102 protein-coding genes (1 of these 102 running past the window's edge) are annotated in these 115022 nt (G+C 69.3%); 59 read left to right on the top strand and 43 right to left on the bottom strand.

Going from position 1 to position 115022, the window contains the following annotated elements:
* Both ABZV40_RS26500 and ABZV40_RS26495 read left to right on the top strand, forming a co-directional pair.
* Positions 1-1545 carry the 3' portion of a 3-hydroxybutyryl-CoA dehydrogenase gene (locus tag ABZV40_RS26500; RefSeq protein ID WP_355446858.1) on the top strand. The gene continues 231 nt to the left of window position 1, outside the view, so 1545 of the gene's 1776 nt are visible here — the last part of the coding sequence; its start codon lies beyond the left edge, outside the window; it ends in the stop codon at positions 1543-1545.
* A gap of 43 nt (positions 1546-1588) precedes the next feature.
* Positions 1589-2176 carry a DUF3558 family protein gene (locus ABZV40_RS26495; RefSeq protein ID WP_355446855.1) on the top strand — a complete coding sequence of 196 codons (588 nt, stop codon included), beginning with the start codon at positions 1589-1591 and terminating at the stop codon, positions 2174-2176.
* Here ABZV40_RS26495 and sigJ read toward each other — a convergent pair.
* The gene (gene sigJ, locus ABZV40_RS26490; protein WP_355446852.1) at positions 2148-3050 is read right to left on the bottom strand and encodes an RNA polymerase sigma factor SigJ; all 903 of its coding nucleotides are present in this window, start codon (positions 3048-3050) and stop codon (positions 2148-2150) included. The two genes, ABZV40_RS26495 and sigJ, sit on opposite strands and share 29 nt — an antisense overlap.
* On the opposite strand from sigJ, the gene ABZV40_RS26485 reads away from it, so the two are divergent.
* Positions 3049-3444 carry a hypothetical protein gene (locus ABZV40_RS26485; protein WP_355446849.1) on the top strand — a complete coding sequence of 132 codons (396 nt, stop codon included), beginning with the start codon at positions 3049-3051 and terminating at the stop codon, positions 3442-3444. The genes sigJ and ABZV40_RS26485 overlap by 2 nt on opposite strands.
* Here ABZV40_RS26485 and ABZV40_RS26480 read toward each other — a convergent pair.
* Complete coding sequence (locus ABZV40_RS26480) at positions 3374-3580, bottom strand: zinc ribbon domain-containing protein (protein WP_355446846.1); 207 nt, start codon at positions 3578-3580, stop codon at positions 3374-3376. The genes ABZV40_RS26485 and ABZV40_RS26480 overlap by 71 nt on opposite strands.
* 32 nt (positions 3581-3612) lie before the next feature.
* Between ABZV40_RS26480 and ABZV40_RS26475 the strand changes: the two genes are divergently transcribed.
* The gene (locus ABZV40_RS26475) at positions 3613-3906 is read left to right on the top strand and encodes a hypothetical protein (RefSeq protein WP_355446843.1); all 294 of its coding nucleotides are present in this window, start codon (positions 3613-3615) and stop codon (positions 3904-3906) included.
* A gap of 4 nt (positions 3907-3910) precedes the next feature.
* On the opposite strand, the gene ABZV40_RS26470 is transcribed toward ABZV40_RS26475, so the two are convergent.
* Positions 3911-4501, bottom strand: a complete 591-nt coding sequence (locus ABZV40_RS26470) for a dihydrofolate reductase family protein (RefSeq protein ID WP_355446840.1) — start codon at positions 4499-4501, stop codon at positions 3911-3913.
* A 114-nt stretch (positions 4502-4615) separates the two neighbouring features.
* On the opposite strand from ABZV40_RS26470, the gene ABZV40_RS26465 reads away from it, so the two are divergent.
* Positions 4616-7393 (top strand): AAA family ATPase, encoded by a 2778-nt coding sequence (locus ABZV40_RS26465; protein ID WP_355446837.1) that lies wholly within the window; start codon positions 4616-4618, stop codon positions 7391-7393.
* Here ABZV40_RS26465 and ABZV40_RS26460 read toward each other — a convergent pair.
* Both ABZV40_RS26460 and ABZV40_RS26455 read right to left on the bottom strand, forming a co-directional pair.
* Positions 7390-8073, bottom strand: a complete 684-nt coding sequence (locus ABZV40_RS26460; protein WP_355446834.1) for an alpha/beta fold hydrolase — start codon at positions 8071-8073, stop codon at positions 7390-7392. The genes ABZV40_RS26465 and ABZV40_RS26460 overlap by 4 nt on opposite strands.
* Entirely contained in the window at positions 8073-8609 is a 537-nt protein-coding gene (locus tag ABZV40_RS26455) for a GNAT family protein (protein ID WP_355446831.1), read from the bottom strand. Before ABZV40_RS26455 ends, ABZV40_RS26460 begins: the two co-directional genes overlap by 1 nt.
* Before the next feature lie 29 nt (positions 8610-8638).
* Here ABZV40_RS26455 and ABZV40_RS26450 point away from each other — a divergent pair, with 29 nt between their 5' ends.
* On the top strand, positions 8639-9166 hold the full coding sequence (locus ABZV40_RS26450; RefSeq protein ID WP_355446828.1) for a histidine phosphatase family protein: 528 nt from the start codon (positions 8639-8641) through the stop codon (positions 9164-9166).
* A gap of 87 nt (positions 9167-9253) precedes the next feature.
* On the opposite strand, the gene ABZV40_RS26445 is transcribed toward ABZV40_RS26450, so the two are convergent.
* Positions 9254-10537 carry a chromosome segregation protein gene (locus tag ABZV40_RS26445; protein WP_355446825.1) on the bottom strand — a complete coding sequence of 428 codons (1284 nt, stop codon included), beginning with the start codon at positions 10535-10537 and terminating at the stop codon, positions 9254-9256.
* A gap of 36 nt (positions 10538-10573) precedes the next feature.
* A complete protein-coding gene (ccrA, locus tag ABZV40_RS26440; protein WP_355446822.1) occupies positions 10574-11887 on the bottom strand; it encodes a crotonyl-CoA carboxylase/reductase in 1314 nt (437 codons plus the stop codon).
* 164 nt (positions 11888-12051) lie between these two features.
* Between ccrA and ABZV40_RS26435 the strand changes: the two genes are divergently transcribed.
* Together ABZV40_RS26435 and ABZV40_RS26430 are read left to right on the top strand one after the other, a co-directional pair.
* The gene (locus ABZV40_RS26435; RefSeq protein ID WP_355446819.1) at positions 12052-12411 is read left to right on the top strand and encodes an SPW repeat protein; all 360 of its coding nucleotides are present in this window, start codon (positions 12052-12054) and stop codon (positions 12409-12411) included.
* Between the two features lie 66 nt (positions 12412-12477).
* Positions 12478-13056, top strand: coding sequence for a TetR family transcriptional regulator (locus tag ABZV40_RS26430; RefSeq protein WP_355446816.1), 579 nt, complete (start codon positions 12478-12480; stop codon positions 13054-13056).
* Here ABZV40_RS26430 and mce read toward each other — a convergent pair.
* Entirely contained in the window at positions 13022-13465 is a 444-nt protein-coding gene (gene mce / locus ABZV40_RS26425) for a methylmalonyl-CoA epimerase (protein ID WP_355446813.1), read from the bottom strand. The genes ABZV40_RS26430 and mce overlap by 35 nt on opposite strands.
* Before the next feature lie 124 nt (positions 13466-13589).
* On the opposite strand from mce, the gene ABZV40_RS26420 reads away from it, so the two are divergent.
* The 5 genes from ABZV40_RS26420 to ABZV40_RS26400 all read left to right on the top strand — a co-directional run bounded on the left by ABZV40_RS26420 (position 13590) and on the right by ABZV40_RS26400 (position 18681).
* Positions 13590-14780, top strand: a complete 1191-nt coding sequence (locus ABZV40_RS26420; protein ID WP_355446810.1) for an acetyl-CoA C-acetyltransferase — start codon at positions 13590-13592, stop codon at positions 14778-14780.
* Positions 14781-14791: 11 nt separating this feature from the next.
* Positions 14792-15742 (top strand): methylmalonyl Co-A mutase-associated GTPase MeaB, encoded by a 951-nt coding sequence (gene meaB / locus ABZV40_RS26415; RefSeq protein ID WP_355446807.1) that lies wholly within the window; start codon positions 14792-14794, stop codon positions 15740-15742.
* Positions 15739-16347 (top strand): hypothetical protein, encoded by a 609-nt coding sequence (locus ABZV40_RS26410; RefSeq protein WP_355446804.1) that lies wholly within the window; start codon positions 15739-15741, stop codon positions 16345-16347. Before meaB ends, ABZV40_RS26410 begins: the two co-directional genes overlap by 4 nt.
* Positions 16348-16528: 181 nt before the next feature.
* Positions 16529-18037, top strand: a complete 1509-nt coding sequence (locus ABZV40_RS26405; RefSeq protein WP_355446801.1) for a GAF domain-containing protein — start codon at positions 16529-16531, stop codon at positions 18035-18037.
* A complete protein-coding gene (locus ABZV40_RS26400) occupies positions 18028-18681 on the top strand; it encodes a response regulator transcription factor (RefSeq protein WP_355446798.1) in 654 nt (217 codons plus the stop codon). The genes ABZV40_RS26405 and ABZV40_RS26400 overlap by 10 nt, the downstream gene beginning before the upstream one ends.
* Here ABZV40_RS26400 and ABZV40_RS26395 read toward each other — a convergent pair.
* The gene (locus tag ABZV40_RS26395; protein ID WP_355446795.1) at positions 18678-19994 is read right to left on the bottom strand and encodes a glycosyltransferase family 2 protein; all 1317 of its coding nucleotides are present in this window, start codon (positions 19992-19994) and stop codon (positions 18678-18680) included. The genes ABZV40_RS26400 and ABZV40_RS26395 overlap by 4 nt on opposite strands.
* Before the next feature lie 352 nt (positions 19995-20346).
* Here ABZV40_RS26395 and wecB point away from each other — a divergent pair, with 352 nt between their 5' ends.
* Genes wecB through ABZV40_RS26380 form a run of 3 tightly spaced genes read left to right on the top strand, consistent with a single transcriptional unit; the run spans position 20347 to position 24004 of the window.
* Entirely contained in the window at positions 20347-21603 is a 1257-nt protein-coding gene (wecB, locus tag ABZV40_RS26390) for a UDP-N-acetylglucosamine 2-epimerase (non-hydrolyzing) (protein WP_355446792.1), read from the top strand.
* Positions 21600-23372 (top strand): polysaccharide deacetylase family protein, encoded by a 1773-nt coding sequence (locus ABZV40_RS26385; RefSeq protein WP_355446789.1) that lies wholly within the window; start codon positions 21600-21602, stop codon positions 23370-23372. Before wecB ends, ABZV40_RS26385 begins: the two co-directional genes overlap by 4 nt.
* 11 nt (positions 23373-23383) lie before the next feature.
* Entirely contained in the window at positions 23384-24004 is a 621-nt protein-coding gene (locus ABZV40_RS26380; RefSeq protein ID WP_355446786.1) for a hypothetical protein, read from the top strand.
* Here the strand turns inward: ABZV40_RS26380 and ABZV40_RS26375 are convergent.
* The 6 genes from ABZV40_RS26375 to ABZV40_RS26350 form a co-directional block, all read right to left on the bottom strand.
* Positions 23989-25524 (bottom strand): alpha/beta hydrolase, encoded by a 1536-nt coding sequence (locus ABZV40_RS26375; RefSeq protein WP_355446784.1) that lies wholly within the window; start codon positions 25522-25524, stop codon positions 23989-23991. The two genes, ABZV40_RS26380 and ABZV40_RS26375, sit on opposite strands and share 16 nt — an antisense overlap.
* Before the next feature lie 192 nt (positions 25525-25716).
* On the bottom strand, positions 25717-26691 hold the full coding sequence (locus ABZV40_RS26370) for an ABC transporter substrate-binding protein (RefSeq protein WP_355446781.1): 975 nt from the start codon (positions 26689-26691) through the stop codon (positions 25717-25719).
* A 17-nt stretch (positions 26692-26708) separates the two neighbouring features.
* Positions 26709-27746: an ABC transporter permease gene (locus ABZV40_RS26365; protein ID WP_355446778.1), complete on the bottom strand. Its 1038-nt coding sequence runs from the start codon at positions 27744-27746 to the stop codon at positions 26709-26711.
* The gene (locus tag ABZV40_RS26360; RefSeq protein ID WP_355446775.1) at positions 27746-28510 is read right to left on the bottom strand and encodes an ATP-binding cassette domain-containing protein; all 765 of its coding nucleotides are present in this window, start codon (positions 28508-28510) and stop codon (positions 27746-27748) included. Before ABZV40_RS26360 ends, ABZV40_RS26365 begins: the two co-directional genes overlap by 1 nt.
* On the bottom strand, positions 28507-29538 hold the full coding sequence (locus ABZV40_RS26355) for a class I mannose-6-phosphate isomerase (protein ID WP_355446773.1): 1032 nt from the start codon (positions 29536-29538) through the stop codon (positions 28507-28509). The genes ABZV40_RS26360 and ABZV40_RS26355 overlap by 4 nt, the downstream gene beginning before the upstream one ends.
* The gene (locus tag ABZV40_RS26350) at positions 29535-30518 is read right to left on the bottom strand and encodes a LacI family DNA-binding transcriptional regulator (protein WP_355446770.1); all 984 of its coding nucleotides are present in this window, start codon (positions 30516-30518) and stop codon (positions 29535-29537) included. The genes ABZV40_RS26355 and ABZV40_RS26350 overlap by 4 nt, the downstream gene beginning before the upstream one ends.
* Positions 30519-30975: 457 nt before the next feature.
* On the opposite strand from ABZV40_RS26350, the gene ABZV40_RS26345 reads away from it, so the two are divergent.
* The 7 genes from ABZV40_RS26345 (at position 30976) to ABZV40_RS26315 (ending at position 40506) form a co-directional block, all read left to right on the top strand.
* Positions 30976-32181, top strand: a complete 1206-nt coding sequence (locus ABZV40_RS26345) for a DUF222 domain-containing protein (protein WP_355446768.1) — start codon at positions 30976-30978, stop codon at positions 32179-32181.
* 381 nt (positions 32182-32562) lie between these two features.
* The gene (locus ABZV40_RS26340; protein ID WP_355446765.1) at positions 32563-34773 is read left to right on the top strand and encodes a GH92 family glycosyl hydrolase; all 2211 of its coding nucleotides are present in this window, start codon (positions 32563-32565) and stop codon (positions 34771-34773) included.
* A 28-nt stretch (positions 34774-34801) separates the two neighbouring features.
* Positions 34802-37063: a LuxR C-terminal-related transcriptional regulator gene (locus tag ABZV40_RS26335; protein ID WP_355446762.1), complete on the top strand. Its 2262-nt coding sequence runs from the start codon at positions 34802-34804 to the stop codon at positions 37061-37063.
* Positions 37064-37162: 99 nt separating this feature from the next.
* Complete coding sequence (locus tag ABZV40_RS26330) at positions 37163-37969, top strand: hypothetical protein (protein WP_355446759.1); 807 nt, start codon at positions 37163-37165, stop codon at positions 37967-37969.
* A gap of 199 nt (positions 37970-38168) precedes the next feature.
* Entirely contained in the window at positions 38169-39080 is a 912-nt protein-coding gene (locus ABZV40_RS26325; RefSeq protein WP_355446756.1) for an ABC transporter ATP-binding protein, read from the top strand.
* A complete protein-coding gene (locus ABZV40_RS26320) occupies positions 39077-40120 on the top strand; it encodes an ABC transporter permease (protein ID WP_355446753.1) in 1044 nt (347 codons plus the stop codon). The genes ABZV40_RS26325 and ABZV40_RS26320 overlap by 4 nt, the downstream gene beginning before the upstream one ends.
* Before the next feature lie 50 nt (positions 40121-40170).
* Positions 40171-40506 (top strand): DUF3817 domain-containing protein, encoded by a 336-nt coding sequence (locus tag ABZV40_RS26315; RefSeq protein WP_355446750.1) that lies wholly within the window; start codon positions 40171-40173, stop codon positions 40504-40506.
* On the opposite strand, the gene ABZV40_RS26310 is transcribed toward ABZV40_RS26315, so the two are convergent.
* Both ABZV40_RS26310 and ABZV40_RS26305 read right to left on the bottom strand, forming a co-directional pair.
* Positions 40478-41530 carry a phosphotransferase gene (locus ABZV40_RS26310; protein WP_355446747.1) on the bottom strand — a complete coding sequence of 351 codons (1053 nt, stop codon included), beginning with the start codon at positions 41528-41530 and terminating at the stop codon, positions 40478-40480. The genes ABZV40_RS26315 and ABZV40_RS26310 overlap by 29 nt on opposite strands.
* Before the next feature lie 32 nt (positions 41531-41562).
* A complete protein-coding gene (locus ABZV40_RS26305; RefSeq protein ID WP_355446744.1) occupies positions 41563-42060 on the bottom strand; it encodes a MarR family transcriptional regulator in 498 nt (165 codons plus the stop codon).
* Positions 42061-42111: 51 nt separating this feature from the next.
* Between ABZV40_RS26305 and ABZV40_RS26300 the strand changes: the two genes are divergently transcribed.
* The 3 genes from ABZV40_RS26300 (at position 42112) to ABZV40_RS26290 (ending at position 44281) form a co-directional block, all read left to right on the top strand.
* Positions 42112-42417 (top strand): MTH1187 family thiamine-binding protein, encoded by a 306-nt coding sequence (locus ABZV40_RS26300; RefSeq protein ID WP_355446741.1) that lies wholly within the window; start codon positions 42112-42114, stop codon positions 42415-42417.
* Between the two features lie 83 nt (positions 42418-42500).
* Positions 42501-43325, top strand: coding sequence for a hypothetical protein (locus ABZV40_RS26295; RefSeq protein ID WP_355446738.1), 825 nt, complete (start codon positions 42501-42503; stop codon positions 43323-43325).
* The gene (locus ABZV40_RS26290; protein WP_355446735.1) at positions 43313-44281 is read left to right on the top strand and encodes a tetratricopeptide repeat protein; all 969 of its coding nucleotides are present in this window, start codon (positions 43313-43315) and stop codon (positions 44279-44281) included. The genes ABZV40_RS26295 and ABZV40_RS26290 overlap by 13 nt, the downstream gene beginning before the upstream one ends.
* Before the next feature lie 4 nt (positions 44282-44285).
* Here the strand turns inward: ABZV40_RS26290 and ABZV40_RS26285 are convergent, their stop codons facing one another.
* Entirely contained in the window at positions 44286-45080 is a 795-nt protein-coding gene (locus ABZV40_RS26285; protein ID WP_355446732.1) for a metalloregulator ArsR/SmtB family transcription factor, read from the bottom strand.
* 32 nt (positions 45081-45112) lie between these two features.
* Complete coding sequence (locus tag ABZV40_RS26280) at positions 45113-46555, bottom strand: neutral zinc metallopeptidase (protein ID WP_355446729.1); 1443 nt, start codon at positions 46553-46555, stop codon at positions 45113-45115.
* Positions 46556-46869: 314 nt separating this feature from the next.
* Between ABZV40_RS26280 and ABZV40_RS26275 the strand changes: the two genes are divergently transcribed.
* Together ABZV40_RS26275 and ABZV40_RS26270 are read left to right on the top strand one after the other, a co-directional pair.
* The gene (locus ABZV40_RS26275) at positions 46870-47328 is read left to right on the top strand and encodes a DUF6230 family protein (RefSeq protein WP_355446726.1); all 459 of its coding nucleotides are present in this window, start codon (positions 46870-46872) and stop codon (positions 47326-47328) included.
* Positions 47319-47741, top strand: a complete 423-nt coding sequence (locus tag ABZV40_RS26270) for a DUF6114 domain-containing protein (protein ID WP_355446724.1) — start codon at positions 47319-47321, stop codon at positions 47739-47741. The genes ABZV40_RS26275 and ABZV40_RS26270 overlap by 10 nt, the downstream gene beginning before the upstream one ends.
* Before the next feature lie 82 nt (positions 47742-47823).
* Here ABZV40_RS26270 and ABZV40_RS26265 read toward each other — a convergent pair whose 3' ends face one another.
* Entirely contained in the window at positions 47824-47955 is a 132-nt protein-coding gene (locus ABZV40_RS26265) for a hypothetical protein (protein WP_355446721.1), read from the bottom strand.
* Positions 47956-47989: 34 nt separating this feature from the next.
* On the opposite strand from ABZV40_RS26265, the gene ABZV40_RS26260 reads away from it, so the two are divergent.
* A complete protein-coding gene (locus tag ABZV40_RS26260; RefSeq protein WP_355446718.1) occupies positions 47990-48472 on the top strand; it encodes a hypothetical protein in 483 nt (160 codons plus the stop codon).
* A gap of 72 nt (positions 48473-48544) precedes the next feature.
* Here the strand turns inward: ABZV40_RS26260 and ABZV40_RS26255 are convergent, their stop codons facing one another.
* The gene (locus ABZV40_RS26255) at positions 48545-49915 is read right to left on the bottom strand and encodes a neutral zinc metallopeptidase (protein WP_355446715.1); all 1371 of its coding nucleotides are present in this window, start codon (positions 49913-49915) and stop codon (positions 48545-48547) included.
* Between the two features lie 133 nt (positions 49916-50048).
* Between ABZV40_RS26255 and ABZV40_RS26250 the strand changes: the two genes are divergently transcribed.
* Positions 50049-50735, top strand: coding sequence for a hypothetical protein (locus tag ABZV40_RS26250; RefSeq protein WP_355446712.1), 687 nt, complete (start codon positions 50049-50051; stop codon positions 50733-50735).
* Here ABZV40_RS26250 and glgB read toward each other — a convergent pair.
* The 4 genes from glgB to ABZV40_RS26230 all read right to left on the bottom strand — a co-directional run bounded on the left by glgB (position 50670) and on the right by ABZV40_RS26230 (position 58035).
* Positions 50670-52844 (bottom strand): 1,4-alpha-glucan branching protein GlgB, encoded by a 2175-nt coding sequence (gene glgB / locus ABZV40_RS26245; protein WP_355446709.1) that lies wholly within the window; start codon positions 52842-52844, stop codon positions 50670-50672. The two genes, ABZV40_RS26250 and glgB, sit on opposite strands and share 66 nt — an antisense overlap.
* A 3-nt stretch (positions 52845-52847) precedes the next feature.
* Complete coding sequence (locus tag ABZV40_RS26240; RefSeq protein ID WP_355446706.1) at positions 52848-54158, bottom strand: aminoglycoside phosphotransferase; 1311 nt, start codon at positions 54156-54158, stop codon at positions 52848-52850.
* Positions 54159-54166: 8 nt separating this feature from the next.
* The gene (treS, locus tag ABZV40_RS26235) at positions 54167-55975 is read right to left on the bottom strand and encodes a maltose alpha-D-glucosyltransferase (protein ID WP_355446703.1); all 1809 of its coding nucleotides are present in this window, start codon (positions 55973-55975) and stop codon (positions 54167-54169) included.
* Positions 55976-56058: 83 nt separating this feature from the next.
* On the bottom strand, positions 56059-58035 hold the full coding sequence (locus tag ABZV40_RS26230) for an alpha-1,4-glucan--maltose-1-phosphate maltosyltransferase (protein ID WP_355446700.1): 1977 nt from the start codon (positions 58033-58035) through the stop codon (positions 56059-56061).
* Positions 58036-58272: 237 nt separating this feature from the next.
* On the opposite strand from ABZV40_RS26230, the gene ABZV40_RS26225 reads away from it, so the two are divergent.
* The 4 genes from ABZV40_RS26225 (at position 58273) to ABZV40_RS26210 (ending at position 63955) form a co-directional block, all read left to right on the top strand.
* Positions 58273-59835 (top strand): serine/threonine-protein kinase, encoded by a 1563-nt coding sequence (locus tag ABZV40_RS26225; RefSeq protein ID WP_355446697.1) that lies wholly within the window; start codon positions 58273-58275, stop codon positions 59833-59835.
* Positions 59836-59954: 119 nt separating this feature from the next.
* A complete protein-coding gene (gene glgP / locus ABZV40_RS26220; protein WP_355446694.1) occupies positions 59955-62543 on the top strand; it encodes an alpha-glucan family phosphorylase in 2589 nt (862 codons plus the stop codon).
* Between the two features lie 302 nt (positions 62544-62845).
* On the top strand, positions 62846-63391 hold the full coding sequence (locus tag ABZV40_RS26215) for a hypothetical protein (RefSeq protein WP_355446691.1): 546 nt from the start codon (positions 62846-62848) through the stop codon (positions 63389-63391).
* A gap of 240 nt (positions 63392-63631) precedes the next feature.
* Complete coding sequence (locus ABZV40_RS26210; RefSeq protein WP_355446688.1) at positions 63632-63955, top strand: hypothetical protein; 324 nt, start codon at positions 63632-63634, stop codon at positions 63953-63955.
* An 81-nt stretch (positions 63956-64036) separates the two neighbouring features.
* Here the strand turns inward: ABZV40_RS26210 and ABZV40_RS26205 are convergent, their stop codons facing one another.
* Genes ABZV40_RS26205 through ABZV40_RS26195 form a run of 3 tightly spaced genes read right to left on the bottom strand, consistent with a single transcriptional unit; the run spans position 64037 to position 66166 of the window.
* Complete coding sequence (locus tag ABZV40_RS26205; protein ID WP_355446685.1) at positions 64037-65158, bottom strand: hypothetical protein; 1122 nt, start codon at positions 65156-65158, stop codon at positions 64037-64039.
* A 43-nt stretch (positions 65159-65201) separates the two neighbouring features.
* The gene (locus ABZV40_RS26200; RefSeq protein WP_355446682.1) at positions 65202-65591 is read right to left on the bottom strand and encodes a rhodanese-like domain-containing protein; all 390 of its coding nucleotides are present in this window, start codon (positions 65589-65591) and stop codon (positions 65202-65204) included.
* Entirely contained in the window at positions 65588-66166 is a 579-nt protein-coding gene (locus ABZV40_RS26195; RefSeq protein ID WP_355446679.1) for a cysteine dioxygenase family protein, read from the bottom strand. The genes ABZV40_RS26200 and ABZV40_RS26195 overlap by 4 nt, the downstream gene beginning before the upstream one ends.
* A 257-nt stretch (positions 66167-66423) precedes the next feature.
* Here ABZV40_RS26195 and ABZV40_RS26190 point away from each other — a divergent pair, with 257 nt between their 5' ends.
* Positions 66424-67245 (top strand): PIG-L family deacetylase, encoded by an 822-nt coding sequence (locus ABZV40_RS26190; protein ID WP_355446677.1) that lies wholly within the window; start codon positions 66424-66426, stop codon positions 67243-67245.
* Here the strand turns inward: ABZV40_RS26190 and ABZV40_RS26185 are convergent.
* A complete protein-coding gene (locus tag ABZV40_RS26185) occupies positions 67238-68443 on the bottom strand; it encodes an L-tyrosine/L-tryptophan isonitrile synthase family protein (protein WP_355446674.1) in 1206 nt (401 codons plus the stop codon). The two genes, ABZV40_RS26190 and ABZV40_RS26185, sit on opposite strands and share 8 nt — an antisense overlap.
* 122 nt (positions 68444-68565) lie before the next feature.
* On the opposite strand from ABZV40_RS26185, the gene ABZV40_RS26180 reads away from it, so the two are divergent.
* Positions 68566-69462, top strand: a complete 897-nt coding sequence (locus tag ABZV40_RS26180) for a helix-turn-helix domain-containing protein (RefSeq protein WP_355446671.1) — start codon at positions 68566-68568, stop codon at positions 69460-69462.
* Here the strand turns inward: ABZV40_RS26180 and glgX are convergent.
* Positions 69445-71559: a glycogen debranching protein GlgX gene (gene glgX, locus ABZV40_RS26175; RefSeq protein WP_355446668.1), complete on the bottom strand. Its 2115-nt coding sequence runs from the start codon at positions 71557-71559 to the stop codon at positions 69445-69447. The genes ABZV40_RS26180 and glgX overlap by 18 nt on opposite strands.
* A 223-nt stretch (positions 71560-71782) precedes the next feature.
* Between glgX and ABZV40_RS26170 the strand changes: the two genes are divergently transcribed.
* From ABZV40_RS26170 to ABZV40_RS26155, 4 genes are read left to right on the top strand one after another with little or no spacing between them, the layout of a single operon-like run.
* Positions 71783-72550, top strand: a complete 768-nt coding sequence (locus ABZV40_RS26170; RefSeq protein WP_355446895.1) for an ABC transporter ATP-binding protein — start codon at positions 71783-71785, stop codon at positions 72548-72550.
* A 56-nt stretch (positions 72551-72606) separates the two neighbouring features.
* Positions 72607-73386: an enoyl-CoA hydratase-related protein gene (locus tag ABZV40_RS26165; RefSeq protein WP_355446665.1), complete on the top strand. Its 780-nt coding sequence runs from the start codon at positions 72607-72609 to the stop codon at positions 73384-73386.
* On the top strand, positions 73376-74332 hold the full coding sequence (locus ABZV40_RS26160) for a class I SAM-dependent methyltransferase (protein WP_355446662.1): 957 nt from the start codon (positions 73376-73378) through the stop codon (positions 74330-74332). The genes ABZV40_RS26165 and ABZV40_RS26160 overlap by 11 nt, the downstream gene beginning before the upstream one ends.
* 1 nt (position 74333) lies before the next feature.
* Positions 74334-75494: a class I SAM-dependent methyltransferase gene (locus ABZV40_RS26155; RefSeq protein ID WP_355446659.1), complete on the top strand. Its 1161-nt coding sequence runs from the start codon at positions 74334-74336 to the stop codon at positions 75492-75494.
* Here ABZV40_RS26155 and ABZV40_RS26150 read toward each other — a convergent pair.
* Positions 75453-76040, bottom strand: a complete 588-nt coding sequence (locus ABZV40_RS26150; protein ID WP_355446656.1) for a TetR/AcrR family transcriptional regulator — start codon at positions 76038-76040, stop codon at positions 75453-75455. The two genes, ABZV40_RS26155 and ABZV40_RS26150, sit on opposite strands and share 42 nt — an antisense overlap.
* A 92-nt stretch (positions 76041-76132) precedes the next feature.
* Between ABZV40_RS26150 and ABZV40_RS26145 the strand changes: the two genes are divergently transcribed.
* The gene (locus tag ABZV40_RS26145; RefSeq protein WP_355446653.1) at positions 76133-76522 is read left to right on the top strand and encodes a DUF4267 domain-containing protein; all 390 of its coding nucleotides are present in this window, start codon (positions 76133-76135) and stop codon (positions 76520-76522) included.
* Here ABZV40_RS26145 and ABZV40_RS26140 read toward each other — a convergent pair.
* Positions 76476-77183, bottom strand: coding sequence for a nucleotidyltransferase domain-containing protein (locus ABZV40_RS26140; protein ID WP_355446650.1), 708 nt, complete (start codon positions 77181-77183; stop codon positions 76476-76478). The genes ABZV40_RS26145 and ABZV40_RS26140 overlap by 47 nt on opposite strands.
* A gap of 245 nt (positions 77184-77428) precedes the next feature.
* On the opposite strand from ABZV40_RS26140, the gene ABZV40_RS26135 reads away from it, so the two are divergent.
* Positions 77429-78160: a hypothetical protein gene (locus tag ABZV40_RS26135; RefSeq protein ID WP_355446647.1), complete on the top strand. Its 732-nt coding sequence runs from the start codon at positions 77429-77431 to the stop codon at positions 78158-78160.
* Between the two features lie 13 nt (positions 78161-78173).
* On the top strand, positions 78174-78815 hold the full coding sequence (locus tag ABZV40_RS26130; protein WP_355446644.1) for a TetR family transcriptional regulator: 642 nt from the start codon (positions 78174-78176) through the stop codon (positions 78813-78815).
* Positions 78816-78891: 76 nt separating this feature from the next.
* Here ABZV40_RS26130 and ABZV40_RS26125 read toward each other — a convergent pair whose 3' ends face one another.
* Entirely contained in the window at positions 78892-82170 is a 3279-nt protein-coding gene (locus ABZV40_RS26125; RefSeq protein WP_355446641.1) for a GH92 family glycosyl hydrolase, read from the bottom strand.
* A gap of 58 nt (positions 82171-82228) precedes the next feature.
* Positions 82229-83065: a nucleoside hydrolase gene (locus tag ABZV40_RS26120; RefSeq protein ID WP_355446638.1), complete on the bottom strand. Its 837-nt coding sequence runs from the start codon at positions 83063-83065 to the stop codon at positions 82229-82231.
* A 150-nt stretch (positions 83066-83215) separates the two neighbouring features.
* Here ABZV40_RS26120 and ABZV40_RS26115 point away from each other — a divergent pair, with 150 nt between their 5' ends.
* The 3 genes from ABZV40_RS26115 to ABZV40_RS26105 all read left to right on the top strand — a co-directional run bounded on the left by ABZV40_RS26115 (position 83216) and on the right by ABZV40_RS26105 (position 84813).
* Positions 83216-83422, top strand: a complete 207-nt coding sequence (locus ABZV40_RS26115; RefSeq protein WP_355446635.1) for a hypothetical protein — start codon at positions 83216-83218, stop codon at positions 83420-83422.
* A 62-nt stretch (positions 83423-83484) separates the two neighbouring features.
* Positions 83485-84015, top strand: coding sequence for a hypothetical protein (locus ABZV40_RS26110; RefSeq protein ID WP_355446633.1), 531 nt, complete (start codon positions 83485-83487; stop codon positions 84013-84015).
* 36 nt (positions 84016-84051) lie between these two features.
* A complete protein-coding gene (locus ABZV40_RS26105) occupies positions 84052-84813 on the top strand; it encodes a DapH/DapD/GlmU-related protein (RefSeq protein ID WP_355446630.1) in 762 nt (253 codons plus the stop codon).
* Here ABZV40_RS26105 and ABZV40_RS26100 read toward each other — a convergent pair.
* Genes ABZV40_RS26100 through ABZV40_RS26080 form a run of 5 tightly spaced genes read right to left on the bottom strand, consistent with a single transcriptional unit; the run spans position 84776 to position 89892 of the window.
* Positions 84776-85531 (bottom strand): SGNH/GDSL hydrolase family protein, encoded by a 756-nt coding sequence (locus ABZV40_RS26100; protein WP_355446627.1) that lies wholly within the window; start codon positions 85529-85531, stop codon positions 84776-84778. The genes ABZV40_RS26105 and ABZV40_RS26100 overlap by 38 nt on opposite strands.
* Before the next feature lie 48 nt (positions 85532-85579).
* Entirely contained in the window at positions 85580-86827 is a 1248-nt protein-coding gene (locus ABZV40_RS26095) for a glycosyltransferase family 4 protein (RefSeq protein WP_355446625.1), read from the bottom strand.
* A gap of 4 nt (positions 86828-86831) precedes the next feature.
* Complete coding sequence (locus tag ABZV40_RS26090) at positions 86832-88295, bottom strand: glycoside hydrolase family 57 protein (RefSeq protein WP_355446623.1); 1464 nt, start codon at positions 88293-88295, stop codon at positions 86832-86834.
* Positions 88292-89020 (bottom strand): class I SAM-dependent methyltransferase, encoded by a 729-nt coding sequence (locus ABZV40_RS26085; RefSeq protein ID WP_355446621.1) that lies wholly within the window; start codon positions 89018-89020, stop codon positions 88292-88294. Before ABZV40_RS26085 ends, ABZV40_RS26090 begins: the two co-directional genes overlap by 4 nt.
* A gap of 29 nt (positions 89021-89049) precedes the next feature.
* Positions 89050-89892, bottom strand: coding sequence for a DegV family protein (locus ABZV40_RS26080; RefSeq protein ID WP_355446618.1), 843 nt, complete (start codon positions 89890-89892; stop codon positions 89050-89052).
* Between the two features lie 315 nt (positions 89893-90207).
* Between ABZV40_RS26080 and ABZV40_RS26075 the strand changes: the two genes are divergently transcribed.
* From ABZV40_RS26075 to ABZV40_RS26060, 4 genes are all read left to right on the top strand, one after another.
* Entirely contained in the window at positions 90208-91158 is a 951-nt protein-coding gene (locus tag ABZV40_RS26075; RefSeq protein WP_355446615.1) for a hypothetical protein, read from the top strand.
* Complete coding sequence (locus tag ABZV40_RS26070; RefSeq protein ID WP_355446612.1) at positions 91155-91712, top strand: hypothetical protein; 558 nt, start codon at positions 91155-91157, stop codon at positions 91710-91712. Before ABZV40_RS26075 ends, ABZV40_RS26070 begins: the two co-directional genes overlap by 4 nt.
* Positions 91713-91726: 14 nt before the next feature.
* Complete coding sequence (locus ABZV40_RS26065) at positions 91727-92335, top strand: hypothetical protein (RefSeq protein ID WP_355446609.1); 609 nt, start codon at positions 91727-91729, stop codon at positions 92333-92335.
* 201 nt (positions 92336-92536) lie between these two features.
* A complete protein-coding gene (locus ABZV40_RS26060; protein WP_355446606.1) occupies positions 92537-93340 on the top strand; it encodes an isocitrate lyase/phosphoenolpyruvate mutase family protein in 804 nt (267 codons plus the stop codon).
* Here the strand turns inward: ABZV40_RS26060 and ABZV40_RS26055 are convergent, their stop codons facing one another.
* Together ABZV40_RS26055 and ABZV40_RS26050 are read right to left on the bottom strand one after the other, a co-directional pair.
* Positions 93341-93490, bottom strand: a complete 150-nt coding sequence (locus tag ABZV40_RS26055) for a hypothetical protein (protein ID WP_355446603.1) — start codon at positions 93488-93490, stop codon at positions 93341-93343.
* Positions 93491-93552: 62 nt separating this feature from the next.
* Complete coding sequence (locus ABZV40_RS26050) at positions 93553-94395, bottom strand: DegV family protein (RefSeq protein WP_355446600.1); 843 nt, start codon at positions 94393-94395, stop codon at positions 93553-93555.
* Between the two features lie 215 nt (positions 94396-94610).
* On the opposite strand from ABZV40_RS26050, the gene ABZV40_RS26045 reads away from it, so the two are divergent.
* Together ABZV40_RS26045 and ABZV40_RS26040 are read left to right on the top strand one after the other, a co-directional pair.
* A complete protein-coding gene (locus ABZV40_RS26045; protein ID WP_355446597.1) occupies positions 94611-95393 on the top strand; it encodes an electron transfer flavoprotein subunit beta/FixA family protein in 783 nt (260 codons plus the stop codon).
* Positions 95394-95406: 13 nt separating this feature from the next.
* Positions 95407-96360 (top strand): electron transfer flavoprotein subunit alpha/FixB family protein, encoded by a 954-nt coding sequence (locus ABZV40_RS26040; RefSeq protein ID WP_355446594.1) that lies wholly within the window; start codon positions 95407-95409, stop codon positions 96358-96360.
* Positions 96361-96441: 81 nt separating this feature from the next.
* Here the strand turns inward: ABZV40_RS26040 and ABZV40_RS26035 are convergent, their stop codons facing one another.
* Positions 96442-96933, bottom strand: a complete 492-nt coding sequence (locus tag ABZV40_RS26035) for an RICIN domain-containing protein (protein ID WP_355446591.1) — start codon at positions 96931-96933, stop codon at positions 96442-96444.
* Positions 96934-96946: 13 nt separating this feature from the next.
* The gene (locus ABZV40_RS26030; RefSeq protein ID WP_355446588.1) at positions 96947-98986 is read right to left on the bottom strand and encodes a tachylectin-related carbohydrate-binding protein; all 2040 of its coding nucleotides are present in this window, start codon (positions 98984-98986) and stop codon (positions 96947-96949) included.
* 325 nt (positions 98987-99311) lie between these two features.
* On the opposite strand from ABZV40_RS26030, the gene ABZV40_RS26025 reads away from it, so the two are divergent.
* The 7 genes from ABZV40_RS26025 to mnmA all read left to right on the top strand — a co-directional run bounded on the left by ABZV40_RS26025 (position 99312) and on the right by mnmA (position 114947).
* Positions 99312-109160: a polymorphic toxin-type HINT domain-containing protein gene (locus ABZV40_RS26025; protein ID WP_355446586.1), complete on the top strand. Its 9849-nt coding sequence runs from the start codon at positions 99312-99314 to the stop codon at positions 109158-109160.
* On the top strand, positions 109157-109576 hold the full coding sequence (locus ABZV40_RS26020; protein WP_355446583.1) for a hypothetical protein: 420 nt from the start codon (positions 109157-109159) through the stop codon (positions 109574-109576). Before ABZV40_RS26025 ends, ABZV40_RS26020 begins: the two co-directional genes overlap by 4 nt.
* Before the next feature lie 174 nt (positions 109577-109750).
* A complete protein-coding gene (locus ABZV40_RS26015) occupies positions 109751-110524 on the top strand; it encodes a GNAT family N-acyltransferase (protein ID WP_355446580.1) in 774 nt (257 codons plus the stop codon).
* Positions 110521-111393 (top strand): lysophospholipid acyltransferase family protein, encoded by an 873-nt coding sequence (locus ABZV40_RS26010; protein ID WP_355446577.1) that lies wholly within the window; start codon positions 110521-110523, stop codon positions 111391-111393. Before ABZV40_RS26015 ends, ABZV40_RS26010 begins: the two co-directional genes overlap by 4 nt.
* Positions 111350-112693: an MFS transporter gene (locus ABZV40_RS26005; RefSeq protein WP_355446575.1), complete on the top strand. Its 1344-nt coding sequence runs from the start codon at positions 111350-111352 to the stop codon at positions 112691-112693. The genes ABZV40_RS26010 and ABZV40_RS26005 overlap by 44 nt, the downstream gene beginning before the upstream one ends.
* Positions 112693-113868, top strand: a complete 1176-nt coding sequence (locus ABZV40_RS26000; protein ID WP_355446572.1) for a cysteine desulfurase family protein — start codon at positions 112693-112695, stop codon at positions 113866-113868. The genes ABZV40_RS26005 and ABZV40_RS26000 overlap by 1 nt, the downstream gene beginning before the upstream one ends.
* Complete coding sequence (gene mnmA, locus ABZV40_RS25995; protein WP_355446569.1) at positions 113865-114947, top strand: tRNA 2-thiouridine(34) synthase MnmA; 1083 nt, start codon at positions 113865-113867, stop codon at positions 114945-114947. Before ABZV40_RS26000 ends, mnmA begins: the two co-directional genes overlap by 4 nt.
* Positions 114948-115022: the final 75 nt, after the last annotated feature.

Raw genomic sequence — 115022 nt, 5'->3', positions numbered from 1 at the left:
GACCTGGGCAGCCTCAAGGGATGCGACCTGGTCATCGAGGCGGTGCCGGAGAGCGTCGAGCTGAAGACCAGGATCTTCAAGGAGCTCGACGAGATCCTCGACCCCGAGGCGATCATCGCGTCCAACACGTCGAGCTTGTCGATCACCGAGATCGGGGTCGTCACGAAGCGGCCCGGCAAGGTCGTCGGCCTGCACTTCTTCAACCCCACGCAGGTGCTGAAGCTGGTCGAGGTCGTGCGCACGGTCGTCACGGAACCGGACGTGATCACCGACGTGGTCGCGTTCGCCGAGCGGCTGGGCAAGTCGCCCGTCGTGATCGGGGACAGGGCCGGCTTCATCGCCAACGCGCTGCTCTTCCCGTACCTCAACCACGCGGTGAAGATGCTGGAGTCCAAGTACGCGACGCGCGAGGACCTGGACGCCGCCATGCGGTACGGCTGCGGTTACCCGATGGGACCGTTGGCGCTGTTGGACCTCATCGGGCTCGACACCGCGTACGAAATCCTCGACACGATGTACCACCAGTCGCGCAACCGGTTGCACGCTCCGGCGCCGCTGCTCAAGCAGATGATCACCGCGAACCTCCTGGGGCGCAAGACCGGGCGTGGCTTCTACACCTACGACGGGCCGGACTCGCCGGTCGTCGTCAAGGACGCGCTGACACCGTCCGAAGTGGACGCCACCACGCAGACCCGTGAGGTGCAACGGGTCGGTGTCATCGGCACGGGCACCATGGCCACGGGCATCGCGGAGGTGTTCGCCAAGCGCGGGTACGACGTGGTGCTGCGGGCGCGCAGCCTGGAGAAGGCGGAAGCCTCGATCGGGGCGGTGCGCAAGTCGCTCGACCGCGCGGTCAGCAAGGGCAAGCTCGCGGAGGCCGACCGGGACGCGGTTCTGCAGAGGATCTCGCCCGCCGTCGAGTTCGTGGAGCTGGCGGACTGCGACCTGATCGTCGAGGCGGTGGCCGAGGAGATCGGCATCAAGAAGGAGGTCTTCGCGGCGCTCGACGAGGTGTGCAAGCCCGGCGCGGTGCTCGCGACGACCACGTCCTCGTTGCCGGTCATCGAGATCGCCGCGGCGACCAGCAGGCCGGAGGACGTCGTCGGCCTGCACTTCTTCAACCCGGCGCAGGTCATGAAGCTGGTGGAGATCGTCGAGACGATCTCCACGGGCGCCGACGTGGTGGCGACGGCCCGCAGGATCTGCCTCGACCTCGGCAAGCACCCGGTGCACTGCGGTGACGTGGCCGGCTTCATCGTGAACGCGCTGCTCTTCCCGTACCTCAACGACGCGGTGAAGATGCTGGAGGCCCACTACGCCGAGGCCGACGACATCGACAACGCGATGAAGGTCGGCTGTGGCCTGCCGATGGGACCGTTCGCGCTGCTCGACGTCGTGGGGCTGGACGTGTCGCTGGCGATCCAGCGCACGCTCTACATGGAGTTCCGCGAGCCCGGTTTCGCGCCGGCGCCGCTGCTGGAGCACCTGGTGACGGCCGGCCGCCTCGGCCGCAAGACGGGCAAGGGATTCCGCGACTACTCGTGAGCCGCTAACAGGAGCACCATGTCGCGTCTGGCATGGTGGTGTCATGCGGCGACTGGTGCTCCTGTTGGCTGTCCTCGTGCTCGCTTCCGGCTGTGCCGGCAAGACGGTCGAGGGCACTCCCGTCGCGCAGGCACCGCTCGACGCGACCTCGCCGTTCGACAAGGACCAGACGTCGACCGATCCGAGCTCCACCGAGGACCCGCAGGTCGCGCCGATCGACGGTGAGGTCAAGGGCGTGTGCGCGAAGCTCAGGTGGACCGACCTGCCCTACCCCGGCGCGAAGGCCGAGACGCCGCCCACGCAGATCAACTACGACTCGACGTTCGACCAGTCGTGCCGCTGGACCACGAAGATCGACAAGGTCGAGGTCGGCGTCTCCCTGCGGTTCCGCGAGGGCAAGCAGATCACGATCGAGCGCACCACCGGTGACTGGGACGTCAAGGGCCACAAGGTCACGTACCTCGACCGTTCCAACGAACCGGACGTCGAACCGTCGTGCGTGCTCGTCGTGCCCTACGACGGCGGTGGGCTCGGAATCATCATCATCGACTCGTCCGGCAAGTTCGGCACCGTCTGCGACCAGGGCCGCAAGGTCGCCGAGGTCATGATCGACCGCGAGCACTCCAGCTAGCCAGCTTCTCCGGGTTCCGCACCGCCCAGATCCTGGTGACCCGGTCGTCCACCACCTCGAACGCGGCGACGGTCACCGTGACGCCGTCGTGCGTCGCGACCAGGCCCGGCCTGTTGTTGACCGTCGTGGCGAGAAGCGTGAGATCCGGTGCCAGCCTGCCGATGCCGACGAGGTGGCGGGCGATCTGCTCGCCGCCCACGACCGGCTTCAGCGCCGTGCTGACCTGGCCGCCGCCGTCGGCGACCATGACGGCCGTCGGATCAAGCAGGGCGACGAGAGCCTTGATGTCCTTCGCTTCCCAGGCGTGCTTGAAGTCCTTCACGACCTCCGCCCGCCTCGCGGCCGGCGTCTCGTCGCGCTGGACGGCACGGATCCGCCGCCGCGCGGACGTCGCCAGCTGCCGGCACGCCGCCGGGCTCCTGCCGACGATGTCCGCCACCTCCGCGAACGGGTAGCGGAAGACGTCGTGCAGCACGAAGCTCACCCGTTCCGCCGGGGTCAGCTGCTCCAGCACCACCAGGAACGCCGTGGTGACCGACTCGTCGAGCGTGATCCGGTCCGCCGGATCGCAGCTCTGGTCGGGAAGCGGCTCCGGGAGCCACTCGCCCACGTAGCGTTCTCGCCTGACCCGCGCCGAACCCAGCACGTCCAGGCAGATGCGGCTCGCCACCCTCGTCAGCCAGGCGCCGGGGGACTCGATCGCGTCCCGCTGCTCCGGCGACAGGGCGTACCAGCGCGCGGAGGTCTCCTGCAGCACGTCCTCGGCGTCGGTCAGCGACCCGAGCAGGCGGTAGGCCAGGTTCAGCAGCTGCCGCCGCTCGGCGGTGATCTCGGCCGCCTCACGTTCCGGGCTGCTGTGTCGTCGGACTGTCATGGTCAAACTCCTGCACACCACCGTCGCCCTGCAGACCGCGCTCGTCTTCGTCCAGTCGATCACGGCGGGGCTGAGGATGACCCTCCCGTACGGTCACGTCTTCCACAGCGCCGGTTCGTACGCGTTGTGGGTCGTGGCGGTCTCCCACCTCGTCGTCGCCGTGCTCGCGTGGCGGCCGGGAGGCGGGTCAGCGCAGCCGATCCGGTACGCGGCGGGCTTTCTGGCGTTGATCACCGCTCAGGTCTTCGCCGGCGTCTTCCACCTGGTGGCGCTGCACATCCCTCTCGCCGCCGCGCTGCTCGTCGCCAGCGTGCTGTACCTGCTCAGGATCCGTAGCACCCGCCACCACAGCAGCCACCGCCGCCCTGAGCGGGCTGCTGCCGGGTCCCGCTGATCCCGGCCATCGACAGCAGCTTGACCGTGTCGGCGTGACCGTCGGGGCAGCTCGCCGGAGCGGACGACTCGCTCATCGGGCGCTGCAGCTCGAAGGTGTCGTCGCAGGTTCGGCAACGGAACTCGTAGGTCGGCACGGCTCGATTCTACGAGCGGTTACCGTGTGGCCGTGCCCCGTCGCAACGCGCCCAAGAACGAAGATCCCCGACCGCTCGGCGGGGGTGTCGGCTGGGCACGCGTGGAGTCGGGCTCGGACGGTGAGTGGCTGGTCCGGGCCATCTCGGGCGCGCAGGCGCAGAAGACCTACCGCTGCCCCGGTTGCGACCACGAGATCAGGCCCGGCGTCCCGCACGTCGTCGCCTGGCCGGCCGAGGAGACCGGCTCGGTCGAGGAACGCCGCCACTGGCACCAGGGCTGCTGGGACTCGCGCGGCCGTCGGGGGCCGACCGCGCGACGGTGGTGAGTCCTCACGCCGACGGTTTCCGGTCGTAGGTCAGGCAGATCGCGCCGCTCTCGGTGACGCGGCTGGCCGTGAGCGACCAGGACGACGTCGCCAGGCCGTCGGTGAACAGCCGCTCGCCACCGCCCACCAGCTCGGGACACTGCGTGATGCTCAGCCGGTCCACCTCGCCTGCGTCGAGCAGCAGGCGGATGACGCTCGTGCTGGCCAGCACGATGATGTCGCCGCCCTCCTCCTGCCTGAGCTGCTTGACCGCGGTCACGGGGTCGGTGCCGGCGAGCCGGGCGTTGTCCCAGGTCACCTCGGTCAGCGTGGTGGAGAGGACGACCTTCTCGACGCCGTTGAGCCAGCGGGCGAACGTCCGGTCGGGTGCCGCCGCGTTCTCGTCGTCGGCCACCGCGGGCCAGAAGCCGCTGAAGCCCTGGTAGTTCTTGCGCCCCAGCAACGCCGTGGTGGCGGGTGCGGTGACCTGAACCATGTGCTCGCGGGAGCTGTCGGTCACCGCGTGGGGGACGATCCAGCTCATGTCGTACTCGCCGCCGGGACCGTTGATCCGGCCGTCGAGGGAGAGCGAGATGTTGGCGGTCACGATGCGCATTTCGGGGTTCCTCCCGGTGTGTTGGAATGACCCGCACAGCGTGTCCTCGCAGGTGGTGCGTTGTCGTCGTCAGACCTGACGACTTCCGGCCCGGATTTGGAGGAGCGGCGGGGGATGTTGGTCGGCAGGGCCTCGGAGGTCGCCGCGCTGCGTGCCGCGTTCGACCGGACCCTGGCCGGGCGACTGGGGGTCGTCCTGGTCTCCGGCGAGGCGGGCATCGGCAAGTCGGAGCTCGTGTCGGCGGTGGTGCGCGACCTGCCGGGCGACCCGCTGGTGCTGGCGGGCGGCTGCCTCGAACTCGGTGCGGACGGAGCGCCGTACGCGACGTTCGTCGCCGTACTGCGGGAACTCGTCCGGCGGCTCGGGCATGACCGCGTGGTGGAGTTGCTGCCGAGGGACGGGACGGCGCTGGGCGACTGGCTGCCGAGCCTCGGTCCCGCGCCGGCGGGATACGGGCGGACCAGGCTGCTGGAGGAGGTCCTCGGCCTGCTCGCCGAGGTCGCGCGGGCCCACCCGCTCGTTCTCGTGGTGGAGGACCTGCACTGGGCGGACGCGTCCAGCCGTGAGCTGTTCGCCTACCTCGCCCGCAACCTGACCGGCAGCGCGGTGCTGATGATCGGCACCGTGCGCACCGGCGAGCTCGCGGCCGGGCACCCGAACCGGCGGCTGCTCGCCGAGCTGGGCAGGCGGGTCGAGGTGACCAGGGTCGAGCTCGGTCCGCTGGCACGCGCGGACGTCGCCGCACTGCTCACGGCGATCGACGGCCTGCCACCGGATCCGGCCCGTGCGGCGCGGATCCACCGGCGCAGCGGAGGCAACCCGCTGTTCGTCGAAGCACTCGCCGGTGCGGGCGAGACACCGGCGGAAGACCTGAGGACGTTGCTGCTCGACCGGACCGCGGCGTTGCCCGCGCCGGCACGTGAGGCGCTGGCGACGCTCGCGGTCGCGGGCAGGGGGCTGACCGACGACGTGCTCGCCGCAGTCGGCCCGGTCGTGGACGAGCTGCAGGCCGCGCTGTCCGACCTGGTCGGGCACGGCCTGGTCGTCGCGGGCCCGGACGGGTACGCGATCAAGCACGACCTGATCAAGGAGGCCGTGTACGGCGCGTTGCTGCCTGCTCAGCGACGCCGGCTCCACGCGCGCTGCGCGGAGCACGGCACCGATGGCGTTGCTCTGGCGGAACATTGGCTCGCTGCGGGAGAGGTCGGGCGGGCTGTGCCCGCGGCGTTGCGCGCGGCGGCACAGGCCGGTCGGCAGAACGCCTACGACGAGCAACTGCACCTGCTGGAACTCGTGCTGGCCCAGCGGACTGACGACGTCGACCGCGTCGCGGTGCTGGAGGCCGCGGCGACGGCGGCGCTGGCCGCGGGGAAGTCGGCCGCGGGCATCGCGCACAGCACCGCCGCGCTGGACGAGCTCGACGCGGCCGCGGACCCGGTTCGGGTGGCGGCGTTGCTCGGGGTTCGCGGCCAGTCGCGGTTCCGCGTCGACGGGACCGGCCGCGACGACCTGGAGCGCGCGGTCACCCTCGTGCCGGCCGGGGCGCTGCGCGGATCGCTGCTGGCCACGCTCGGGTTCATCGGGGTCAGCGAGTGCCGTTACGACGAGGCCAGGCGAGCGGCAACGGCAGCTGTCGAGATCGCCGGAGAGCTCGTGGACGACGGCACGAAAGCCCGTGCGCTGCTGGTCATCGCCGCGTTGGACGGTGTCGGAGGTCTGCTGGAGTCCGCGACCGCGAGCTATGCGATCGCGCGCGACCTGGCCGAGGCCGCGGGCGACGAGCACACGTACCTGATGACGTTCCAATGGGAAGCCGGACTCCTGGACGCGGCAGGCCACTACGCGCGGGCCGCCGAGCTCGGCCGGATCGGTCAGCAGGCGGCCGAACGACTGGGGCGCAGCCGATCACGCGGCAGCATGCTGGCCAACGCACGCCTCGTGCCGTTGCGGTACCTCGGCGAGTGGGACGAAGCCGTGCGCATCGGTGAGGACGCGCTCGCGGAAGACCCGCCGCCGCTCTACGGCGCGTTCAACCGCATGGTGCTCGCGGACATCGCGCGCTGCCGAGGCGAACGAGAACGCTTCGAGCTGTTGCTGCGGCAGCTGACCGAGTTCGCCCGCCACTCGCACGGCGCCCCCGAGGCCGTGGTCGAGATCGCGATCCAACGCGTGGCGTGGGCGCTCGACACGGGTGCGCTCGAGCAGGCCGACCACGTGCTCGCCGAGCACCTCGGTGGTCGGTGGCCGGCCAGGGAAACGCTGCGGCTGGCGTTGCTGGGCGCCAGGGTGCAGCGGGCGCGACGGGTGGCGGCGCCGCGCAACCGGCGGGTCGCCACCGAGACCGCGGCCCGGCTCGCCGAGCTGTCCACAGTGGTCTCCTCCGTGCCGGACCTGCGTGGGCTGACCGCGTACCACCTGACGTTCCGCGCGCTGACGACCGAGGACGTGCTGCCTGCCTGGGACCGGGCGGTCGAAGCCTGGCGGGACCTGGGTGACCCGTACCAGACCGCGGTGGCGCTCACCGACGCCGCGGCGTGCGCACTCGCGTCGAACAACCGCCCCGGCGCATCGGTGCGCCTGCGCGAGGCCCGCGCACTGGCAGCCGGGCTCGTGGCGGCACCGCTCCTCGTCCGCATCGACGAGCTCGCCGACCGCGGCCGGATCGGCGCGGCAGGCCCGGTGCAGCAAAACGACTTCCGCCTGACCCGCCGTGAGGTGGACGTCCTGCGCGTCGTGGCCAGGGGCCGGTCGAACGCGGAGGTCGCGGCCGAGTTGTTCATCAGCGCCAACACGGTCGCGACCCACGTCGCCAGGATCCTCGGCAAACTCCAGGCCGCGACCCGCACGGAGGCCGTGAGCCGGGCGCGCGAGTCGGGCCTGCTGGACCGCTAGACGCGGACCTGGGCGCGCCACCGCTCGAGCCGGGCGCGGACCTCCGCCGGCTGCTCGACCGGCGGCAGGTGCCCGGCGTCCTCGACGCGTTCGCTCGTGGCGTGCTTCAACGTCACCGCGAGCTTCGCGGCCACGTCGGGAGGCGTGAGCTTGTCGTGCTCGCCCACCAGCACCAGCGCCGGCACGTCCAGCGCCTCCAGCACCTCGGTGGAGTCGGGCCGCTTCGCCATGGCGCGCTGCCACCACGCCACGTCCTCCGGCCGTTGATCAAGGATCATGGTCCTGGTCAGGTTCCGTGCCTGCGGTGACGCGTTCGGGCCGAGCAGGTTCGGCAGCGTCGCGTCGACGAGCCATTCGCCGACGCCTTCCCACTCGACCCGGTCGGCCATGGCGTGCCGGTTCGCGGCGGCCTCCGGTGTGTCCGCGGTGTGCTTGGTGTCGATGAAGACCAGGCCCTTCACGCGTTCTGGAGCGTGCCTGAGCACGGCCATCGCGACGTAGCCGCCCATCGAGCACCCGCCGAGCACGACCTGGCGGTCGCCCAGCTGGTCGACGACCTGGCGCGCGAGCGTGTCGAGGTCCGGCTCGCCGTGGCCGCGGAGGCCCGGCGTCAGCGCGCCCGGCACGTCCCACATCCGCGCGTCGAGCGGAAAGGCGTGCAGCAGCACCAGATCGTCCATCAGCTCTCCCACTCCGGCGCCAGCACCGACCACACCTCGAGGTCCTGCCGGACCCCGCGCAGCGGGTAGTACGAGCGCAGCACGCCTTCCTTCGTCAACCCGAGTCGCCGCGCGACCGCGATGCTCGGCTCGTTCTTCGGCGACACCAGCCACTCAACCCGATGCACACCGCGCTCGCGAACCGCCCAGTCGATCAGGACCTTCGCGGCCCGCGTGACCAGCCCCTTGCCGGTGGCGCTCGGCTCCAGCCAGCACCCGACCTCGGCCCGGCCCTGCGGCACGTCCATCTGCCGCAGCATCACGCCGCCGACCAGCTTCTCGTCGAGCCAGATCCCGCAGATGCGCGCGGTGTCGGCGGCGGCGTTGTCGGCGTACTGCTGGAGCAGGTTCCGCGCGCTCTCCAGATCTTTCGCCCTGTCCGCGAACGCGATGTGCGTCGCGATGAAGTCCCGGCCGCGCTCGATGTGCGCGAAGAACTCCTCTGCCTGCCAGGGCTCCAACGGGCGCAGCTCGGCGCCGTCACCCAACGACCTCACGTACATCCTGTTCCCCCAAGATGAGTGTTGTGACCACCCGAATCGTATTCGTGCGCCATGCGCGGTCCGTGCACCCGCGCCTCGGCGTTCCGGACTCCGACGAGCGGCCGTTGGCCCCGGACGGCCTGGCCGCGGCCCAGGAGCTGGTGCCGCGCCTCGTGGCGTGCGCGCCGTCGGCGGTGTTGTCGAGCCCGCAGCGACGGGCGGTGCAGACCGTGGCACCGGCGGCCGAGGCGCTCGGCCTGGAGGTGACGACGTGGCCGGAGCTGCGGGAGTGGGAGTCGGGGCTGCTGCCGAGTGCGGACTGGGAGGAGTTGTACGCCTTCAGCTGGGCCAACCCGTCGGTCGCACACGGGGCCGGGGAGAGCCTGGACGAGCTGACCGTGCGGGCGGGGAAGGCGTTGGCGCGCATGGCCGCGGAGTACCCGGACGCCACCGTGCTGGTGGGGTCGCACGGGACCTTCCTGTCGCGTGCGTTGATCGCGGCGGGGCAGCACGCCGACTGGGAGTCCTGCCGCGCGATGCCGATGCCGGCGATCTACGAGGTTACGGCCTGACCTGCGCGGACGCGGAATTGTCGGTGCCGTCTGGGAGAATGAAAGCAGGGGACCCCCTGGAGGGGACCCCTGCGCGAGCTTGGGCGGTCAGGACTTCTTGGCGGGTTGCGGCCGCGAGATCTTCGCGGTCGGACCGTCGACCTGGGGTGGCTGGGCGGGCTTGCCCGGTCCGGCGGCGGAAGGCGGTGCCGCGGGGGCTGCCTGAGGCGCGGCAGCCTGCTTCTGCTGTGCGGCAGCGGGCGGGCCCTGCGTCGGCTGAGCCTGCTGTGCCGCGCCGGGCTTGCCCTGTGCGGCGGGGGTCGCCTGAGCCTGTGCGGGCGCGGGCTGAGGCGGTACCGGTGCCTTCTCCGTCTGACCCGCGGGCGGCTCCGACTCCTCCTCCACCGGGTCGAGCAGCGGCACGACCTCCTGCAGCGCCGTCCGCACGCTGTGCAGCTGGTGCGAGAGGCGGTTGCGGAGGTTGCGCAGCTGGTCGACGCGCTGCGTGGCGGCGGTGGTGCGGCGGTTGGCTTCCTCGGTGGCCTCGCGGACTCGGCGGTTCGCCTCGTCGGTGGCTTCCTGGATGCGGGCGGTGGCCTCGGTGATCGAGTCGTGGCGGCGGCGGTTGGCCTCTTCGGTGGCCTCGCGGACGCGGCGCTCGGCCTCGGCCTTCGACGAGGTCTGCTCCTGAGCGATGGCCGCGCGGACGCGGGCGGCTTCCTCGGCGGCCTCGCGCAGGCGGCGGTCCGCCTCGGCCTTCGAGGTGGCCTCCTGCTGGGCTAGGTTGGCCATGGCCTCGGAGCGGCGGGCGGCCATCGCGATCTCGAAGTCCTCTTCGACGGTCACGCGGCGGGCCTCGGACTCGTCGGCGATCTTGCGGGCGGCGGCCTCGGCCTCGGAGACGATCTTCTCGGCCTCGGCGCGGGCCGTTTCCAGCACGCCCTTGTGCTCGGCCTCCATGGCCGCGCGGCGCTCGTCGAGCTCGGTGATGAGCTTCTCGTAGCGCTGGCGCAGCACACCCGCGTCGGCTTCCGCCTTGGCGCGGATGTGCCCGCCTTCCGCTTCGGCACGGGCCTTTATCTCGTTGGCCTCGTCCTGGGCCAGCCGCAGCATGCGCTGGAGGCGCTCGGAGAGCCCCTCCAGCGTCGTCGGCGGCAGCGACAGGCGTTCCACCTGGTTGCGCAGCTCGGTCATCTCCGAGCGTGCGGCTTCCAGCTGGCGCGCCAGGTCGGACGTCTGGGACACGGCGGCATCGCGGTCCGCGGCGAGCAGCCGCAGGTCCGAGTCGAGGCGTTCGAGATGATCCTCGACCTGGGCGCGGTCGTAACCGCGCTTGACGATGTCGAAGCCGGATCCCAGGGGGACGAGGTCACGGTCGTCGGCGAGGCCCATGCCCCTCACGCTACCCGTTCGGGTAACCCCAGAAGGTCACACACCCCGGAATCGGTTGATGGCCGTGAGGTGCTTCGCACGCATCTCGTGGTCGAGAACGCCCAAACCCTCTTCCGGGGCAAGGCAGAGCACGCCGACCTTGCCCTGGTGCGCGTTGCGGTGCACGTCGTGGGCTGCCTGGCCCGTTTCGTCCAGTGAGTACACCTTGGACACTGTCGGGTGAATCTTTCCCTTGGCGATCAAGCGGTTCGCCTCCCACGCCTCGCGGTAGTTCGCGAAGTGCGAGGAGATGATCGACTTCAGGTTCATCCACAGGTAGCGGTTGTCGTACTGGTGCATGTACCCGGAGGTCGACGCGCACGTGACGATCTTGCCGCCCTTGCGCGTCACGAACACCGAGGCGCCGAACGTCTCACGGCCGGGGTGCTCGAACACGATGTCCGGGTCCTCACCGCCGGTCAGCTCGCGGATCTTCGCGCCGAACCGCTTCCACTCGCGCGGGTCCTGCTCGTGCTCGTTCTTCCAGAACTTGTAGCCCTCGGCGGACCGGTCGATGATCAGTTCGGCACCCATCGAACGGACGATCTCGGCCTTCTCCGGCGAGGAGACGACGCAGATCGGCGTCGCGCCGCCGTTCAGCGCGAACTGCGTGGCGTAGGAACCGAGACCGCCGGACGCACCCCAGATCAGGACCGTGTCGCCCTGCTTCATGTTGGCGCCGTTCACGGACACCAGCTGGCGGTAGGCGGTCGAGTTGACCAGACCGGGCGAGGCCGCTTCCTCCCACGTGAGGTGCTTGGGCATCGGCATCAGCTGGTTCGACTTCACCAGCGCGAGGTCCGCGAGACCACCGAAGTTCGTCTCGAAGCCCCAGATCCGCTGCTGCGGGTCGAGCATCGTGTCGTTGTGGCCGTCCGGCGCCTCCAGCGGCACGTCCAGACAGTGCGCCACGACGCGGTCGCCCGGCTTCCACGCGGTGACGCCGGGACCGACGCGCACGACGACACCCGCCAGGTCCGAGCCCACGACGTGGTACGGCAGGTCGTGCCGGCCGCCCAGCTTCTTCAGGAACCCGAACGTGGACACCGGCTCGAAGATCGAGGTCCACACGGTGTTGTAGTTGATCGCGGAAGCCATGACGGCGACCAGCGCCTCGCCCGGCCCGAGCTCGGGCGTGGCCACCTCGTCGACGTGCAGCGACTTGCGCGGGTCCTTGTCCCGCGTCTCGAGGCCCGAGAACATGTCGGCCTCGTCCGCGTGCACGGTCACGCCCCGATAGCTCTCCGGAACGTCCAGGGAACCGATCGCGTCCAGCTCGTCGGCCAGGATCGCGTCAAGGATCTTCTGCACGGCGGCATTCCTTCCCAAGTGAGGGATAGTCGCAGGTTGCCGGAGGTTACTCAGGAGTAACCGATTCAGAATCCCGCTTGTGAGGGATTCCACTCAGAAGAGTTGACCGGGCGGCCAACCAAGAGGACAATGAGAGGCGTTGGAAGAGGAGGAGGTGTGTGGAGATGACCAAGGCGTGGACCAGGTGGCAGGACTGGGCTGAGGTGGCTATCGGCGTGCTGGTGCTGCTCTCTCCGCTCGTCGTGGACACCTCGAAAGCGGCCATGTGGACGATGATCGTGCTCGGCGCGCTCATCGCGCTCGACGGACTCGTCGATCTGGCCGTGCCCGCGATGATCTACGGGGAGTACGTGCAGCTGGTGCTGGGCGCACTGCTGTTCATCTCGCCGTGGGTGATGAGCTACACCGACATGACCCAGGCTTCGTGGGTTTCCTGGGTCGGTGGCGTTCTCACCGTCGCCGCGGGCGCTCTGGCGATGCCCGCCGCGAACGCAGCGCACTCGGCTGCGGCGCAGCCTCACTGATCAACTGGAGTTTTCGTGGGCCCAGGAGCTTTCTTGGGCCCACACCCCGCTGGGTGGGAGGAACGCGTGGAGGACTCGGCCAAGGAACGCATCCTGGCCGCAGCCGAGGAGCTCTTCGCCGACTCTGGCTTCGACGCCACCCCGACCTCGCGCATCGCCGAACGCGCCGGCGTGCCCAAAGGTCTGGTGCACTACTACTTCAACCGCAAGAAGGACCTGCTGGCCGCGCTGGTCGCCCGGCTGCCGGACAGCACGGTCGACCACCGCAGGGTCGTAGTGGTGGGGGACATCGCCGAATCGCTCAGAAGGCTCGTCGCGGCACTGGACGCGCGCCTGAACGCATCACCGTTGCTGTCACACCTGCTGTGGCGTGAAGCGGATACGCATTCGGCGGTCCGCGACGCCATGCGGGCGCGCTACGACAACGTCGCGGCGCAGATCAAACAGGTCATCCTCGCCGCGGGCGGCGCGGCGGTGGCGATCAAGGACGTCGAGGCGGCCGCGGCGCTCCTCGCGCTGGCCGTGAGCTACCGGCATTCGGTGGCACGGCACAGCGACGAGGACGACCCGATCGACCGAGAGCTGAGCTTCGTCGCCAGCGCTCTCGTCGCTAATGCTTCGCCGCGGGTTCGACCAGCTCGATGAGCACGCCACCGGCGTCCTTGGGGTGCACGAAGTTGACGCGGCTGTTCGACGTGCCGCGCTTCGCCTTGTCGTAGAGCAGCCGCAGGCCCCTGCCCCGCAGCACGTCCGCCGCGAGGTCCACATCGGACACTCGATAGGCGAGCTGCTGCAGGCCGGGCCCGGACCGGCCGATGAACTTGGCGATCGTCGAGTCCTCGTTCAGCGGCGCCAGGAGCTGGATCGCGGTGCCGTCGTGGTCGCCGGGCGCGTGCAGCATCGCCTCGCGCACGCCCTGCTCCTCGTTCACCTCTTCGTGTGCGACTTCGAGGCCGAAGTTGTCGCGGTAGAACGAGATCGCCACGTCGAGGTCGGGCACCGCGATGCCCACGTGGTCGATCGCGGTCACGAATCGAGCGAGTTCTGCGTTCATAACGGGCAAGGGTAACTACGTGATCGGTGCAGGTGGCTCTGTGCGGGGTCTCACAGAATTACCGCCCAGTAGCCGCGGGTATGGTGCTCAGTTAACGACCGTTCGCTCTTCCATGGAGGCAGCTGTGTCCGGTTCCGTCATCGTCGCCGGGGCGCGCACCCCGATGGGGCGACTGCTCGGATCGCTCAAGGATTTCTCCGGCGCCCAGCTGGGTGGCGTCGCGATCAAGGCGGCACTGGAACGCGCGGGCGTGGCTCCCGAGCAGGTGCAGTACGTGATCATGGGTCAGGTGCTCACCGCCGGTGCGGGCCAGATTCCCGCCCGCCAGGCGGCGGTCGCCGCCGGCATCCCGATGAGCGTGCCCGCGCTGACCGTCAACAAGGTCTGCCTGTCCGGCATCGACGCCATCGCGCTCGCCGACCAGCTCATCCGCGCCGGTGAGTTCGACATCGTCGTGGCCGGTGGCCAGGAGTCGATGACCCAGGCGCCGCACCTGCTGCCCAAGTCGCGCAGCGGGTTCAAGTACGGCGACGTGACGCTGCAGGACCACATGGCGCACGACGGCCTGTTCTGCGCGTTCGACCAGGTCGCGATGGGCTCGTCGACCGAGAAGTACAACAGCCGCTACGGCGTGACGCGCGAGGAGCAGGACGCGTTCTCCGCGCGTTCGCACCAGCTCGCCGCGAAGGCCGCCGAGAACGGCGTGTTCGACGCCGAGATCGCGCCGGTCGCCATCCCGCAGCGCAAGGGCGACCCGATCCTGTTCAGCACCGACGAGGGCGTGCGCGCGGACACCACCGCCGAGTCGCTCGCCAAGCTGCGCCCGGCGTTCGCCGCGGACGGCACCATCACCGCGGGTTCGGCGTCGCAGATCTCCGACGGTGCCGCGGCGGTCGTCGTGATGAGCAAGGCCAAGGCCGAGGAACTGGGCCTGGAGTGGCTCGCGGAGATCGGCGCGCACGGCGTCGTCGCCGGTCCGGACGCCTCGCTGCACGAGCAGCCGTCCAACGCCATCAAGGCCGCCTGCGCGAAGGAGGGCATCGAGCCCGCCGACCTCGACCTGGTCGAGATCAACGAGGCGTTCGCGGCCGTCGGCATCGTCTCGACCAAGCAGCTCGGCATCTCCGAGGACAAGGTCAACGTCAACGGCGGCGCCATCGCGCTCGGCCACCCGATCGGCATGTCCGGTGCCCGCATCGCCCTGCACCTCGCACTCGAGCTGCAGCGGCGCGGCGGTGGCGTGGGTGCGGCCGCGCTGTGCGGTGGCGGTGGTCAGGGCGATGCCCTGATCATCCGCGTGCCCTCGAAGGCCTAGGGTCTTCGTTTGTGGCCAAGGCTGTTGACGTAGCAGGACTGGTCGACCGCGCGCGTGACGGCGAGCCGCGCGCGGTCGCCAGGCTGATCTCCCTGGTGGAACAGGGGAGTTCCGCACTGCCCGAGGTGGCTGCCGCTCTCGCTCCCCACACGGGCAACGCCCAGGTCGTCGGCATCACCGGCGCTCCTGGCGTCGGCAAGTCGACCTCCACCAACGCCCTGGTGCGTGCTTATCGCGAGCAGGGCAGGCGGGTCGCGGTGATCGCGGTGGACCCGTCCAGCCCGTTCTCCGGCGGCGCGCTGCTGGGTGACCGCGTGCGGATGGGCGACCACGCCACCGACTCCGGCGTCTTCATCCGCTCGATGGCCACGCGCGGGCACCTGGGCGGGCTGTCCTGGGCCACCCCGCAGGCGTTGCGCGTGCTCGACGCCGCCGGGTTCGACGTGATCCTCGTGGAGACCGTCGGCGTCGGTCAGTCCGAGGTCGAGATCGTGGCGCTCGCCGACACGACCCTGGTGCTGCTCGCGCCGGGCATGGGCGACGGCATCCAGGCCGCCAAGGCGGGCATCCTGGAGATCGCCGACGTCTTCGTGGTCAACAAGGCCGACCGCGACGGTGCCGACCAGACCGCGCGCGACCTCAAGTACATGATCTCCCTGGGCCGTCGCGACCGCGAAGGCCCGCTGTGGCGGCCGCCCGTGGTGAAGACGGTGGCCGCGCGGATGGAGGGCCTGGACCGCGTGGTCGAGGCCGTCACCGAGCACCGGTCGTGGATGGCCGCGCACGGCGAGCTGGAGGAACGCCGGCTGCGCCGGGCGGGCGCCGAGATCGAGGCGATCGCGGTGGAACGCGTGCGGACCCGGTTCGGCGCGGTGGACCAGCTGGCCAAGCGCGTGGTGTCCGGTGAGCTGGACCCGTTCGCCGCCGCGGAACAGTTGATCAGCGGTAACCTGCGGCCATGACCGCTTGGGGACCGCCTCCGCCCGTCGTCGTCGACCTCGGCAAGAGCGCCACCCGCAAGGTGCTGGCCGGCGGTTCGGTCGCCGGTGGCCTCGGCATCCTCGCCCTGGTCGGCGCCGTCTCGGCGTTCGCGGACGGCGAGCCGGTCGGCGGGGTCATCGCGGGCGTCATCGGCGTCGTCTTCACCGGCATCGGCCTGCTGGCCGTGGTGAAGTGGAAGACGATCTCCCGTCCGCGCAAGCTGATCATCGAACCGCAGGGCATCCGGCTGGACGACCCGCAGGGCATGCCGTGGGCGGTCGGCTGGTCCGAGCTCGGCGCCATCTCGATCTCGCGCACGCGGGAACGCGTCGTCCAGCTGTCAGACGCGCTGGTCAGGCGCACCATGGTTCGGGTGGACCTGCATCCGCGCGACCCGCAGCGGTTCCGGCCGGCGCACCCGACGATGGAGCCGCTCTGGGAGTTCCACCGGGTGCGGAACGGCTACCGGCTGCCGCTCGGCGACTCGGCCGGGTTCATCGGCCCGATCGACCACGGGCTGCGCACGTTCGCGCCGCAGATCTACCGAGGCGTGATCGACGAGGGCTTCACCGTCGGCCTCCACTGACGGAACGCGGGGAGCTTTCGTACTCTCAGACAGTACGAAAGCTCCCCGCGTGCGGTAAGCACGTACGCTCAGTAGTTTCGATTCTCACCGTTTGCAGTGATGGTCTCCCCCTTGACTACGCTGGGGAGTTACCCTCAGTCGTTCGTACGGTGTCACTTCTCTCCCCCCAAGGGGTGAAGCCGTGGGCAGCAACGTGAGCACAGAACAGCGAGTGCTGAACGTCGTGCTGTCCTTCGCCGACGACGACACCCTGCCCGACCTGCTGCGGCACGTCGTCGAGTCCGCGTGCGACCTGATCGCCGCCCCGTACGGTGCCCTCGCCGTGGTCAACGGCCGTCGCGAACTGCTGGAGTTCGCCCAGGACGACGGTCAGGTCCACATCACGTCCGGTGACCCGCGTTCGATCGGCGTGGCGGACTTCCTGGGCGCACCGGTCCTGGTCCACGACGAGACGTTCGGCAACCTCTTCCTCGCCGGCAAGCCCGAGTTCACCGACCAGGACCGCGACATCCTCACGGCACTGGCCACGGCGGCGGGCTCGGCCATCGGGCATCTCGACCGCTACGAGCAGACACGCAAGCGCGAGGCGTGGCTGCGCGCCGCCGCCAAGGTGACCACCAACCTCCTGACCGGCACCAACGGCCGTGATGCGCTCTATCTTGTGGCCAAGACGGCACGCGAGGCCGCGAAGGGCTACTTCTCCGCGGTCGTCCTGCCCGACCACAACGGCGATCTCGTCATCGAGGTGACCGACGGCGGCACCTACGACGCCGAGGGCATGCGCGTGCCGCGAGAGGGCACGGTCACCTCCCGCGTCTACGAGTCTGGGCAGGCCGAGTGCCACGAGGAGGGCACGGTGCCGACGGTGCCGGGACCGTGCGTCGTGGTGCCGTTGGCCGTGGGGGACCGCCGGCTCGGCGCGCTGATCGTGGCGAGGCAGGAGGGCGAGCCCGAGTTCGACGACCCCGAGCTGGTCGAGTCCTTCGCCGCACAGGCGGCGCTCGTCCTGGAGTTCACGCGCGCGCAGGGCGACACCGAGCGGTTGGCGGTGCTGGAGGAACGCGACCGCATCGCGCGCGATCTGCACGACCTGGTCATCCAGCGGCTCTTCGGGCTGGGCCTGGGGTTGCAGGGGCTGACCGGGATGACCGCGCGGCCCCAGGTCACCGAACGGATCAGCGGGTTCGTGGAGGAGGTCGACCACACGATCCGCGAGATCCGCCGAACCATCTTCTCCCTGCAGGAACCACCGTCCGGGGGCGCGAGCCTGCGCGGGCAGCTGCTGGGCGCGGTGCACGAGTCCGCGCGGCTGCTCGGGTTCGAGCCGGACGTGTCACTGGAAGGTCCGCTGGACACCGTGGTGCCGGACCAGCTCAGGCCGGATCTGCTGGCCACGCTGCGAGAGGCGCTCACGAACGTCGTGCGGCACGCGAGGGCGCGGCACGTGGCCGTCGCCGTGAGCGTGAACCGCACGATGACGCGGCTGGAGCTCACGGTCTCCGACGACGGCCGCGGCTTGCCGTTGGCTGAAGATCCTTCCGGCGTGCCCCACCACGCCGGGGGACTTGCGAACATGGCGGCTCGGGCGCGGCGCCATCACGGTGACTGTGCGGTGGACTCGATCCCCGGTGCGGGCGTGAGCATCACGTGGTTCGTCCCGCTGGTCCTGCAGGAGGCGACATGGCGATAGCGGTGCTGTTGGTGGACGACCACGAGATCGTGCGGCGCGGGCTGGTGCAGCTGCTGGCGCAGGCCGACGACATCAGCGTCGTGGGACAGGCGGACAGCGCGACGGCCGCGATCACGCTGGCACCGCGGCTGCGGCCCGACGTGGCGATCATCGACGTCCGGTTGCCCGACGGCGACGGCGTCACGGTGTGCCGGGAGATCAGGAGCCTGGTGCAGCCGCCGCCCGCGTGCCTGATGCTCACGTCCTATTCGGACGACGAGGCGTTGTTCGGCGCGATCATGGCGGGCGCGTCCGGGTACATGCTGAAGGAGGTGTCCGGCAACGATCTCGTGGCGGCGGTGCGCACGCTCTCGGCAGGCGGCTCGTTGCTGCACGCCGGCGTCACGTCGACGGTCCTGCAACGACTGAGAGGCGGCCCCGAGGAGGATCCGCGGTACGCCGCGTTGAGCCCGCAGGAGCGCCGCATCCTCGATCTCATCGCCGAGGGCATGACGAACCGGCAGATCGCCAGCCGGTTGTTCCTCGCCGAGAAGACCGTGAAGAACTACGTGTCGTCCTTGCTGCACAAGCTGGGGTTCGACCGCCGCACCGAGGCGGGCGTCTACGCGGCCAGACGCAGACGCACCCACCCCGGCGCCTTCTAGGCCACCCGAGGGACCGGCTTCGCAGCCGGAACCTCCTTCTCCGCCAACCGTTCCGTCTTCGCCCACGTGTTGCGCCCCGCGAAGTGCCGGTACAGCGCGCGCAACGTGGAGATCGAGCCCAGGATCAGGAAGCCCGGATAGGCCAGGCCCACCGCGAGGCACCGCCGCAGCCGCTCGTCACCGTGCTTGAGCCGGTGCACCACGCCCCAGATCAGGCCGGGCAGCACCAGCGCCACCAGCCAGATTCCCACTGCGGCCAAGGCGTTCGAGCCGTTCGCGGTGATGCCGCCGATGCTCTGACCGCTGAGCTGCGCGTAGAAGTTGATCCCCACCAACGCGGTGATGAGCAACGTCATCGGGGCGACCAGCCACGGCGTCAGCAGGTACTGCAGGAACTCGAGCAGTGCGACGGACCGCACGTGCTTGGCGCGCACCAGCTTCGGCACGTACCCGAGGCACTGCAGGTTGCCCTGGCCCCAGCGGGTGCGCTGGCGCAGCAGGCGGTTCACGTCGATCAGGCCCTGCTGGGTGATCGTCGCGTGCGTGGCGTACCGGATGCGCCGGCCCATCAGGTGCACGCGCAGACCGAGTTCCAGGTCCTCGACCAGACAGGCGGACCAGGGCGCGTCACCGAGTTCCATCAGCGTCGAGAGCCGCACGAACTGGCCGTTGCCGCCGAGCCCGACCGTGCCGACGACGTCCCGCAGCGACTGCGAGGCGTCCACGACGCAGCTGAACTCCAGGTCCTGCAGGAACGCCAGCAGGTTGGTGCGGTTGTGGATGCGGACGCGGCACTGCACGGCACCGACGTCGCGCTGGCCGAAGTACGACGTGATCTCGGACAGCATGCCCGGCTCGCCGCGTCCGTCGCCGTCGATCACGCCGATGATCGCGCGGTGCACCGTGCCCGTCTCCTCGGCGAGACCGCGGATGTACCGGTACGCGTGGTTGAGCGCCTCGCCCTTGCCCTTGCGGGCGTCCGGCGGGGTTCTGCGCAGCACGTGCAGCCGGTGGTCGTCGATCTGGGCGAGCACCTGCGGGGTGCGGTCGTCCGAACCGTCGTCCACGACGACGACCTGGACCGGTGTGCGCGCGCCGTCGAGCGCCAGCGCGGAACGGACGGTGTTGGCGACAACACGTTCCTCGTTCAACGCCGGAATGATGATCCAGTACTGCAGTGGATGCCGTGACGGCACTTCTGGCTCACCTGGTTTCGGCCGCCACCACACGAACAGCGCGAGTACCAGGTTGTAACTGGGCCAAAACACGAGCAACACGAGCATGAACGTCGCGAATTGTGTCGTGTCGGTCATGACACAAACCTGTCTACAAAAGAGGTTGCGCTGACAACCACAGCGAACCGGATCTGAAGTTGAGTCATTGCTGGCTCCTGGTAACGAAGCGCTGGGCCGGTACGAGATACCAGACAGCAAGGCCAGGAGCTGGTGTTCAAGGCGAGACTAGGGGCAGGCAGAGCGGAGCGTCAACCAGCCATATCGGGGATGAATGGAGCTTCGTTACACGAAGTTCGTAAAAGCCAATCACCGGTCTGGCGGTACCCGCACGGGACGAGTACGAATTGATTGTCAGCAATGATCGAGTTGCCGTTGTGATACTGCGCACGTCCGCCGCGCGTGCCCTGGATAGAGTCCGAAGAGGTAAAAGATGGGACCAAGTGCCCTGGTGCCCGGCCCGAGGCAGTTCTATCGCGGAGAGGTTCCCGAGGTGTTTCTCGTAGCGGGAACTCGTCCGGAGGCCGTGAAGATGGCACCGGTCGCCGCCGCGATGTTCGCGGCCGGGCGGATCCGGCCGGTGGTGGTGAACTCCGGGCAGCACCCGGAGATGGTCGACCAGGCCCTCGAGTCGTTCGGCTTCGCGGCGGACGTGCGGCTCAAGCTGAACCGCGTCACGGGCGGGCAGGCCGAGCTGACCAGCCAGCTGATCGAGGAGTTCGACCGGCTCTTCACCGAACGGTCACCGGCCGCGGTGCTCGTCCAGGGCGACACGACGACGACGCTCGCGGGCGCGCTCGCCGCGTTCTGGCAGCAGATCCCGGTCGTGCACCTGGAGGCGGGCCTGCGCTCGCACGACCTGACGTCGCCGTTCCCCGAGGAGGGGAACCGCAAGATGGTCGGCCAGCTCGCCTCCCTGCACCTCGCGCCGACCGCGGACGCCACCGCGCACCTCGCCGCGGAGTCGTTGCGCGGCAACAACGTCCTGACGGTCGGCAACACCGTGGTGGACGCCGTGCTCGACGTCGCCGCCCGCCGCGCGCCCTACGGGGACGTGCGGCTGCAGGAGATCGAGAACAGGGTCCACGCGGGACAGTCGCGACTCGTGCTGGTCACCACGCACCGCCGCGAGTCCTGGGGTGAGCCGCTCGACCGCGTGCTGCACGCCGTGGCCGACATCGTCGCGGCCCGTCCCGACGTCGAGGTGGTCCTCCCGGCGCACCCGAACCCCGCTGTGCGCCGGCAGGTGCTGGGCGTGCTGGGTCACGTCGGCCGCGTCACGATCACCGACCCGCTGCCGTACGCGCAGCTGGCCCGGCTGCTCGCGCAGTGCACGCTGGTGCTGTCCGACTCCGGCGGCATCCAGGAGGAGGCGCCGTCGTTCGGCGTTCCGGCGCTGGTGCTGCGGGACGTCACCGAACGGATGGAGGCCGTCGACGCGGGCTGCGCGGTGCTCGTCGGCACCGACCGCGAGCGGATCACGTCGCTCACCATCCGTCTGCTGGACAACCCTTCCGCGCGCGAGGCGATGACCGCCGACGGCAACCCGTTCGGCGACGGACTCGCCTCCGTGCGCACCGAACAGGCGTTGGCCTGGCTGCTGGGCCTTCAGCAGCAACGACCCGTTGAGTTCGCTCCTTACGCCGGCAGCGCGAGCGTGCGCGTGCCGGGAGAGGTGGATGTGGCATGAGGGCCAGACTTCTCAAAGCTGCCGCCGGGGCTCTGCTGGCGGTCTCGCTGATTCCCGCGCCCGCGCAGGCGGTGGATCTCTCGCTCGGCCTGAACCTCGGCGAGCTCGCCGGCAACACCCTGCCCGCGCCGCCGTTGACGACCACCAAACCGTCGGCGACCAGCACCCGCATCACCCAGCGCACCACGCAGCCGGGGGTGATCACGACGGTGCTCGGCACGCTCGGCCTGTCCTCGACCGCCGCGGCCGGCACGAACGGCGGTGGCGCACCGGGAGCGAGGTCGACGCAGAAGACGCTGGTCCTCTACGACAGCACCGGCCCGTGGGCGTGGCTCGGCGAGGCCTACGCGGTGGAGACGGCCAACCTCGTCTCGCACGGCAGCCCGTACGTCATGCACCCGGTCGCCGGCTACACCGCCGGTGAGATCGCCGGCTACACCGGCGTCGTCTACATCGGCTCGACCTACGACGAGCCGATCCCGGTGGCGTTCCTCGACGACGTGCTGGCCACGACCAAGCCGGTGCTGTGGATGGCGCACAACATCTGGCAGCTCACGGCCCGTGCGCCGAGCTTCCAGACGACCTACGGCTGGAACTGGGTCCAGTACGACACCGGTGCCGCGACGACGGTCCGGTACGAGAACACGGACCTCGGCCGCAGCCCGCTCGCGACCCCGTCCGGCCTGATGATCACCTCGATCACGAACCCCGCGATCGCGTCGGCACCGGCGGTCGCGACCGGGTCCGCCGTCGGCCCGATCAACTGGGCCACCAAGTCGAAGAACCTGACCTACATCGGCGAGATCCCGTTCAGCTACGTCGACCACGGCGACCGCTACCTGGCCGCGGCGGACCTGATCAGCAAGGTCTCCAACCCGGCGATGGCCGACCGCAAGCGGGCACTGGTGCGCATCGAGGACGTCGGCCCCGACGCCGACCCGACCGAACTGCGCGCGGTCGCGGACTACCTGTACGCGCAGCGCATCCCGTTCACCATCGCGGTCTACCCGCGCTTCGAGAACCCGCTCGGCGCCGACAACAACGGCGTGCCCGAGTCGGCGGACCTGGCGCAGCGGCCGAAGGTCGTCAGCGCGTTGCGGTACATGACCCAGCGCGGCGGCACGATCCTGATGCACGGCTACACGCACCAGTTCGGCAAGATCGCCAACCCGTACGACGGCCGCAGCGGCAACGACTTCGAGTTCTACACGGCCCACATCGACGCGAACAACAACGTCATCTACGACGGACCTGTGCCCGGTGACTCGACGTCCTACGCCCAGGGCCGGGTCAACTCGGCGTCGAGCGCGTTCGCGCTGGCCGGCTTCGCCCGTCCGGCCATCTTCGAGCCGCCGCACTACGCCGCGTCGGCCGCGGACTACGAGGTCTTCCAGCAGAACTTCGGCAAGCGCTACGACCGCGGCCTGTACTTCGCGGGCTACTGCCCCGGTGGCGCGTGCGGGACGGGCACGCCGCAGTACGACAAGATCTACGGCCAGTACTTCCCGTACCTGGTCCGCGACATCTACGGGTCCGTCGTCGCCCCCGAAGCGGTGGGCAACGTCGAGCCGGAGCCGTTCAACAACCACCCGGCTCGCCTGCCCGCCGACCTGATCAAGACGGCGAACCAGCTCAAGGTGGTCGATGATGGTGTCGCGAGCTTCTTCTACCACCCGTACCTCGGTACCGGGTACCTGAAGCAGACCGTCGACGGGCTGAGGGCCGCGGGCTACACGTTCGTGTCCGTCGGCACCGTGATGGCGGGATGACAGGAGGTTCCGTGCGCTGGTTGTGGGTGGTGCTGATCCTGGCCGGATGTTCCGCCGGTCAGGGCGGTCCGCCCACCTCCAGCGCACCGTCGACCGACGAGGGCTGGCAGGTCACCGTCTACTACACGGCCGTCGAGTCGTTCCACAGTGGACCTTCGGTGCCCGTGCGCGGGTGTCCGGTCATCGACTGCGAGAACGGCCACGACCTGCTCGGGAACTTCCCGCAGTCGTTCGCGAAGGCCGTGAAGGACGAAGGTACCGGCCGGACGAACTCCGGCCGGTACCTCAACTGGTCCCACGACAAGGGCTACTGGCTCGACTCCGCGCCCCGCGACTCGTTCGGCAGGCCCCTGCGGCCGTTCGTCTCAGCGGCCGCGGACGGCCTGAAGACCGGGTCGCGGATCAAGCTCGTCTCGTGTGGACAGACGCCTGAAGGCACGAACGTCGATTCCACCGTCTGCCAGAAGCTCGCGTCCTCGTCCTGGGAGATCACCGACGAGTTCACGCCGGGACTGGGCGGTCGGCGGCACATCGACCTCTACCTCGGCGAGGAAACCGGGCCCAAGTTCACCGAGAGCCCCTGGTACACCACGTTGTCCGAGGCGGTGCTGGAGATTCACCAGCCGAGCTGAACCGCCAGCCGCTGCGCCTGTTCCAGCACGCCCGCCTGCTGCTGACCCGGCGCCGGCAGCGGCACACCGGGACAGGTGAGGTCCCCGGCCGGCGTGACGCGGTCGACGAGGTAGCGCTCGACGATGTCGTTCACGCACGAGTTGTCGAACCCGTAGATGCCGTGGTCACCCTCGTCCTTGACCGTCAGCATCCGCGAGCCGGCGAATCCGGCGTGCGCCTTCTGCGCGCCTTCGATCGGCGTCGCCGGGTCGCGCACCGACTGCACCATCAACGTCGGCGCGACACCGATTCCGTTGGGGTGCTTGAGGTTCACGTTCGGCCGGTCCCAGAACGCGCAGGGGCCCATGAGCTGGTAGTAGCCCAGCAGCGGCCACCTGGCGCCGTCCCGCACCGCGTCGCGCTCCAGGTACTTCCGGTCACCGCGGAACGGCGTGTCGTTGCAGATGATGGAGTTCAGCGTGGCGGTCGACGCGTCCGGGTAGGTCGCCTGCGCCGTCATCTGCGGGGACACCGCGCCGGCCAGTTCGGCCAGCTTCCGCGCGGCCCCGTCGAAGGAGTACTTGCTGTACTGGGCGCGCACGAGCAGGAAGTCCAGCGACATCGGGTAGTACGTGCCGTCCGGCAGCGTGACGGGCTGCTGGGCGAGCTTCGCGCGCGTCCGCTCATAGGCCTGGCGCACTTCCTCCCCGGTCTTGCCGAGGTGGTAGACGTCGTCGTACTTGGCGACCCACGGTGCGAAGTCGACGCGAAAACGCCGCTCGAAGCCCATGCCGAAGTCACCGAAGATCGCCTGCCACGGCGCGGTGAACTGGGTGTTCGAGTCGAGCACGATCTTGTCGAGCGTCTTGGGGAAGTAGGTCGCGTAGTACGCGCCCATCCACGTGCCGCCGGAGTAGCCGAGCCAGTCGACCTTCTTGCGGCCCAGCAGCTGCCGGAGCAGGTCCAGGTCCTTCACGGTCTGGTCGGTGGTGACGTACCTGCCGAGCTCGCCGGACTTGGTCTGGCAGAACTTGGCCTGCAGCTCCATGCTGCCGTAGAGCAGGTCGAGGTTGGCCTTGCTGCGGTCACGCGGATCCGTCGCGCCGAGCGCGTCGAACAGGCCGCACGTGACGTTGCTGCTGGCACCCGTGCCGCGCACGTCGATGCCGACGATCTCCGCGCTCTCGCTGAGCTTCTGGCGCTCCAAGAAGATCAACGGCATCGTGCGGCCCGCACCGCCGGGCCCGCCGGGGTTGGTGAAGACGGTGGTCTTCGCCTGACCGCTCTTGGGCACCGTGCGGCTGACCGCGATGGTGATGGTCTTGCCGTTGTTCGGGTTGTTCCAGTCCATCGGGGCGGTGAACTGGCCGCACTGCAGGCGTTCCGAGCCGGGAGGGAGCCCCGGCGGGACCGTGTCGAAGCACTTCTGCCACTTGATCTCCTGCGTGGCGAAGCTGTTCTGTGCCAGGGCCTGTGGAGCGATGAGCAGTGATGTTGCCGTGGCGACGGCCAGCGCGGCCGCCATCTGCTTTCGGCGCATCGGTGGTTCCCCCTTCTGTCGTGCCCCCAGCCCACCGCTTTCCGATGGGCCGGACAACGGCTGAAGGGTGATGTCTCGGTACGACTCTTGTCTTAGCCCAACCCGGCCAAACGAACATGACGTGTGTCATTTCCGCAGGCAGAACACGTCAGGGCCACCCCTGAGGGCGGCCCTGACGCCGGCGGTGCGAGGTCAGCAGGACTGCTTGTAGAAGTACTTGGAGTTCTTCTCGGCGTCGTCCTTGGTGATCGCGACCAGGTCGGTCTCGATGTTCCGCTTCGTGGGCTTGCCCTCGATCGCGGCGAGGGCCTGCTCGACACCCTGCTTGCCGATCGTGCCGGGGTCCTGCGCGATCAGGGCCTGCACGGTGCCCGCCTTCAGGTCCTGCACCTGCTTGGGCGAGGCGTCGAAGCCGACCAGGTTCACCGCACCGGTCTTGCCGGCGTTGCGCAGACCGGTCGCCGCGCCCTCACCGGTGTTGAGGTTGGTGGCGAACACGCCGATCAGGTCCGGGTTCGCGGCCAGCGTCGCGGTCACCTTCGAGGCGGCCGTGGCGGGTTCGTTGTCGGTGTACTGCTGCCCGATGTACTTGAGGTTCGGGTAGGCCTTGATGGCGTCCTCGAAGCCCTTGGCGCGGGCGTCGGTGGTGGACGTGCCCGCCTTGGTGTTCAGCACCAGCACCGAACCGGTCTTGCCCGCGGTCAGCTTGTTGATCGTCTCGGCGGCCAGCTTGCCGCCCTGCTCGTTGTTGGACGAGATCGTGGACGCCGCGATCGAGGTGTCCTGCAGCTTGGTGTCGACCTCGACGACCTTGATCCCGGCGTCCTTGAGCTGCTTCATCGGGCCGGCCATGGCCTTGTCGTCGGTCGGCGCGATCAGCACCGCCGCCGGCTTGGACGCCAGCACGCCCGTGACGATCGGGGTCTGCTGGGCCGCGTCGAACTTGGCGGGGGCCTGCGTGTCGAACTCGTAGCCCGCCGCCTTGGCCGCCTCCTGGAAACCACACTGCATCGAGATGTAGAACGGCTCCGCCGTGATGCCGGGGATCAGCACCAGCTTCTTGTTCGCGGCGGTGTTGCCCGAGTTCGAGTCACCGATCTGCCCGCCGCCGCCACACGCGGCCAGCAGGAACACGGCGGAGAGAGCCACCGAGGAGCGGATCTTCATTGGTCCAGCACCTTTCCCTAACGTTGGTTGCGCGCCCGCCGCCGCGTCTGGTCCAGCCACACGGCGGCCACCAGCACGATCGCGACCGCGATCGGCTGCCAGAACTCCCTGACCCCGATGATCACGAGGCCCTTCTCCAACACCGCCGGGATGAACACGCCGAACACCGTGCCCAGCACCGAACCCATGCCGCCGAAGATGCTCGTGCCTCCCAGCACGACGGCGGCGATCGCGTTCAGGTTGTCCGTCTCGTGGCCGGTGACGACCGCGACCCGGAAGAACGCGTTGCCCATGAACCCCGCGAGCCCCGCCAGGGTGCCCGCGAGCAGGTAGACCTTCGTGAGGTGGTTGCGCACGGAGATGCCGACGCGCCTGGCCGCCTCCTCGTTGGAACCGACCGCGTAGGTGTAGCGGCCGAAACGCGTGGTGGACAGGAGAAGCGCGCCGGCGGCGGTGACGATCGCGGCCACGATCACGATGTTCGGGATGCCGAACCACGTGCCGGAGCCGAAGGTGCGGTTCAGCCGGTCCGGGATGCCGGACACGTTGGAACCGTTGTTCAGCAACAGGGCGGCACCCTGCGCCGCGCCGAACGAGCCGAGCGTCACGATCAGCGGCGGGATCTTCGCGCGTGAGATCAGCAGGCCGTTGAGCAGACCCCACACGGCTCCGCTGACGACCGCGACCAGCAGTCCGCAGGCGATGACGCCCCAGCCCGCGTTCGTCGCGTCACCACCGGACAACTTGTTCATCGCCAGTGCGGACGTGACGCTCGCGAACACCAGCACCGAGCCCACGGACAGGTCGATGCCGGACGTGATGATCACGAACGTCATGCCGACGGCGAGCACCAGCAGTACCGCGGTCTCCGCGAGCAGGAACTGCAGCGTGGTCACCTGGAACACCGCGTCCGGGCGGATCGCGCCGAACACCGCGACCAGCACCAGCAGCACCAGGCCGATCCAGAGCGTGTTCGCCCCGGTCAGCCGCTTCAGCAGCGGGGTGCGCTCCTCGGCGGACAGATCCTTCGACAACGTTGTCTTGGTATCGGTCATCACGCGGCGTCCTCTTGCGACAGTGCGCCGGTCATCGCGCCGACGAGCTCTTCCACGGTGGTCTCCGCGGCCTTGAACCGGGCGACCCGGCGGCCGAGGCGCAGCACCTCGACCCGGTCGGACACGGACAGCACCTCCGGCATGTTGTGCGAGATCAGCACCACGGCGATGCCCTCGTCGCGCACCCGCTTGATCACGTCCAGCACGCGTTCCCGTTGCACCACACCGAGTGCGGCGGTCGGCTCGTCCATGAAGACCAGCTTCGACGCCCACGCCACCGACCGCGCGACCGCGACCGACTGGCGCTGGCCACCGGACAGCGCCGCGATCGGCACGTCGATGCTCTGCAGCGTCGCGCCGAACCGCGTGAAGTGCTCGACCGCCTGCCGGCGCATCGCCTTCTTGTCCAGCACGCCCAGCCGGCCGAGCAGACCGGGCTTGAGGATCTCCCTGCCCAGGAACATGTTCGCGGCCGGGTCGAGGTCCGGCGCGACCGCGAGGTCCTGGAACACCGTCTCGATGCCCCGGTCGCGGGCGTCGTTGGGGGAGCTCAACGTGATCGGCTTGCCGTCGAACAGCAGGGTTCCGCCGGTCGGTTGCTCCACCCCGGACATGCACTTCACCAGGGTGGACTTGCCCGCGCCGTTGTCACCGATCAGCGACACGACCTCACCGGCGTAGGCGGTGAACGAGGCACCGCGGAGTGCTTCCACGGTGCCGTAGTTCTTCGTGAGATCACGAGCCTCCAGCAACGGCTCGGTCATGGCGATACATCCTCCACTGTGGACAGAACAGGTGGTCGGCAGCGGATCGCCACCAGGTCACCGGTCAGCCCGAGCTCGCCCGCCGCGTGCGGGACGACGACGGTGCTGCCCTTGCGGACCTCCAGCTCACCGAGCCGGCCGGCCCCCTCCAGCACCACCAGCACGGCGAACGACGGCTCCAGTGCGAAGGAACCCTCCACGTGCAGGCGGTCGGCCTGGAAGAACGGGTCCGCGTCGTGGTCGAGCAGGTCGACCGACGGCGCCCACTTCTCCGACGTCTGGTGCACGAGCCGGTCCAGCTTCTTGCCCCAGCCGTGCCGGTCGACGCAGTCCAGCGCCACGTCGTAGCCGAGCCCGAGGTGACCGACGTCGGCGTTGGCGAGGAAGCCCTGCCACTCCAGCGTCACCGAGAAGTCCGTCGGCTGCTGCAGCTCGACGATGAACACGCCCTCGCCGATCGCGTGCGGCACCCCGGCGGGCACGAAGACCGTGTCGCCAGGGCGGACGCAGACCGGGTTCAACGAGTCGAGCATCGCCTGCGTGTTCTGCGTGGCCACCCACTCGGCGACGGTCCCGGCGGGCACGTCCTCGCGGAATCCGATGTAGACGGTCGGATCCGCGCCGGACGTGCCGATGACGATCCACGCCTCCGTCTTGCCGTGCCGGCAGTTCAGGTGCGAGGACGCGAAGGCGTTCGACGGGTGGCAGTGCACCGGCAGCCGCTGGCCCGCGTCGAGCAGCTTCACCAGCAACGCCGTGTCCGCGCCGAACTTCTCGGCGTGGTCCGCGCCGAGCCATCCGGTCGGGTCCGCCCGCACGGCGTCGCGGAGAAGGACGCCGTTCGGCAACGTTGTCAGCCCGGCGTCGCTGCGACCGAACAACGTCGTCGTCGAGGCCACCCAGTCCTCGGGCCCGAAGTCGCCGCTCGTGCCACCGCGCAACGCGGCGATCGCCTCCCCGCCGCGGTAGAACTGCTTCGGCTGGTTGGCCGGCAGACTGACCGGCTGGTGGAGCACACCAGAACTCACGCGTGGACCTCCCCGGATCCTCGTGGCACCAAGCGCACCGGCAGCACGACGCGGCGCGGTGGCGAGTTGTCGCCGTCCAAGCGGGCGAACAACAAATCCGTGGCCGCCTTGCCGAGCGCACTCGCGTCGTGCGCGATCACGGTCACCGGCGGTGACAACAGGTCGGCGAGCTCGAAGTCGTCGAAACCGACCAGCGCGGGCCGTTCCGCAGACCCCGCGAGCGCACGCAGGATGTACACGGTGATGCGGTTGTTGCCCGCCACGATCGCCGTCGCGGGTTCCCGCAGGTTCCGCAACCGCTGCAAGGTCGTCACCACGGTGGCCTCGTCGTGCGGCCCCATCACCACGAGCTCGTCGTGGTACCCGATGCCCGCCCGCACGCAGCCCTCGCGATAACCGCGCAGCCGCTCGTTGGCGGTGAAGATGTCCGGCGCGTCCCCGAGGAACGCGATGCGGCGGTGCCCGTGCGAGGCCAGGTGCGTGACCGCCTCGACGGTGCCACCGATGTTGTCCACCAGCACGGTGTCCGCCACGACGTCCCCGGCGGGCCGGTCCAGGAACACCACCGGTGTACCCGCGCGCATCTCCGGCACCAGATAACTGTGCTGCAACCCGGCGGGCACGATCAGCAGCCCGTCGACCCTGCGGCTGCAGAACTCCAGCGCCAGCTCCCTTTCGCGCCCAGGATCCTCGTCACTGGACCCGGAGATCACCTGGCGGCCCCTGAGCCGCGCGATCTCCTCGACAGCGCGGGTCACGCCGGAGTAGAACGGGTTGCCGACGTCCTCCAGCACCAGTCCGATCGTGCCGGTGGACGAACCCCGGCGCAGGTTGCGGGCACTCAGGTTCCGCCGGAACCCGAGCTGGTCGATGGCCGCGAGCACGCGCTCGGCGGTGGACGGGTGCACACCCGGCTCGTCGTTGACCACGCGTGAGACGGTCTTGATGCTCACGCCCGCCAGCCGTGCGACGTCGTTCATCGTCGCGCGACGGACCTTGCGCTGACCGGTAGCCGGTCCGCTGGGGGACAACGTTGTCATAGTGGCCGTATCTCACCCCGGCTTCACCTGGTTGTCAACAGTTCCGGAACCGGTCAAGCGGCTTGTCTGCCGATGTCAGCGGACTGGGGCGTTCTTGTCCTATGTGGACTGTTGTTGCGTCGGGTTGCTCTGGCAGACCGGGTCATTTCATCGCCGCTTCGCGACGATTGCGATTGGGACTTGACTTCGAGCCTCTGGCGAGATGCTTTTCGGCCTTCAAGGTGGCATCTCGCACTCAAAGTCAAGCCCCAATCGCGCGGGCTGGACACGTCATCACCGGTTACCGGGTCGGTATTGGGCCTTTTCGGGCTCGGCTTCGCCTCCGCATGAGCGGTTCGCACTTTCGTGTACGGATTTAGCCGTTATTTTCTCGTGATCTTGCGGTAGGGTAGAACATGTGATCGAACCTGACCTTCCGCTTCTCTCCACCGGCGAGGTGCTGAGCGCTCTCGTCGATGAGGTGGCAAATCTTCAGGCTCGTCAGTACGCGGTGATGCGTAAGGTTGCCGAGTTGAATCGGCGTGGTGCCGCGAGCGAACTCGGTTACAAGGACTTGCCGCAGGTGTTGCAGCACGCGGTCCGCTGGAGCCGGAAAACCGCCAAGCAGTGGGTGGCCAATGCCGCGCTGCTCGCGTCGGGAATCACGCCGACCGGCAGCGAGATCGCTGCCGAGCTGCCGGTGACCGCGTCGGCGGCGGCCGAGGGCGTGCTGTCGATCGAGCATGTCGCGGTGGTGGCCGAGATCATGAAGGACCTGCCCGCCGAGTGCGAGCAGACGGTGGTCGACCTCGCCCGTGCGCATGATCCGGTGGAGCTGCGGGCGATGGGTCGCAAGCTGGTCTACGCGCTTCTTCAGAACGATCCGGAGCCACGCGATCCCGAGCCTGTGCGGCAGGTCAACCAGCATGTGATGCAGTGGAAGGGCGATTGCCTGGAGATCTGGGCGAGGCTGGACAAGGTCACCGGCGCCAAGTACGAGGCGCTGCTGGATCCGCTGGCCAAGCCCCGCCCCACCACTGAGGCAGAAGGTCCTGACCCGCGGTCGCGTGCCGAGCGTGAGGGTGATGCGCTGGCCGAACTGGTCGACCTCATGCTGCGTGCGGACCAGTTGCCCGAGCATGGTGGTGAGCCGGTCACGCTGACGGTGACGATGCGCTACGAGGACCTGGCCGAGCAGGTGGGCCAGGGCATGCTGGACAACGGTGAGCGCGTCCCGGCCGCCGAGGTGCGTCGGCTGGCGTGCAGCGCGGGGATCATTCCGCTGGTCTTGGGTGAGCGGTCGCGGCCGATGGACATCGGCCGCAAGACCCGCAGCTTCCCCGCTGGAATCCGCCGCGTCCTGGTCGCCCGTGACAAGGGCTGCGCGTTCCCCTGCTGCGGCAGACCGCCGAAACACTGCGACGCGCACCATATTCATCACTGGGCGAACGGTGGCGATACCTCGGTCAAGAACGCGGTACTGCTGTGCCGCAATCACCACACACTTATCCACCAGAGTGAGTGGGAAGTGAAAATGGTGCACGGCCTCCCGACGTTCTATCCGCCCAGTTGGCTGGATCCGGATCAAAAGCCGAGACGCAATCTCGCGAACTCGGTCGCGTAACTGCCGCGTGCCCACACTCTCGCGACGGCGAAGTCGAGCCCGAAAAGGCCTAATACCGACCCGGTAAGCGGTATGACATGACATACCCGCCTGACGCAACCACGCACGCAAAGCGATTGGGGCTGACTTTGGGTGCGAGGTGCTACCGTGCTCGGATCGGCCGGGCTCTTTTCAGCCCGGCTTTTGAAGGCCGACCAGCGCCTCGCAAGGGCCCCGAAGTCAAGCCCCAATCGCAATCGTCGCGAAGCGGCGATGAATGACCCGGCCCGTCAGAGCGACTCAACGCAACCACTGACGCAACGCGACCGCCTGCGGCAACCACCCGACCGGACCACGCCGACACCGCCTCCACCACGAGAAACCCGTACTACCGTGAAACCCGTGGACGCACTGGATCCCATCGAGTCGGTCAACACGTTCATCGGCACAAAGGACGAGGGCAACACGTTCCCCGGCGCGTCCATGCCGTTCGGCAAGGCGCATTCCAGCCCGATCGGCTCGCACTACGCCGGTTACCGGTACGACGATCCGATGATCCGCGGCTTCGGGCACTTCTTCCTGTCCGGCGCCGGGTGCTGGGAGCAGGGCGGGCTGGTGTCGATCCTGCCGACGTTCGGTGCGTTGCCGTCGAGTCTCGACCACAAGCGCTACGCCGCCCGGTACAGCCACGACGGGGAGATCGGCAAGCCCGGCTACTACAAGGTGAAGCTGGAGCGCGACATCACCGTCGAGTGCACCGCGACCACCAGGGCCGGTGTGGAGCGCTACACGTGGGCGGGTGGGGTCAGCGGCACGTTGCTCGTCAACGTCGGGCAGGCCAACGACAAGGAACCGGTGTTCGCGAGCAGCGTCAAGGTTCTGGACGACCGCACGATCACCGGAACCGTGGAGACGCAGGCGTTCTGCGGCGGGCGTCCGTACATCTCGTACTTCACCACGAGGTTCGACCGGCCGTTCCGCGAGTTCGGCACCTGGGGGCCTGCCGGTCCCAAGCCGGGGCAACGGGAATCCGCGGGCGGCGCCGGGCTGCGGGGTGCCTGGGTCACGTTCGAGCCGGGGCCGGTCACCGCGTGCACGGCACTGTCCCAAGTGGACGAGCAGGGCAGCAGGGGCAACCTCGAAGCGGAGACCGCCGGCAGGTCCTTCGACGAGCTCCGCAACGAGGCCCAGGACGCGTGGCGCCGGGAGCTCGCCTGCATCGAGGTCGAGACGGACGACTGGGACGACAGGGCGGTCTTCTACACCGCGCTCTACCACGTCCTGCTGCAGCCGCTGACCGGCAGCGACGCCGACGGCCGGTACCGGGGTTTCGACGACCGGATCCACCAGGCCGAGGGCTGGACCTACTACGAGTACTACTCGCTCTGGGACACCTATCGCGCCCACAACCAGCTGCTCTCGCTGATCCGCACCCAGCGGGCGAAGGACATCGCGCGGAGCATCCTCGCCATCCACGAGCAGGGCGGTTGGCTGCCGCGCTGGGCCTACGCCAACCAGGAGACGAACTGCATGACCGGTGACCCGGTCACGCCGTTCCTGGTGGACCTCTGGCGGTTCGGGCACCTCAAGGGCTTCGAGGAGCAGGCGTACCGGGCTCTTCTCCAGAACGTCGACGGGGTTCCGCCGGAGAGCTCGCGGTTCCAGGGCAGGTCGGGCAACCCGAACTACCTCGCCAAGGGGTTCGTCCAGTACGACAAGAACTTCCCGAAGAAGGGGCAGGACACCGACCCGCGCCACGGCGCGTCGGCGACGTTCGAGTACGCGCTGGCCGACGCCACGCTGGCGATCATGGCGGCTGAGCTCGGGCACAAGGAGGACGCCGAGCGGTTGCGGCAGCGCGGCCTCAACCACCGCAACCTCTGGGACCACAGCGTCACCGACCGCGGCTTCACCGGGTTCCCGCGGCCCAAGCTGGCCGGCGGCGCGTGGCTCAGCCCGTTCACGCCGCAGGGGGCGGAAGGCTTCCACGAGGGCACGGCCTGGCAGTACCAGTGGCTGGCCCAGCACGACGTCAGCGGCCTGATCACCGCGCTCGGCGGCAAGGCGGCGGCCGAGGCCAGGCTCGACGACTTCTTCGCCTACCAGGACCTGCTGACCGACCCGAAGCGGACTGTCCGCGAGAAGTGGGTGGTCGGGCCGTACGACTACTACAACCAGTTCAGGTACAACCCGAACAACGAGCCGGACCTGCACGCGCCGTGGATGTACGCGCTCATCGGCAGGCCGGAGAAGACGTCGGTGGTCATCAGGGCCGCGCAGACGCTGTTCGTCAACGGGCCGGCCGGTGTCACGGGCAACGACGACCTCGGCACGATGTCGGCCTGGTACGTCTTCAGCGTGCTCGGGATGTATCCCGCGGTGCCCGGAACTGGCGAGTTCGTGCCACATGCGCCCAAATTCCGGCGGGCCGTGGTCCACCTGGAGAACGGCAAGGACATCGTGATCAAGGCCGAGGCCGCGGACACGACGAAAACGCAGGTGGTGGAGCGGATTCGCAGTGGCTGGCTGAACCGGGCGAAAGATCGGATCGAGCTCGCCGAGCTGCGTTCCGGTACCTCGCTGGAGGTTGACCTCCACACACTTCCCAATTGAGACGCCAAAACGGACGTAGGCTCGTCCAATGGGCACCTGCGCGAGCTGTGGCACGGAATTCGCGCCCCTGCCGTCGCGGGCGCGGTACTGCTCGAACGCCTGCCGTCAGCGCGCCTACCGTCAGCGCTCCGCGGGTACGTCCACTGTGGTCACCGAACTGCCCGCGCACGACGACGCGTTCGTGGGCCGCGAGACCGAGCTGGCGGAGCTGCTTTCGTTGCTGCGCAAGCACAGGCTGCTCACGATCGTCGGATCGGCGGGGGTCGGCAAGACGCGGCTCGCGGTCGAGGTCGCGCGGCGCTCCAGGAAGGCCGAGGTCCGCACGGTCGAGCTGGGCAAGCTGAGCCGACCGGACCAGGTGGTGCAGGCGTTCGCCGAAGCCGTTGGGGCGTACCAGCACGCGGGGGTCGCGCTGCGCACGACGTTGCTGGCCGCGCTGGGCAACCGCCGAATCTTGCTGCTCGTCGACAACTGTGAACATCTCGTCGAGGAGTGCTGCGGTGTCGTGGACGCGCTCTTGTCGCGGTGTCCGAACGTGCAGGTCCTCGCCACCAGCCGGGAAGCGCTGCGGACCGTCGGGGAGGCGGTGTACCCGCTGCACGGCATGGAGGACGACGCGGTCCGGCTGTTCACCGAACGGGCCGGCGTGCAGGGCGACCAGGAGCTGATCGCGGCGGTCTGCGCACGGCTCGACGGGGTGCCGCTCGCGGTGGAGCTGGCCGCGAAGCTGTCCAGAACGGTGTCGCTGTGCGACCTCGCGAACCACCTCGACCACCGGCTCGACCTGCTGAGCGACGCCGGGGGTGAGCAGTCGCGGCACCGCAGCCTGCGCGCCGCCATCGACTGGAGCCACGACCTGCTGACGGGGCAGGAGAAGGAGCTGTTCCGGCGGCTCGCGCTGCTGCCGGGCGGGTTCGGGCTCGACATCGCCCAGGTCGTGCACGGCGGGTCCGCGATCGGCACGGTGATCGGGCTGCTCACGGCCTTGCAGGCGAAGTCGTTGGTGGTGCGGGAGAACGACGGCCGTTTCCGGATGCTCGAATCGGTGCGCCTCTACGCGGAGGAACGGCTCAGGGAGCACGGCGAGCACGGCGTGACGGCCGAACGGATCATCGAGTGGCTGTGCGAGAAGGGCGAACCGGGAGTCACGTCGTCGATCCTCTCTCCGGAGCAGGTGAAGGCGCAGCACCAGGAGTACGACAACGTGGCGCACGCGTTCGCCCGTCTGGTGGCACCGCAGGACGATCGCCGGCTGATGCTCGCCACGATGTTGCTGAGGGTCTGCTTCGACCGCGGCTACTTCGCCGAGGCGGGCGCGGTGCTGATGCAGGTGCTGCACCAGTCGGCAGCGGACCACCGCTACCGCATCCTCGCGCTGGAGTACGCGTCTCTTTTGGCGGTGCACGAGGAACGTCACGACGAGGCGGTGAAGTACGCGCTGGAGGCCGTGCACACCGCGGAAGCCGGCGGCCAGCAGCCGATCATGTGCCGGCTCTTCCGCACGTTGGCGACTGCGTACGACGGTGCGGGCGATGCGGCGAACACCGCATGGGCGTTGCGCCAGTCGATCGAGCACGGCGTACGCAACGGCAACGACGTCAGTGTGGCTGTGTCGAGCCAGAACCTCGGCTGGACGCTGCTCGTGCAGGGCGACGTCGAGGGCGCGCGCGAGCTGGTGGAAGGCGCCCTTCCCGCGCTGAGAGCGCATGCACGGCCCGACGTCGTGGCGATCGCCGTGCACTCCGCCGGTTGCATAGCGTTGGAGCGAGGGGATTTGACGACGGCGGGCGCGCGGTTCGCGGAGGGCGCGCAGCTGTCGGCGTACCAGCCGCGCGCGGTGCTGGAGTCGGTCGAGGGTCGTGGTGTGGTCGCGGTTCTGTCCGGGCGGCACGAGCTCGGCGTGCGGTTGCTGGCAGCGTGCCGACAGATGCGCACGGTGTGGGTTGTTCCGGCGGAGCAGTGGTGGCAGCGGAAGATGGACTCCGTGCTGGACGTCGCACGGGAAGCCTTGTCCCGCGCGGCTTTCACCCGAGCGCTGAACGCCGGCCGGGCGATGGACGTGCGGCACGCCCTGGAAACCGCGCTGGACAAGGAGATCGTGCGGGACGCGGTGCTCAGCGACCGGCAGCGCATGGTGGTCGAGCTGGTGGCGCAGGGCATGACGAACGCGCAGATCGCCGCGAAACTCGGGATCTCGCACCGCACGGTGGAATCCCACGTGCACAACGTGAAGACCGCGTTGAATCTTTCAACTCGCGCGCAGCTCGTGGCGTGGGCGCAGTCGAACTGACCCCGTCCAACTGAGACGTAACGCTGCGCTTCATCCGGATGACTTCGCGTCCACCGGCGTTCATTGTGAGTACAACCAACGGCGAGGGGAGGGAGCGACGTGGAACCGTTCCGTCTGTTGCACCCCGACCTCGTGCCGCAACGGCGTGAGTCGTTGCAGCACGCTGCGTCCATGCTCGTCCAGATGGGGCTGGACGACACGGTGCTCTCGGCGTCGCCCGTGCACCAGCGGCTTGCCCGCGTGGTGCTGGCGAGCAGTGACGTGATCGAGTGGAAACCCGGCCACGGCGCCGGCGAAGCGAGCCACGACGACCGGTTCGGCATCGTGCGGGTGGGCGGTGACCGCGGTGGCGTGTTCCTGTCCGGCGTCCTGATCGCCTACCTCGACGTGCTGGACAACGCGGCGCGCATGGGCACGTCGCTGCGCGAGGACGCCTGGCGCACGCTGCTCTGGGCGCCGACCGCGCTCTTCGACCACGTGCTGCGCCGCCCTCAGCTCGGCATGACCGTGGTGCCCCCGGGAACCGGCTCAGCACACCTCCCGCAGCAGCGCAACCAGGCCGGCCAGCGCCTCTACCTCGCGTTGATGCAGGTCGTGCGGTTCGCGGTCAGCGGCGTCGTGCGCGCCCAGGACGACCGCACGCTGGTCGAGGACTGCGTGACGCTCGCGACGGCGTGCCTGCGGGCCGCCGCGGTCGCGCTCGCGTTCTCCTGCGACGTGCGGCCCGGCCTGGGGGAGATTCCGCCGCTGCCGATCACGGAGGCCTCCGAGCACCACCACCTGTGGCAGGCGATCGGCGAGGTGCGCGCGGCCGTCCCGCGGGCGCGCTTCGAGCAGTTCGCCGCGGCGCTGCGGCGGCTCAACGACATCTGCACCGCGAGTCCGCTGCTCGTCGCCGGGTGCTGAGCATCTGGCCGCAAGTGCCGCGCGCGTTCGACGTGGATGAAGGGCGCCTTCATCCACCTGAGGTGGAGCAAGGCGCCCTTCATCGAGCACCGGCACGACGCGTTCGGGCGCGGGTGACTGGCAGTCCTTGGTCTCGACTTGCCACCGACTTTCGTCGTTCCGGCCCACGATCCGAGATGTGCTGACCTAACGTTCGGCCATGACAGAGGAACGGTCGGCGGTCGTGGTGCGGGACATCCGCAAGAGCTACGGCGAGCTGAAGGCGGTGGACGGGGTCTCGTTCACCGTGGCCGAAGGTGAGTTCTTCGGCATCCTGGGGCCCAACGGCGCCGGGAAGACGACCACGCTGGAGATCATCGAGGGCCTGCGCGAACCCGACAGCGGCGACGTGACGCTCCTCGGCGAGAGGCCGTGGCCGCGCAACGTGAAGCTGTTGCCGCGCATCGGCGTGCAGCTGCAGGCGTCGTCGTTCTTCGACAAGCTGACCGCGAAGGAGCAGCTGCAGACGTTCGGCTCGCTCTACGGCGTGAACTCGGCCAGGGCCGACGAGATGCTCGAACTGGTCGGCCTCACCGACAAGGCGAACGAGCAGGAGAACAAGCTCTCCGGCGGTCAGCGGCAGCGGCTCTCGATCGCGTGCGCGCTGATGCACGACCCGGACATCGTGTTCCTCGACGAACCGACCGCGGCGTTGGACCCGCAGGCGCGGCGCAACCTCTGGGACGTGCTGCGCGCGATCCGCGAGCGCGGCAAGACCATCGTCTACACCACGCACTACCTCGATGAGGCCGAGATCCTCTGCGACCGCGTGGCCATCATGGACGAGGGCAGGATCCTCGCGCTCGACCCGCCCGCGGTGCTCGTGCGCGGCCTCGACGCGCCGACCCACGTGACGCTGCAGAAGGGCGTGCTGTCCGCCGTGGACGCGTCCGCACTGGACGGTGTCGAGGAGGCGCACGAGGACGAGGTGTCGCTGACGATCTCCACGCGCCGCCCCGCCCCCGTGCTGTCCGCGCTCGCCGACCGCGGTGCGCTCGACGGCCTGCAGGTCCGCACGGCCACTCTCGAAGACGTGTTCCTCAACCTGACCGGGCGGGAGTACCGCGCATGACCGCGTTCAAGACGCTCTCGCTGGCGATGTTCAAGGGTTTCATCCGGGACAAGGTGACGCTGTTCTTCACCTTCCTGTTCCCGCTGATGTTCCTGGTGATCTTCGGCCTGATCCTGCGCGACGTCGGCGCCGACAAGACCAAGATCGCGGTGGTCGGTGACGGTCCGATCGTGAGCGCGCTGCGCGACAGCGGCGTGCTGGAGCTGGAGCCGTACAACGACGAGAACGCCGCCGTGCAGAAGGTGAAGGACGGCGACCTGCCGGCGGCCCTGATCGTGCGCGGCCAGCAGCTCGACGTGCGGTTCGCGCAGAGCGACCAGGTCAAGTCCGCGACCGTGGTCGGCATCGTCAACGGGTTCGTGGACAAGGCGAACGTCGCCGCGACCGGTCAGCCGCCGCGCTTCACGTTCGCGGCGGAGAAGGTCGAGGACGCCTCGCTCAAGCCGATCCAGTTCCTGACGCCCGGCATCCTGTCGTGGGGTGTGGCGGTGTCGGCGGTGTTCGGTTCGGCGCTGACGCTGGTGTCGTGGCGGCGCAAGCAGGTGCTGCGCCGGATCCGGCTGGCGCCCGTGTCCGCGACTTCCGTGCTGTCGTCCCGAATCCTGGTGAGTGCGGGAGTTGCGCTCCTGCAGGGCGCGATCTTCGTCGGGGTCGCGTCGCTGCCGGTGTTCGGGCTGCGGCTGTCCGGGTCGTGGTGGCTCGCGATTCCGTTGCTGCTGCTGGGAACCATCGCGTTCTTCGCGCTCGGCATGCTGGTCGGCGCGTTCGCCAAGACCGAGGAAGCGGCGTCGGCCGCGGCCAACATCGTCGTGCTGCCGATGGCGTTCATGTCCGGCACGTTCTTCCCGATCGACCAGGCACCCGCGTGGTTGAGGGCCGTGTCGAAGGTCTTCCCGTTGCGGCACATGAACGACGGCATGCTCGACGTGCTGGTGCGCGGCAAGGGGATCGAGGCGCTGGCGGTGCCGGCCGCGGTGCTGGTCGGTTTCACGCTCGTGGTCGGCTTCCTCGCCTCGCGCGTCTTCAAATGGGAGGAATAGGACAGCCCCGGTGGTCGTGTGCTCCCCGTCACGGTTCATGATGGGGAGCCATGACGTTCTCCACCGCGGCTGGACGGTTCCGCATCTTCGCGCTCGCCGAGGCGATCTCCTGGGCGGGCCTGCTGCTCGGGATGTTCTTCAAGTACGTCGTCGTGCAGAACGAGATCGGCGTCAAGATCTTCGGCCCGATCCACGGAGTTGTCTTCCTCGGCTTCGTGCTCGTGACGCTGATGGCGAAGGAGCCGCTGAAGTGGGACGGGCGCACGCTCGCGCTCGGCCTGTTCTCCAGCATCCCGCCGTTCGGCACGGTGATCTTCGAGCGCTGGGCCTCGCGGACCGGCCGCCTCGACGAGACCGCTACCGCACCAGCTCCCGAACAGCCCTGAGCTCGGCCTCGGGGTCGCCGCGGTGGTAGACCCGCTCGGACTCCTCGATGTTGTCCAGGAACTCCTGGTACTTCACCGCGTTGTGCAGGCGTGACGCGCGGCGGGCGACCTCGAGTGCCTTGAGCGGCTCGCTGTCCGGCCGGTGCTTGCGCCACGCCTCGCTCCACACCCGGCCGATCACGTCCTGCACGTCGGGGTGGAACTCCATGAGCCGGCACGCGTCCAGCGCCGGGTGCCCCCAGCAGGCGTCGGACCAGTCGATCACCACGCCGCTGTCGCGCCAGTTGCCGCCGTGGAAGTCGCCGTGGGTGAGCGTGTCCGGCAGTCCGAACGAGGGCATCGGCACCACGCTCGCCGGAAGTCGCGGCTCTCCCGCGAGGGCGTCCTGCACGGCGACCCAGCGCGGGATGACCTTCTCGATCATCTCCGGCGTGAGGCGCCAGCAGTTCCCGCCCTCCGCCTCGCTCAGCAGCACCCGGTTCGGCGCGGAGGCCAGCAGCTCGGGCACCAGCGTCGGGTCGTGCGCGGCGACCATCTCGATCACGCTGCCCTCGTCGGCGAAGAACGGCGGCACCGCCTTCAGCCACACCGGGCCCTGCGTGGTGGGCAGGCGGTGGACGCACGACAGGTTCCAGGTCCTCGTCTGCACCGCGGGGCCGGTGCGGGTGACCACCGTGTCGGCCCACGCGACCAGCTCTGCCGGACCGCCGGGACGTGCCCACGGCAGGCGGTGCTCGGCGTCGGGCTCGGGTTCCTCCGCGGGGTGCAGGTGGGTGCGATCGGGTTCGCCGCAGGCCTCGACGTGGTAGGTGACCGTTCCGCCGAACGGGACCACTCCGCCGTCCGTCGAGACCAGTCGCAGCACGCTCGTCTCGACGCCCAGCAGGTCGCGGAGAACCCTGTTGATCGGTTCGACGTGGTTCCAGTTGGGTGTCTCGACCGGGATGGCGTCGGTGCGGCCGGCGAACCCGCTCGGAGTGCTGACGAGGGCGACGATCGACCGGTCCGGCCGTTCCCACTGCATGGGACCATCATCGCGGCGCGTTCAACCGGATTTCAGTCCTCGAAGTCGCCGCTCGCCCGGCGGACCTTCGCGAGCAGGTCGGTGAGCTGCTCGGTCTGCCGGTCGGTCAGGCCCTTGAGCCCCAGGTTGACCTCGACGACCGCGGCGGTGGCGGCCTCGCGGCGTTGCAGGCCCGCGTCGGTGATCTCGACCAGCGTGGTGCGGCGGTCGGTCGGGTGCGGGGTGCGGCGGACCAGGCCGTCGTGCTCCAGCCGGTCGACGATGTTGGTGACGCTCGTGGGGTGCAGCTGCAGTCGCTCGCCCATGACCCGCATCGGCAGCGCGCCCTTGCGCGAGAAGTACAGCAGCACCAACGCCTCATAGCGTGCGAACGTGAGTCCGTGCGGCTTGAGGGCTGCGTCCACGGCGGACTGGATGATTTGCTGGACACGCATGACGCTCGTGACGGCGGCCATCGACGTGGACGGACCCACCCGGTCGTCCCACAGCTCGGCCGCGCGGGCGATCGGATCGAACGGCAGCGGTGTCATGGGCACCGAAGCTACCAGTCAGTACGCGCAGGGATCATCAGGGAGGCACGTGTGCTTGTCGCGTTCAGCGTTGCTCCGTCCGCATCGGACTCGTCGGGAAGCGTGGCCGAGGCCGTCGCCGAAGCCGTGCGGATCGTGCGGGAGTCGGGCCTGCCCAACGAGACGAACGCGATGTTCACCTTGATCGAGGGCGAGTGGGACGAGGTGATGGACGTGGTCAAGCGCGCGACGGAAGCCGTGCAGGCCAGCGCCCCGCGGGTCTCGCTCGTGCTCAAGGCGGACATCCGGACCGGCTACACCGGGCAGCTGCGGTCGAAGGTCGAACGGATCGAGGAACACCTCGCCGACACGCCGTGACCGCCTCCCCGGATGGCCGAACGCTCTACGCCGGCTCGGTGAGCGGCACCGTGCGCACGCGTTCGCTGGGTTAGCGTGTCGGCGTGGACGCGAGACAGCTGTGGTTGAGGTTCGAGCCCTACCACGACGTCACGTACTTCACGCCCGAGTCCCGCGCCGCGACCGACGCGCTCGGCTGCAAGGGCGGCTGGATGGGCTACTTCGGCATGCGCGCGGCACCCCTGGGCGCGGCGTCCCCGGAGCTGGTGACGGCCGTCTTCTACAACTTCGCCCCGCGCATGGTGTCGCGCGCGCTGCCCGACGCGTGGGCGGTCGCGTCGCCCGCCGAGTTCCTGCGCGTGCGGTTGGAGGGCGTTGATCTCGCCCTGCGCCGGATGCTGGGCGACGTCGGCACCCCCGAGATCGCCGAGGCCGCGTCGTTGGCCCGCGAGGCGGCTTTGGCGGTCGACGTGGCCGGGCGCCCGTTGGCCGCGGCGAACCGTGCGTTGCCGTGGCCCGCTGAGCCGCATCTGGCGCTGTGGCACGCCTGCACGATCTTGCGCGAGGCCCGCGGCGACGGACACGTGGCCGCTCTCGTGGCCCATGGCATCGGCCCGTGCCAAGCGCTTGCGCTCTACGCCCGCGAACACTCCCTCGACCCGGCCTACATGCGGACCGCGCGTGGGTGGACCGTCGAGGAATGGGAAGCCGTCTCGGATCTGCCCGGCGACCTGGCCGCGGTGGAACGCGCAACCGACGCCGCCGCCATAGCCCCGTGGGAGGCGTTGGGCGCCGCTCGTACGTCGCGGTTCATCGACCTGATGACACCGCTCGCACTACGCATCGCTTCGGCCAACGAGGCGATGCGCGTCAACCCGATGGCCCTGGACCCGGTCCGGGAACTAGCCGTGCCAGGATGGAACACGTGACAAGGCCTGATCCTCGCAAGACCGCCGCACTGTCCGCCGCTCTCTCCGGCGCCGTAGACCTCGGCGCCCTGAAGGCCCGAGCCGACGCCGCCCGCCAGGCCGCCGCCGCCCCCGCCGCCGCTCCGGGTGCCGACAACGGGTCCGCGCCGTGGATCGTGGACGTCACCGAAGCCTCGTTCCAGGCCGTGGTCGAACAGTCCCTCCAGGTGCCGGTGGTGGTGCTGCTCGGCGCCTCCTACAGCCCGGAGTCGCAGCAGCTGTCGGCGTCCCTCACCCGACTGGCCACCTCTTCCGGCGGCGCGTGGATCCTCGCGCGCGTCGACCTGGAACAGGCCCCGCGCATCGGTCAGGCGTTCGGCGTGCAGTCCGTGCCGACGACCGTGGCCGTCGCCGCAGGTCAGCCCATCGACGCCTTCGCGGGCCCGATCGCGGACGCCGAGCTGTCGGCGTGGATCGCGCGGTTGCTGGACGCGCTGCGAGACCGCCTGCCGGGGATTCGGGCCGGGGAGGCCCGGGCCGGTGCTCCCGTTGAGGAGGAGGTCGTCGAGGACCCGCGCATCGTCGCGGCCGAGGAGGCCTTCGAGCGCGGGGACTACGCGGCCGCTCAGGAGTTCTACTCGCAGATCCTCGCCGTCGAGCCCGCCAACGAGCTGGCCAAGGAAGGGCTGGCGCAGGCGCGCTTCGCCGAGCGGGCCGAGTCGGTCGACCCCGCGGTGATCGCCAAGGCCGACTCGGCGTTGGACGACATCGACGCCCAGTTGGCGGCTGCTGATGCCCAGGTGGCGTTGCAGCAGGTCGAGGAGGCTTTCGCTCGGCTGGTCGACACCGTCCGGAGGGTTTACGGGGACGATCGGGACCGGGTTCGGCAGCACCTGGTCGGGCTGTTCGAGCTGTTCCCGGCGGATGATCCTCGGGTGGCCGCGGCGCGGCGGAACCTGGCTTCCGCGTTGTACTGACGGGCTAGGGGCGGCGGCGTTCCAGGAGGACGGTGTCGCGCCACTCGCCGTGGTGCTGCGCGATTCGTTCGCGCACGCCCACGGTTCGGAACCCCGCCTTGTGGTGCAGGGCGATGCTGGCCCGGTTCTCCGGGAAGATCACCGCCTGCAGGGTCCACAGGCCGTCGGCGTCGGCAGCCGAGACCTGGTGGTGCAGCAGGGTTTTGCCCACGCCTCGGCCCTGGAAGGCGTCGGCCACGTAGATGGACGTCTCGGCCACGCCCGCGTAGCACTCGCGGGCCGAGACCGGGGTGGCGGCGGCCCAGCCGGCGATCGTGCCGTCCACTTCGGCGATCCAGCGGTGGTCGGGGAGCCACTTGGACTCCAGGGTTCGGCGGGAGGGGACTTCGGTTTCGAAGGTGGCGTTGCCCGTGGCTATGCCTTCGCCGTAGATGCGACGGACGTCCGGCCAGTCCGCGGCCGTCATGGCGCGCACGGAGACGCCGGCGGCCGGGCGGAGCGAGCCGCGGGTGAGCGCTCCCATCACCGCGTCCGCGGCGTGGGGGAGGCCTGTGCAGCACGCCGGGTTCACGGTGACGAGGGTGGTGGTGCCTTCGCGTTGCACGTGGACGAAGCCCACCTCGGCCAGTTTGCGGACGTGGTGGGAGCAGGTGGACTGGCTCACGCCCAGCAGCGTGGTCAGCTCGCCCACGGTGACGGGGCCCGGTGCCGAGGCCACGTGGTGGAGCAGGCGGACGCGCGTCGGGTCGGACAGGGTCGCGAACCACGAGGCGTAGGTTGCGGCTTCATCGGTCAGCACCTGGCGAGTATCGACGTGCGTCGATGGGATTATCAAACCGAATACTTCTTGACGCAGTACGAGGAGCCGCGGAAGAAGCCGTCGCCGAAGGCTTCCACGCGGGCGAAGCCGGACGGGACGGCCTTGCCGTTCACGTCGGCGGCGATGAGGCTTTTGTCGGCCAGGAGCTCGGCCACGGCCTCGTCCAGGTCTCCTGGGGACAGTCGCAGGCCCGCGGGCGGGTCCGGGCGGTTCGTGAGGCCTGCCCAGGCGCCGGTCAGGCAGGCGGTGCGCTGGCCCGCGGCGTCGTCGTCGAGGCGGAAGCCGGTCGCGTGCTGGATCGACAGGCTGAAGCGGGAGGCGATCACGGCGAACGCCGCGAAGTCGCCGATGCCGCCCTTCGTGCCCTTCTTCGGGGGCGTGCCGATCTTGACCAACGACGGCAGGTCGAGCTGGATCTGGTTGGTCGCGGGGCAGAACGACGCGGGGGACGTGGTCTGGGCGTCGGGGCACGACTTGACGCCCTCCCGGTCGAAGGCCGGGAAGGCGGCGCCGGTCGACCGGTAGGCGTCGCGCAGGGACTCCTCCAGGGCCTTGAGGTACTTGTCCTGGTTGACCTGCGCGTTGCCGCGGCCCTGACCCTGATCCTTGTCCGACAGGTCGAACGGGCGCTCGGTGATCCGCTTGTTGATCTCGGCCTCGTTCATCTCGGCGCACCGGGTGGCGCCCTGGGTGAAGCCGAACTGGAACGCGGAGACGCGGTCGAACGCGCTGCCGTGGGCGCCCTGCTTCTCGAAGGACGTGCCTGCCGAGTCGCGGATGAAGAACATCGTCTGCAGGACCTGGTTCAGGCCCTCCCCGGTGGACAGCTCGAAGTGCTTGGCCTTGTTCTCGGCGATCCAGCGCATGAAGACGCCGGTGTAGCAGTCGGCCTGCTGCTCCTTGACGATCGACGGGGTGTTGGGGCCGATGTTCGAGGCCGCGCCGAGCTTGTACTGGACGGCGTGGCCCATCTCGTGCGCGAGCACGGTGACGACGGCCATGGGGCCGAAGGTGTCCTTCAGCATCGGGAGGAGCTCGCCGCGGTCCCACGTGATGCTGTCGTCGAGGGCGCAGTAGAAGGCGTTGGCGACCCCCGCGGTGTTGAGCTTGCAGACCTCGACGCCCTTGCCGTTGGAGTCGTAGGAGAGGAAGCGCTTGACCGGTTCGAACGTCTTGCCGGGGAACGAGCTGGGGATCTCGGCCTTCCAGAACTCCTGGACGTCGGCGAGGGTGTTGATGGCGAGCTGGTCCATCTCGCCGCCGTCGCCGTTCTCCACGCTCAGGTCGGCCGCCGGTACGCCCCGCTTGGGGCCCGACGGGCCGTTGGAGATCTCCAGGCCCGCGACCTTCCTGGGGTCCGGCCGCTCGCCCTTCGGTGCGCCCTCGACGACCGATGCGCACGCGGTCAGGGCTGCGGCCGCGGCCAGCGCGACGGCGATTCGTCCGATCCCCATGAGGCCGAACCCTACTAAGCGCGGTTCACGCACGTGACGCAAGGACCAGTGGCCAAACGTGAAACCGCCTCACCCTCTGGGGTGATTTCAAGACTGTGCGGACTCGTTTTCGTTGTCTCACCGATGTTTCGGAGCGCACAGTCCCACCCTGCAAGCCTTCGGTGTGGAAGGAGTTTGGCGGTATGGGTAGAACGCGCTGGGCACGCTTCGCAGGGGTGCTCGGTATCGGTGCCGTGGGTGCTGGTGCCCTCCTCTTCGGCATGTCCCAGGGAGCACTGGCAGCATCGTTCGCGGTGTCCGGCCAAGATTTCAAGGTGTCCGCCGACTCCCTGGACGGCAAGGGATTCGTCCAGTTCGGTGGGGTGGACGCGGGTGCCGGGAAGGTGCACGTCGTCGCGGTCAGCGGCTTCAAGACGGCCTCGCTGAACAAGTTCTGTCAGTCGGTGTTCGTCGCCAACATGCCGATCGTGGGCGATGTGACGATGCGCATCACCGCGGACGGCGTCGGCGGCATGTCGGCCGACAACCTGGTCGTCAACCTCACCGATCTGTCCGGTGACCTGGAGCTGGGTGCTCCGGACATCGGCGTGGACGCGAGCAAGACCACCAAGGGACCGGACGGCCTGCGCGGCCTGCCGGGCTCGTTCGGTCTGCAGGCCGACTCGGCGAAGATCACCGGGCTCAAGCAGACCGCGTGGTCCACCACGGCTCAGACCATCAGGTTCAAGGGCATGAACCTGACCATTCGCCAGGGACAGCAAGAGTGCTTCTGAGGGTCTGGCGCAGCTTCACCGCGTGGCGACGTGGCCGGCCCTTCTGGGCCGGCCTGTTCGTAGCCGTGGGCGCGCTCATCATCCTGTTCCCGCCGTACGCCAACCTGAAGTTCGGCGACATGATCATCTCGATCCAGACGCTCGGTGGCGTGTCCGCGCTGCTGATCGGCGTGTTGCTGGCTTTGTGCGCGGTGGCGTTGTGGGTGGCGCCCAAGTTCCGGCTCGCGTCGGGCATCGTCACGGTGCTGCTGTCGCTGGTCGCGCTCGTCGTGACCAACCTCGGCGGCTTCCTCTTCGGCACCCTCTTCAGCCTGCTCGGTGGGGCGCTCGCGGTGGCGTGGACGAACGAGCCCAAGAAGCCGAAGAAGACGGAGAACGGCCCAGAGACCACCCAGAGGGTCCAACCCACATGATGCGAACACAGCCGATGGCCGCGGTCGCCATGATCGCGGTCCTGGCGCTGCAACCGCCGTCGAGCACCGAGCCGCCGCCCGCTCAGAGCAGCTCACCGGTTCCGACCACCACCAGTTCGGAACCGCCGCCCGCGTCGAGCAGCAGTGCCACTCCACCGCCGGTGTCGTCGTCGTCATCCGTGCCGACCCCACCGCCGAGCACGGAGTCGTCCACGGCGCCGGCACCCCCGCCACCGGCCCCTGCCCCGGTGGCGGGTGGCGGGCGGGAGTGGACGCTCAAGGCGTCACGGCTGGAGCTCGGCGGCCTCAACTTCGTCGGGGTCGTCGACTCGCTGCTGAACGGTCAGGTCATCAAGGTCCTGAAGTTCACGACGAGCGACATGAAGATCAGGGACCTGGTGCAGACCGCCGAGGTCTCGCCGGGCGTCAAGCTCGTCACCGCGGCACGTGCGGGCAGCACCTCCACGGTGAACCTGAAGCCGTTGAAGGGCGAGAAGGAACCACCGCCGCTGATCGAGCTGTTCACGATCCAGCTGAAGGGCAACCTCGACTTCCTCGGCATCAAGATCCCGGTCGACTACACGGCCGCCCACCCGCCGCCGCTGAACGTGCCGCTGGTCGCGTTCACCGACGTCACGGTGCGCAACACCGACCTCAAGGGCGGCAACCTCACGATTCCGGGCGCGCAGATCTCCATCGTGTCCAACCAGGTGTCGGCAGAACAGCGCTGAGAGGCGCGCACGAAGCCCTGAAGCCCGCACACGCCCTGAGGCTGTGCGGGCTTCAGCTCGTTCAGGAGCGGGTCAGAGACCGCACTTCTTCGGGCCCTCGAACACGCCCTCGCGGAACCGCGCCACCCGCTGGAACCCCGGGTCCACCGCGTTCTGGCCGCGGGCGTCACGGGCCGCGTAGTCGAACCGCAGCAGCACGGTCACGGCCTCGTCGAAGTCACCCGGCGACAGCCCGAACCCGCCCTGACGCTGGAACACCGCACCCGTGTAGGCCCCGGCCAGGCACAACGCCGCCGCGGAGGCGGTCGCGCCCTCGGTCGGCTTGCCCTGCACGGCCAGCTCGGCCAGCGCGTAGCGGGTGGCGATCAGCGTGCCGGTCGCGTAGTCGCCGAGCTGCTTGTGCAGCAACGGCAGCTCACCCTGCGTGTCGATCTTGATCGTCTTGTCCGCCGGGCAGAAGGCGACCGGGCCCTGGTCGCCCGAGCAGTTCGGCTCGGTCTGGGACGCCTCGGCGCGCGGCGACTGCCAGGTCTTGCCCGCGGAGGTGGCCAGGGTCTTGAAGTAACCGTCCAGGTCGGGCGTGACCGACTCCAGCATCTGGTCGAACGGCAGGTTGCCGCCGTTCGCGCGGTCGGTGACGGTGGTGAAGGCCCGCTGGGTGAACGTGCGGTTCTGCACCGACATCGCCCCGCAGAACTTGGCGCCCTGCTCGTAGCCGTCCTGGAAGGCCGCCACGCGGTCGAACGCGCTGCCGTGCGCCTGCTGGTCCTCAGGAGAGGTGCCGACCGGGTCGCGGAACGTGATCAGCGCGCCGAGCGCCTTGTCCAGGGCGTCGGTGCCGACTTCGAGGCGCTGGGACTTGCCGTCGGTCACGCTGCGCACGAACGAGCCGGCGAAGCAGTCGGCCTGGGCCTCGGTGAGGATCGTCGGGTACTTGTCCGGGTCGCGGCGCTCGGCCTCGGGCGTGATGCCCATGCGGTTCTGCACCGCGTGGCCGATCTCGTGGGCCAGCACGACGACCACGGCGGCCTCGCCGAAGCGGTCCTGCAGCACCGGGAGCAGCGACGCGCGGTCCCAGGCGATGGCGTCGGCGGCCGGGCAGTAGAAGGCGTTGCCCTCCACGTCGGCGGCCTTCTGCGTGCACGGCGGCGGCTTCGCGGTGGCGTCCTGCGTGTCGACCGAGTAGTAACCGCCGGTCAGCGACTTCCACGGCTTGTTGAACGTCTGCGGGAAGGTCTTCTTCCAGAAGTCGTCGATGTCGGTGAGCGCGGTCGCGGCCAGCTTGTCGATCGGGCCGTTGTCCGTGCCGCGGACCTGCACGGTCTCGGTGGACGCCTCCTTCTTCACCACCTTGGCGGCACGGGGACGTCCCGGGACCTGGGCGGTGCAGCCCACCGCGAGCAGGGCGGTGGCGAGGATCAGCGCGATGCTCCGGTGCCGCATGGACCCATTGTGCCTGTCGGTCGGCTTGAGGGGCGTCCTACTCGTCGAACTCAGGCGCATACAGAGGCCAACGTGCGGCGGCCTGATCAGGTTCACCGAGCCGGAGTCAGCCGATCGGCCTACCTTTCCACTCGTGCGCGCATTGCTCTGCGCCCTGATGCTCCTGCTCGGCCCTCCCACCGGGGCCGATCCGGTGCTGCCGGGCTGCACCGGGGGCATCGCGCCGGATCCGCGCCACGGCGTGATCACCGGACCCGGCACCGCCGGCACCACCGTCAAGGCGATCCCCGGGGGCGTCTACGACCTGTCCGTCTGGGCGGGCAGCGCGAGGCCGGGACCGGCGACCGCGGTCGGGCTGAGGTTCCTCGACCGCGACAACGTCCAAACCGGACACACGTACGCTCGCTGGCCGCAACAGGACAAGCGGTACAACAGTTACGGCATGATCGCGCCGCAGAACGCCGCCACCGTCCGGTTCTTCGCCACCACGACGACGGAAGTCCACTGGGACTGTGTGTTCCTCCGCGTCTCCGCCTACGAAATCAGCCTCGAACACGCGGCGGACCAGCTGAAAGTCACCGTCACCAACACGGGCGACCTGCCGCTGACCGGCCTGCGGCTGACCGTCTCCGGGTGCGCGGACTTCCCGCCGTTCGACCTGGAGGCGCAGGTCGTCCGCGCCTGCACCGGCAGCCCGCCGGCGACCGCGAGGGTGTCCGGCGCGCTCTACTGGAACGGAGCGCTGCCGGACAGGTCAGTCAGCCTCCCCGAGCACACCGGGCTCCTCGGGAACCAGCCACAGCACGCCCGCGGGCGGTAGCTGCAGCACCGCGGAGTACGGCCGCCCGTGCCACGGCTTGGCCTCGGCCTCGACGCCACCGAGGTTGCCGACACCGGAACCGCCGTAGTGCACGGCGTCGGTGTTCACGAGCTCCTTCCACCGCCCGGTGGACGGCAGCCCGACCCGGTAGTCGTGGTGCGGCATCCCGGCGAAGTTGGCCACGCACGCGAGCATCGAGCCGTCCTCACCGATCCGCAGGAACGACAGCACGTTGCCGCCGGAGTCGTTGGCGTCGATCCACTGGAACCCCTCGGGCGTCACGTCGTGCGAGAACAACGCCGCCGCCGTCCGGTACACCGAGTTCAGGTCGCGCAGCAACGACTGGATGCCCTGGTGCAGGCCGCCCTGCTCGACGAGGTGCCAGTCCAGCGACCGCGACTCCGACCACTCCTGCCGCTGCCCGAACTCGCCGCCCATGAACAGCAGCTGCTTGCCCGGATGTGCCCACATGAACGCGAGCAGCGACCGCACCCCGGCGGCCTTGTTCCAGTCGTCGCCCGGCATCCGCGTCCACAGCGAGCCCTTGCCGTGCACCACCTCGTCGTGCGACAGCGGCAGCACGAAGTTCTCGCTCCACGCGTACACCAGCGAGAAGGTCATCTCGTTGTGGTGGAACGACCGGTGGATCGGCTCACGCGACAGGTAGTGCAGCGTGTCGTGCATCCAGCCCATGTTCCACTTGAACCCGAACCCGAGCCCGCCCAGGTGCGTCGGCCGCGTGACGCCCGGCCACGCCGTGGACTCCTCGGCGATCATGACGACACCGGGGTGACGGCGGTACACGGTCGCGTTCAGCTCCTGCAGGAACCGCACCGCGTCGAGGTTCTCCCGGCCGCCGAACTCGTTGGGCAGCCACTGGCCCTCTGGCCGTGAGTAGTCGAGGTAGAGCATCGACGCGACGGCGTCCACGCGCAGACCGTCGAGGTGGAACTCCTCGATCCAGTACAGCGCGTTTGCCACGAGGAAGTTCCGGACCTCGTTGCGCCCGAAGTCGAAGACGTACGTGCCCCAGTCGAGCTGCTCGCCGCGGCGCGGGTCGGCGTGCTCGTACAGCGCCGTGCCGTCGAACTTCGCGAGCGCCCAGGCGTCCTTCGGGAAGTGCGCGGGCACCCAGTCGACGAGCACGCCGATGCCGCGCTGGTGCAGCGTGTCCACGAAGTACCGGAAGTCGTCCGGCGAGCCGAACCGCGAGGTCGGCGCGTAGTACGAGGTGACCTGGTAGCCCCACGAGCCGCCGAACGGGTGCTCGGCGACCGGCAGCAGCTCCAGGTGCGTGAAGCCCATGTCCTCGCAGTAGTCGGCGAGCTCGGTCGCGAGCTCCCGGTACCCGAGACCGGGCTTCCAGGAGCCGAGATGCACCTCGTAGATCGACATCGGCGCGTTGGCCCACTGGGTGGCCTCGCGCCGCGCCTCCCACTCCGCGTCGCCCCACTGGTACTCGGAGCGCGTCACGACCGAGGCGGTCTGCGGCGGCGTCTCCGTCGCGAACGCCATCGGGTCGGCCTTCTCGTGCCACACGCCGTCCGCGCCGAGGATGCGGAACTTGTACCGGGTGCCCACCGGGACGTTCGGCAGGAACACTTCCCACACGCCGCTGGAACCCATGGAGCGCAACGGGTTCGCGCGCCCGTCCCAGCCGTCGAAGTCGCCCGTCACCCGCACGCCGCGCGCGTTCGGCGCCCACACCGCGAACGAGACACCGGTGACGTCACCGGAAACCGTTTCGTAGCAACGGACGTGCGCGCCGAGCACGTCCCACAGCCGTTCGTGGCGGCCCTCGCCGATCAGGTGCAGGTCCAGCTCGCCGACGGTCGGCAGCCACCGGTACGGGTCGTCGACCTCGACCGTGTGGTCGCCGTAGGACACCAGCAACCGGTAGTCGCCGGGAGCCTCGGGCAGCTCGCCCTCGAACAACGCGTCGGCGATGCGCGGCAGCTCGACCTGCTTGTCACCCCACGACACGGCGACCGACGTCGCGCCGGGCCGCAGCGCCCGAGCGATCACCTGCTCGCCGACGGTGTGCACACCGAGCACCGAATGCGGGTCGTGGTGGGCACCGGACAGAAGCCGGTCCAGGTCGGCCTTCACGGGTCACTCTCCTCCGGAGGTCATCCGGGCGATCGACGACAGCGGAACCGTCAACCACTCCGGCCTGTTGGCGTGCTCGTAGGCGACCTCGTAGACCGCCTTGTCCAGCTCGAACGCGCGCAGCAGGTGCGCGTTGTCCCGCGGGTCGGCCGCCACCTCGGCGTACCCGTCGCAGAACGCCGCCCGGTTGCGCTTCGTCCACTCCATCGCGCGGTAGGCGAGCTGGTCGTCGTCGGGCTGACCGATCAGCAGCTGACGTGCCGCGTAGTCGAACGACCTCAGCATCCCCGCCACGTCGCGCAACGGCGACTTCAGCCCGCTGCGCGCCTCGACGCTGGCCGCGGGTTCGCCCTCGAAGTCGATCAGCAGCCAGCCGTGCACGGTCCGCAGCACCTGACCCAGGTGCAGGTCGCCGTGGATGTGCTGGATCGGGATGGCCCCGATGTGCGCACGGGCCCCCTCGAACGCCTGCCGCAGCGGGTCCTCGTAGCGGGCGAGCTCCGGCACCGACTCCAGCACGACGTCGAGCCGCCGTTGCATGCCCGCGATGGCCTGGTTGACCGCGTCCTCGTCGGCCAGGCGCGTGCCGAGTGCCTCGGCGAGGTCGGCGTGCACCTGCGCCACCGCGTGACCCAGGCGGCAGGCCTCGCCCGCGAAGTCGCCGCCGACCTCGAACGCGTGCAGGTCCGCCTCGGCCATCAGGTCGCGGACGGACGTCTTGGCCATGTCCCAGCCCTCGACCGCGTCCGGCAGGAACTCCTGCAGCATCGCGAGCGTGACCGGTTCGCCGTCGAGCTCGGTGGAGATCGACCCGAGCGGCTGCGCGATGTGCTCGCAGCCGACGGACCGCAACGCCCGGTGGATCACCAGGTCGCGGTTCTCGCCGCGGGCGAGCTTGCGGAAGATCTTCAGGATGTACTGCTGGCCGTAGATCAGCGACGTGTTGGACTGCTCGACGCCGATCGGCCGGCCGCGCAGGCCGGAACGCAGCTCCGTGCCCGGCTCGTGCGCGAAGACGATGCCGTCCGCGTTGTGCCCGGACGCGATCCGGTCGAGCAGGACCCCGTTGTGGTCGGGATCCAGTAACACGTCCCAGGCGCCGGTGTTCAGGCTGAGCGCGCCCTGGTAGCTCTCGGTCCGCCCGGGCTGCTCCACCTCGAAGATCACGTGGACCAGGTCGCCGTCCACCACCGTCGTCCTCAGTGGACGGACGGCGGTGATCGGCTGGTCCTTGCCGCCGAACCACCTGGCGGCCGGGAGCAGATCGGGCAGTGAGGCGACCAGCTTGTCGACTAGTTCGTGGGGATCGATCATGCGCGGGTTCACCTCATCTCGCCGTCGTCGCCCGCCTCTACCAGCTGGAACCAGTAGAAACCGTGACCGGGAAGGGTCAACAGGTACGGGAGTTCCCCGATCGAGGGGAACTTGACACCTCCCGTGAGCTCCAGCGGCGTGTAGTCGCGGTGCTCGGAGAGGTCCAGCTCGACGGGTTGCGGGAAGCGCGACAGGTTGTTCACGCAGAGCACGATGTCCTCGCGCCCGTCCGGTCGCTTCCACAACCGCTTGTAGGCCAGCACGCTCGGGTTCGAGCCGCCGAGCTCGGTGAAGTCGCCCTCCGCGAACGCGTGGTGCTGCTTGCGCACCTCGATCATCCGGCGGGTCCAGTTGAGCAACGACGACGAGCTGTTGAGCTGCGCCTCGACGTTCAGACCCTGGTAGCCGTACACCGGGTCCATGATCACCGGCAGGTAGATCCGGCCGGGGTCGCAGCTCGAGAAGCCCGCGTTGCGGTCCGGCGTCCACTGCATGGGGGTGCGCACGGCGTCGCGGTCGGCGAGCCAGATGTTGTCGCCCATGCCGATCTCGTCGCCGTAGTAGAGGACGGGCGAACCGGGCAACGACAACAGCAGCGCGGTGAACAGCTCGTGCTGGTTGCGGTCGTTCTCCAGCAACGGCGCCAAACGCCTTCTGATGCCGATGTTGGCCTTCATCCGCGGATCCTTGGCGTACTCCGCGTACATGTAGTCACGTTCCTCGTCCGTGACCATCTCCAGCGTCAGCTCGTCGTGGTTGCGCAGGAAGATGCCCCACTGGGCGTTCTCGGGGATGGCCGGCGTCTGCGCCAGGATCTCCGAGATCGGGAACCGCGACTCGCGGCGCACGGCCATGAAGATCCGCGGCATCAGCGGGAAGTGGAACGCCATGTGGCACTCGTCGCCGCCGACGGCCGGGTCACCGAAGTACTCGACGACGTCCGACGGCCACTGGTTCGCCTCGGCGAGCAGCACCCGGCCGGGGTACTCGTCGTCGACGACCTTGCGGCAGCGCTTGAGGAACTCGTGCGTGCGCGGCAGGTTCTCGCAGTTCGTGCCCTCCTCCTCGAAGAGGTACGGCACGGCGTCGAGGCGGAACCCGTCGATGCCGAGGTCGAGCCAGAACCTCAGGACGTCGAGCATCGCCTCCTGCACGTCCGGGTTCTCGTAGTTGAGGTCCGGCTGGTGGCTGAAGAAGCGGTGCCAGAAGAACTGCCCGCGCACCGGGTCGTACGTCCAGTTCGACGTCTCCGTGTCGACGAAGATGATCCGCGCGTCGGCATAGCGCGAGTCGTCGTCGCTCCACACGTAGTAGTCGCCGTACGGGCCGTCGGGGTTCTGCCGCGACTCCTGGAACCACGGGTGCGCGTCGGAGGTGTGGTTGAGGACCAGGTCGGTGATCACCCGGATCCCGCGCCGGTGCGCCTCCTCCAGCAGGTACACGAAGTCCTCGACGGTGCCGAACTCCGGCAGCACCGCGCGGAAGTCGCTGATGTCGTACCCGCCGTCGCGCAGGGGAGAGGCGTAGAACGGCGGCAGCCAGAGGCAGTCGACGCCGAGCCACTCCAGGTAGTCCAGGCGGGAGGCGAGTCCTCTGAGGTCGCCGGTGCCGTCACCGTTGGAGTCGCTGAACGCGCGGACCAGGACCTCGTAGAAGACGGCGCCCTTGAACCAGTTCGGGTTCTCCGTCGCGGGCTCGGCCGACTTGAAGTCCTCGGCCTGCGGTTCGACCAGGAAGCCCTCGGCGTCGACGGACTCTCCGGTGTGCGGTGTTCCCTCGAGCCCCAACGCCGCGTCGGGACGGGTCTCTTCGATCATGTTCCCACCTCGTCGGGGGTGTAGAGGCATTCGATGAAGGGCTCCTTCATCCACCTCAGGTCGATGAAGGAGCCCTTCATCGTTCAGCTGAAGCGGCGCTGCAGGCTCACGACGTGCGCGGTGGCACGCCACGGTTCGAGACGGATGTAGTTGGCCTGACCCCAGTCCCAGGTCTCACCGGTGACCTCGTCGTGCGCGATCACCCGCTCGTGCCAGTCGAACCCGAGCGCGGGCAGGTCGAGGTACAGCGTCCCCTCCTGCGCGTTGTTCGGGTCGAGGCTGACGACGACCACCACCGTGTCGCCCGTCTCCGGGTCGCGCTTCGAGTACGCGACCATCGCGTCGTTGTCCGTGTGCTGGAACTTCAGCGTGCGCATCTGCTGAAGTGCCGGATGCGCCTTGCGGATGTGGTTGAGCTTGCGCAGCCACGGTTCGAGACTGCGCCCGTCCGCCAGCGCACGGGCGTAGTCGCGTGGCCGCAGCTGGTACTTCTCGGAGTTGAGGTACTCCTCGCTGCCCGGCTTCACGGCTTCGTGCTCGAACAGCTCGTAGCCGCTGTACACGCCCCACGACGGCGAAAGCGTCGCCGCGAGAGCCGCCCTCAGCGCGAACATGCCGGGACCGCCGTGCTGCAGCGACTCGTGCAGGATGTCCGGCGTGTTCACGAAGAGGTTCGGCCGCGCCTCGTCCCAGTGGTCGCGGATGTCCTCGCCGAACTCGATCAGCTCCTGCTTGCCCGTCCGCCACGTGAAGTACGTGTAGGACTGGGTGAAACCGAGCTTGGCCAGGCCGTAGAGCCGGGCGGGACGGGTGAAGGCCTCGGACAGGAACAGCGTGTCCGGGTAGACCTCCTTGACCTTCCAGATCAGCCAGTGCCAGAAGTCCGGCGGCTTGGTGTGCGGGTTGTCGACCCGGAAGATCCGCACCCCGTGCTCGGCCCAGTGCAGGACCACCCGGAGCACCTCGTGGTAGAGGCCCTGCGGGTCGAGGTCGAAGTTGATCGGGTAGATGTCCTGGTACTTCTTGGGCGGGTTCTCCGCGTACGCGATCGTCCCGTCCGGGCGGGTGGTGAACCACTCCGGGTGCTTGAGGACCCACGGGTGGTCCGGCGCGCACTGCAGCGCGAAGTCGAGCGCCACTTCCAGCCCGAGGTCCTTCGCGCGTTCGACGAGCGCGTCGAAGTCCTCGATCGTGCCGAGCTGCGGGTGGATCGCGTCGTGGCCGCCCTCGTCCGAGCCGATCGCCCACGGGGAACCGGTGTCCTCGGGGCCGGCGACGAGCGTGTTGTTGGGGCCCTTCCGGTTCACTCGCCCGATCGGGTGGATCGGCGGGAAGTAGACGACGTCGAAGCCCATCGCCGCGACCCGGTCGAGCTCCTTGGCCGCCGTGGCGAACGTGCCGTGCACCGCCTGCCCGGTCTCGTCGATCCCGCCGGTGCTGCGCGGGAAGAACTCGTACCACGAGCCGTACGCGGCCTTCTTGCGGTCGCACCAGATCTTGTGCGTCTTCCCCTTGGTGATCAGCTCGCGCACGGGGTGCTCGAACATCACCTTCTGGACCTCGTCGGCCATCGCGGGCGCGACGCGTTCGTTCAGCGGCCGGTCCTCGTCACGCAGTGCAACCGCCGCGGACGTGAGGAGTGCTCGCTCCTGCCTCCGATCGGGTCGCCTTGCCACCCGGTCGAGCAGCTGCGCGCCGATCTCGAGGTCGTTCGCGAGATCGCCGGGCCCCTGTCCCGCCGCGATCTTCACCTCGACGGCGTGGTTCCAGGTGCCCCAGGGGTCACTCCACGCGTCGATCCGGAACGTCCACGCGCCCTCGGTGTCGGGCACGATCGTCGCGCCCCACCGGTCGAGGCCGATGCCGACCTCGTGCATTCTCGTCTGGCGGGCGACCCGGTCGTCCGGTCCGCGCCACGTGACTGTCGCGGCGAGCTTGTCGTGCCCCTCGCGCCAGACCGTCGCCTGGACCGGAACGTGTTCTCCCACAACGGCTTTCGCTGGATATCTACCAGCGGAGACCACCGGGGAGACATCGTCGATACCGAGCCGTCCACTCATCGGCAGCGCCCTTCCGCCGTGTCGGTCCGCGTCGCTCACAATCCTGCCTTGCTCGATCAAGGCGCCTGTCAGCGGGTTACCCCTTGTAGATCCGTACCCAACCGATGCCGATCGCACACCTTGACCACACCGCGTGTCCAGGGCCAGTAGCCACCATGTGGGCACTCCCGTCCTCTCGATTGGACCGATCGCGAGGTACTACCCGCGCTTCACGGCCCCGTTGGGTACCGTCCGCGCGTGAACAACAGGCTTGGCGACCGCTACGTCCTGCTCGACCAGCTCGGCGCCGGGGCGATGGGCGTCGTGTGGCGCGCACGCGACGAGCTCCTGCACCGGGACGTCGCGGTCAAGCAGCTGCTCCTGAACGACGTGCAGGCGCACGAGGTCCAGGAGGCCATTCAACGCGCGATGCGTGAAGCTCGCATTGCCGCGCGGTTGCAGCACCCGAACGCGATCGGCGTGTTCGACGTCGTGGTCGACAACGGCAAGCCGTGCCTGGTCATGGAGTACCTGCCGTCCCGCAACCTCTCCGCGATCCTCGACGAGCGCGGGCCGATGCCCCCGGTCGAGGCGGCCAGGATCGGCTCGCTGGCCGCCGGTGCGCTGGCCGCCGCGCACGCCGCCGGGATCGTCCACCGCGACATCAAGCCGGGCAACGTCCTCATTGGACGGGACGGCGCGGTCAAGATCACCGACTTCGGCATCTCGCGGGCGCTGGGCGACGTGGCGGTGACCAAGACCGGCATGCTCGCGGGCACGCCCGCCTACCTCGCGCCGGAGCTCGCCCGCGGCGCCGAGCCCGCGCCGCCGTCGGACGTGTTCTCGCTCGGCGCGACGATCTACGCGATGACCGAGGGCGAGCCGCCGTTCGGGCGCAGCACCAACGACCTCGGCCTGCTCTACAAGGTCGCGCGCGGCGAGACCCGCCCGCCGATGCGGTCGGGCCCGCTCACGCCCCTGCTCGTGCGGCTGCTCGCCAACGAGCCGTCGCAGCGGCCGACCGCGGCCCAGGCGGCCGAGGAGCTCAAGGCGATCGCGGCCGGCCACGTCGTGCCCGCCACCGCCGTGATCCCGCCGCGCCCGATGACGCCGCCGGCGGGCACCGCCGTGATGCCGTCCTCCGGTCCCGGCACCCAGACCGCGCGCCCGATGCCGCCGCAGGGGCCGCGCACCCGGCCGCCCGCGCCGCCGCGCGAACCCGAGTACGAGTACGAGCCCGAACCGGAGCCGAAGAAGAACCGGGGTCTGGTCATCGCCGCCGCGGTCCTCGCGGTGCTGCTGGTCGCGGGCCTGGCGTACGCGCTCATCCAGGGCATGGGCAAGAAGGACCACACCGCCGCTCCCAGCACCTCGACGTCGAAGACGCCCTCGCAGACCCAGTCCACCGTCGCCCGCCCGACCACGACCACCCCGCAACCGACGACCGAGAAGCCGACGTCGTCGCAGGGCTACCCGAGCCAGACGTCGGCGCCACCCGCGACCAAGTTCACGAAAGCCCAGGTCGCGCAGTTCGTGCAGCAGCACTACGCGAAGCTGCCGCAGAACGTCAAAGCGGCCCTCGCGGACTGGGACCCGGAGAACGCGCCGAGCGAGAGCTCCGAGAAGGCGTACTGGGGCGACTACTCCAAGGTCGCGATCAAGGGAAGCCCGCTGGTCACGTCGTCCGACGACGGCACCTTCCAGGTCACGACGGCCCTGCAGCTGACCGGGACGGACAACAAGACCACCACCGAGGAGCACACGCTCAAGATCTCCGGCAAGGGCGAGAAGCTGCTCATCACCGAGGAGAACCGGGGCTGAGCCCGAACCCGTATCGGCTGCTCACGGCCCGTCCCCGTCTTGACCGGTTCTGCAAGTCGTTGCAGGTGTGAGCGGGAACGTTGTCAGGCGTGCGGGGGTGGCAGGTAAGTTGCCTCGTCATGCGAGCACTTCGCCGGTTCACCGTCCGAGCCAGTCTGCCGGAGCCCCTGTCCGCGCTGAGCACGCTCGCCACCAACCTGCGCTGGACGTGGCATCCGCCGACGCAGGAACTCTTCGCCTCGATCGACTCACGCGTCTGGTCCGAGGTCGGTGGCGACCCGCTGCGCCTGCTCTCCGTCGTCGACGCCGGAAAGCTGGAGGCCCTCGCGAGAGACGAGCAGTTCCTGCTCAAGCTGCACGCTCTCGCGTCCGATCTCGAACGCTACGTCGAGGGGCCGCGGTGGTACCAGCGGCGCCAGGACGAGATCGCCCAGCGCCGTGAGCACGGTGCCACCAACGACAACCCGTTGCCGACGAGCGTCGCCTACTTCTCGATGGAGTTCGGCGTGCACGAGGCGCTGCCGAACTACTCCGGCGGCCTCGGCATCCTCGCCGGCGACCACCTCAAGGCCGCGTCCGACCTGGGCGTTCCGCTGATCGCGGTCGGTCTGCTCTACCGGTCCGGGTACTTCCGGCAGTCGCTGTCGCTCGACGGCTGGCAGCAGGAGCACTACCCGTCGCTCGACCCGCGCGGGCTGCCGCTGGAGCTGCTCACCGAGCCGTCCGGGCTGCCGCTGCTCGTGCACGTGGCGATGCCGGGCGACCGGATGCTGCGCGCCAAGATCTGGCGGGCGCAGGTCGGCCGGGTGCCTCTGCTGCTGCTCGACTCCGACGTGGAGCAGAACGACGAGGACCTGCGCGGTGTCACCGACCGGCTCTACGGCGGCGACCAGAACCACCGCATCCGCCAGGAGATCCTCGCGGGCATCGGCGGCGTGCGGGCCGTCCGCACGTTCTGCGAGCTCACCGGGCACCCGCAGCCGGAGGTCTTCCACACCAACGAGGGCCACGCGGGCTTCCTCGGCCTGGAGCGGATCCGCGAGTACATCACCAACGACGGCCTCGACTTCGACCAGGCGCTGACCGCCGCCCGTGCCGGTGCCGTGTTCACCACCCACACGCCGGTGCCCGCCGGCATCGACCGGTTCCCGGTCGACCTGGTCCAGCACTACTTCGGGTCAGAGCAGCTCGTGCCCGGCGTGAACACCCAGCGCATCCTCGCGCTCGGCGCCGAGGACAACCCCGGCATGTTCAACATGGCCCACATGGGCCTGCGGCTCGCCCAGCGCGCGAACGGTGTGTCCAAACTGCACGGTGAGGTCAGCCGGGACATGTTCCGCGGCCTCTGGCCGGGGTTCGACGCCACCGAGGTGCCGATCGGGTCGGTCACCAACGGCGTGCACGGGCCGACGTGGGCCGCGACCGAGATGAGCAAGCTGCTCGGCGCGTCCGAAGCGGACAACCACAACTCGAGCCTCGGGCTCGGCGCGTTCCAGCCGGTCACCGACGCGGGCCTGTGGGAGCTGCGCACCACCCTGCGCGGCCGCCTGGTCACCGAGGTCCGCAGGCGCCTGCGCGAGTCGTGGCTGCAGCGCGGCGCGTCGGCGCTGGAGCTGGGCTGGACCGACTCGGTGTTCGACCCGGCCGTGCTGACCGTCGGTTTCGCCCGCCGCGTGCCGACCTACAAGCGCCTCACGCTGATGCTGCGCGACCCGGAGCGGCTGCGGTCGTTGCTGCTGCACCCGGAACGGCCGGTCCAGCTGGTCGTGGCGGGCAAGTCGCACCCGGCCGACGACGGCGGCAAGGCGCTGATCCAGCAGATCGTGCGCTACGCCGACGACGCGGGCGTGCGGCACCGGATCGTGTTCCTGCCCGACTACGACATGTCCATGGCCCGGTACCTGTACTGGGGCTGCGACGTGTGGCTGAACAACCCGATGCGCCCGTTGGAGGCGTGCGGCACGTCCGGCATGAAGGCGGCGTTGAACGGCGGCCTCAACCTGTCCATTCGCGACGGTTGGTGGGACGAGCTCTACGACGGCTCGAACGGCTGGGCCATCCCGACCGCGGACGGCGTCAACGACCCGATCCGCCGGGACGACCTCGAGGCCAACGCGCTGTACGAGCTGCTCGGCTCGCAGGTCGCGCCGCTGTTCTACGACCGGGGCGAGGACGGCGTGCCGACCCGCTGGATGTCGATGGTCCGGCACACGCTGGCCTCGCTCGGACCGGTCGTGCAGGCGTCGCGCATGGTCCGCGAGTACGTGGAGACCTACTACGCACCGGCCGCCGCGTCCGCGCAGAACGTCGTCGGTGACGGCTTCCGCGGCGCGAAGGAGCTGTCGTCGTACCGCCACCGGCTGCGCGCCTCGTGGACGCGGGTGCGGGTGCTCGACAGCGACCTGGTGCTCGGCGGTTCGTCGGTGCCGGTGCTGGGCGCGCCGGTCACCGTGCGGGCGCGGGTCGAGCTGGCCGGGCTGGAGCCGTCCGAAGTGGACGTCCAGGTCGTGCTCGGCAAGGTGTCGAACGACTCCGACGAGCTCAAGGACGTCGTCACGGCGCCGATGACCTACACGGGCAACGGCAACTACGAGGCCGAGGTGCCGCTGCCGCACGCGGGCGCGCTCGGCTACACCGTGCGGGTGCTGCCCAGGCACGGTCTGCTGGCGTCCCCGGCCGAACTCGGCAGGGTCGTCCTGGCCAGCTGACCAGGGCTTAGATCAACACAGGGCATCCAGTTCGTCGTCGAACGACGAGCTGGATGCCCTGATGTGTTCGTCTTCTTTGTTTCCTGTTCACTGCTCGTGACCTGACGCAGGCGTGTGTTCGATTCAGGACCCTTCCCTCATTCGAATGAGGGGTTTTACGAGTGGGTGAATTCGCGATCTCCGCTGGTAGGGGTCGGTGAGCGGGCATACGCTCTGTCGCATGGAATGAACCGCACCAGAATTCCTGTGATGGCATTCCCGGCGCGGCTCCAGTGAATTGCGCATTGAGGAAGAAGGTAGCCGTGAAGAAAACGATTACCGCGCTCTCGCTCGTTGCAGCTCTGTTCACCGCCTCAACCATCCCGGCTGCCAGTGCGACGCCTGCCGCGCCAGAACTCCCAGCCGCCTGCGCCGGGATCGTGACGGATCTCGCCGGGAAGCTCACGAAAGTCGTCAGCAGCCTGTTGCCACTTCCGAACGTCGGCGCGGTGACACCGTTGATCGGTGACCTGCTCGGCCTGGTGACAGCACTGCAGAGCTCCGGGTGTCTGCCGGCGGTGCCCACGAGCGGCCTGCCGGTGCCGGTTCCGGTGAAGGGCGTCGAGTACGCCGGTCCCGTCGACCAGTGCCTGCCGGTCGTGCTGAACCTGATCTCGTCCATCGCGGGACTCGGCGGCACGATCCTGGGCGCGGCCAGTGGCGGTCTGCCGGACGTCGGAAAGATCACCGGGATCCTGACGACGTTGCTGAAGACCGTCACCGACCTGTTGAGCAAGTGCGGCCTACCGGCTCCGCCCGGCGGTCTGCCGGCGCTGCCCGGCCTGCCGCTGCCGGTCGAGCACAGCTGATCCGCACGCGGGGTGGGAAAGGGCTCGTCACCGGTCTCGGTGACGAGCCCTTTCCCGTGTGCATTCCGTAGTATTCCGAGCAGTGCGGAATACGGGTGACCACCTGCGGCATCACCCGTTTGTCGCAGTTCAAGCGCTTTTCGGAACTGCACACAATGGTGCGACCGATTCGTTTTTGCTCGGACGGTGTGGTTAATCTGCGATTGCTCGATCCGCTGCTCGCAGAACGGAATTTCGCAGATGATCAAGAAAGCAATCGTCCTCGGTGCCGCAGTCGCAGGCATGGGCCTGTTCGCGGCCACGGCACAGGCCGCTCCCACCCAGAGCCGGGACGTGCTGGACACGCAGCTGGTGGGCCCCATCACGATCACCGCGCTGTCGCACAACCCGTGGACGTCCGGCAACGGCAACGTCACCGGATCGGGCAACATCGGAGGCAACGGCAACAACGTCGGAAACAACAACAACGGAGGTAACGGCAACAGCAATGGTGGCGGCGGCAACAACGTCGGTGCGGGCAACTCGGGCGGGAACGGCAACAATTCGCCCGCCTTCCCCGGCTGACCCCCACGTCTGATGGGTTACGCGGGAGCTTTCGTACTCTCGTGCAGCACGCGGGGGCCCGCGTTCCCTGCCGGCCAGGGGTTAGGTGATCTCCAGACGGGCGCGGGTCGCCGCCACCCGCGGACTCCAGCCCGCGAGCTCGTGCGCTTCGGCCACGAGCTCGCGGGCCTTCGCGTTGTTGCCGTCCGCCATCCACGCCCGCGCGACCGTGATCAGGTCGTCGGCCCTGCCCAGCGCGTTCTCGCTCGACTCCGCCGCCCAGCCTCCGAGCTGCCTCGCCCTGGCGTAGTCGCCCTCGATCAGCGCCAAGACCGCCAGCGTCCCGTTCGACCGGTGCTTCGGATAACCGGCCTCGTAGGCGTTGTTCAGCATGCTGCGGGCCGTCTCCAGCCCGACCTCGCGGGGAAACTGCCCGGCCTCGACCGCCAGCGCGGCGATCCCGGCGGTGGTGGCCATGACGAACGCCAGCTCACGCGTGCCGAGGTCCTGCCGCCCGCTCAGGCCGATCACCGTCTGCAGCGCGTCGAGGTACCGCTCGCGGGCGCACTCCGTCACGACCTTGAGCCCGACGACGGTGAGCAGGTCCGCGTGATCGGGCACCAGCTCGTCGTGGATCCGTTCGGCCTCGTCGAGGTCACCGCGGTGGTAGGCGTCCATGCCGGCCAGCACCCGCGGCCGCGCCTCCAGCTCGGCGAGCCGGCGTCCGGACAGCCTCGGCAGCGTGAACACGAACCAGCCCAGGCTGGTGTGCCCCGGCTGCTCCACCGGCACGAGCTGCAGCAGGAGGCAGGCCGTGGCGGCCAGGGCCAGTCCCTTGCCGAACGCCGTCCCCGCCGCGAGCCAGCAGGCCGCCGCGATCGCCGCGCAGAAGACGATCGACAACGCTCCTGTGAGGACGGTCCGCCTGCGCACGCCAGGCCTCAGCCCGGTGATGCCGATCGTGGCGAGCACCGGGATGGTCCGCAGCACGATCCGCCGGTGCGTCCTCGTCCACGACTTGAGCTCGCCGCCGAGGCCGATGATCACGTGGGTGATCCGGAGTCCGAAGAGGACGGCGCCGAGCGCGAGTCCCGCCTGGACCGCGGTCAGTTCGAGCAACAGGCCGGCGAACGCGCCCGCCAGGCCGACGAGGAAGTCCGAGAGGGTCCAGGCGATCGTGCCGGCCACCACCAGGGCCGTCACGACCCAGCGCACCACTGTCACGATCTCCAGACGCTACCGGCGCGACACCGGTTCCACGTGCGGATCAGACAACCGCCTGCGAGCCGCCCTCCCTGATCGGCAGGCCCGCCGCGCGCCAGCCCCGGTAGCCGCCGACGAGATCGGTGGCGTTCGGCAGCCCGATCCGCTGCAGGTCCCGCGCGGCCAGCGACGACGCCCAGCCCTCGTTGCACACGACGACCACGGTCGTGTCGGCGGTGAAACCGGGCAGCCGCCAGTCGCCGACGGGGTCGAGCCGCCACTCCAGCACGATCCGCTCGACCACGACGGAGTTCTCGATCTCGCCCTCGGCCAGCCGGTTGTGGATCGGCCGGATGTCGACGATCAGCGCGTCCTCGCGCTGGTGCAGCTCGTGCGGTTCGAGGCGCTTCAGGTGCGAGCGCGCCTCTTCGAGGATGGTGTCGACGGCGCTCACGGGCCCTCCTGGTCGGCCAGCTGACGCAGCTCGGACAGCGGGAGGCGCTGGGCCGGCAGCGGCGGGATCGAGTCGGGGATGTCGAGCAGGGAGGCGTACTCGCGGGTCGGCACGAGCGGCGGCGAGTAGGCGTGCACGCTCGCGGCCGGGGCGTCGAACGGGTTCGTCACCTGGTGCGCGCGGCCGGAGCCGAAGCCGACCGCCTCGCCGGTGGTGCGGACCGCCGTGCGGATCGGTCCGGCCGGGTAGCGGTAGTCCTCGTTCAGCGCGCCGGTCAGCACGGTGAACGAGCCCGCGGAACCGCCGTGGTCGTGCGGCTCGGTGCCCTGGCCAGGCAGCCACGACAGCAGCCACAGCTCCACGCCCTCGGTCAGGCCGAGCCGCGCCCACCAGCGGCGTTCGGTCGAGTATTCGAGGACGGACAGCAGGCCCGCGGTCAGCTCGCTTGCCACGAACGAGGTCAGGTCGCGCAGTTCGCGCGGCGTCCACAGGGATCGGGACGGGTGGATCACGTCACGCAGCAACTGGCTGTCCAGCGCCGGGTGCAGGTCGTACGCAGAGATGGTCGAAGTCACCGGTTCGCTCCTGATAGCACCGTCAAGGGGTAGCGATCAAGACGCGACGCAGCGGCTCAGCGCGCGCGTCGCGTCGAGCTACACCCGCACGACGCCACGAGCACGAGGTCGATCGTGCGGTCGGACCAGAAGAAGAGGACCGGCACGCGGCCGATGGTGCCAGACCGTCTCGGAACGTGGCTAGAGCGTCCACACCCTGGTCTGTGGTCTTCACCAAACCTTGCGACCGGCCGGCTCCGGACCGTAGTCAGGTGGTCATGGAGCTCAGTCGCCGAAAGGCGCTCGCACTCGGTGCCGCCGCAGCCCTGCTGCCCACGGGCACCGCCCACGCGGCCACCGCGCCCGCGATCTTCTACTCACCGCACCAGGACGACGAGTCGCTGGCGATGGCCGGGTCGATCCGCGAGCACGAGGAAGCCGGACGTCAGGTGATCCTCGTGCTGCTCACCAGAGGTGAGAACGGCGGGTTGCTCGACATCATGAACGGCACCGCGGACTGTCCGTTGGGGCAGGATTGCCCCGGCGGTGGTTCACACAGCTTCGGTCTCGTGCAGGACGACATCGTCCGCGGCCGCACCGCCGAGTTCAAGGCCGCCGCCGGGCGTCTCGGCGTCGACCGGGTGGTGGTGCGGGACCGGCCGGACTCCGCGTGGACCGACTACGCGGGGTTCGTGCGGGAGGTCCGCGACACGATCCTGGAGTTCGAGGCCCGGTACCCCGGCGCGTCGCACAAGCTCGTCGACGGCTGTCGCGACGTGATCTACGGGTCGGACCCCGACGAGCCGAACCTGACGCACAAGGCGTGCCGTGAGGCGGCGCAGGGGTTGGAAGGTCAGATCGCGGACTTCCGCTACTACTGGGTCTACGGCTACACGTACCCGCAGGAGCTGCGCACGGCCGATTACGTGCTTCCGTTGAGCGACAAGCAGTTCGCGCGCAAGAAGCAGGCGCTGGCCGAGTACCGCCGCTGGGACCCGAAGCACGGCAGGTACGCGCTCGGGTACCACAGCGTCGGCAAGCTGATGATGGACCCGGCGGCGGCGGATCCGCACGAGTACATCGACCTTCCCGCTAGCTGATCTCGCGGTAGTAGTAGGGGAACGGGTCGTTCGGGAGGTGCACCGGGATCGCGCCGCGCAGCTTGGCGTCGAGCTCGGTGCGCACCCGCCACTGGCCGTTGGGCTTCAGCACGGCCACGCCCTGCCACGGGAAGACGTTCGTGAACTTGTTGACCAGGTGGAAGCCCCACTGGCCGGGTTTCGGGTGGACGGTGCCGCGGATCGAGTGCGGGTAGTAGCGCGGCACCATGTTCATGACGCGCAACGTGTAGAGCGTCAGCGTGAAGCGCAACGCGTACTCGTCGGCGCGCTTGAGGATGTGGTCGCCCACCGCGCGCATCTCCGCCGCCGCCTCGGCGACGTCCTCGCCCGCGACCGTGCGTGAGAGCACCTGACTGAGCAGATGCACGGCCTCGGCGTGCGTGTTCATGTTCGCCGTGAGGTTGCGGACGAGGTACTTGCGGTGTGCGTCGTCGGTGTTGTCCTCCCACCACTTGCGCACCTTCGGTTCGAGGCGTGCCTTCACGTCGTCGAACTCGTCCTGCACCGATGCCACGACATCGTCGAGCATGTCGACCATCGTGATCGTCTTCTCGGCGTCGAGGTCGCGGATCATCTGCTCGGCGTCGGCGCGGTAGCAGCGCGCCTCGTGGTCGCTCACGCCGAACAACGGGCCGTAGATCATGCCGTCGCTGATCACGTGCATGACCGCGCCGGGCTCGTGCACGAGGCTGATCGCGTGGCTCAGCTCGATCAGCCGCTGCAGGTTCAGCAGCTCGGCCATGTCGGGGGACCGGCGTCGGACCTTCACCGGGTTCGGGATCTTGAACGGGTACGACGGCAGCGTCACCGGGATCGGCGTGCCCTGCTCGACGTGCAGGCGCAGGGTGTCCTGCCACAGCTCCCAGTTCTCCTGGAAGCGGGTCTTCTCGACGCTGCCCGCCCGGTAGCGGCCGCTCGCCATGAGCTCGAAGATCCGCCGTGCCGGGTCGTCGACCCTGGCGAGCTTCGGGCCGAGCTTGTCGACGAACGTCTCGGCCTCCAGCAGCGCGGTCGTCCGGATCGCCGCGTGGTCAATTGACTCGACGACCTCGGGTTCCGGTTCTTCGGCGCCGAGCGCCGCCACTTCGCCGCGCACGGCTTCCGTCGGACTCAGCATCACGAACCACGGGTCGACGGTTTCCGCGTCGAGCGTGGCGGTGGTTGTTTCGCTGGGCACGGCGTGCTCCCTCGTGGTGACCGAATTCGGACTGGGACGCGGCGGAGTCGTTGCTATTCTCGGCATTGACCTCCGCTGCCGCCAAGAGGTGAAAAAACGCCACGGAGGAGGGTTTTCGGCCAATGCACCGCGTTGTTGTCTACGTGCCCGAGGGGGTTGTCCTGCTGGCGCTCGGCATCGTGTCCTGCGCATTCGAGGACGAGCTCGGCGACAACTCAGTCCGCTACCAATTGAGATATGCGTCTCGAAATGGGCGGAATGTGTCCACCTCGCACCGGCTGGTCGTCGAGACGCACGGTGGGCTGGAACTCCTCGACCACGCCGACACCGTCGTCGTACCCGGATTCACCAGCGTCAACCGGGCGGTTCCCGGCGAAGTCGTCGGCGCACTGCGGGCCGCGTGGCTGTCGGGGGTGCGTCTCGTCGGGTTCGGCACGGGTGCCTTCGTGCTGGCAGAGTCCGGTGTGCTGACCGACGGCTCAGCCGCGATCGCTCCTGAGTGGTCCGACGTGTTCGCCCGCAGGTTCCCGCAGGTCGACGTGGCGTCCGGTGCGCCCCACATCGAGTGGAGGGGTGCGTTCACGTCGAGTGACACGGCGGGAACCGTCGCCCTCCTGCGACATCTCATTCGGCGTGATGCGGCCGGTGAATCGGACAGTCTCGCCTCGTTGCGCGAATGGATGGTGGACAACCTGGAATCGCCGTTGCCGCTCAGTGAACTCGCGGAACGTGCGCAACTCTCACAACGCACGCTGATCCGAAGATTCCGTGCCGAAACGGGCCTGTCTCCCGGCCAGTGGGTCCTCGCCCGGCGCATCGACGCGGCGAAGACCTTGCTCGAAACGACGGACCAGACCGTCGAGCGAATAGCCCGGTCCGTCGGGTTCAGTGCCGCGAGCGCACTGCGCAATCATTTCAAGAAGATGACCGGGGTCACACCCGCGAATTACCGCGAGGTGTCCCGCAAACTCGGCAGGCACCTGCGTTCGGTCGACCGCCGGTCACCGCGGCACGCGTAGCAACAACAGCGAACGCGCCTCCAGCGTCACCTTCGCCCTCGGCAGCACGGCGGCGGGCTCCGCGGGTGAGCCGTCCAGCGTCGTCGTGTCGAGGAACGGCTCGTACGACGGCCCGTACCGCTCGTGCGGCAGCGTCACCGTGATGGGGTCCGCCCCGGCGTGCATGAGCAACAGCCACGAGTCGTCCGACACCAGCTCGCCGTCCCGCGTGCGCGACAGGCAGTTCGAGCCGTCGATGAACATGCCGAGCGTGCGCCGGCCCTCGTCGAACCAGTCGGTCTCGGCCATCTCCTGCCCGTCCGGCCGGAACCACACCAGGTCCGGGTTGCCGCTGGGCGTCGTCCGTCCCTCGAAGAACTCGGGCTGCCGCAGCGCGGGCGAGCTGGCCCGCAGGTCGATCAGCCGCTGGGTGAACCCGAGCAGCGCCTTGCTCGCGTCCGACTCCGTCCAGTCCACCCACGACACCGGCCCGTCGAGGCAGTACGGGTTGTTGTTGCCGTGCTGCGTGCGCCACATCTCGTCGCCCGCCACCATCATCGGCGTGCCGGTCGACAACAGCAGCGTCGCGAGCAGGTTGCGCGTCTGCTTCGCGCGGAGCCGGAGGACGTCCGGGTCCGTCGTCTCGCCTTCGGCCCCGCAGTTCCACGACCGGTTGTCGTTGGTGCCGTCGCGGTTCTCCTCGCCGTTGTCCTCGTTGTGCTTGTCGTTGTAGGACACCAGGTCCCGCAGCGTGAACCCGTCGTGCGCGGTGATGAAGTTGATCGACTGCCACGGCCGGCGCAGGTCGTCCGCGTAGAGGTCGCTCGACCCGGACAGCCGGTACGCCAGGTCGCGCACCGACGTGTGGCCGCGCCAGAAGTCCCTGACCGTGTCCCGGTACCGGCCGTTCCACTCGGCCCACTGCACCCCGAAGTCGCCGACGCGGTACCCGTCGCCGGTCGCGTCCCACGGCTCCGCGATCAGCTTCGCCCGGCACAGCACCGGGTCCGTCGTGATGGCGGTGAGCAGAGCGCTGTCCCGGTCGAAGAACCCGCCGCCGGGCCGGCCCATCGTGGACGCCAGGTCGAACCGGAAGCCGTCCACGCCCATCTCGTCGGCCCAGTACCGCAACGAGTCCGTCACCAGCCGCACGACCTGCGGCGACCCGGCGTCCAGCGTGTTGCCGCACCCGGTGATGTCCACCGTGCTGCCACCGCCCGCGTGCAGGTAGTAGCCGGGTGCGTCGAACCCGCGGAAGCAGATCGTCGGCCCGCCCGGCCCGCCCTCGCACGTGTGGTTGTAGACGACGTCGATCAGCACCTCGATGCCCGCGGCGTGCAGCGCCGCCACCATCGTCCGGAACTCCTGGATCTCCCGGCCCGGCTCACTCGCGTACGCCGCGTGCGGCGCGAAGTACCCCAGCGGCGAGTACCCCCAGTAGTTGCTCGCGCGCCTGCTGATCAGCGACGGCTCGTCCTGGAACGCCTGCACCGGCAGCAGCTCCACCGTCGTGACCCCGAGCCGCGTGAGGTGCTCGATCGCCGCCGGGTGCGCCAGCCCGAGGTACGTGCCCCGCAGCTTCTCCGGGATGTCGGGATGCCTCTTCGTGAACCCCTTCACGTGCAGCTCGTAGATGACGGCTTCCTCGAACGGCACCTCGGGCTTGACCCCGGTGTCCGCCCCGCCCGGCGAGCTGACGACGGAGAGCGGCACCGACCCCAGCGAGTCGACCGCCGACGGCGCCCCGTGCATCGGGTCGCCGACGTACCCGAGCGCGGCCTCCAGGTCCGTGATGCTCCCGGTGATCTGCCGCGCGTACGGGTCCACCAGCAGCTTCGCGGGGTTGCACCGCAGCCCGCGCCCCGCGTCGTACGGCCCGTGCACCCGGAACCCGTACCGCTGCCCCGGCGTGACGCCCGGGACGAGCCCGTGCCACACGCCGAACGTCCGCTCGGTCAGCTCGACCCGCTTCTCCGTCCCGTCGTCGTTGATCAGGCAGACCTCGACGGCATCGGCGACGTGCGACGTCACCGCGAACCGGACACCGCCCGCCTCGGCGTGCGCCCCCAGCGGGAACGGACGGCCTGCCAGCACCTCGGACTCCGGTCGCGTAGCCATACCTCCGATCTTGGCATCCGGCACCGACAAAAAACTTGAGAGTTCACACCGGCGGCGCAGCCGGAAGTGCACGCGGGGAGCTTTCGTGCACTCCTGGCGCACGCAGCGTCCCCGCGTGTTCTCCGCAGCAGGCCGCGGTGTACCCCGATGGAGGGGCCGGGGTGAGGCGTTGGGAAGAATGCGGGGCGTGGCGGACGTCGACGTGACAGATCTGGTCGTGCACATGGCGGGCGTGTCGGTCCGCCGAGGGAAGAACACGCTGGTCGGCAACATCGACTGGAGCGTGGAACTGGACGAGCGCTGGGTCGTGCTGGGCCCGAACGGCGCCGGCAAGACCACCCTTCTGCGCTTGGCGAGCGCCGAGCTGCACCCGACCAGGGGCAAGGTCCACCTGCTGGGCGAGCGCCTGGGCAAGACCGACGTGCAGGAGCTCAAGCCCCGGATCGGCCTGTGCTCGGCGGCGCTGAACGGCCGCGTCCCGGCCGACGAGAAGGTCGTCGACCTCGTCGTCTCCGCCGGCTACGCGGTGCTGGGCCGGTGGCGCGAGGAGTACGGCAAGCTCGACACCGACCGCGCCCGCGAGCTGCTCGGCACGCTCGGCATCGAGCACCTGGCCGACCGCCTCTACGGCACGCTCAGCGAGGGCGAGCGCAAGCGCACCCTGATCGCCCGCGCGCTGATGACCGACCCGGAGATGCTGCTGCTCGACGAGCCCGCCGCCGGGCTCGACCTGGGCGGACGCGAGGACCTGGTGGCCAAGCTGTCCGAACTGGCGCTGGACCCGGACGCGCCCGCGATGGTGCTGGTGACGCACCACGTCGAGGAGATCCCGCCCGGCTTCACGCACGCGCTGCTGCTGCGTGAGGGCTCGGTCGTCGCTCAGGGCCTGCTCGAGGACACCCTCACCGAGGAGAACCTCTCGAAGACGTTCGGTCAGGACCTGGAACTGCAACGCTCCGGTGACCGCTTCTTCGCCCGGCGCAAGGTCTGACAAGCTACCGCCGGGTAACGTGACATCGCCGTCGCGAGAAACAAGGAGGACCGCGCGTGGCTGAGTTCGTGAGGCTCGAGGTCGAGGACGGGATCGGCACGATCCGGCTGGACCGGCCGCCGATGAACGCCCTGAACCGGCAGGTGCAGACCGAGCTCCAGGCCGCCGCCAAGGAGGCTGCCGAGCGTTCGGACGTCTACGCGGTCATCGTCTACGGCGGTGAGAAGGTCTTCGCGGCCGGCGCCGACGTCAAGGAGTTCGCGCAGATCTCCCACGCCGAGATGACGCTGCGGGCCAAGGGCCTGTCGGACGCCCTCGGCGCACTCGCCTCGGTGCCGAAGCCGACCGTCGCCGCTCTGACCGGCTACGCGCTGGGTGGCGGGTTCGAGGTCGCGCTGGGCTGCGACCGCCGCATCGCCGGTGACAACGTCAAGGTCGGCCAGCCCGAGATCCTGCTCGGCCTGATCCCCGGCGGTGGCGGCACGCAGCGCCTCGCCCGGCTGATCGGTCCGTCGAAGACCAAGGACCTGCTCTACACCGGCCGGTTCGTCGGCGCCCAGGAGGCGCTGGAGATCGGCATGGTCGACGAGGTCGTCGCACCGGACGACGTGTACGCGGCGGCGGTGCGGTGGGCCAAGCAGTTCGTCAACGGGCCGGTCCTGGCGCTGGCCGCGACCAAGGCCGCCGTCGACGGTGGCCTCGACACCGACCTGGAGTCGGGGCTCAAGTTGGAGAGCCACCTCTTCGCGGCCCTGTTCGCGACGGAGGACAAGAAGGCGGGCGTCCAGTCGTTCATCGAGAACGGGCCCGGGAAGGCGAAGTTCAGTGGCAACTGATCCGGCACCCAACCCGCACGCGACCGCGGAAGAGGTCGAGGCGGCGTACAAGGACACCAAGCTCGCGCAGGTGCTCTACCACGACTGGGAAGCGGGCACGTACGACGAGAAGTGGTCGATCTCGTACGACGACCGCTGCATCACCTACGCGACGGACCGCTTCCGCGCCGCCGCCGGTGACGTCGGCCCGTACGAGCACGCGCTGGAACTGGGCTGCGGCACGGGTTTCTTCCTGCTGAACCTCATGCAGGGCGACGTGATCAAGAAGGGCTCGGTCACCGACCTCTCGCCCGGCATGGTCGAGGTCGCGCTGCGCAACGCCGAGCACCTCGGGCTCGACGTCGACGGCAGGGTGGCCGACGCCGAGCGGATCCCGTACGACGACAACACGTTCGACCTCGTCGTCGGCCACGCGGTGCTGCACCACATCCCGGATGTGGAGCAGGCGATGCGCGAGGTGCTCCGCGTGCTGAAGCCCGGTGGCAAGTTCGTGTTCGCGGGCGACCCGACGAACATCGGCAACTTCTACGCCCGCAAGCTCGGCCAGGCGACGTGGTGGCTGACCACCAACATCACCAAGGCCGTGCCGGCTCTCGGCGGGTGGCGCCGTCCGCAGGAGGAACTCGACGAGTCCTCTCGTGCCGCTGCTCTCGAAGCCGTCGTCGACCTGCACACGTTCGACCCGGACCAGCTGGAGGCGACGGCTCGCCGTGCCGGGGCGGTCGGGGTGCGCGCGGTGACCGACGAGCTCTCGGCCGCGTTGTTCGGCTGGCCGGTGCGCACGTTCGAGGCCGCCGTGCCGCGCGAGAAGCTGGGCTTCGGCTGGGCGATGTTCGCCTACCGCACCTGGCAGAACCTCTCGTGGGTCGACCAGAACGTCCTCGCGAAGGTCCTGCCGCGCGAGGTGTTCTACAACGTGTCGGTCACCGGCAAGAAGCCGTCCTGAGTTGGGGTACGCGTTCACCTCGTCCGACGTGGCGTTCCTGCGGTCTTCTGCGGGAATCGCCGCTTTGTCCGAGGTGGACGCGTTGCCTTTCACGGACTCCTCCCGGCTGCACGACGTGGGCGTCGCCCGCAAGCTGCTCGGCTCGTCGTTCGCGCCGGTCGTGGAAACCGTGCTGCTGCGCCGTCGTGCGGTGTCCAAACTGGACTCGGCGGCGGACTGGTTCTTCACCGACGACGCGCTCCAGCAGGCCACCGCTTCCGCGGTCGCCCGCCATCGTGCCGCGCGGTTCACCGGTCGGGACGTCCACGACGTCACCTGCTCGATCGGTGCGGACCTGTTCGCCTTGAGCGCCGTCGCTTCCCGGTGCATCGGCTCGGACCTCGACCCGGTCCGGCTCGCCATGGCGCGCCACAACGTTCCTGGCCAGTTGGTCGTCCAGGCGGACGCTCTGCGGCCCGTTTCGCGGGCCACCGCCGTCACCGCGGACCCGGCTCGGCGCGACTCGTCCGGTCGTCGCAAGTGGCATCCCGCTGACTTCGTGCCGCCGCTCGACGAGCTTTCGTCGGTCTACGCCGGCGTCGACCTCGCGGTGAAGTGCGCGCCCGGCATCGACTTCGCGGTCGCGCCGTGGGCCGACGAGATCGAGCTGGTGTCGCTCGACGGTGCCGTCCGCGAGGCCTGCCTGTGGACGCGAGGCCTTGCCACGCCCGGGGTTTCGCGTCGTGCCACCGTGATCCACGGATCTGTTTCGTGGACCGTCACCGACGCCGAGCCCGACGACTGCCCGGTCGGCCCGCCCGGCGAGTGGATCATCGACCCGGACGGCGCGGTCGTGCGCGCCGGTCTGGTGCGGCACTACGCGGCCCGTCACGGCCTTTGGCAGCTCGACGAGCGCATCGCCTACCTGAGCGGTGACACGCCGCCCGCGGGTATCCGCGCGTTCCGCGTGCTGGAACACGGGCACTACACCGAGAAGGCGTTGAAGTCGCTGCTGCGGGCGCGCGGGATCGGCCGGTTGGAGATCCTCGTGCGCGGCCTGGACATCGACCCGAACACGCTGCGCAAACGCCTCAAGCTTGCCGGTCCTGCCGAGGCGACGGTCGTGCTGACCCGCGTCGGTTCAGGACCGCTCTTCCTGCTCTGCCAGGCTGAGCGCACGTAGCGCCAGGTCGAGCCTGGCCTCGTGGTGGCTGGGCCGCAGCCGCTTGCCCTTGGTGAGCGTGGCGATGCCGTGCAGCGTGCTCCAGAAGACCTCGGTGAGGGTCTCCAGATCCCGTTGCCCCGCAACGGGTTCCACCGCGGCGACGAGCTCGCCGAACGCGTCGCGCAACTCGGCGGGCGTGTCGTCGGTGCCGAACGGGATATCTACCTCCTGCACGAACATCGCGTCGTAGAGGGCCGGTCGTTCCCTGGCGAACTCCAGGTACGCCTCCGCCGCGGCCCTGAGCCGTGACTTCCCCTGCGCGGGACGGGCTTTGCGCAGCTGCCGGGCCAGGTCGCCACACCCCTGGATGGCGACCGCGCGCACGATCGCCTCCTTGCCCTTGAAGTGGCTGTACAGCACCGGCTGGCTGTACTCGACCTTCTCGGCGAGCCTGCGCGTGGTGACCGCGTCCCAGCCCTCCGCCTCCGCCAGGTCGCGGGCCGCGTCGATGATCAGTTGATGTCGCTCCGCGCGTTCGCGTTCGCGCCGGTTCTGGATGGTCACGACAGAAAATCTAGCACCGCTAGACATCCGAGCGCGACTACTGCTAGCGTCGCTCCTGTCGCTAGCAATGCTAGAAACTCACGGAGGACATCATGCGGTTGACCACGATCATGGCCTGGCTCGTCGTAGCGGCGGGGTTCACCTTCGGCCTGATGTTCCTGCTCAACGGGCACGGCGCGGCAGCCGGCTTCGGCGTCGTCGACCCGAGCGGCTACTACGTCGTGAAGGGGGTGCGCGACCTCGCGTACGCGCTGACAGCGCTGATCCTGCTGCTGAGGGGGCAGCGGCGAGCGCTGGGCTGGGTCGTCCTGGCCGACTCGATCATCCCGATCGGCGACTGCCTGGCGGTGATCACGAGCGGCGGCTCGGTGGTCACCGCGCTCACGGTGCACGCCTCCGCGGCCGTGCTGGTGCTGATCACCGCCGCGCTGCTGCTCAGGGAGAAAGCGCCCGCACAGCCTGAGCCAGTGCCGAGTCGTTGATCTCGCCGACCAGCAGTCCGGTCAGCACGTGGAACGCCCGGCGCAGCTCGTCGGGATGGGTGGAGAGCACGAGCGTCCCGGCGAACTCGCCGGGATCGCGCAAGTCGTCGAGGCCACGCCCCTGCACCGCGTTGACGCCCTCGCCGAGGCAGCGCAACGACATCACGTGGTCCCGCAGGTGGTTGATCATGTACAGCGCCTGCCACCCGCGCCCGCGCTCGATGGACGACCGCACGTGCAGCCCGTAGAGCCACGCGAGTCCGACGAGCTCGCCCCGATCGGGCTGCTTCGCGTGCGGGATCTCGTTGGCCTCGCCGAAGAGCAGCCGGAACGTCGGCCCGGTCGCCCCGAACTCGGCCGACGGCCAGAACGCGAGATCCACCTGCAGGGTCGACCGCGTCAGGAAGACCCGGAAGAGCACCGACCCGTGCCGCACGTCGAGGTGGCTGACCGCGCCGCGCGCGTACATGAGCGCGGTCCAGTCGGCCACCACCGCGTCCAGTTCGCCCTCGACCGACAACGCGAAGTCGAGGTCGGACCAGCGATCTTCCCGGCCCACGGCGGCCGATCCGGTCAGCGCCGCCCCGATCACGCGCGGGTCGGCCTCTGCGGCGCTGACGAGGTCGCGCCGCACCTGGTCCCGCTCCGAAACGCTGAACACGGCCCCACCCTATTGGCTCCAGCTCGAGGATCGGCGCGAACGAGCTCGAGCTGCCGCCTCGTGGATGAAGGGCGCCTTCATCGACCTCAGGTGGAGGAAGGCGCCCTTCATCCACGGCAATGGTCGCGCTTGGCCGGGCATGGCGAATCCGGGCCGCATCGAACGGGAAGAGTAATGGTTGACATTAATCGGTGTGCGCGCCAGGCTGTGCGCAATCCGTCAATGGCAACAGTGAAGAGGGTTTCATGCGATATGGATTCCGTTCCTCGCGGCGGTGGGTCCTGGGCTCGTTCGTCGCGCTGACGCTGGCGGCGTCGGGCACGACCGCGGCCGGCGCCGCCACGCCTGCTCGTCCGCTGTTGCTGGTGGGTGGGACGTTCGGGCCGGTCAAGTACATGGACGACGCCCTGGCGCACTTCCGCTCCCGGGGCTTCACCGCGTACTCGATGCCGTTGTCCGGCAGACCGCCCGGATCGGTGGACATCAAGGTCTCGGCGCGTGCGGTCTGCGACCGGATCGACGAGATCCGCCGGGAGACCGGTGCGGCGAAGGTCGACGTGGTCGGTCACTCGCAGGGTGCGCTGGCGGTCCGCTACTGCGTCAAGTTCGACGGCGGGCTCAGCACGGTGGGCACGATGATCTCGCTGGGTGGCGTGAACTACGGCACGAACAAAGCCGACATCTGCGCATCCGCCTCATGCGTGCAGATGCGGCCGGGGTCGGCGTTCCTCGACGAGCTGAACAGCGGCGACGACACTCCGGGCAGTGTCGACTACGCCCACCTGTACAGCTACGAGCGCAACGGCGGCATCAACGGTGAGGACATCCCGCTGGCCGACGGCGCGACCAACGTTGCCGCGCAGGACCTGTGCCCGGGGCTGGAGCTCAAACATCGCGACGAGTACGACAGTCCTGTCATGCGCGATCTGATCGTCGACGCCGCGCTCCACCGGGAGCTCACCGCGACGTGCCCGTAGGTACGGTTTGCCGGTGGCCAGTCCATCGACCCGCGACGCCCTGCTCGAGCAGGGTGCCCTGCTGTTCGCCAGGGAGGGCGTCGACCGCGTCTCCGCGCGACAGTTGCACGACGCGATCGGCGCCCGCAACGAGTCCGCGCTGCACTACCACTTCGGTGGGAAGGCGGAGCTGGTGCGGGAAATCCTCCGCCTTCACTTCGCCGCCGTCGAGGCCAGACGGGCGCAGCTCGTCGCCGCGATCGTCGCGGGCGACCGCACGACGGACCTGAGGAGCCTGGTGCACGCGCTCGCCGTCCCCATGGCCGACGACCTGGAAAACCCGCTCGGCAGAGCGCATCTGCGCATCGTCGCGCAGCACAGCCATCCGGCACTGGCCTATCAGGTCTCCTTCCGCGACGAGGCGCCGGCGGGGCAGGCGGTCGCGAGGTGGCTCCGCGAGCTGCTGGCAGGGCTGCCGGACACCGTCCGGGAGGAACGTTTCGCCGCACTGCGCGTGCAGCTCGTCAGTTTGTTCGCCGCGCGCGCACGGCTGCTCGACGACGAGCCGGGCGGGCACGCCCAGAACGAGCTGTTCGTGAACAACCTCATCGACATGCTGGTCGCCGGACTGAGCGCGAGCCCGTCGGCGGAGACGCTGGCCTCCCAAAAAGGTTAATGGATTGCATTAAAGAGTCACATCGTGAGTGGTTGCGGTCGTCCAGGCGACCGCAACCGCTCACGACACGTGTCCACTAACCCACTGCGACGGCGAAGACGTGCAGGTCGGCATCCTCCGGCAGCACGATGCTCGCCAGCGTCTTGCCTTCCGGTGCCGTGTACGTCTTCGTGGCGAAGATGTGCGTCGCCACCTTCTCGCTGCCGCCGCCGGACTGGTTGCGGTACGGCGTGTTGGCGACGATCACGTTGCCGTAGCTCGGTGTCTGGCCACCACCGCCCAGCGTCCAGTCGCTGAAGCCGATGTCGACGTTCGCCGTGGTGCCGTCGGTGAACGTGACCACCGCGGCACGGGTGCGGGCCCCGTTCGCGGCCGCTCCCAGGAACGCGAGCCGCGTGCCGGACAGGGCGAGCGTCTGCTTCGCCGCGGTCGCGTTGTCCGGACGGCCGGGCGGCGACGACGGCCAGGTGAACGTCAGGCCGTCGACCGTGCCGGTGCCGCCGGGTGACAGGCCCGCGGTCGCCAGCGCCTGGCGCGAGTAGCTGTAGCCGCCGCCGTCGAAGTCGCCCTCGCCGTCCGCGTCGTCGGACGCGCCGACGTTGTTCACGGCCGCGAGCATGCTGTCCGCCGGCGCGACCTTCACGATCTGCGGCAGCACGACCGGTTTCGCGGCGCCCTCGACGGTCACCGTGACGGTGATGTCGTAGAAGCCCTGCGCGGTCCCGGCCGCTGCCGTCACCGTGAACTCGGACGGCACCGCACCGGTCGTCGGCGTGAACGTGAGCCCCGCCGGACCGGTGACCGCGTAGGTGGCCTTCGGGTCACCGTCGTAGAGCTTGACCGAGTTGACCTTCGCGGTGACCGACCTGCCCGGCTCGACGACCAGCTGACGCGGCTCGACGACCAGCTGACGCGGCTCGACCGTCAGGTAGTACGGCTGGTCGTGCCTGATCGGCTGCTCGCCCTCGCGGAACGACGGCGGCGCGTCCGACGCGCCCGTGCCCCACGTGGAAGGCGTCTTGCCCAGCACGAAGTCCAGCTTGCCGCCGTGCTCCACGAACGACTCCGGCAACCAGGTCCTGGTGGACGCACGGCCGTTGACCTTCAGCGACTGCACGTACTTCGTGGCGGTGTTCGCGGCCGGCGCGGTGATCGTGATGTCCCTGCCGCCACCGCGGTTGATCTTCACCGACGTGAACAGCGGGCTGCTCAGCACCAGCTCGGCGCGCGACGGCACCTGCGGGTAGAGGCCCATGGCGGTGAAGACGTACCAGGACGACATCGCGCCGAGGTCGTCGTTGCCGGGAATACCGCCCGTGGCGTTCTTCCACAGCGTGTTGATGGTCTCGCGCAACGTCTCCTGCGTCTTCGCGGGCCGGCCGGTGTAGTTGTAGAGCCACGGGACGTTGATCGACGGCTCGTTGTCCAGTTCGGACTTCGCGCCGCCCTTGCCCGTCAACGCCCAGCTGCCGTCCGCGTTGTGGAAGAAGTCGTCGAGCCGTTTGGTGGCGCGCTCACGACCGCCGAGCGCCTCCACGAGGCCGGCGACGTTGTGCGTGACCATCCACGTGTACTGCGCGCTGCTGCCCTCCACGAAACCGTTGCCGGTGTCCGGCGTGAAGTCCCTGACCCACGTGCCGTCGGCGTTGCGGTTGCGGATGTAGCCGCCGGTGGCGTCCGCGACCGGGTCGAAGTTGTTCTGCCACCACTGCGCGCGCTCGGCGAACGTGCGCTGCACGGAACGGTCGCCCACCCGTGCGGCGAGCTGGCTGATCGCGAAGTCCGCCGCGGAGATCTCCAGGGTCTCCGCCGCGCCGCCCCACGCGTTCGACACGGACGGCATGTACTTGTTCTTCAGGTACTTGTCGAGCGACGGCCGCTGCCCGACCGACATCACCGCCCAGCCGTCCTTGCTCAGGTCGGCCTCCGTCGGCACGGTCGCGGCCTTGACCAGGCTCCGCAGCGACGACCTGATGTCGTACCTGTCGCCGCCGAACGCCGCGATCGCCGCCAGCGCGATGGGCGCGGGGTCGCCGTTCATGACGTGCGTGCCGCCGCCGTTGTGCGTCCAGCGGTCCCAGACGCCGTTGTTCTGGTCGGCCTGGTTGAGCAGCGACTGCGCGATGTCCGACCCGATCTGCGGCTCCAGCAGCGTCACCAGCTGCAACTGCGAGCGGTAGACGTCCCAGCCGGAGAAGGTCGCGTACTGCGCCTTCTGTCGCGAACGGTCGATCTTGTGGGCCTTGCCGTCGAACCCGGCGTACTCGCCGTTGACGTCGCTGAACAGGTTGGGGTGCAACAGCGAGTGGTACAGCGCGGTGTAGAACTTGGTCCGCTCGTCATCGGAGCCGCCGCCGACCTCGATGCGCCTGAGCTGCTTCTGCCACGCGATGTACGCGTTGTCCCGCATGTCCTCAATGGACTGACCCTTGTTCTCGGCCGCGAGGTTCTGCCTGGCGTTGTCGAGGCTCACGTAGGAGATGCCGACCTTGACGTTCACCTGCGATCCGGGCGCGAACCCGAGGTAGGCGCCGGAACCCTTGCCGAGCACCGGCCAGCCGTTCGTCCCGTAGGTCGTGCCGCCCGCGGCAGACGTGCCGCCAGGGGTGACAACGTTGTCATGGTACGTGCCGACCTCGGTGAAGTCCTGATCGAACTCCGCCACGAAGTGCAGCGTGTAGTAGCTGCGGCGGCCCACCTGGTTGATGTACCCGCAGAAGTTGCCTGCCGTGACGCTGCCGGTGACCGTGCGCTTCTCCTTGTCGATCACGGTCTCGGCGTCGCTGCTGCCGACCTGCGACTTGGAGGTGTTGATCAGCACCGTGGCCGGCTTGTCGGCGGGGAACGAGAACCGCGCCGCACCGGTGCGTTCGGTGGCGGAGAGCTCGGCCTTGGCGCCGGACTTGAGCGTCACGTCGTAGCGGCCGGGCTTGGCCACCTCGTCCGCGTGCGCGAACTCGCTGGCGTAGACCTCGTCCTTCGCGTCGGTGGTCGGTGAGGTGGTGACCGTGCCGACGTGCGGGAAGATCGGGATGTCGCCGCTGCCGCCCGCGCACCCGGTGCCGGACATGTGCGTGAGGCTGAAGCCGCGGATCTTCGCGGCGTCGTAGCGGTAGCCACCGGGAGCCGCGGCGCGCAGGGTGTTGCCGCGACTCGCCTCGGGGCTGAAGGAGAACATGCCGAACGGCACGACCGCGCCGGGGAACGTGTTCCCGAGGTTCGTCGTGCCGATGAACGGGTTCACGTGCGCCGCGGGATCCGGCACCACCTGGACCTGGGGCTGCGCGGAGGCAGGGACCACGCCGAATGTCATGGCCACCGCCACCGCAGCTGTCGTGAGGACTCTTCGCTGCATGGTCGCGGACCCTACTTACCGTGCCCGCGCAACCCCAGAGAGCGACGCGAAGTTGTCGTCAAACGGACAAGCGCTGCTCCATGAAGGTCCGCAGGGCGGGCCAATCGGTGTCCTCGGCGACCTCTACCTGGTGCTTTCCTCGCACCAGCGCACCCTCGTCGTCGACGTCGAGCACGTGGGACTTCGTCGTGAGCGTGCCGGGGACGATCGCCTCGGCCACCGCCACGGCGTCATGGAAGTAGATCCCCCGATTGTCGGAACGGTCGCGGAGGTACGCGCTGTAGGTGCCGGTCAGGTTGCTCAGCACCGGATCGACCCTGGCGAGGAACTCCGCGTCGGCGATGCACCGGTGCGTGAGGTTGAGCGGCACGACGATCGGGTTGCCCTTCCGGATCACCGTGCGGGCCGCCGCGGGGTCGGCCCAGAAGTTGAACTCGGCGCGCGTGGTCGTGTTGCCGACGTCGAGCCCGCCGCCCATGACGATCAGCTTGGGGAACTCGACGCCCGCGTCGAGCGCCTTGGCGATGTTGGTCTGCGGCCCGATGGCGACGACGACGGTCTCCGGCGTGAGGCGCTCCCGGAAGAACCCGACGACGTCGTCGGAGAAGATCTCCCGATCGCTCTCGGGCAACGTGTGGGCCTGCCCGCCGAGCCCGTCCTCCCCGTGCACGTCCGCGGCCCCGGCCGGTCCCTCCGCACCCCGCACCACCGGCACGTCGGTGCGGCCGAGGTGGGCCAGCAGCCGCAGGGCGTTGCGGGTGGTGAGGTCGAGCGCGACGTTGCCGAACACCGTGGTGAGGCCGATCAGGTCGACCTCGGGGCTGCGGGCGGCGAGCGCGATCGCGAACGCGTCGTCCACGCCGGGGTCGGTGTCGATGATGAGAGGAGTCGCCATGCCGCCAAGCTTGCACGACAGTGCCTCCGCACCGCGCGGATCATCGTGTGAAAGGGCTCCCTCCGGCGCGGACCGGAGAGAGCCGTTCGCACGCTCAGTGCGTCACGCGGTGACCAGAGTCCACCTCTGGTTGCCCTGGCGGTGCATGTCGTGGATGGCGACCCACGCGCCGTTCTGCACGCGATCGAGGCCAAGGCCAAGGCGGAGAACCGGGACCTCCTCGACGCCGAGAAGGACGAGATCGCCATGATCGAAGCGGACAACCTGGCCGAGGAAGCCGAGTCGGAGAGCATCTTCGTCAAGGTGCCGACCCCGCCCGCGGCGAAGGAGATCAAGAACTACAAGCGGAACCCCTGATCGACTGACGCGCCCCTCGCACCGCGAGGGGCGCGTCCTCCCCGAACGAGACGAGAGCTGAGTTGGAACGACAGTACGAGTACTTCGCCATCGTCACCGAGCGCTGGCCGCGCGTGGAGGACCCGCGGCATGTGTGCAGGCGGTGGGTGGACGACAGCGGGCAGACGCACGACGAGGAGTTCACGACCGACCTCGTCTGGGCGCCCACCACCGCGCTGAGCCAGGCGGAGTCCGGCACCGGCGGGGTGCATCGGATCGACGCCGCCGCGGCAACGCGGTTCGAGCACACACGGCGGGAACGGATGAGCCTCCTGGCTCCTCTGGACGGCCGGTACTCCTACTTCGCCTGGTTGAACTACAGGACCGATGTGGACGATCCCGACGGGGTGCGCAGGACGTGGAAGGGCCCGCGGGGATTCGAGTTGGAGGAGGGGTACGTCGCCGGTTCGGGCTGGGAGCGCAGCCATCTCCTCGACGACCTGTGGAGAGGGCGCAAGGACGGCGAACTGGTTCCGATCGACTCGGAGGCGGTCGAGCGGATCATTCAGCGCTGGGAACAGCGGCGGGCGGAACGGTCGCCGGAGGCACCGTGAGCAGTCCGGTGCCCGCGAATAGTTAAAGTGCCGTGCATGACTTCGATGTGGGGCGCCCCGGTGTGGACTCGGTGGGCCAGGTCGCGCCGCGACCCGCAGCAGGCGCGGTTCCTCACGCTCGCTTCGTTGCGGTGGGTCCTGCGCCACCGCGCCTACACGCCCTGGTACCTGGTGCGGTACTGGCGGCTGTTCAAGTTCCGCCTGCTCAACCCGCACGTGGTGCTGCGCGGCATGGTGTTCTTCGGCAAGCGGGTCGACGTCATGGCGAGGCCGGGGTACGGGCGGCTGGAGATCGGCCGCTGGGTGCACATCGGGGACGGCAACGCGATCCGGTGCCACGAGGGGTCGCTGCGGATCGGCGACAAGGTCGTGTTCGGCAAGGACAACACGGTCAACTGCTACCTGGACATCGAGATCGGGGCGTCGTCACTGGTCGCGGACTGGGTCTACATCTGCGACTTCGACCACAAGACCGAGGACATCACGCTGCCGATCAAGGACCAGGGCATCGTGAAGTCGCCGGTGCGGATCGGGCCGGACTGCTGGCTCGGCGCCAAGGTGACGGTTCTGCGCGGCACCCGTGTGGGACGCGGGTGCGTCCTCGGAGCTCACGCGGTGGTGCGCGGGGACGTGCCCGACTACAAGATCGCGGTGGGCGCGCCGGCACGGGTGGTGCGGGATCGGCGCGCCGACTACGAGGCGGATGCCCAGCGGCGGGCGGACATCGCGGACATGGCCCGGAAAGCCGAGGAGGCGCTGGCTAGGCGAGCGGAAGAAGCGTCGGACGCTTCGGCCTGAAGCCGTCGCCGGGCTGCCGGCCGATCAGCTTGTTGCGCGAGCGCGAGTAGGCGACGGGCAGCACCTGGTCGCGCAGCCACCGCAGGTGGTCGAGGAGGGACGCGGGTGCGGCCTCGCCTTCCAGCGGTGTCAGCCAGGACGGGTCGAACGGGACCTCCAGCGCTGACAGGAGATGACCTGCCAGCCGCCGGTGGCCGAGCGACGAGAGGTGCAGGCGGTCCGGGCCGAAGTAGCGCGAGTCGTGCACGCACTCGTCGGCCGCGACGTCGACCAGCACCGCGCCGTAGCGCACGGCGGCGACGCGCACGGCGTCGTTCAACGCCTCGATGCGCGGGCGCATGCGCCACCCGAACGGCATGCGGTGCGAGACATCGCTCAACGTGAAGACGGCGACGGTCGGCGCGAACGACGTCACGGTGCGCACGAGAGCGTCCGCCCGGCTCCTGATCTGGGCGGCTGACGCACCGGACATCACGTCGTTGCCGCCACCGAAAACCGCGACCAGGTCAGGGCGCAACGCCTCGGCGGACGGGACCTGCTCCACGAGCATCTGATCGAGCCGGCGGCCGCGCACGCCGAGGTTGGCGTAGCGGAACCCCGGCTCGTCCAGCACGGACGCGACGCGGTCCGCCCAGCCCCGGTACCGGCCGTCGGGCAGCAGGTCGTCCAGGCCTTCGGTGCAGCTGTCCCCGAGCGCCACGAAGCGTTGGTATTTCATTCAGTCCTCGGTCACCTTCTGTTAACGGGACCGACGACTGTACCAAGATCAAGTGAACAGGTTGCCCGTCGCGATTTTGGGGCGCCCCAACACACGTGGCTCACGTACGGCAGCAGAGGCGTAGACCTCGGCGGTGCCGGTGGCGATGGTGGCCCAGTTGAAGTCCGTCGCCAGACGCTCCTTGGCAGCACGCGCACGAGCGGCAGCCGCCGTCGGATCGGACAGCACGTCACGCACCGCGCGCGCGAGTCCGTCCACGTCACCGGGGGCGAACGACAGGCCCGTCACCCCGTCCAGCACGACCTCGCCGAGCCCGCCCGCGGTCGAGGCCACCAGGGGCGTTCCGGCCGCCGCGGCCTCCAGCGCCACGATGCCGAACGGCTCGTACCGCGACGGCAGGACGACCGCGTCCGCCGCGGTGAGCAACGCCGCCAAAGACCTGTCGGAGAGATGTCCGACGAACTCCACCGCGCGCAGCACGCGGTGCTTGCGCGCCTGTTCCCGCAACCACTCGGTCTGCGAGCCGTCACCGGCCACCACGACCCGCGTGCCGCGGTGGTGACGCCGGATCCGGGGCAGTGCCGCGATCAGGTCCTGGATGCCCTTCTCCCACTCGATGCGCCCGAAGAACAGCAGCAACGGGTCGCCGTGCGGCGAGTACTCGCGCCGGGCCGCGCCGACGTCCTTCGCCCGCACCTTCCAGCCGCCCGGCTCGATGCCGTTGTGCAGCACGGAAACGTCTGCAGTGTCCACATCGAACAGATGCGCCACCTCGCGCCGCATCGCCGAGGAGCAGGTGATCAGCGAGTCGGCCCGGTTCGCGAGCCACCACTCCACCGAGTGCACCTGCTGGTTCAGCGGGTGCGAGAGCCAGCCGGAGTGCCGCCCGGCCTCGGTGGCGTGGATCGTCGCCACCAGCGGCACGCCGAAGGCCTCGGCCAGCGCCACGGCCGGATGCGTGACCAGCCAGTCGTGCGCGTGCACCACATCGGGCCGCCACGGACCGAGGGCGAGTCCGGCGCGCGTCATCGCGTGGCCCATCGCGAGCGTCCACGCCACGAGGTCCTTCTCGAACACGAGGTGCGCGGGGTCCTCGGCGACGCGGATCAGCCGCACGCCCTCGCTCACCACGTCCACGGTCGGGTGCGTGATCGCGTCGGTGCCGGACGGTTGCCGGCACAGCACGACGACGTCGTGCCCCTGCGCGGCCAGCTGTGTCGCGAGCGCGTGGACGTGCCTGCCCAGCCCGCCGACGACCACCGGCGGGTACTCCCACGACAACATCAGCACGCGCATCCCGTTACCTCATTCCTCGCGCGTCCAGCTGCCCGAACGGGCCGTCCGCCGCGCGGAGTTCCGCCGCCCTCGCACGTCCACGACCGCTCCGCGCCAACGCCGCGAGCTCGCTGAAGCGGTCGCTGTGAATCTTCGCGCGGTAGCGCGCGTAGTCGGCGGCCGAGTCCTTGGTGACCATGAAGGCCCAGTCGCTCGACAACGCCAGCAACGCCTCGCGCACCGCCTGGTCCAGCACCGGGTCGCGCACCTCGGACGAGAAGTCCAGACCCAGCAGCTCTTTCTGCACAGACTCGTTCAGCGACACGATGTCGGAGACCTGCGCGCCGTCCCACACCCGCCAGTCCTTGCCGCTGCCCCACGACGACGCGGGCAGCTCGACGGGCGCTCCGACGTGCCCCGCCTCGACGGCGCCGCGCAGGGTCGTCACCCGCACCCCGGCCTCCGGCAACGCCCGCAGCACGGCCTCCAGCCACAACGGACCCTCGTGCCACCAGTGCCCGTACAGCTCGGTGTCGTACGCCGCCACGACCAGTCCGCCGTCGATCGCCCGCAACCGCCGCACGACGGTCTCGACGAAGTCGTCCACATGGCGCGACACGGCTTCCCGTGCCAGCAAAGGGTCGTACGGCCGCTTGTCCTCCGGCGCCACGTGCTTGCCGGTGACCCGTGACGGCTTCAGGCCCGTCGGGTGGTCGTAGGTGTGAAAATCCCGGTACGCGGCATCGCCCGGATAGCCGACCTTCGGCGACCAGACGCGGTACGAGACTTCGAGATCACGCCCGAACGCCAGCACGTCCGACGATCCGACGGGGTGCGCGGACGACGTGTCGCCGTGCAGCGCGGGCCCGTCCACCATGAACCGCCGCACACCCGCCGCCGCGTACCCGGCCTCCATGCCGGGCGAGTAACCGCATTCCGGCGCCCAGATCCCCTCCGGTGCCCTGCCGATCCGCAGCGCGGTGTCGTCGAGGCCGGTGCGCAGCGCGAACGCCCGCACTCGCGGATCCAGCAACGGCTGAAAGGGATGCGTCGCCGGCCCGCCGAGCAGCTCGATCGTCGACGAGTCCACAAGGGACCGCAGAATCGGCGAGAACCCGTGCCGCCAATGGCTTTCGAACTGAGCCAGCGCCCGCGAGGACGCGCGGTGCTCGTGCGTGGACAGCTCGCGCAGCCGTTCGCCGGCGTGGTGCGAGCGCAGGTGCCAGTTGCCGAGCCAGTCGTGCGCGGCCCGTAAGCAGTAAGGATCATCCAGCTGTGCGGCCAGGACCGGCGTGACGCCGAGCGTCAGCACGTCCTCGCGGCCCTCGTCGGCGAACCGCCGCAGCATGTCCACGACCGGCAGGTACGAGTGCGCCCACGCCTGGTAGAGCCACTCCTCGCCGACCGGCCACGTGCCGTGGTGGGCGAGCCAGGGCAGATGGCTGTGCAGGACCAAGCAGAACGTGCCTTCAGTCGCCTTCGGGCTCACGCGCGCACCGCCACTGCCACGAGGTCGAGGCAGCCGTCCATGTCGTCAGGGGTGATGTCGAAGTCCTCCACCGTCACCGACTCGACCGCCTCCTTCAGCTCGGCCGGCCACGGTGCACCGGACAGGGCCACTTCGACCTGTGCGTTGATGATCTGTCCATCCAGCACGGAGTCAAGCCTCGGTCCGTGACGCAGTCCCGTCAGTTCGTCAACCCGGAAACCAGCCTCGCGCAGCATCTCGTCCAGTTCGGACGGTGCCAGCTCCCTGGTGTGGAACGGGTTCAGCGGCGTGTCCTGGCCGGGGGAGAACGTCAGCCGGTTCGGCGTGGTCACGATGAGCGTGCCGCCGGGGCGCAGCACCCGGCGGCATTCGGCGAGGAAGCCCTCCTGGTCCCACAGGTGCTCGATGACCTGCAGGTTCGCCACGACGTCGACGCTGCCGTCGCGCAACGGCAGCGTCGCGAGGTTCCCGCGCAGCACGTTCAGCTCCGGATAGGACCGGGCGACGTGCTGGGACGTCAGCTCGTCGTAGTCGAGCGCGATCACCCGCCGCGCGACCGTGCGGATCAGCTGGGCGCCGTAGCCCTCGCCGCAGCCCGCCTCCAGCACGACCGCGTCCGCGCAGTGTCCGATGAGGTGCAGGTACGCCGCTTCGTGCCGGCGGAACCAGTAGTTCTCCTCGGCGATGCCGGGCACCGTGCGTTCGCCGGTCAGGGGGAGGGTCACCCCGTTAGGTTACTTGCCAGTAGTGATGATCAGAACGGCGAGACGGTAACGGCCAGCGCGCCGGGACCCACGTTCGCGCCGATCGCCGCACTGACCTGCGTCAGGACGACGTCGCGGGCGTGCGGGATCCGCTGCTGCAACGTCTGCAGCAGCTCGTGGCCCTCCTTCTCGGCCGCGAAGTGCTCGACGGCGAGGTCCACGTCGCGCCCGTACGCGAGCGCAACGGCCTTGTCGACGAGCTTGCCGAGCGCTCTCTCGCGGCCGACGACCTTGTCGAACGGCTCCACCTCGCCGTTGACGACGGTGAGCAGCGGCTTGACCGAGAGCGCGTCGCCGAAGAGCTTCGCTGCGGCGCTGACCCGGCCCGCCTGGCGCAGGTAGTGCAGCGTGTTCACGTAGATCAGCACGCTGGCGTTGCGGCCGCGTTCCTCCGCGACGCTGCGCGCGTGCTGGACGTTGCCGCCGCTCTGCACGATCCGGGCGGCCGCGAGCGCGGCGAACCCGAGCGTCATGCCCGACGAGTGCGAGTCCACGATGAACACCGGCACCCGGGACTTGGCCGCGGCTGCCTTCGCCGCGTCCGTCGCCGGTGAGAGCTTCGGCGTCACGTGCACCGACACGATCGTCTCCGCGCCCTTGGCCCACGCGTCCTGGTAGGCCCAGAAGAACGCGTCCGGCGCGGGCGGCTGGGTCGTGATGGGGATCTGCGCGTCCATCGCCTGCAGCAGGCGGTCGGTCGGCACGTAGGCCTCGTCGATCAGTTCCGACCCGATCTTCAGCTGCATCGGGACCGTGATGATGTTGAACCGTTCCGCCAGACGGGCCGGAAGTGACGCGGTCGAGTCGGTGACGACGGCTACTCGTGAGGGCACGAACGAGAAGGTTAACGAAGCGTGATCGCACTAGCCACCAACGATGGATGTCAATTCGTGTGATCTACGCCTGGGTGGTTGCTTTCCGTACACAACGAACGCGCGGAGTGAACCCCACGAAAAGGCGCCCTACTTGACACAATCGGGTGACTGCTCGTTGTTTGGAGTTGATCTACGCGGGTCTCGTTTGTGCAGGAAGGTCCCGATATTCCACGCGTTACATGCACGCGTTCTGTCCACTGTCGACACTGGTTGGCGGTACCCGCCCTGGGTAAGCTCGCACAATCTTCAGCCTGGTTCAGTGAGTAGGTGACCATGGGTGCAAAAGAGCAGGAACTAGTTCCGCTGCACGCCGCTTTCGACGTTGTCTACCGAGGCTTTCATCGGCGCCAGGTCATCGAGCACATCGAGAATCTCGAGGAGCAGCTGCGCTTCACGAGCCTCGATCGCGCCGAGGCGCTGGCGCAGGCCGCCGATTTGCGCAAGCTGCTCGAAATGACCCGCCGGGATCTGGAGGAGGCGCGCGCCCGCATCGAACGTCTCGAGTCCACTTCGGGCACGCACGCCGGCGCCACCGAACGCATGCACCGCATGCTCCGCCTCGCCGAGGACGAGGCCGCGGAGATGCACCTGAAGGCCGAGCGCGAGTGCAACGACCTCCGTCAGCGCACCGACGTGGAGATCGCCGCGTTGCGCGCGGAGGCCGAACGTGAAGCGGCCGCGATGCGGTCGGAGGCGGAGTCCGAGCTCTACGCGAGCCGCCAGGACTGCGCCACCCGCGCCGCCGCGATGGAGCGCCGCGAGCTGGAGATGGAACGCCGCTGCGCCGACCTGGAAGCCCAGCACCGTCAGCGCGCCGACGAGGTGGAGCGCGAGTGCGCCGCCGCCGTGGAGCAGGCCCAGAACGACGCCGACCGCCTGCTGCGCGAGACGGCGCTGGCGTGCAACTCCCTCGAGGCCGACTCGGAACGCAAGCGCGAGAAGGCGCAGCAGTTCTTCGAGCTGACCATGACCCGCCGCCGCAACGAGGCCGCGCAGCACCTGCAGGAGCAGGAGGCACTGGCCCGTGCCCGCGCCGAGTTCGTGGTGAAGGTCGCGTGCCGCGAGGCGAACCGCCGGCTGGCCGAGGTCGCCGAGCGCACCGACGAGCTGCACGAGCTGCGCCGGACCGTCCACGCGCAACTGTCCGCCGCCCGCGCCGCGCTGGCCGTGGCCGCCGACCGCGCCGCCCCGGTGCTGATCCCGGAGCAGGTGGCGGCGTCGTGAAGCGCTGGATGCCGTTGGTCGCCGGGGCGCTGATGGTGCCCGCGTCGGTGACGGCATTCGGGTTCTCGGTCTACGGCGAGGAGCTGGAGGCGGCGCTGTCGTCGTCGCCGGCCGAGCCCGTCTCGCGGTTCGGGCCGGTGCCGGTGAACGACTTCCTGGCACCGCAGCGGATGCAGCCACCCGCACCGCAGCCGGTGCCCGCGGCCGTCGCCCAGCAGCGCGTGCGCGACCTGTTCACCGCGCACGCGGTCAAGGGCATCACGTTCGCGCCGGGCACGTCCTCTCTCGTGGGCCGCGGTGAGGCCGTGCGGCGCGGCTTGGCCAGTGTCCTGCGCAACGTCACTGGGGGCACTGTGACCCTGGTGGCCCATGCGTGGAACGGCGAGACTGCGTCGCACCGGTGCGACGTGCTCGCCAGGGAAAGGGCCGGCCTGGTGCGCGACTACCTGGCCGAGCAGGGGGTGGCGAACGTCGTGATCACTCGGGTGATCGTGGACCCCGTCTGGGGCCCGCCCTCGGACGGCGGACCTCAGGTCGACGTCCTGGTCGTATAGGTAGGAGCCTGGTCATGGCAGGGGCCGTCGGGATCGTCTTCGGGTTGTGCGTGCTGTCCTTCACGTTGGGGGCAGCCCTGATGTACGTGCTGGTGCGGCGCCGCGAGGACGCCCGCGGACCGTCGGCTTCGGACCGGCCGGTGGAACGGACGTGGGTCGAGAAGCCCGCGCGCGTCGAGCCGGTCGACGACGACTACGACTCGCGACCCATTCACCGCAACCCGGTGGTGGGACTGCCGCAGCTGGAGCCGGCGCTGGCGGCGCTGGTGGAACCCGAAACTGTGGAACCCAAAACTGCGGAACCCGAAACTGTCGGTGCCGCCGGATACGATCGGGATGGGGACCTCGCGCCCCCCGTGGGGGAAGTTGAAGCCCCCGAATCGAGCGTAGCGGCGAGCACCGACATCTCCGAGACCGTCGAGGACCTCGTCGAGGACGTCGACGAGCAGCAGGAACCCGAGTCGGAGCCGGACGCCGAGCCGGAGGTGCCGGTGGAGGCGACGCTGCCGCCGCCCGCGCCACCGCGACCGGTCGAGCACACGACGTGGGTGGAGCGCGAGGACTTCCGGCAGCGCTACCTGCGGACGTTCGAAGAGGTGCGCCGCAAGGCCGGCAGCAACTGAAAGCCCCTGTCCGACACCTCCGGCCGCCCCGTTGTCGATGAAGGGCGCCTTCATCGATCCCAGGTGGATGAAGGCGCCCTTCATCCACCGCCACGAGCGGCAGGTGCGCCGTGAAGCGGGCAGCGACTGAGTCCGAAAGCCTTCGGTTCCTGTCCGAAACTCGCCGGATGTTTGTCGGTGCCTGCTGATATCACTCAGGTCATGACTTCCAGCACCGATCGCACCCAGCTCTTCCACGCCCTCCACCGGCCGGGCCCGCTCGCCCTGCCGAACGCCTGGGACGTGGCGTCCGCCCTCGTCGTCGAAGCCGCCGGTGCGAAGGCGGTCGCCACCACGAGCGCCGGTGTGGCGTGGAGCCTCGGTGCGGCGGACGGCGACCGGCTCGCCAGGGACCGGGCGGTCGACCTCGTCGCCAGGATCGTCCGAGCGGTCGGAATTCCGGTGAGCGCGGACATCGAGTCGGGCTTCGGCCGCACCGCCGGCGAGGTGGCCGAGACGGTTCGCGCGATCGCCGGGGCCGGGGCTTCCGGCGTGAACATCGAGGACGGCCTCGGCGGTGGACTGCGCGACGTCGAGGAGCAGAAGGAGCGGTACGCGGCGGCTCGTGAGGCGGCCCCCGACCTCTACGTCAACGCGCGGATCGACACGTACCTGCGGCAGATCGGCGACCCCGCGGACCGGCTGGAGCGCACGCTGGAACGCGCGGCGAGCTTCCTGGAGGCGGGGGCGAGCGGGATCTTCGTGCCGGGCGTGACCGATCTGGAGACGGTCACCGAGCTGGCCAAGGGGATCTCGGCCCCGTTGAACGTGCTCGTGGGGCCGGGCGCGCCCGCCGTCGGCGAGCTGGCGAAGGCGGGCGTCGCCCGGATGAGCCTCGGGTCGGCGGTGGCCGAGGCCGCCTACGCGGTCGCGCGCAGGGCGGCGGAGGAGCTGCTGACCCGAGGCACCTACCGCAGTGTCGAAGGCGGCATCGAGTACGGAGAGCTCAACGCGCTCTTCGGCTGACTAGTGCTTCTTGCCGCGGAACTTGCGCAGCAGCTGCTCCGCCTGGGCACGTTTGCGCGGATCCTGAGCCATCTGCCGCGCCTTGGCCTGCAGCCGTTGACCCTGCGGGCTGCGCAGGAACCTGGTGATCTTGTCCATGAACGAGGGCATCGGTCCTCCCGGTGTCCGTTACGCCCGAATAACGAACGGAACGGACCGGGAGTTCCCGAAGCTCAGACCGGTGAAACGGTGATGCCCAGCGCGCCGGGGCCCACGTGGGCCCCGATCGCCGAGCTGACCTGGGTCAGCATGAACTGGCGGACGCCTGGCACGCGACGCCGGAGGTTGCGCAGCAGCCGCGACGCCTTCTCCTCGGCGTCGAAGTGCTCGACGGCCACGTCCACGGTGTCGGTGCCCGCGCGCTTGATCGCGATGTCCAGCATCCGGTTGAGCGCGCGGTCCGCGCCCATCACCCGGTCCAGCGGGGTGATCTGGGAGTCGGCCATGGTCAGCAGCGGCTTCATCGACAGCGCCGAGCCGACGAGCGCCGCCGCGGCACCGATGCGGCCGCCGCGCCGCAGGTACTCGAGGGTGTCGACGTAGATCAGCTCGGTGGATCTGTCGTAGCGGTGCTGAGCGGTCTCGAGCACTCTCTCCACGCTGCCGCCTGCTTCGGCCACTTTCGCGGCGGCTTGGACGGCGTAGCCGAGGCTCATCCCTGCGGTGTGCGTGTCGACGACGTGCACGGGCACGCGGACCTGGGCGGCGGCGGTCGTGGCCGCCTGGACGGTCGCGGACAGGCCGCCCGACACGTGCACGGACACGATCGAGTGGACGCCCTGCGCGGCCAGTTCGTTGTAGGTCCAGAAGAACGCGCCGGGGTCGGGTGGGGTCGTCGCCACCGGCACGTTGGCGCGCATGGCCGAAACCAGCTCCGGAACCGGGATGCGGGACTCGTCGTCGGTGTGGTCACCGATCCGCACCTGGATCTGAACCACCTCGATGCCGAGTTGATCAGTCAGCTGCGCCGGGAGACAGGCCGTGGAGTCGGTCACAACTGCTACTCGCCGGTACATGTCGGCGCAGCGTAGTCCCCCGAATGGGTTAAGTATCACAGGGTGTCGCCAACGGGTGACAACTGTCACGCTTGCGGGGTGCTTGCTGCCGTTTGCAGGGGTGCTACTGGCGGGTAACATCCGGGTGATGGCAGGGTCGTGAACACCCGGCGGCGCAGTCCTACAGTCCTCTGCGCAAGCGTCGCCGCCCGTCCGCAGGAGGTCGAAGAGGACCTATGAACATTGTTGTCCTGGTCAAGCAGGTGCCTGACACCTGGTCCGAGCGCAAGCTCACCGACGCCGACCACACCCTTGACCGCGAGTCCGCGGATGCCGTGCTCGACGAGATCAACGAGCGCGCCGTCGAAGAGGCCCTGCAGCTGCAGGAGGCCCACGGCGGTGAGGTCACCGTCATCGCGATGGGTCCCGACCGCGCCACCGACGCCATCCGCAAGGCGCTGTCCATGGGTGCCGACAAGGCGATCCACGTGAGCGACGAGGCGCTGCACGGCTCGGACGTGCTGGCCACGGCGAAGGTCCTCGCGAAGGCGATCGGCACGGTCGAGAACGTCGACCTGGTCATCGCGGGCAACGAGGCGACGGACGGTCGCGCGGGCGCCGTCCCGGCCATCCTCGCCGAGCTGCTCGGCCTGCCGCAGGTCACCCAGCTGCGCAAGGTCACCGTCGAGGGCACCACGATCAAGGGCGAGCGCGAGACCGACGAGGGCGTCGCGTTCCTCGAGGCAACGCTGCCCGCCGTGGTCTCCGTGACCGAGAAGATCAACGAGCCGCGTTACCCGTCCTTCAAGGGCATCATGGCCGCGAAGAAGAAGCCCGTCTCCACGGTCACCGTGGCGGACCTGGGCATCGACGCGTCCGAGGTCGGCCTGTCCGGTGCGTGGACGCAGGTGCTGGAGGCGGCCCCGAAGCCGCCGCGCAGCGCCGGTCAGCGCGTCGAGGACGGCGGCGACGGCGGTCAGAAGATCGCCGAGTTCCTCGTCGGCCAGAAGCTCATCTGAGGGAGGGGAAGTCATGTCTGAAGTACTGGTTCTGGTCGACCACGTCGACGGCGAGGTCAAGAAGGTCAGCTACGAGCTGCTCACCGCCGCACGTCGCCTGGGCACCCCGGCCGCCGTGGTCGTGGGCGCGCCCGGCACCGCGGCGAAGATCCGCGAGTCGCTGGGCCGCTTCGGCGCCGCGAAGGTCTACGCCGTCGAGTCCGACGACGCGGTGAACTTCCTCGTCACGCCGAAGGTCGACGCCCTCGCGGCGCTCGCCTCCGGCGCGTCCGCGGTGCTCGTCTCCGCGACCGTCGAGGGCAAGGAGGTCGCGGGCCGTCTCGCCGTGCGTCTCGGTGGCGGTCTGCTCGTGGACGTCGTCGACGTCGAAGCCGACGGCACCGGCGTGCAGTCGATCTTCGGTGGCGCCTTCGTCGTCAAGTCCAAGGTCAGCACCGGCACCCCGGTCATCACCGTGCGCCCCGGCGGCGTCGAGGCCGAGGAGTCGGCCGCGGACGCCGTGCTGGACGAGTCGGTGACCATCTCGGTGGACGCCGCCAAGGCCGCCCGCGTGACCTCCCGCGAGGCCGTCGTCGGCGGCGACCGCCCGGAGCTCACCGAGGCCTCGGTCGTCGTCTCCGGTGGCCGCGGCGTCGGCTCGGCGGAGAAGTTCTCCGTCGTCGAGGAGCTCGCGGACTCGCTGGGTGCCGCCGTCGGTGCCTCGCGCGCCGCGGTCGACTCCGGCTACTACCCGCACCAGTTCCAGGTCGGCCAGACCGGCAAGACGGTCTCGCCGCAGCTGTACGTGGCGCTGGGCATCTCCGGTGCCATCCAGCACCGCGCGGGCATGCAGACCTCGAAGACGATCGTCGCGGTCAACAAGGACCCCGAGGCCCCGATCTTCGAGATCGCCGACTTCGGCGTGGTGGGCGACCTGTTCAACGTCGCGCCGCAGCTGACCGAAGAGGTCCGCAAGCGCAAGGGCTGAGCACTCCCGCTCCGCCGAAGGGCCGTCCCGCCGATCGCGGGACGGCCCTTTCGCGCTCCACAGCGGATCTCCGGTGGACGGTCAGATCCAGCGCTGGTGCGACCTCTGGTGGCACTGGAACTGGAAGACGGGCTTGTTCTTCTCCGTCTGGATGCCGTTCTCCAGGCACTTGTTCGTGAACTTGTTGCGGATCTGGAACTGGTCCGGGTTGTCGGCCATCCGCTCGAAGAACCAGATCTGGTTCCTGTCGTAGTGACACCTGGAGACCGTCACCTGGACGTTGTCGGCGAGGTTCCCCGGCATGTCGAGGCACTTGCCGTTGAACTGGACCTTCAGGGCGTACTCGTTGTCGCCCCGGTTCTCCAGCGTGAACTTCTGGTTGTCGAGGCCGTTGCAGTCCCACTGGACGACCCCGGCACCGTCGTTCTGGTTGAAGCCGAGCACGTCCATGCACAGGGCGGACTGGACGTTCTTGAGGCTGATCACCACGGGGTTCACGATCGCGGAGGCCGGCTGGGCCGGCAGGACGACCGCGGCACAGGCGGCGAAGAGCGCGACGAGCTTGCGGATCACGATGATTTCCCTTCTACCGCTTGTTCTTCTTGACGGTGAACGACGGGGCCTTCGCGGTGGGGTCCTCGGCCGATGCCGAGCGCGCCGCGACGGAGGAGCTACCGGAGGTGGTGGCGTACGCGACGAGGAGTTCGCCGAACTCGTTGCGGTAGCTCAGCACCCAGTTGCCGTTGGACATCGCCACGACACCGGCGTCGGTGTCGGACGGCTCGGGGAACTCGCTGCCGCGCACCATGTTCCACGAGCGGTAGATCGCGCCGCCCGGCGTGGTCGTGCCGGTCTCGTAGATGTACTTGTCGGTGCCGTGTGCGACGACGTAGGTCGTGCCGCCGGTCGTCGTCAGGATCGAGGGCTGGCCGAGGAACGTGCGGTCCTGGATCTTGGTCCACGCACCGGTCCAGGAACCGTCGGTGCCCTGGCGCTTGGTGTAGACGCGGCCGTCCGTGCCACGGGCGGCGAGCTGCACGGTGCCGTCACGCGTGAGCGTGGCGGACGCGGCCGAGGCGAGCGTGGTGCCGGTCGGCTGGCCGAGTGCGGTCCAGCCGCCGATGAAGTTGCCGTTGCCGTAGTAGTTCGCGACCCACGGCTGGCCGTTCAGGTCGGTGGCGATCACCACGATGGCGCCGTTGTCGGCCACCGCCGTCACCGCGCGGGCGGCGAACTTCGGCGTCGGGCCGGGCGTCGTGCCGGGGAACGTGGTGTAGCCCTTCGTCCACGGGCGCAGGTCGGTGTTCACGGTCTGCTGGCCGCGGGCCCAGATCTCGCCGTTCGTGTCGACGATGAACGCCGAGAGCAGGTTGTCCTTGCCCTTCACGACGGTCGGCGACGAGGCGGTGAACCCGCCGAAGTCCCTGCCCACCGGGAAGAGCGCGTCCTTGGTCGGCTGCAGCGTGCTCAGGATCGACGAGTTGGTGCCGGTGCCGATGCCGAACAGGCGGCCGTCCTCCTGCGTGGTGAGCGAGGCGCCACCGGTGAGGTTCTGCGACTGCGGCACGGTGTAGAGATCGGTCGCGGTCGGGTCGACCAGGTCGCGCTGCTTCGCGTGGATCAGACCACCCTGCGGGTCCACCCACAGGTGGTGCACGCGGCCATCAGCGGTCTGCACGAGGCTGCCGGCGCGGTCGCTGCCCTCGCTCACGACGGGGCGCTGCGGCACGGTGCCTCCGACCCACTTGCACGAGTCGGGCGCGCCGATGAGCTTCCACGCCGGGCTCCAGCCCCAGCCCAGGTACTTGCCGCCCTGCCAGGTGTTCGTCTCCGCCGTGTAGCGGTACCAGACGATCTGGTTGGGCTCGGAACTCGGCGAGTGATCCTCCCAGCCGATGCCGTCCTTGGTGAACCCGTAGATCACGTCGGCACCGACGCCGATGAGGCGGTGGTACATGTTCCAGCCGCTGCCGTCCGCTTTTGCCGGCCCCAGCCAGCGCTGCGAGTCGGCGTGGTAGACGTAGCGGTACAACCGTCCGTTCATTTCGTCGGGGTTGCGCGCCCAGATCACGCCCTCGCCTGAAGTAAAGACTTGGTCAAATCTGTTCCAACCGGTGTCAAGGACTCGCTCGTCCCACTTCTTCGCAGCCGCGTCGTATCGGGCCCAGATGAGGTTGCCGTTGTCCGCGACCTGGTAGAAGTCGCCCTTCGCGTCGATTGAGATGCGGAAACGCGCAGGCGTGTTGTTCCAGCTCGTCCAGGGTACCGGGATGATTTCCGGGGTGGCGTTGTTGTCGAAGCCGGAACCGTTCCAGTGACGCTTTTCGAGCTTTCCGTCGTGCACCGTGTAGATTGCGCCGTCCGGTCCGGCGATCATTGTGGCATCAATTACCGCCGCGCCGGGCTGCATCGGGTCCCACGCGGCCGCGCCTGTTTCCGGTTCGGCGTGGAGATAAGAGCGGAAGTATTTGTCGGGCAATCCCGCGTAAATCGCCGACGTAGCTCTGCACTGAATGGTCTCCGCCGCCACCGCGGTGGGAGCCGACTGCGCGATCGTCAGCGCAGACGTCGCCAGTGCGGCGCTGAGCAGCACCGACACGGTTCTGCGCGCATGACTGATGGCCATGACACCCCTCTGTCAGGTCATGTTCGAGATGGATCCACAAGGATTGCGCTGCTGGCAAGATCGACATCTCGCCCCCAGATGCCCTGCGGTTCGAAGTATGACCACACGTGTCAAGACTTGCGAATCGAGACCGGTGTGACCAGTCGCACCCGCAAATGTGTAACGGCAAACCTGAGCTTGCGCTGAGAGCGGCCCGGCTTTACTGTCCGCTTACGCGGCAGTAAGTCTGTCTTGGTTCGGTCCGTCCGCTGGGGGGAAGGTCCACGTGTTCAGGTCGCCGGGCGCTTTCGCGCGCCCTGATTTCGCACGCAACAAAAGATTCCTGGTGCTGTTCCTGCTCCTGGCGCTCGTCGGCGGGATCGTCGGTCCGTCGTCCGGGGCGGTGCTCGAAGGCTGGTTCGCCCGGCGCGAGGCGCAGCGTCAGCTCGAAGAGGCGATGGCGGGGACCCCGCAGCAGGACTGGACGACCGCCGGCACGGCCGCGGCCCGCCTGAAGCACCGCGACCACGTCGTGGACGACGGCACGGCCAACACTGCCGCCGCCCGCTCCGAGCAGGCCAAGTACCCGCCCATCGCCCACATGGGACCGTGGTCGCAGCCGTCCAGCAGCACGCGGGTTCTGGACTCGCCGAACCAGCAGCTCAAGGGCTTCGACCAGAAGACCAGTCAGGAGCTGCCGGACCGGCGCGACGAGCACAAGACCACGTACCGCAACGCCGACGGCACCGAGACCACCGCCTACTCGCAGAACCGCGTCAACTACCGCGACGCGGACGGCAAGTGGCAGCGCGTCGACACCAACCTGAAGCAGGACGGTTCCGGCTGGCGCAACACCGCCGACGCCGTGACCACGAAGCTGGCCGGACGTGCGGACGCGTCCCCGCTCGTGACGCTGGAGCTCGACCGCGACCACTCGCTGAGCTACCGCCTGCAGGACGCGGCACCGGCGAACGGTCACGCCGCGGGCAGCGCGGTGACCTATCCCGGCGTGCGCCCCGAGTCCGACCTGCGGATCAACGCCACTCCCGGCGGGTTCAAGGAAGACCTGGTCCTGCACAGCGCCAACGCGCCCACGACCTGGCTGTTCCCGTTGCAGCTCAAGGGACTCAGCGCGAAGGTCGTCGGCAACGCGGTCGTGCTGACCGACGGGAGGGGTACCGAGCGCGCGGTCATCCCGGCCGGCTTCATGACCGACAGCAACGTGAACGAGAACACCGGTGACCCGGCCACCTCGTACGGCGTGCGTTACGAGATCGTGGGCGGCAACACCCTCAAGGTCGAGCTCGACCAGGCGTGGCTGAAGGACCCGGCCAGGAAGTTCCCCGTCACGGTCGACCCGAGCGTGAGCGAGCGCAACCGCACGCCGAGCATGTACGTGCAGCGCACCGGCGGTTCCAGCTTCAGCAAGTCCGACGGCCTCGAGCTCAAGGTCGGCCGTGCCTCCGGCGGCATCAACGCCACCACCTACCTGTCGTTCCCCGGCGTCGAGAACGACCTGCGCGACCACCGGATCTTCGGCGCGCAACTGTTCCTGCTCAACTACTGGTCCTGGTCCTGCCGCCCGGCGCCGCTGAGCGTGCACGCGGTCACCCAGAGCTGGACCGCGGGCGAGGGCCACACCTACCCCGGTCCCGCCATCGACGGCAACGCGCTCACGTCGAGCTCGTTCGCCCAGGGGTACATCCCGAGCGGTGCCGACTCCTCCGCCTGCCCCGCGACCGGTCAGGCGATCAACCTCGGCGACGGCGGTCGTGACCTGGTCCAGCGCTGGGTCAACCACCAGCAGGCCAACTACGGCCTGAGTCTGCGCGCGTCCGAGACGGACGTCTTCGGCTGGAAGAAGATCGCGGGCCACAACAGCGCGGTCCCGCCGACCCTCTACATCACGCACTCCCCGTACAACGCGAGCTACCACATCGAGAACGGCGTTCCGACGCCCCCTGTCACCCGCAACCAGGACGGCGTGATCAAGGTCAAGGTCACCAACCTGGGCAAGGACACCTGGCGGCCGGGCGAGTACTTCCTCGCGTACCGCCGCTTCGACGCACGCGGTGGCTACCAGGCCGAGACCGAGTCCGCGCAGCTGCCGCACGACGTGCCACGCGGCCAGTCCGTGACGCTGGACGCCAAGATCGGCCGGGTGGAGCCGGGGCAGTACAGCCTCGAGTTCACCATGGTGCACAAGGGCGTCAAGGTCTTCACCGACGAGCAGGTGGCACCCGCGCGCCTCGGCCTGCAGGTGTTCGACGTGCCGCCGATCGTCACCGGCCAGTACCCGCCGAACGGCCACTCCGCGCCGTCGCTGGAGCAGCAGCTGTGGGTCAACGCCACCGACGTCGACGCGCCGGGCGGCTCACAGCTGAAGTACCGCTTCGAGGTCTGCGAGGCGGACAAGGAGAACAAGCCGATCGGCGGCTCGTGCTTCGACTCCGGCCGGATCGACCGTCCCAGGTGGACGATCCCCAAGGGCAAGATCCGCTGGAGCAAGACCTACCTGTGGCGTGCGTTCGCGTTCGACGGGAACTCCGAGAGCGAGGCGCTGCCCTACAGCGCCCTGCTCACGAACGTTCCGCAGCCCGAGGTCACCTCGCAGATCGGTGCCGCGCCCTACAGCGGCGGCGACCGCGACTTCAACCCGGTCAACGGCAACTACACCTCGGCCGCGGTCGACGCGTCGCTCGCCACCGTCGGTCCCGACCTGACCCTGGCGCGCACCTACAACAGCCTCGACCCGCGCCGCGACCTCGCCTTCGGCTCCGGCTGGGTGTCCAGGCTCGACATGCGGGTCGTCGAGGACACCGACGGTTCCGGCAACGTCGTCGTCACCTACCCGGACGGCCAGACCGTGCGGTTCGGTGCGCACCGCAACACCGATGGCACGTTCGACCGCACCTACGCGCCGCCGCCCGGCCGGTTCGCCACGTTCTTCCTGGAGACCATCGACGGCACCGAGACGTACGTGCTCGTCGACAAGGCGGCCAACCACTACAAGTTCCGCAAGCTCGACGGCAGGCTGATCGAGATCCACGACGCGCACCGCCGCGGCGTGAAGCTCACCTACGGCCTGCCCGACGTCGGTCCCACCCGCATCACCAGCTCGGTGAGCAACCGCCAGCTGCGTCTGGAGTGGGGCACGAACAAGCACGTCAAGCGGGTCTGGATCCAGGAGACCGCCGACAAGGTCCTGGAGTGGAAGTACACCTACGACACCACCGACCCGCACAAGCTGGTCTCGGCCTGCAACCCGAAGAACGAGTGCACGAACTACGAGTACGACCAGGGCTCGCACTACCGCAGCGTCGTGCTCGACTCGCGGCCCAAGCACTACTGGCGGCTCGGTGAGGGCACCGGCGACAGCGCGCGCAGCGAGATCCTGACCAACCTCGGCAAGGACGCGGCCAAGTACAAGGACGTCCAGCTCGGCAAGGTCAGCCCGCTCGACGGCAACCAGAACCCCGCTGTCGGTCTCAACGGCACGTCCTCGCTCGTCGAGCTGCCGCGCGACGCGGTTCGCCTCAGCCGCGACGTCGCCGTGGAGCTGTGGTTCAGGACCTCCGCGAACGGCCCGCTGCTCGGCTACCAGAACAAGGCGATCACCGAGGACGCGCAGAACGGCGTGCCGCTGCTGTACGTCGGCGAGGACGGCAAGCTGCGCGGCCAGTTCTGGAACGGCAGGGTCGCACCGCTCACGTCGACCGGCGCCGTCAACGACGGCAACTGGCACCACGTGGTGCTGACCGGCGCGGTCTCCAAGCAGCAGCTGTTCCTCGACGGTGTGCAGCAGGGCGGCGACCTCGACGGCGACATCGACCACCTGAACATGAGCTTCGCACAGGTGGGTGCGGCCAACGGCCCGAACGAGAACGCCTGGCCGAGCTTCGGGCCCGGTAAGAAGCGCTACTTCACCGGTGAGGTCGACGAGGTCGCGGTCTACGAGCACTCGCTCGGCCGGCCCGCGGTGAAGGCGCACCTGGCGGAGAAGGCGCAGGCACCGCACCTCACCAAGATCACGCTCCCGAGTGGGCGGACGGCGAGCACGATCGCCTACGACCACGGCAACGACCGGGTGCGCGAGGTCGTCGACAACGACGGCGGCAGGTGGAAGATCGACCAGCCGATCATGACGGGCTCCGAGGACAACCTGATCCGCACGGTCCAGGTGACCGACCCCGGTGAGCGGTTGCACAGCTACGACTACGACGCCAAGCGCAGCCGGATCCTGCGCTACCTCTCGCCGATCGGCATGAGCACCCGGCCGGAGGACCGGCTGCCGCAGCCCGCGACGCCGACGTCGAACCCGAACTGCCAGCCCGCGTCCGGGGTGGAGGACGGCGCGCCCGTGTTCTGCGTCGGCAAGGGCGGCACCACGCCACCGCAGATCGTCGACTCGACCGGCAAGACGCGTGGTGTGCGCAGCTACGACTACGACGCGTCCGGGTTCCAGAGCACCATCACCGACGAACTGGGCAACCAGGTCACGATGGTGAACGACGAACGCGGCAACGTGAAGCAGACGACGACCTGCCGCCGCAGCGGCACGGACTGCTCCACGAGCTACGTCGAGCACTTCCTCAACCCCACCGATTTCACCGACCCGCGCAACGACAAGGTGATCGGCGAGCGCGACGCGAGGTCGTCCGGCCCGGCGGACAACCGGTACCTCGACAGGTCCGAGTACGACACGAACGGCAACCTGATCACGAGCACGGCCGCGGGCGGCCATGTCGTGAAGCACGAGTACACGACCGACAGCAGCGACGCGGCAGTCGACGGCGGCAACGTCCCGGCGGGCCTGGTGAAGCGCACCGAGCAGACCGGTGCCGGCGTGACGCTGTACACCTACTACCGCAACGGTGACCTGGCGTCGGCGACTTCGCCGACCGGTCTCGTGACGTCGTACAAGTACGACTCGCTGGGCCGCAAGACCGAGGAGACCGAGTCGTCGTCGTCCACGCCTTCCGTGACGACGAAGTACACCTACGACGACCTGTCGCGCGTCGTGGCGACGACCGACCCCGGCATCCTCAACACGATCACCGGCGTCACCCACACCAAGGAGACGCGCAGCACCTTCGACGCCGACGGCAACCGCACGAAGCTCGAAGCCGTCGACCTGACCGGTGGTGACGCTCCGCGCGTCGCGACGTTCGCGTTCGACGACCGCGGCCGCCTCGCCGAGGAGGTCGACGCGGAGGGCCGCAAGACCAGCCACGGCTACGACCACTTCGGCAACAAGATGTGGACGGTGACGCCGGGCGGCGTCCGCACCGACTTCACCTACACGGCCCGCAACAAGGTCGCCGAGATCTGGCTGCGCGGCTACACCGGTGACCCGATCGACCCCACCAGGCCGAACGCCGACCAGAACGACGAGCCCGACCCGGCGACGAACACCAGGCCCGGCAAGGACTCGCTGCTCGTCCACAGCTACCTCTACGACCTCGCCGGTCGGCTCTACGCCGACGTCGACGCGATGGGCCGCACGACGAAGTACGCGTATTACCGGGACAACTCGCTGCGCGCGATCGTCGCGGTCGGCGCGGGACGTGACGCCGACGGCAATCGCCGCGACGTCACCGTGCAGGACAACGTCTACGACCCGGCCGGTCACCTGATCCGGCAGACGGTCGCCGGCGGGCTCGTCACCCAGTTCGAGGTCGACGAGGCGGGCCGCACGAAGAAGACGGTGCAGGACCCCGGTGGTCTGGCTCGCACGACCGAACTGACCTACGACGCGGCCGGCCAGGTCAAGCGAGTGGTCAAGACCGGCAACCCGTCCAACTTCTCCGTCACGGGCTCGGTCACCGAGATCGTCGACTTCGAGTACGACGCGGCGGGCCGGCAGACCAAGGAGACAGTCCACAGGGGAGCGTCGGATCCCCTCGTCACCGAGCGGACCTACGACGCCTACGACCGGGTCAAGACGGAGGTCGACCCGCGTGGTGTAGCGGACGCGGCCAGGCGTGCCGAGTACACCAACTCCTACACCTACGACGCGAACCAGCAGCTGATCGAGCTGACCGGCCCGCAGGTCTCGGTCGAGGAGAACGGTGGCACGGCTCGCAACGCGCGTGCCCGGATCTCCAGCGGGTACAACACGTTCGGCCAGGTGACGCACCACCGCGACGCCAAGGGCGACGTGTCGGAGACGACCTTCGACAAGCTCGGCCGCCAGGTGGCGAAGAAGTCGCCGGGCTACACCCCGCCGGGCGCGACCGAGGCGATCGTGCCCGAGGTCCGCACCGAGTACGAGCCGGACGGCAAGGTCAGCGCGGTGGTCGACGCCGGTGGCGCGATCACCAGGTTCCGCTACAACCAGCTCGGCCAGCTCGTGGAGAAGGTGCTGCCGTCACCGGACGCGCCGGCCCAGCCGGGTGCGAAGACGTCGTACGTCTACACGCGCACCGGTGAGCTGCTGACCGCGACCGACCCGTCGGGTGCGATCACCAAGCAGGTCTACGACGACCTGAAGCGCCCGATCGCGACCACGCAGATCGAGCGCAAGCCGCGGGCCGCGGTGTTCACGTCGACGGCGACCTACGACGACGCGGGCCGGGTGCTCAAGTCGACCAACCCCGTCGGCGAGGTGGCCGAGCAGGTCTACGACAAGCTCGGTCAGCGGATCCGCAGCATCGAACCGGACGGCACGAAGACCGAGTTCGGCTACGACGGTGCCGGCCGCCAGGTCCGCACGGTCGACGGCATGGGCCGCATCACCGACCGCGTCTACAACCAGGTCGGCTGGCTCACCGGCACGCTGAACATCGCCCCGGACGGCTCGTTCATCCGCGGTGAGCAGCTCAAGCACGACGCCGTCGGCAACGTGATCGAGGAGATCGACGCGCTCGGCAGGTCCACCAAGTTCACCTACGACGCGGCCGACCGGCTGGTGAAGCAGGTGGAGCCGGTGTCGGCCACCGACTCGATCACCACGACGTTCGGTTACAGCATCGCCGACCAGCGCACGCGCACGACGGATGGTCGCGGCAACTCGACCATCACGACGTACAACGCGCTCGGCCTGCCGGAGAAGGTGGTCGAGCCCTCGACCGCCGCCCACCCCGGCGAGTCCGACCGCACCTGGATCACCACCTACGACAAGCGCGGCCTGGCGACGAAGGTCCAGGCGCCGGGTGGCGTGACGAGGGAGCGCACCTACGACGCGCTGGGCAGGCTCCGCACGGAGTCCGGTTCCGGCACGACGCAGGCGACCCAGACCCGCACCCGCGACTACGACGAGCGCGGCCTGCTCGTCGGCGTCAGCGCCCGCGGCACCAAGAACGTCTACAGCTACAACGACCGCGGCCAGCTGCTGACCGCGACCGGCCCGTCCGGTGACTCGTCGTTCGGCTACGACGCGGCCGGCCGGCTCACCAACAAGACCGACGCGTCCGGCACCAACACGTTCACCTACCTGAACGGCCGCCTGTCGACCGTTCAGGACGGCGTGACGAACGCGATGCAGGCGTTCAGCTACAACGCCGCGGGTGACCTCGAGAAGGTCACGTACGGACCGGACGCGATCCGCAGGTACGAGTACGACGCGCTGGGCCGCCAGGTGTCCGACAAGATCGAGACGTCGACCGGCGCGTCGATCGGGTCCATCACCTACGGGTACGACCTGAACGACCAGCTGACGTCGAAGGTCACCACCGGCACCGCGGGCGCCTCGTCGAACACCTACGGCTACGACCACGCCGGTCGCATGACCTCGTGGACCTCCAACGGTGTCGAGACCAAGTACGAGTGGGACAAGTCCGGCAACCGGACTCGCGCGGGCGACAAGGTGTCTGTCTTCGACGAACGGAACCGCCTGCAGTCCGACGGTGACTACACCTACACGTACTCGGCGCGCGGCACCCTCGAAGGACGCACGTCGTCGGGTCTGACCGACACCTACGGCTGGGACGCCTTCGATCAGGCAGTGCTGCGAGGTAGCACGTCGTTCACCTACGACGGTCTGGGCCGCATGATCGGCCGCAACGGTGGCAAGTTCGCCTACTCGGGCTTCGGCATCGACCCGGTGTCGGACGGCGAGTCGTTGTTCAGCCGCAGCGTGGACGGATCGCTGCTGGCCGTCGGTTCCGGTGACCAGAAGAAGCTGGCGGTGAGCGACCGCCACGGCGACGTGGTCGGCACGCTGAAGCCAGGCGGGACGGCCATCGAGGACTCGGTCGCCTACGACCCGTTCGGCAAGCGCATCGCGGGCAGCGGGCTGAAGGTCGGCTTCCAGGGCGACTGGACGGACCCGGAGTCCGGCGAGGTCAACATGGGTGCCCGCTGGTACAACCCGTCCTCCGGTTCGTTCACCAGCCGTGACTCGATCAGCCTCCCGTCGTCGCCGTCGATCGTGATGAACCGCTACACCTACGCCGGCGGTTCGCCGATGAACTACGACGACCCGGACGGCCACTTCTGGGGCTGGCTCGAGGACAAGGCCAAGCAGGTCGGCAACGCCATCGGCAACGGCGCCAAGGCCGCGTGGAACTGGGCCAAGACCGACGGCCTCGAACTGGTCAAGGAAGTCTCCGGCTACAACGACATCAAGGGCTGCATCACCAACCCGAGCTGGGGCGGCTGTGCGATGGCCGCGCTGAACTTCGTGCCCGCGGGCAAGGTGGTGAACCTGGCGGCCAAGGGCATCAAGGCCGGGGTGAAGCTGGTCAAGGCCACCAAGATCGGCCGCGCGGTCGAGAACCTGGCCGGCGGAGGCTCGAAGCTGCTCAAGGCCGCGGGCGACTTCATGCGCGGCGCCGGCAAGATGATCACCGAGATCAAGTGGGTCAAGGTGGGCGGCAAGCTCGTCAAGCAGACCGTGACCCGCGTGATCAGGGGAACGGCCAAGTACGGGGCCGGAGCGGCGAGAGCGGTGGCCCGTTCCGCGGGCGACATCGTCCGCTCGATGCCGGGCCACGCCTTCGCGAAGATGGCGGCCGAACAAGCGGCGAGGCGCATCCCGCCGTCGACCTTCGAAGCCCTGCGCAAGCCGTTGCTCGCCGCCAAGGACCTGGTCGTGAACTCGCCGTTCTCGCCGGCGAACATCGTCAGCCACGCGCTCGACAACGTGGTGGACGGCGGCGCGGTCCTGGACTTCTTCCGCACCATGGTCCTGAAGAACACCGACGACGTCATCAAGGAGGCCCCAGCCGCGGCGCGGATGGGCTCCGAGGTGGCCCAGGGGGCGGGCGCGAAGCTCGACGACGTGGCCCGGCCGGGTCGCGCCGCCGGCTCCAAGGCCGACGACCTGGCGGACAAGGCGTCCGGCGCCGCGTGCGACCTCTCGGCGCGGTTGGGTGTCACGAACAGCTTCGTGCCCGGCACGCTGGTGTTGATGGCCGACGGGTCGCGCAAGAAGATCGAGCACCTGCGCGAGGGCGACTGGGTCCTCGCCAAGGACCCGATCACCGGCGAGTCCGGCGCGCGCAAGGTGACCGAGGTCCGGTCGAAGGTGTCCGAGCGGACCGTGGTCGAGCTGACCGACTCGTCGCGCGGCAAGATCCAGGCGACCGACGAGCACCCGTTCTGGGTGGAGTCGGAGAAGCGCTGGGTCAAGGCTGTCGACCTCAAGCCCGCGTACCGGTTCCTGACCGCGGACAACCGGGCGGCGGAGGTCACCGGGACGCGGACGTGGAGTGGACTGCAGAAGGTCCACAACTTCACGGTCGACGGGCTGCACACGTACTACGTGGCGAGCTCGCGGGAGGCTGCGCCACTCCTCGTCCACAACGACGACAGCAAGAACACGGCCGACTGCGGGCAACAGCTTGTGGAGGAGGCAGTCTCTCGTGCCGGAGACGGGACGAAACACGGCAACTCCTTCGTGTCCGAACAGGCGTTGCGTGGAGCGACCGGCAAGACGACTGCAGCTGGTAACCGCGCCATTGACGCCGTGATCGCGGAGGACTTCCCGGACCTCCGGTTCACTCACCGACCTGCCTACAGCCCGTGGTCGAGCACTGGTATCGCAAAGGCGGGCGAGGGAACGCAGATCGGCTACAAATCGATGGAGAGCAGGGAAGACCTGCGCAATGTCCTCGTGCACGAGGAGCTGCACCACCGGTGGTGGGACCGCGGGGTCACGGAGAGGCACCATCCCAGGGACGGCTCCGGGTTGTCCTCGTTGTTCTACGGGACCATCGAGAGGTACGAGCGCATGAGAGGCTGGAAGGGATGATCGAACAGGCTGCACGGCTTGCAGGGCAGTGCCCGGCCTGCGGCGATCCTTGCGAGGGGTGGGCTGTGCAGCTCGTGAGGGATGGCAAGCTGGCCTGGGACCTCGATTGGGAGCACGCCGGCTGCAGCGCCTCCCACGACAGGTCCTGGGGCTTGGCTCCGGAATGGGTGCGCAAGGCGATCATGTCGCAGCACGGCCCGCACTGCCTGCAACTGGCGGATCCGGAGCAGCGTGGTGGCGCCGTCCTGAAGGCTTTCCGCGACGCGTTCGGTCTCTCCCTTCAAGAGGCGCAGAACTCAGCGCGTGCGTTGAGACAGAGCGGGTACGAGGGCACCTACGTCGAAGTGCGGCTGCTGGCTGATCTGTTCGAGCGGGAAGGCATCGCCGCTGGGGCGTCTCCTGGCCCGTGCGTTTGACGAATGACCGTGCTGAAAGGTCCGTCCGGCATCGCCGAGCGGGCCTTTCGCAACTCCGGGAGACCTCGATCGCTCGCCCGGTCGAGCGGACCACCGGTGGTTAACCCACCTGCCACTGAGGCGTCATCGTTCTGACCTGCTGTCATTCGCCAACCCGGCTTCACCCTGGTTCGCATGACGCAGCCGGAACTGCTTGTCAGCACCCCCGTCCAGCAGGACGAGGACGCCCCCCGCTACTCCCTCCTCGTCGCCCGCGACAGCGAAGAAGTCGTCGCCGCGCAGCGACTGCGCTACGAGGTGTTCGCCGGTGAGATGGGGGCGACGCTGCACACCGGCGTGCCCGGCCACGACGTCGACGAGTTCGACGAGCACTGCGACCACCTGGTGGTCCGCGACGACCGCACCGGCGCCATCGTCGGCGGTTACCGCATGCTGCCGCCGGAGCGCGCGAGGGAGGCCGGCCGGCTCTACAGCGACGGCGAGTTCGACCTCGCGAACCTGGCGGACCTCCGCCACACCACGGTCGAGACCGGCCGCTCCTGCGTGCACCCCGACCACCGCAACGGTGCCGTCGTCAGCCTCGTGTGGGCGGGTATCGCCCGGTACATGCTGCTGAGCGGGCACAAGTGGCTCGTCGGGTGCGCGTCCATCCCGCTGCAGGACGGCGGCAGCCTCGCGGCCGGGGTCTGGGACACCGTGCACGCCAAGCACTACGCGCCCGAGCAGTACCGCGTCACGCCGCACCACCCCTGGGACGTCGACCAGGTCGCACGGCCGGCCAGGACGGTGATTCCGCCGCTGCTCAAGGGTTACCTGCGGCTTGGCGCCAAGGTCTGCGGGCGGCCTGCGCTCGACGCCGACTTCGGGGTCGCGGACCTCTTCATCCTGCTCGGCATGGACCACGTGGATCAGCGCTATCTCAAGTTCTTCCTGGGGGAGACGGCATGAGTCACGCCTGGATGCCCACGTCGCCGTGTGGCGACGGGTGCGTCAGCGGTGCGCCAGAAGAAGTGAACAGGTTCCGGCAGATCTGGCGGGCGGTCACGGCGGTCGCCGCGATCCTTTGCGGCGCGGCGATCGCGCTCGCCCTCCTGCTGCCGGGCAAGCAGCGGGAGAGCGTCGTCCGCCTGTGGTTCCACGCGGTGTTGCGGGCCTTCGGGGTGAGGCTGGAAGTTCACGGCGCCAGGAAGTTCCAGGAGATCCCGAAGCGCGGTGTGCTCGTCGCGAGCAACCACGTGTCCTGGCTGGACGAGCTGGCGATCGACTCGGTGCAGCCGATCAGGATCGTCGCCAAGAAGGACATCAAGGGCTGGCCGGTGCTCGGCCGGCTCATCACCGCGGCGGGCACGGTCTACCTCGACCGGGAGAAGCTGCGCGAGCTGCCGCGGACGGTCGCCGAGCTCGCCACGACGCTGCGCAACGGCAGCGCGGTCGGCATCCACGCCGAGGGCACGACGTGGTGCGGGCTCGCGTCCGGGCACTACAAGCCGGCGCTGTTCCAGGCCGCGCTCGACGCCGGTGTGCCGGTGCGGCCGATCGTGCTGCGGTACCGGATCGGCGGGCACGTGACCACGCAACCGGCGTTCGTCGGCAGCGACACGCTCGTCGACTCGATCCGCCGGGTGCTCAAGGTCAAGGGTCTGGTCGTCGAGGTGCACGTGCTCGACGAGATCGCTCCCGGCCGTGCGGCGAACCGGCGCGAACTGGCGAAACTCGCCGAAGAGCAGTCAAACCGCTTGACCTCGACCGAACTGGAGCTTGCACCATCAACGGGTGACTCTCACCGCGCCCGCTCCATCACGCCTCTGGTCGCCTGACCGCCGCTGGCCCACGACGGGCATCCTCCTGCTGGTCACGCTCCTCGCCTTCGAGGCGATGGGCGTCGGCACGGCGATGCCCACCATGGTCCACGAGCTCAGGGGCGAGGCGCTGTACGCGTGGCCGTTCCTCGCGAACCTCGCGGCGAGCGTCATCGCCACGGTCTTCTCCGGACGGCTCTCCGACCGGCGGGGACCCAAGCCCGCGGTGCTGATCGGGGTGACCCTCTTCCTGGCCGGCCTGGTCGTCGCTGGCCTGGCGGAGACCATGGCGGTGCTGCTGGCCGGCCGGGTGCTGCAGGGCTTCGGCGCCGGGTTCCTGATCGTCGCGATCTACGTGCTGATCGCGCTCGCCTACCCGGAGGACGACCGGCCCGCCGTGTTCGGCGCGCTGTCCGCGGCCTGGGTGGTGCCGTCGCTGGTGGGGCCGGCGGTCGCGGGGTGGGCGACCGAGCACCTGAGCTGGCGGCTCGTGTTCCTCGCGATCGTGCCGCTGGTGCTGATCGGCAGCGTGCTGCTCGTCCCTGTGTTCAAGGGCCTGCCTCCGCACGACGCGACGCCGCCGCAGCGCAAGTACCTGCCGCTCGCGGCGGTGGCCGCGGGTGCGGGCGTGGCGAGCCTGAGCTGGGCGCTGCAGCACCGCACGTGGTGGTTGTTCGCGGTGGCGGTGCTGCTGCTGGCGCCCGCACTGCGCGTCCTGCTGCCGAAGGGCACGCTGCTCGCCCGGCGCGGTCTCCCCGTCACGATCCTCGCGCGCGGTCTGCTGGCCGGCACGTTCTTCGCGGTCGAGAGCTTCATCCCGCTCACGCTCACCGTCGTGCACGACTACTCGCCGCTCGAGGCGGGCCTTCCGCTGACGCTGAGCGCGCTCGGCTGGGCCGGTGCGTCGATGTGGGCGTCGCGGCACCCGGAGATCGAGCGGTACACCCTCGTGCGGGTCGGCTTCCTGTTCACCGCGACCGGTATGGCGGCCGTGACGTTCGTCGCACCCTCGTGGGGTCCCGGCTGGCTGACGTTCGTCCTGTGGGGCTTCGCCGGTGCCGGCATGGGCATGGCGACGTCCAGCGTCGGCGTGCTGATGATGGCCGCGTCGCCGGAGGAAGACCGCGGGTTCAACTCGGCGGCGCTGCAGATCTCGGACATGCTCTTCTGCGCGACCATGATCGGACTCGGCGGTGTCGTGGTGGTGGCCACCGCGCCGACCGCGGGCGTGGTGGTGCTGAACCTGTCCATGGCGGCGTTGGCCGTGGTGGGAGCGATTCTGACCGGACCCCGCATGCGGGCTACCCTTGAGTCCTGATGGCTTATCTCGACCACGCTGCCACGACCCCGATGCACCCCGAGGCGGTCGCGGCCATGACCGAGGCGTTGTCCACGACGGGCAACGCCTCGTCGCTGCACACCTCCGGCAGGCGGGCGCGGCGTGCGATCGAGGAGGCCCGCGAGACCGTCGCCGACGCCCTGGGCGCCCGGCCGTCCGAGGTGCTCTTCACCGGCGGCGGCACCGAGAGCGACAACCTCGCGGTCAAGGGCATCTACTGGGCCTCCGGCAAGCGCCGGGTGCTGGCCTCGGCCGTCGAGCACCACGCCGTGCTGGACGCCGTGGAGTGGCTGGAGCAGCGGGGCGCCGAGGTCACGTGGCTGGAAACCGACTCGTACGGCCGCGTCTCGGCGGAGACGGTCGAAGCCGCGCTGGACGCCTCCGACGACGTCGCGCTCGTCACCACGATGTGGGCGAACAACGAGGTCGGCACCATCAACCCGGTGCACGACATCGCGCGCGTGTGCGCGGAGCGCGGTGTGCCGTTCCACACGGACGCCGTGCAGGCCGTGGGCGCGGTGCCGGTCGACTTCGCGGCTTCCGGCGCGTCCGCACTGACCATGACCGGCCACAAGGTCGGTGGCCCGTACGGAGTCGGTGTGCTGCTGCTGGCGCGTGACGTGAAGTGCACGCCGTTGCTGCACGGCGGCGGCCAGGAACGGGACGTCCGCTCCGGCACGCTGGACGTGCCGTCGATCGTCGGTCTCGCGCGGGCCGTGCGGATCGCGGTGGACGAGCAGGAGCAGCGCTCGGCGGAGCTCGCCGCGTTGCGGGACGAGCTGATCGCGTCGGTGCGCGCGGTGGTGCCGGACGTGATCGTGAACGGCGACCCGGTCGACCGCCTGCCCGGCAACGCGCACCTGACGTTCCCCGGTTGCGAGGGCGACAGCCTGCTGATGCTGCTCGACGCCCGCGGTGTCGAGTGCTCGACGGGCTCCGCGTGCACGGCCGGCGTCGCGCAACCGTCGCACGTGCTGCTGGCGATGGGTGTCGAACCCGCTCTCGCGCGCGGATCACTGCGGTTCTCTCTCGGGCACACGTCGACGCGTGCGGACGTCGAGAAACTCGCGGAGGTCATCGGCCCGGTGGTCGAACGCGCGCGTACGGCAGGTCTGGCAGGCATGAGGCGCAACCGGAAGGTGGTCAAGCAGTGAAGGTCCTCGCGGCGATGAGCGGTGGTGTCGACTCCGCGGTGGCGGCGGCACGAGCCGTCGAAGCGGGACACGACGTCACGGGCGTGCACCTCGCGTTGTCGGCCAAGCCCGGCACTCTGCGCACCGGTGCCCGCGGCTGCTGCACGATCGAGGACGCGCACGACGCGCGCCGGGCCGCCGACCTGATGGGAATCCCGTTCTACGTCTGGGACTTCGCGGAGCGGTTCACCGAGGAGGTCGTCGAGGACTTCGTCGCCGAGTACGCGGCCGGGCGCACGCCCAACCCGTGCCTGCGGTGCAACGAGCGGATCAAGTTCGAGGCGTTGCTGGACAAGGCGATCGCGCTCGGGTTCGACGCGGTGTGCACCGGGCACTACGCGCGGCTCGCGGTCGTGGACGGGCGGCCGGAGCTGCGCCGGGCCGCGGATCTGGGCAAGGACCAGTCGTACGTGCTCGCCTCGCTGACCGACGAGCAGCTCGCGCACGCCATGTTCCCGTTGGGGGACACGGTGAAGGACGACGTGCGGGTCGAGGCGGCCTCGCGCGGGTTGTCGGTGGCCCGCAAGCCCGACTCGCACGACATCTGCTTCATCCCGGACGGCGACACCCAGAAGTTCCTGGCCGGCCGCATGGAGACCAAGCCAGGTCTGCTGATCGACGACGAGACCGGCGCCGTGCTCGGGCGGCACGCCGGGGTGCACGAGTTCACCGTGGGGCAGCGCAAGGGGCTCGGGATCTCCGGGCCGGCTCCTGACGGGCGGCCTCGGTACGTGCTGTCGCTGGAGCCGGTGTCCGGCAACGTTCGCGTGGGTTCTGCCGAGAAGCTGGCGGTCACCGGGATTTCCGCGTCCGACCCCGTTGCGCACGTGGAGCTGGACGGGCCGGTCGAGTGCGTGGCGCAGGTGCGCGCGCACGGTGGCACGGCACCCGCGGTGGCCGAGCTGGTGGACGGTGTGCTGCAGGTTCAGCTGCGGGAGCCGTTGAAGGGCGTGGCTCCCGGGCAGGCCGTGGCCATCTACCGCGAGGACGCGGCGGGTGACGTCGTGCTGGCCAGCGCGACGATCGACGCCACCCGCTGACCTAAACGCGACCTTTGCCGTGGATGAAGGGCGCCTTCATCGACCTCAGGTGGATGAAGGCGCCCTTCATCCACG

This window comes from Lentzea sp. NPDC004782, assembly GCF_040609115.1.
In the GTDB taxonomy this organism is placed as follows: Bacteria; Actinomycetota; Actinomycetes; order Mycobacteriales; family Pseudonocardiaceae; genus Lentzea.
The sequence above is the reverse complement of the archived record's forward strand: the minus strand, read 5'-3'. Positions and strand labels throughout refer to the sequence as shown.

What these genes read in the sequence shown, in the direction of transcription:
- ABZV40_RS26060 (WP_355446606.1), top strand. Translation starts at nt 92,537, where the DNA reads ATGACTTCCAGCACCGATCGCACCCAGCTCTTCCACGCCCTCCACCGG.
- ABZV40_RS26010 (WP_355446577.1), top strand. Translation starts at nt 110,521, where the DNA reads ATGAGTCACGCCTGGATGCCCACGTCGCCGTGTGGCGACGGGTGCGTC.
- wecB (WP_355446792.1), top strand. Translation starts at nt 20,347, where the DNA reads ATGGGACCAAGTGCCCTGGTGCCCGGCCCGAGGCAGTTCTATCGCGGA.
- ABZV40_RS26320 (WP_355446753.1), top strand. Translation starts at nt 39,077, where the DNA reads ATGACCGCGTTCAAGACGCTCTCGCTGGCGATGTTCAAGGGTTTCATC.
- ABZV40_RS26075 (WP_355446615.1), top strand. Translation starts at nt 90,208, where the DNA reads ATGGGTGCAAAAGAGCAGGAACTAGTTCCGCTGCACGCCGCTTTCGAC.
- treS (WP_355446703.1), bottom strand. Translation starts at nt 55,975, where the DNA reads ATGATCGAAGAGACCCGTCCCGACGCGGCGTTGGGGCTCGAGGGAACA.
- ABZV40_RS26470 (WP_355446840.1), bottom strand. Translation starts at nt 4,501, where the DNA reads ATGCGCATCGTGACCGCCAACATCTCGCTCTCCCTCGACGGCCGGATC.
- ABZV40_RS26465 (WP_355446837.1), top strand. Translation starts at nt 4,616, where the DNA reads ATGTTGGTCGGCAGGGCCTCGGAGGTCGCCGCGCTGCGTGCCGCGTTC.
- ABZV40_RS26370 (WP_355446781.1), bottom strand. Translation starts at nt 26,691, where the DNA reads ATGAAGATCCGCTCCTCGGTGGCTCTCTCCGCCGTGTTCCTGCTGGCC.
- ABZV40_RS26095 (WP_355446625.1), bottom strand. Translation starts at nt 86,827, where the DNA reads ATGCGCGTGCTGATGTTGTCGTGGGAGTACCCGCCGGTGGTCGTCGGC.
- ABZV40_RS26170 (WP_355446895.1), top strand. Translation starts at nt 71,783, where the DNA reads ATGGCGGGCGTGTCGGTCCGCCGAGGGAAGAACACGCTGGTCGGCAAC.
- ABZV40_RS26045 (WP_355446597.1), top strand. Translation starts at nt 94,611, where the DNA reads ATGAACATTGTTGTCCTGGTCAAGCAGGTGCCTGACACCTGGTCCGAG.
- ABZV40_RS26485 (WP_355446849.1), top strand. Translation starts at nt 3,049, where the DNA reads ATGGTCAAACTCCTGCACACCACCGTCGCCCTGCAGACCGCGCTCGTC.
- ABZV40_RS26315 (WP_355446750.1), top strand. Translation starts at nt 40,171, where the DNA reads ATGACGTTCTCCACCGCGGCTGGACGGTTCCGCATCTTCGCGCTCGCC.
- ABZV40_RS26240 (WP_355446706.1), bottom strand. Translation starts at nt 54,158, where the DNA reads ATGATCGATCCCCACGAACTAGTCGACAAGCTGGTCGCCTCACTGCCC.
- ABZV40_RS26325 (WP_355446756.1), top strand. Translation starts at nt 38,169, where the DNA reads ATGACAGAGGAACGGTCGGCGGTCGTGGTGCGGGACATCCGCAAGAGC.
- glgX (WP_355446668.1), bottom strand. Translation starts at nt 71,559, where the DNA reads ATGGCTACGCGACCGGAGTCCGAGGTGCTGGCAGGCCGTCCGTTCCCG.
- ABZV40_RS26310 (WP_355446747.1), bottom strand. Translation starts at nt 41,530, where the DNA reads ATGCAGTGGGAACGGCCGGACCGGTCGATCGTCGCCCTCGTCAGCACT.
- ABZV40_RS26055 (WP_355446603.1), bottom strand. Translation starts at nt 93,490, where the DNA reads ATGCCCTCGTTCATGGACAAGATCACCAGGTTCCTGCGCAGCCCGCAG.
- ABZV40_RS26280 (WP_355446729.1), bottom strand. Translation starts at nt 46,555, where the DNA reads ATGGGGATCGGACGAATCGCCGTCGCGCTGGCCGCGGCCGCAGCCCTG.
- ABZV40_RS26305 (WP_355446744.1), bottom strand. Translation starts at nt 42,060, where the DNA reads ATGACACCGCTGCCGTTCGATCCGATCGCCCGCGCGGCCGAGCTGTGG.
- glgP (WP_355446694.1), top strand. Translation starts at nt 59,955, where the DNA reads ATGCGAGCACTTCGCCGGTTCACCGTCCGAGCCAGTCTGCCGGAGCCC.
- ABZV40_RS26050 (WP_355446600.1), bottom strand. Translation starts at nt 94,395, where the DNA reads ATGTACCGGCGAGTAGCAGTTGTGACCGACTCCACGGCCTGTCTCCCG.
- ABZV40_RS26410 (WP_355446804.1), top strand. Translation starts at nt 15,739, where the DNA reads ATGACCGCTTGGGGACCGCCTCCGCCCGTCGTCGTCGACCTCGGCAAG.
- ABZV40_RS26190 (WP_355446677.1), top strand. Translation starts at nt 66,424, where the DNA reads ATGGAGCTCAGTCGCCGAAAGGCGCTCGCACTCGGTGCCGCCGCAGCC.
- ABZV40_RS26210 (WP_355446688.1), top strand. Translation starts at nt 63,632, where the DNA reads ATGATCAAGAAAGCAATCGTCCTCGGTGCCGCAGTCGCAGGCATGGGC.
- ABZV40_RS26350 (WP_355446770.1), bottom strand. Translation starts at nt 30,518, where the DNA reads ATGAACGACGTCGCACGGCTGGCGGGCGTGAGCATCAAGACCGTCTCA.
- ABZV40_RS26015 (WP_355446580.1), top strand. Translation starts at nt 109,751, where the DNA reads ATGACGCAGCCGGAACTGCTTGTCAGCACCCCCGTCCAGCAGGACGAG.
- ABZV40_RS26335 (WP_355446762.1), top strand. Translation starts at nt 34,802, where the DNA reads ATGGGCACCTGCGCGAGCTGTGGCACGGAATTCGCGCCCCTGCCGTCG.
- ABZV40_RS26120 (WP_355446638.1), bottom strand. Translation starts at nt 83,065, where the DNA reads ATGGCGACTCCTCTCATCATCGACACCGACCCCGGCGTGGACGACGCG.
- ABZV40_RS26125 (WP_355446641.1), bottom strand. Translation starts at nt 82,170, where the DNA reads ATGCAGCGAAGAGTCCTCACGACAGCTGCGGTGGCGGTGGCCATGACA.
- ABZV40_RS26020 (WP_355446583.1), top strand. Translation starts at nt 109,157, where the DNA reads ATGATCGAACAGGCTGCACGGCTTGCAGGGCAGTGCCCGGCCTGCGGC.
- ABZV40_RS26290 (WP_355446735.1), top strand. Translation starts at nt 43,313, where the DNA reads ATGGAACACGTGACAAGGCCTGATCCTCGCAAGACCGCCGCACTGTCC.
- ABZV40_RS26145 (WP_355446653.1), top strand. Translation starts at nt 76,133, where the DNA reads ATGCGGTTGACCACGATCATGGCCTGGCTCGTCGTAGCGGCGGGGTTC.
- ABZV40_RS26065 (WP_355446609.1), top strand. Translation starts at nt 91,727, where the DNA reads ATGGCAGGGGCCGTCGGGATCGTCTTCGGGTTGTGCGTGCTGTCCTTC.
- ABZV40_RS26365 (WP_355446778.1), bottom strand. Translation starts at nt 27,746, where the DNA reads ATGACCGATACCAAGACAACGTTGTCGAAGGATCTGTCCGCCGAGGAG.
- ABZV40_RS26395 (WP_355446795.1), bottom strand. Translation starts at nt 19,994, where the DNA reads ATGACCGACACGACACAATTCGCGACGTTCATGCTCGTGTTGCTCGTG.
- mce (WP_355446813.1), bottom strand. Translation starts at nt 13,465, where the DNA reads ATGAACGCAGAACTCGCTCGATTCGTGACCGCGATCGACCACGTGGGC.
- ABZV40_RS26445 (WP_355446825.1), bottom strand. Translation starts at nt 10,537, where the DNA reads ATGGGCCTCGCCGACGACCGTGACCTCGTCCCCCTGGGATCCGGCTTC.
- sigJ (WP_355446852.1), bottom strand. Translation starts at nt 3,050, where the DNA reads ATGACAGTCCGACGACACAGCAGCCCGGAACGTGAGGCGGCCGAGATC.
- ABZV40_RS26385 (WP_355446789.1), top strand. Translation starts at nt 21,600, where the DNA reads ATGAGGGCCAGACTTCTCAAAGCTGCCGCCGGGGCTCTGCTGGCGGTC.
- ABZV40_RS26230 (WP_355446700.1), bottom strand. Translation starts at nt 58,035, where the DNA reads ATGAGTGGACGGCTCGGTATCGACGATGTCTCCCCGGTGGTCTCCGCT.
- ABZV40_RS26030 (WP_355446588.1), bottom strand. Translation starts at nt 98,986, where the DNA reads ATGGCCATCAGTCATGCGCGCAGAACCGTGTCGGTGCTGCTCAGCGCC.
- ABZV40_RS26000 (WP_355446572.1), top strand. Translation starts at nt 112,693, where the DNA reads ATGGCTTATCTCGACCACGCTGCCACGACCCCGATGCACCCCGAGGCG.
- ABZV40_RS26435 (WP_355446819.1), top strand. Translation starts at nt 12,052, where the DNA reads ATGACCAAGGCGTGGACCAGGTGGCAGGACTGGGCTGAGGTGGCTATC.
- ABZV40_RS26360 (WP_355446775.1), bottom strand. Translation starts at nt 28,510, where the DNA reads ATGACCGAGCCGTTGCTGGAGGCTCGTGATCTCACGAAGAACTACGGC.
- ABZV40_RS26375 (WP_355446784.1), bottom strand. Translation starts at nt 25,524, where the DNA reads ATGCGCCGAAAGCAGATGGCGGCCGCGCTGGCCGTCGCCACGGCAACA.
- ABZV40_RS26495 (WP_355446855.1), top strand. Translation starts at nt 1,589, where the DNA reads ATGCGGCGACTGGTGCTCCTGTTGGCTGTCCTCGTGCTCGCTTCCGGC.
- ABZV40_RS26460 (WP_355446834.1), bottom strand. Translation starts at nt 8,073, where the DNA reads ATGGACGATCTGGTGCTGCTGCACGCCTTTCCGCTCGACGCGCGGATG.
- ABZV40_RS26100 (WP_355446627.1), bottom strand. Translation starts at nt 85,531, where the DNA reads ATGAAATACCAACGCTTCGTGGCGCTCGGGGACAGCTGCACCGAAGGC.
- ABZV40_RS26040 (WP_355446594.1), top strand. Translation starts at nt 95,407, where the DNA reads ATGTCTGAAGTACTGGTTCTGGTCGACCACGTCGACGGCGAGGTCAAG.
- ABZV40_RS26135 (WP_355446647.1), top strand. Translation starts at nt 77,429, where the DNA reads ATGCGATATGGATTCCGTTCCTCGCGGCGGTGGGTCCTGGGCTCGTTC.
- ABZV40_RS26180 (WP_355446671.1), top strand. Translation starts at nt 68,566, where the DNA reads ATGCACCGCGTTGTTGTCTACGTGCCCGAGGGGGTTGTCCTGCTGGCG.
- ABZV40_RS26400 (WP_355446798.1), top strand. Translation starts at nt 18,028, where the DNA reads ATGGCGATAGCGGTGCTGTTGGTGGACGACCACGAGATCGTGCGGCGC.
- ABZV40_RS26105 (WP_355446630.1), top strand. Translation starts at nt 84,052, where the DNA reads ATGACTTCGATGTGGGGCGCCCCGGTGTGGACTCGGTGGGCCAGGTCG.
- ABZV40_RS26255 (WP_355446715.1), bottom strand. Translation starts at nt 49,915, where the DNA reads ATGCGGCACCGGAGCATCGCGCTGATCCTCGCCACCGCCCTGCTCGCG.